General features: G+C 47.0%; 94 protein-coding genes and 9 pseudogenes (2 of these 103 cut by a window edge). 24 read left to right on the forward strand and 79 right to left on the reverse strand.

Annotated elements, in window-relative coordinates; all coding sequences use genetic code 11:
• The 5 genes from ACK2JC_RS03780 to ACK2JC_RS03800 all read right to left on the reverse strand — a co-directional run.
• Positions 1-61, reverse strand: the 5' end (the start) of a protein-coding gene (locus tag ACK2JC_RS03780; RefSeq protein ID WP_073383229.1) for a helix-turn-helix domain-containing protein. Its footprint begins 179 nt before the window's first position; only the first 61 of its 240 coding nucleotides appear in the window; its start codon is at positions 59-61; the stop codon falls past the left edge of the window.
• Entirely contained in the window at positions 58-501 is a 444-nt protein-coding gene (locus tag ACK2JC_RS03785; RefSeq protein ID WP_092369040.1) for an RNA polymerase sigma factor, read from the reverse strand. The genes ACK2JC_RS03780 and ACK2JC_RS03785 overlap by 4 nt, the downstream gene beginning before the upstream one ends.
• A 383-nt stretch (positions 502-884) precedes the next feature.
• The gene (locus ACK2JC_RS03790) at positions 885-1835 is read right to left on the reverse strand and encodes a hypothetical protein (protein ID WP_243138758.1); all 951 of its coding nucleotides are present in this window, start codon (positions 1833-1835) and stop codon (positions 885-887) included.
• A gap of 77 nt (positions 1836-1912) precedes the next feature.
• Positions 1913-2713, reverse strand: coding sequence for a class B sortase (locus tag ACK2JC_RS03795; RefSeq protein WP_368271260.1), 801 nt, complete (start codon positions 2711-2713; stop codon positions 1913-1915).
• Positions 2697-2984: an HU family DNA-binding protein gene (locus tag ACK2JC_RS03800; RefSeq protein WP_368271259.1), complete on the reverse strand. Its 288-nt coding sequence runs from the start codon at positions 2982-2984 to the stop codon at positions 2697-2699. The genes ACK2JC_RS03795 and ACK2JC_RS03800 overlap by 17 nt, the downstream gene beginning before the upstream one ends.
• A gap of 130 nt (positions 2985-3114) precedes the next feature.
• On the opposite strand from ACK2JC_RS03800, the pseudogene ACK2JC_RS03805 reads away from it, so the two are divergent.
• Together ACK2JC_RS03805 and ACK2JC_RS03810 are read left to right on the forward strand one after the other, a co-directional pair.
• A pseudogene (locus ACK2JC_RS03805) lies at positions 3115-3348 on the forward strand (transposase zinc-binding domain-containing protein); the annotation flags it as partial.
• 144 nt (positions 3349-3492) lie between these two features.
• Positions 3493-4245, forward strand: a complete 753-nt coding sequence (locus ACK2JC_RS03810; protein ID WP_368275016.1) for a transposase — start codon at positions 3493-3495, stop codon at positions 4243-4245.
• A gap of 237 nt (positions 4246-4482) precedes the next feature.
• On the opposite strand, the gene ACK2JC_RS03815 is transcribed toward ACK2JC_RS03810, so the two are convergent.
• From ACK2JC_RS03815 to ACK2JC_RS03835, 5 genes and pseudogenes are all read right to left on the reverse strand, one after another.
• Positions 4483-5022, reverse strand: coding sequence for a Spy0128 family protein (locus ACK2JC_RS03815; protein ID WP_302819054.1), 540 nt, complete (start codon positions 5020-5022; stop codon positions 4483-4485).
• 93 nt (positions 5023-5115) lie between these two features.
• Positions 5116-5382: pseudogene (locus tag ACK2JC_RS03820) on the reverse strand (DUF5979 domain-containing protein); the annotation flags it as partial.
• 38 nt (positions 5383-5420) lie between these two features.
• Entirely contained in the window at positions 5421-8102 is a 2682-nt protein-coding gene (locus ACK2JC_RS03825) for a DUF5979 domain-containing protein (protein ID WP_368274785.1), read from the reverse strand.
• Positions 8103-8170: 68 nt separating this feature from the next.
• Complete coding sequence (locus ACK2JC_RS03830; protein ID WP_148510211.1) at positions 8171-8455, reverse strand: hypothetical protein; 285 nt, start codon at positions 8453-8455, stop codon at positions 8171-8173.
• Positions 8456-8764: 309 nt separating this feature from the next.
• On the reverse strand, positions 8765-9601 hold the full coding sequence (locus ACK2JC_RS03835; protein WP_112482518.1) for a tyrosine-type recombinase/integrase: 837 nt from the start codon (positions 9599-9601) through the stop codon (positions 8765-8767).
• Positions 9602-9981: 380 nt separating this feature from the next.
• Between ACK2JC_RS03835 and ACK2JC_RS03840 the strand changes: the two genes are divergently transcribed.
• The 12 genes from ACK2JC_RS03840 to ACK2JC_RS03895 all read left to right on the forward strand — a co-directional run bounded on the left by ACK2JC_RS03840 (position 9982) and on the right by ACK2JC_RS03895 (position 20208).
• Positions 9982-10305, forward strand: a complete 324-nt coding sequence (locus ACK2JC_RS03840) for a plasmid mobilization protein (protein ID WP_039890696.1) — start codon at positions 9982-9984, stop codon at positions 10303-10305.
• Complete coding sequence (locus ACK2JC_RS03845; RefSeq protein ID WP_006771514.1) at positions 10272-11606, forward strand: relaxase/mobilization nuclease domain-containing protein; 1335 nt, start codon at positions 10272-10274, stop codon at positions 11604-11606. Before ACK2JC_RS03840 ends, ACK2JC_RS03845 begins: the two co-directional genes overlap by 34 nt.
• Positions 11603-11956: a cysteine-rich VLP domain-containing protein gene (locus ACK2JC_RS03850; RefSeq protein ID WP_006771515.1), complete on the forward strand. Its 354-nt coding sequence runs from the start codon at positions 11603-11605 to the stop codon at positions 11954-11956. The genes ACK2JC_RS03845 and ACK2JC_RS03850 overlap by 4 nt, the downstream gene beginning before the upstream one ends.
• A 378-nt stretch (positions 11957-12334) precedes the next feature.
• Complete coding sequence (locus tag ACK2JC_RS03855) at positions 12335-13279, forward strand: LysR family transcriptional regulator (protein WP_148510212.1); 945 nt, start codon at positions 12335-12337, stop codon at positions 13277-13279.
• Between the two features lie 214 nt (positions 13280-13493).
• Positions 13494-15764 (forward strand): 5-methyltetrahydropteroyltriglutamate--homocysteine S-methyltransferase, encoded by a 2271-nt coding sequence (metE, locus tag ACK2JC_RS03860; RefSeq protein ID WP_411338510.1) that lies wholly within the window; start codon positions 13494-13496, stop codon positions 15762-15764.
• 4 nt (positions 15765-15768) lie between these two features.
• Entirely contained in the window at positions 15769-16650 is an 882-nt protein-coding gene (gene metF, locus ACK2JC_RS03865; protein ID WP_006771518.1) for a methylenetetrahydrofolate reductase [NAD(P)H], read from the forward strand.
• 415 nt (positions 16651-17065) lie between these two features.
• A complete protein-coding gene (locus ACK2JC_RS03870) occupies positions 17066-17707 on the forward strand; it encodes a DUF3267 domain-containing protein (RefSeq protein WP_092364995.1) in 642 nt (213 codons plus the stop codon).
• A 101-nt stretch (positions 17708-17808) separates the two neighbouring features.
• Positions 17809-18015 carry a hypothetical protein gene (locus ACK2JC_RS03875; protein WP_092364998.1) on the forward strand — a complete coding sequence of 69 codons (207 nt, stop codon included), beginning with the start codon at positions 17809-17811 and terminating at the stop codon, positions 18013-18015.
• Positions 18016-18171: 156 nt separating this feature from the next.
• The gene (locus ACK2JC_RS03880; protein WP_330391435.1) at positions 18172-18411 is read left to right on the forward strand and encodes a helix-turn-helix transcriptional regulator; all 240 of its coding nucleotides are present in this window, start codon (positions 18172-18174) and stop codon (positions 18409-18411) included.
• Entirely contained in the window at positions 18398-18814 is a 417-nt protein-coding gene (locus ACK2JC_RS03885; RefSeq protein ID WP_039890705.1) for a DUF2178 domain-containing protein, read from the forward strand. Before ACK2JC_RS03880 ends, ACK2JC_RS03885 begins: the two co-directional genes overlap by 14 nt.
• 355 nt (positions 18815-19169) lie before the next feature.
• On the forward strand, positions 19170-19808 hold the full coding sequence (locus ACK2JC_RS03890) for a class I SAM-dependent methyltransferase (protein WP_117622444.1): 639 nt from the start codon (positions 19170-19172) through the stop codon (positions 19806-19808).
• 67 nt (positions 19809-19875) lie between these two features.
• Positions 19876-20208 carry a DUF6050 family protein gene (locus ACK2JC_RS03895; RefSeq protein ID WP_368272101.1) on the forward strand — a complete coding sequence of 111 codons (333 nt, stop codon included), beginning with the start codon at positions 19876-19878 and terminating at the stop codon, positions 20206-20208.
• A gap of 372 nt (positions 20209-20580) precedes the next feature.
• On the opposite strand, the gene ACK2JC_RS03900 is transcribed toward ACK2JC_RS03895, so the two are convergent.
• The 34 genes and pseudogenes from ACK2JC_RS03900 to ACK2JC_RS04065 form a co-directional block, all read right to left on the reverse strand.
• Positions 20581-20781 (reverse strand): transposon-transfer assisting family protein, encoded by a 201-nt coding sequence (locus tag ACK2JC_RS03900; protein ID WP_006771526.1) that lies wholly within the window; start codon positions 20779-20781, stop codon positions 20581-20583.
• A gap of 3 nt (positions 20782-20784) precedes the next feature.
• On the reverse strand, positions 20785-21681 hold the full coding sequence (locus tag ACK2JC_RS03905; protein WP_349741531.1) for a hypothetical protein: 897 nt from the start codon (positions 21679-21681) through the stop codon (positions 20785-20787).
• A gap of 40 nt (positions 21682-21721) precedes the next feature.
• The gene (locus tag ACK2JC_RS03910; protein ID WP_148510214.1) at positions 21722-26386 is read right to left on the reverse strand and encodes an LPD25 domain-containing protein; all 4665 of its coding nucleotides are present in this window, start codon (positions 26384-26386) and stop codon (positions 21722-21724) included.
• Between the two features lie 466 nt (positions 26387-26852).
• Positions 26853-27617: a hypothetical protein gene (locus tag ACK2JC_RS03915; RefSeq protein WP_187383028.1), complete on the reverse strand. Its 765-nt coding sequence runs from the start codon at positions 27615-27617 to the stop codon at positions 26853-26855.
• A 10-nt stretch (positions 27618-27627) separates the two neighbouring features.
• A complete protein-coding gene (locus ACK2JC_RS03920) occupies positions 27628-27783 on the reverse strand; it encodes a hypothetical protein (protein ID WP_187383029.1) in 156 nt (51 codons plus the stop codon).
• Positions 27784-27993: 210 nt separating this feature from the next.
• Entirely contained in the window at positions 27994-30087 is a 2094-nt protein-coding gene (locus ACK2JC_RS03925) for a DNA topoisomerase 3 (RefSeq protein ID WP_368272100.1), read from the reverse strand.
• A gap of 2 nt (positions 30088-30089) precedes the next feature.
• A complete protein-coding gene (locus tag ACK2JC_RS03930) occupies positions 30090-30869 on the reverse strand; it encodes a DUF4366 domain-containing protein (RefSeq protein WP_148510217.1) in 780 nt (259 codons plus the stop codon).
• Entirely contained in the window at positions 30859-31122 is a 264-nt protein-coding gene (locus ACK2JC_RS03935) for a DUF4315 family protein (RefSeq protein ID WP_092372002.1), read from the reverse strand. Before ACK2JC_RS03935 ends, ACK2JC_RS03930 begins: the two co-directional genes overlap by 11 nt.
• 23 nt (positions 31123-31145) lie before the next feature.
• The gene (locus ACK2JC_RS03940; RefSeq protein WP_148510218.1) at positions 31146-32945 is read right to left on the reverse strand and encodes a C40 family peptidase; all 1800 of its coding nucleotides are present in this window, start codon (positions 32943-32945) and stop codon (positions 31146-31148) included.
• Between the two features lie 31 nt (positions 32946-32976).
• Positions 32977-35382, reverse strand: a complete 2406-nt coding sequence (locus tag ACK2JC_RS03945; RefSeq protein WP_117622447.1) for a VirB4-like conjugal transfer ATPase, CD1110 family — start codon at positions 35380-35382, stop codon at positions 32977-32979.
• Positions 35285-35734, reverse strand: coding sequence for a PrgI family protein (locus ACK2JC_RS03950; protein ID WP_039890717.1), 450 nt, complete (start codon positions 35732-35734; stop codon positions 35285-35287). The genes ACK2JC_RS03945 and ACK2JC_RS03950 overlap by 98 nt, the downstream gene beginning before the upstream one ends.
• A 6-nt stretch (positions 35735-35740) precedes the next feature.
• Complete coding sequence (locus tag ACK2JC_RS03955; protein WP_080552239.1) at positions 35741-36307, reverse strand: MT-A70 family methyltransferase; 567 nt, start codon at positions 36305-36307, stop codon at positions 35741-35743.
• A gap of 32 nt (positions 36308-36339) precedes the next feature.
• Positions 36340-37203: a VirB6/TrbL-like conjugal transfer protein, CD1112 family gene (locus ACK2JC_RS03960; RefSeq protein WP_006771540.1), complete on the reverse strand. Its 864-nt coding sequence runs from the start codon at positions 37201-37203 to the stop codon at positions 36340-36342.
• Between the two features lie 75 nt (positions 37204-37278).
• Complete coding sequence (locus ACK2JC_RS03965) at positions 37279-37494, reverse strand: Maff2 family mobile element protein (RefSeq protein ID WP_002566673.1); 216 nt, start codon at positions 37492-37494, stop codon at positions 37279-37281.
• Between the two features lie 64 nt (positions 37495-37558).
• Positions 37559-39079, reverse strand: a pseudogene (locus ACK2JC_RS03970) (VirD4-like conjugal transfer protein, CD1115 family); the annotation flags it as partial.
• An 85-nt stretch (positions 39080-39164) separates the two neighbouring features.
• Positions 39165-41066, reverse strand: coding sequence for an AAA family ATPase (locus tag ACK2JC_RS03975; RefSeq protein WP_368272067.1), 1902 nt, complete (start codon positions 41064-41066; stop codon positions 39165-39167).
• A 16-nt stretch (positions 41067-41082) separates the two neighbouring features.
• Positions 41083-42696 (reverse strand): MobQ family relaxase, encoded by a 1614-nt coding sequence (gene mobQ, locus ACK2JC_RS03980; protein WP_368272066.1) that lies wholly within the window; start codon positions 42694-42696, stop codon positions 41083-41085.
• 142 nt (positions 42697-42838) lie between these two features.
• On the reverse strand, positions 42839-43135 hold the full coding sequence (locus tag ACK2JC_RS03985) for a DUF3847 domain-containing protein (RefSeq protein WP_368272065.1): 297 nt from the start codon (positions 43133-43135) through the stop codon (positions 42839-42841).
• A gap of 78 nt (positions 43136-43213) precedes the next feature.
• Positions 43214-43936: a hypothetical protein gene (locus ACK2JC_RS03990; RefSeq protein ID WP_368272064.1), complete on the reverse strand. Its 723-nt coding sequence runs from the start codon at positions 43934-43936 to the stop codon at positions 43214-43216.
• Positions 43933-44493 carry an RNA polymerase sigma factor gene (locus tag ACK2JC_RS03995; RefSeq protein ID WP_368272063.1) on the reverse strand — a complete coding sequence of 187 codons (561 nt, stop codon included), beginning with the start codon at positions 44491-44493 and terminating at the stop codon, positions 43933-43935. The genes ACK2JC_RS03990 and ACK2JC_RS03995 overlap by 4 nt, the downstream gene beginning before the upstream one ends.
• Before the next feature lie 84 nt (positions 44494-44577).
• Positions 44578-44880, reverse strand: a complete 303-nt coding sequence (locus tag ACK2JC_RS04000; RefSeq protein WP_368272062.1) for a hypothetical protein — start codon at positions 44878-44880, stop codon at positions 44578-44580.
• A gap of 133 nt (positions 44881-45013) precedes the next feature.
• Positions 45014-45205, reverse strand: coding sequence for a transposon-encoded TnpW family protein (locus tag ACK2JC_RS04005; protein ID WP_006060444.1), 192 nt, complete (start codon positions 45203-45205; stop codon positions 45014-45016).
• Positions 45206-45284: 79 nt separating this feature from the next.
• Positions 45285-47135: a recombinase family protein gene (locus ACK2JC_RS04010; RefSeq protein WP_368272061.1), complete on the reverse strand. Its 1851-nt coding sequence runs from the start codon at positions 47133-47135 to the stop codon at positions 45285-45287.
• A gap of 56 nt (positions 47136-47191) precedes the next feature.
• Positions 47192-47488 (reverse strand): annotated as a pseudogene (locus tag ACK2JC_RS04015) (conjugal transfer protein TraG); the annotation flags it as partial.
• Positions 47485-47961 carry a PcfB family protein gene (locus ACK2JC_RS04020; RefSeq protein WP_006775545.1) on the reverse strand — a complete coding sequence of 159 codons (477 nt, stop codon included), beginning with the start codon at positions 47959-47961 and terminating at the stop codon, positions 47485-47487. The gene ACK2JC_RS04020 and the pseudogene ACK2JC_RS04015, both read right to left, overlap by 4 nt.
• A 45-nt stretch (positions 47962-48006) precedes the next feature.
• Positions 48007-48219, reverse strand: a complete 213-nt coding sequence (locus ACK2JC_RS04025; protein ID WP_006775544.1) for a DUF5348 domain-containing protein — start codon at positions 48217-48219, stop codon at positions 48007-48009.
• A 17-nt stretch (positions 48220-48236) separates the two neighbouring features.
• Positions 48237-49364 carry a DUF6017 domain-containing protein gene (locus tag ACK2JC_RS04030; protein WP_313751970.1) on the reverse strand — a complete coding sequence of 376 codons (1128 nt, stop codon included), beginning with the start codon at positions 49362-49364 and terminating at the stop codon, positions 48237-48239.
• A gap of 817 nt (positions 49365-50181) precedes the next feature.
• Complete coding sequence (locus tag ACK2JC_RS04035) at positions 50182-51330, reverse strand: ABC transporter substrate-binding protein (RefSeq protein WP_117634108.1); 1149 nt, start codon at positions 51328-51330, stop codon at positions 50182-50184.
• Positions 51331-51377: 47 nt separating this feature from the next.
• On the reverse strand, positions 51378-52394 hold the full coding sequence (locus tag ACK2JC_RS04040; protein WP_117634107.1) for an ABC transporter permease: 1017 nt from the start codon (positions 52392-52394) through the stop codon (positions 51378-51380).
• 16 nt (positions 52395-52410) lie between these two features.
• Complete coding sequence (locus tag ACK2JC_RS04045; protein ID WP_112482572.1) at positions 52411-53904, reverse strand: sugar ABC transporter ATP-binding protein; 1494 nt, start codon at positions 53902-53904, stop codon at positions 52411-52413.
• 50 nt (positions 53905-53954) lie between these two features.
• Entirely contained in the window at positions 53955-54404 is a 450-nt protein-coding gene (locus tag ACK2JC_RS04050; protein WP_117634106.1) for an RbsD/FucU family protein, read from the reverse strand.
• Positions 54398-55102, reverse strand: a complete 705-nt coding sequence (locus ACK2JC_RS04055) for a class II aldolase/adducin family protein (RefSeq protein ID WP_117634105.1) — start codon at positions 55100-55102, stop codon at positions 54398-54400. The genes ACK2JC_RS04050 and ACK2JC_RS04055 overlap by 7 nt, the downstream gene beginning before the upstream one ends.
• Before the next feature lie 37 nt (positions 55103-55139).
• A complete protein-coding gene (locus ACK2JC_RS04060) occupies positions 55140-56609 on the reverse strand; it encodes a rhamnulokinase family protein (RefSeq protein ID WP_368272596.1) in 1470 nt (489 codons plus the stop codon).
• Positions 56610-56621: 12 nt separating this feature from the next.
• Entirely contained in the window at positions 56622-58415 is a 1794-nt protein-coding gene (locus ACK2JC_RS04065) for an L-fucose isomerase (RefSeq protein ID WP_117634103.1), read from the reverse strand.
• A 212-nt stretch (positions 58416-58627) separates the two neighbouring features.
• Between ACK2JC_RS04065 and ACK2JC_RS04070 the strand changes: the two genes are divergently transcribed.
• On the forward strand, positions 58628-59479 hold the full coding sequence (locus ACK2JC_RS04070) for a helix-turn-helix transcriptional regulator (protein ID WP_117634102.1): 852 nt from the start codon (positions 58628-58630) through the stop codon (positions 59477-59479).
• Between the two features lie 684 nt (positions 59480-60163).
• Here ACK2JC_RS04070 and ACK2JC_RS04075 read toward each other — a convergent pair.
• The 14 genes and pseudogenes from ACK2JC_RS04075 to ACK2JC_RS04140 all read right to left on the reverse strand — a co-directional run bounded on the left by ACK2JC_RS04075 (position 60164) and on the right by ACK2JC_RS04140 (position 84629).
• On the reverse strand, positions 60164-60496 hold the full coding sequence (locus tag ACK2JC_RS04075; protein ID WP_118077279.1) for a hypothetical protein: 333 nt from the start codon (positions 60494-60496) through the stop codon (positions 60164-60166).
• 702 nt (positions 60497-61198) lie between these two features.
• Positions 61199-62755: an O-antigen ligase family protein gene (locus tag ACK2JC_RS04080; RefSeq protein ID WP_117634100.1), complete on the reverse strand. Its 1557-nt coding sequence runs from the start codon at positions 62753-62755 to the stop codon at positions 61199-61201.
• A gap of 640 nt (positions 62756-63395) precedes the next feature.
• Complete coding sequence (locus ACK2JC_RS04085; RefSeq protein WP_117634098.1) at positions 63396-63656, reverse strand: HU family DNA-binding protein; 261 nt, start codon at positions 63654-63656, stop codon at positions 63396-63398.
• A gap of 10 nt (positions 63657-63666) precedes the next feature.
• Positions 63667-64095 carry a hypothetical protein gene (locus ACK2JC_RS04090; RefSeq protein ID WP_117634097.1) on the reverse strand — a complete coding sequence of 143 codons (429 nt, stop codon included), beginning with the start codon at positions 64093-64095 and terminating at the stop codon, positions 63667-63669.
• A 165-nt stretch (positions 64096-64260) separates the two neighbouring features.
• On the reverse strand, positions 64261-64680 hold the full coding sequence (locus ACK2JC_RS04095) for a hypothetical protein (protein WP_227146789.1): 420 nt from the start codon (positions 64678-64680) through the stop codon (positions 64261-64263).
• Positions 64681-64855: 175 nt separating this feature from the next.
• Complete coding sequence (locus ACK2JC_RS04100; RefSeq protein ID WP_117634096.1) at positions 64856-65410, reverse strand: hypothetical protein; 555 nt, start codon at positions 65408-65410, stop codon at positions 64856-64858.
• A gap of 122 nt (positions 65411-65532) precedes the next feature.
• The gene (locus ACK2JC_RS04105; RefSeq protein ID WP_411338455.1) at positions 65533-70017 is read right to left on the reverse strand and encodes an InlB B-repeat-containing protein; all 4485 of its coding nucleotides are present in this window, start codon (positions 70015-70017) and stop codon (positions 65533-65535) included.
• 11 nt (positions 70018-70028) lie between these two features.
• A complete protein-coding gene (locus ACK2JC_RS04110; protein ID WP_368272204.1) occupies positions 70029-76328 on the reverse strand; it encodes an InlB B-repeat-containing protein in 6300 nt (2099 codons plus the stop codon).
• 35 nt (positions 76329-76363) lie between these two features.
• A complete protein-coding gene (locus tag ACK2JC_RS04115) occupies positions 76364-78016 on the reverse strand; it encodes a cell surface protein (protein WP_117634093.1) in 1653 nt (550 codons plus the stop codon).
• 126 nt (positions 78017-78142) lie between these two features.
• Positions 78143-79087 carry a 3D domain-containing protein gene (locus tag ACK2JC_RS04120; protein ID WP_117634092.1) on the reverse strand — a complete coding sequence of 315 codons (945 nt, stop codon included), beginning with the start codon at positions 79085-79087 and terminating at the stop codon, positions 78143-78145.
• Between the two features lie 47 nt (positions 79088-79134).
• Positions 79135-79917, reverse strand: a pseudogene (locus tag ACK2JC_RS04125) (transglutaminase domain-containing protein).
• Positions 79918-80181: 264 nt separating this feature from the next.
• Positions 80182-81072, reverse strand: a complete 891-nt coding sequence (locus ACK2JC_RS04130; RefSeq protein ID WP_411338456.1) for a tyrosine-type recombinase/integrase — start codon at positions 81070-81072, stop codon at positions 80182-80184.
• 981 nt (positions 81073-82053) lie between these two features.
• Positions 82054-83439 (reverse strand): YfcC family protein, encoded by a 1386-nt coding sequence (locus tag ACK2JC_RS04135; RefSeq protein ID WP_117634090.1) that lies wholly within the window; start codon positions 83437-83439, stop codon positions 82054-82056.
• Positions 83440-83450: 11 nt separating this feature from the next.
• The gene (locus tag ACK2JC_RS04140) at positions 83451-84629 is read right to left on the reverse strand and encodes a M20 family metallopeptidase (RefSeq protein ID WP_117634119.1); all 1179 of its coding nucleotides are present in this window, start codon (positions 84627-84629) and stop codon (positions 83451-83453) included.
• Between the two features lie 344 nt (positions 84630-84973).
• Between ACK2JC_RS04140 and ACK2JC_RS04145 the strand changes: the two genes are divergently transcribed.
• The gene (locus tag ACK2JC_RS04145; protein WP_368275008.1) at positions 84974-86707 is read left to right on the forward strand and encodes an IS1634 family transposase; all 1734 of its coding nucleotides are present in this window, start codon (positions 84974-84976) and stop codon (positions 86705-86707) included.
• A 388-nt stretch (positions 86708-87095) separates the two neighbouring features.
• Here the strand turns inward: ACK2JC_RS04145 and ACK2JC_RS04150 are convergent, their stop codons facing one another.
• Positions 87096-88301: an IS110 family transposase gene (locus ACK2JC_RS04150; protein WP_368282939.1), complete on the reverse strand. Its 1206-nt coding sequence runs from the start codon at positions 88299-88301 to the stop codon at positions 87096-87098.
• A 298-nt stretch (positions 88302-88599) separates the two neighbouring features.
• Here ACK2JC_RS04150 and ACK2JC_RS04155 point away from each other — a divergent pair, with 298 nt between their 5' ends.
• Complete coding sequence (locus ACK2JC_RS04155; RefSeq protein WP_181988624.1) at positions 88600-89538, forward strand: LysR family transcriptional regulator; 939 nt, start codon at positions 88600-88602, stop codon at positions 89536-89538.
• A gap of 1581 nt (positions 89539-91119) precedes the next feature.
• On the opposite strand, the pseudogene ACK2JC_RS04160 reads toward ACK2JC_RS04155, so the two are convergent.
• The 7 genes and pseudogenes from ACK2JC_RS04160 to ACK2JC_RS04190 all read right to left on the reverse strand — a co-directional run bounded on the left by ACK2JC_RS04160 (position 91120) and on the right by ACK2JC_RS04190 (position 98450).
• Positions 91120-92423: pseudogene (locus ACK2JC_RS04160) on the reverse strand (Na+/H+ antiporter NhaC family protein).
• A 703-nt stretch (positions 92424-93126) separates the two neighbouring features.
• Positions 93127-93711: an IbrB-like domain-containing protein gene (locus ACK2JC_RS04165; protein ID WP_118077281.1), complete on the reverse strand. Its 585-nt coding sequence runs from the start codon at positions 93709-93711 to the stop codon at positions 93127-93129.
• The gene (locus ACK2JC_RS04170; protein ID WP_117634086.1) at positions 93701-95026 is read right to left on the reverse strand and encodes a phosphoadenosine phosphosulfate reductase; all 1326 of its coding nucleotides are present in this window, start codon (positions 95024-95026) and stop codon (positions 93701-93703) included. The genes ACK2JC_RS04165 and ACK2JC_RS04170 overlap by 11 nt, the downstream gene beginning before the upstream one ends.
• 142 nt (positions 95027-95168) lie before the next feature.
• On the reverse strand, positions 95169-96203 hold the full coding sequence (locus ACK2JC_RS04175; protein WP_368271390.1) for a hypothetical protein: 1035 nt from the start codon (positions 96201-96203) through the stop codon (positions 95169-95171).
• 78 nt (positions 96204-96281) lie between these two features.
• Positions 96282-97124, reverse strand: a complete 843-nt coding sequence (locus tag ACK2JC_RS04180) for a 4Fe-4S binding protein (RefSeq protein ID WP_118077283.1) — start codon at positions 97122-97124, stop codon at positions 96282-96284.
• The gene (locus ACK2JC_RS04185; protein WP_264469644.1) at positions 97124-97264 is read right to left on the reverse strand and encodes a CD1871A family CXXC motif-containing protein; all 141 of its coding nucleotides are present in this window, start codon (positions 97262-97264) and stop codon (positions 97124-97126) included. Before ACK2JC_RS04185 ends, ACK2JC_RS04180 begins: the two co-directional genes overlap by 1 nt.
• 28 nt (positions 97265-97292) lie before the next feature.
• On the reverse strand, positions 97293-98450 hold the full coding sequence (locus tag ACK2JC_RS04190) for a TlpA family protein disulfide reductase (protein ID WP_117635000.1): 1158 nt from the start codon (positions 98448-98450) through the stop codon (positions 97293-97295).
• Positions 98451-99326: 876 nt separating this feature from the next.
• On the opposite strand from ACK2JC_RS04190, the gene ACK2JC_RS04195 reads away from it, so the two are divergent.
• Entirely contained in the window at positions 99327-99596 is a 270-nt protein-coding gene (locus ACK2JC_RS04195; protein WP_117635004.1) for a tyrosine-type recombinase/integrase, read from the forward strand.
• A 377-nt stretch (positions 99597-99973) separates the two neighbouring features.
• Positions 99974-100255 carry a tyrosine-type recombinase/integrase gene (locus tag ACK2JC_RS04200; protein ID WP_227146847.1) on the forward strand — a complete coding sequence of 94 codons (282 nt, stop codon included), beginning with the start codon at positions 99974-99976 and terminating at the stop codon, positions 100253-100255.
• Positions 100256-101310: 1055 nt separating this feature from the next.
• Here the strand turns inward: ACK2JC_RS04200 and ACK2JC_RS04205 are convergent.
• Positions 101311-102477, reverse strand: coding sequence for an IS110 family transposase (locus ACK2JC_RS04205; RefSeq protein ID WP_195626101.1), 1167 nt, complete (start codon positions 102475-102477; stop codon positions 101311-101313).
• 277 nt (positions 102478-102754) lie between these two features.
• On the opposite strand from ACK2JC_RS04205, the gene ACK2JC_RS04210 reads away from it, so the two are divergent.
• From ACK2JC_RS04210 to ACK2JC_RS04225, 4 genes and pseudogenes are all read left to right on the forward strand, one after another.
• Complete coding sequence (locus tag ACK2JC_RS04210; protein WP_117634835.1) at positions 102755-103453, forward strand: response regulator transcription factor; 699 nt, start codon at positions 102755-102757, stop codon at positions 103451-103453.
• A complete protein-coding gene (locus ACK2JC_RS04215) occupies positions 103446-104483 on the forward strand; it encodes a sensor histidine kinase (RefSeq protein ID WP_182464869.1) in 1038 nt (345 codons plus the stop codon). Before ACK2JC_RS04210 ends, ACK2JC_RS04215 begins: the two co-directional genes overlap by 8 nt.
• A 112-nt stretch (positions 104484-104595) precedes the next feature.
• Positions 104596-104934: a hypothetical protein gene (locus tag ACK2JC_RS04220; protein WP_117634830.1), complete on the forward strand. Its 339-nt coding sequence runs from the start codon at positions 104596-104598 to the stop codon at positions 104932-104934.
• A gap of 19 nt (positions 104935-104953) precedes the next feature.
• Positions 104954-105841, forward strand: a pseudogene (locus tag ACK2JC_RS04225) (DUF4300 family protein).
• 14 nt (positions 105842-105855) lie between these two features.
• On the opposite strand, the gene ACK2JC_RS04230 reads toward ACK2JC_RS04225, so the two are convergent.
• Positions 105856-106269 (reverse strand): hypothetical protein, encoded by a 414-nt coding sequence (locus ACK2JC_RS04230; RefSeq protein ID WP_368271391.1) that lies wholly within the window; start codon positions 106267-106269, stop codon positions 105856-105858.
• A 636-nt stretch (positions 106270-106905) separates the two neighbouring features.
• On the opposite strand from ACK2JC_RS04230, the pseudogene ACK2JC_RS04235 reads away from it, so the two are divergent.
• Positions 106906-107334, forward strand: a pseudogene (locus ACK2JC_RS04235) (ABC transporter ATP-binding protein); the annotation flags it as partial.
• Here ACK2JC_RS04235 and ACK2JC_RS04240 read toward each other — a convergent pair.
• From ACK2JC_RS04240 to ACK2JC_RS04290, 11 genes and pseudogenes are all read right to left on the reverse strand, one after another.
• Positions 107335-107688: pseudogene (locus ACK2JC_RS04240) on the reverse strand (hypothetical protein); the annotation flags it as partial.
• A complete protein-coding gene (locus tag ACK2JC_RS04245; protein WP_320998627.1) occupies positions 107654-108271 on the reverse strand; it encodes a DUF6550 family protein in 618 nt (205 codons plus the stop codon). The gene ACK2JC_RS04245 and the pseudogene ACK2JC_RS04240, both read right to left, overlap by 35 nt.
• 105 nt (positions 108272-108376) lie before the next feature.
• Entirely contained in the window at positions 108377-108922 is a 546-nt protein-coding gene (locus ACK2JC_RS04250; protein WP_117634794.1) for a hypothetical protein, read from the reverse strand.
• Positions 108919-109323 carry a DUF4320 family protein gene (locus ACK2JC_RS04255; protein ID WP_117634792.1) on the reverse strand — a complete coding sequence of 135 codons (405 nt, stop codon included), beginning with the start codon at positions 109321-109323 and terminating at the stop codon, positions 108919-108921. Before ACK2JC_RS04255 ends, ACK2JC_RS04250 begins: the two co-directional genes overlap by 4 nt.
• Positions 109311-109640, reverse strand: a complete 330-nt coding sequence (locus ACK2JC_RS04260; protein ID WP_240305372.1) for a hypothetical protein — start codon at positions 109638-109640, stop codon at positions 109311-109313. Before ACK2JC_RS04260 ends, ACK2JC_RS04255 begins: the two co-directional genes overlap by 13 nt.
• A 28-nt stretch (positions 109641-109668) precedes the next feature.
• The gene (locus ACK2JC_RS04265) at positions 109669-110541 is read right to left on the reverse strand and encodes a secretion protein F (protein ID WP_117634788.1); all 873 of its coding nucleotides are present in this window, start codon (positions 110539-110541) and stop codon (positions 109669-109671) included.
• A 5-nt stretch (positions 110542-110546) separates the two neighbouring features.
• The gene (locus ACK2JC_RS04270; protein ID WP_368271392.1) at positions 110547-111476 is read right to left on the reverse strand and encodes a type II secretion system F family protein; all 930 of its coding nucleotides are present in this window, start codon (positions 111474-111476) and stop codon (positions 110547-110549) included.
• Positions 111473-113113, reverse strand: coding sequence for a CpaF/VirB11 family protein (locus tag ACK2JC_RS04275; protein ID WP_117634785.1), 1641 nt, complete (start codon positions 113111-113113; stop codon positions 111473-111475). The genes ACK2JC_RS04270 and ACK2JC_RS04275 overlap by 4 nt, the downstream gene beginning before the upstream one ends.
• Positions 113107-113919: a ParA family protein gene (locus tag ACK2JC_RS04280; protein ID WP_117634783.1), complete on the reverse strand. Its 813-nt coding sequence runs from the start codon at positions 113917-113919 to the stop codon at positions 113107-113109. Before ACK2JC_RS04280 ends, ACK2JC_RS04275 begins: the two co-directional genes overlap by 7 nt.
• Entirely contained in the window at positions 113920-114789 is an 870-nt protein-coding gene (cpaB, locus tag ACK2JC_RS04285) for a Flp pilus assembly protein CpaB (RefSeq protein WP_320998625.1), read from the reverse strand. It abuts the gene before it with no gap.
• Positions 114790-115047: 258 nt separating this feature from the next.
• Positions 115048-115343, reverse strand: partial view of a prepilin peptidase gene (locus ACK2JC_RS04290; RefSeq protein ID WP_368271393.1) — the 3' portion only. 55 nt of this gene lie beyond the right edge of the window; 296 of the gene's 351 nt are visible here — the last part of the coding sequence; its start codon lies beyond the right edge, outside the window; its stop codon occupies positions 115048-115050.

Genomic DNA, 115343 nt, shown 5'->3' on the forward strand with positions numbered 1-115343 from the left:
GGGCAGCTTCCATCACCGAAAGGGGCAGAAGTTTTCTGCCGTTGAATGTGGGTTCCTTCATCCGCGTTTCCCTCCCTCTGGCATGAGCGCCATCAATTTCAAACGCAACTGTTTCAGGGTGCTTGTCCTGTGACGCTGTACGGCGCTGCGGGACATTCCCATGAGGCTGCCAATTTCTCCGTCTGCCAAATCCAAAACACAGTGCAAAATCAAAATGCTTTGTTCCTGTTGTGGCAGGCTGGCGAATGCCTCGGCTACAAGCTCGTTGTCAATGGGCAAATCATATCCATGCGACGAAAAAACGTAGCTGTCGCTGGGGTAATAATCTACCGTGGAGAGCTTGTCCAATTCCTGCTGTGTCAGGGCGTCCAGCGACTTTTCACGGTCGCGCTGCTGTCCCATCTCGCGCAGATAATCTTTGGCCTCATTGCGGAGTACCGCCTTGCAAAATGCGTCATAGCGGTGCCGCAGGATAAAGTCATTGCGGGGGATCGTATCCATCTTCTCACCCCCTTTCTGTGGGTGATTTCGGTGGTTCTCTCCCTTTCCGCCAAAGTTACTTTTGAAAGGCTGCCAGCTACCCGCTAAACACCACTTTTTGAAACATTTTTTGAAAAAATGTGTGGCCGGTGGTACGGGACGCAGGAAATAACAAAATTCGCCCGGAAAGGCATAAACCCTCCGGGCGAACATAACAACAATATGGTGTTTTATTGCATGGGATAACGCATGGTTCCGGCCATATTTTCCACTGGCCGGGGGATGACTTTTTTTAACGGCACTGCTCCCGTTTCCGGTGGTCGATCTCCCTTTTTACACATGACAGCTCCCTCCTAAAGCCGCCAACGGGATCAGCGTGAAAGAGGCTGCCAGCATCCACTTGGTTAAATAGCCGTGTGGTTTGTTTGATCCATTCGGCTGATTGTGTCCTTGACGGCTTGATTGCGCAGCTTACTGATGATCATGGGTACGGCCCCAAACAGCAGGAACACATAAACCAAGGCCAGATTGCCCCAATAAACACTTGCTTCGATGGCTTCATAGTCCAGCAGGAGCGATACGGACTGGTACGCCTCGAAAAAGGGGACATCGAACTCCTGCATAATGAGAATGGCCCAATCCGTTTGGTTCGCAACATACGTCATTGCCAGCATAATCACAGAACAGATCACGACGCCTTTTTTGGTTAATTTCCCGCCCAATTTCTCATAGCCCAGCAGGGTACATACCGCCATGACCAGCCCCGTTACAGAAGCAACATATCCAAGACGGCTGACAAGGACGATAGCAGCCGCCCCCACAAGCGATCCCAACAATGCGCCTACGATTCCGGCCACAACACTTTCTTTTCGGGCCTGATACTGGCCGTGGGAAACCTCCATTTGCCCCCGCAGCGTACCAAAGCATTCGTCACACAGGGACAGATAGGCACCCGCCACATTCGCGCCCACGGTGGGAACATCCTTCCCACAATGCTGACAGCCCCGTGTAAAGCCTTTTTGCCGCAAGCCGTTTGCCATTGTGTTTAAAATCGATGCAGCAGCCCCGGCATTGGACGCTCGGAACACAATTGAAATGCTTGTGGCGGTCGCCTCCACACGGGTAATTCCTTTCACAGACTTGCGCAGCTCTTTTGTATCCTGCTTATCCATCGTTCCGCCATGCAGGGTTCCCCCAAACACAGCCTGAAATATGTTGGGATAGTTTCCATTGGGAAGATAGATTACAACCGGATAGCCTTGCAGTTCTCCCCACAAAGCCCCGTTTTCCTCACTGAATCGCAGCCCTGTCTCCATAGCCAGAGCTACAAACAATTCCTTGCTCTTGTTCTTCATCCTCTTATTTCTCCTTCTTCCAGTATAAGGCACCAAGACACCAAACTCAAAAAATAGGACTGATTTTGTTGATTTTCCTAGCTTTTCCGCGCCACCACGACAAACCGTCCGTTTTTGGTGTGATAGCTGCACGTTACCAGGGTCAGCAGCGTGTCCCCGTATGCTGCGGTTTCTCCTGTGTCATAAATTGAAGCTGCTTCCACATTGTCCACGTATTCCTGAAACAGCTCCGGGTCGCTCAGATCCGGGTAGGAATAGAAACGGAATACGCCCGTTTCGTCCTGGTAGTACACTCTGGAATAAAACACCCCGATCACCGTATAGGAGCCGTCCTCTTGCAAGGTGTCAAAGGCAATGGTGGGATGCTCCTTCCAAAACTCCGGCTTTGCATAGTCCAGCAGGGCATGGAACATGGTGCCGTTTTTCATGTTGTGGCCGTAGACAAGGTAGTGGTTCCCGCTCTCAATGTAGCTTCCGTCCAGAAACGGAACGCCGCTGATGGAATCGCTCTTATCAAAGGCCCGGCGCAGATAGTATTCCGGCTCCTGGGGCGTATACATCACCGGATAATCCACTTTTGTTCCCTCAATCTTTACCCAGCCAAAGAAGTCGCTGTTTTCCTCTTTCAGCACCCCATAGGGGGAGAGAGAAGCAGTGGTTTCATCAGGCGTTGGGGCGGCTTGGACAGTGGGCGGTTTGTAGTTTTTGGGTCCCTCCGCCACACGGTCGGCCAGCGTTTCAAAGGCCGCCTGGGATTTCGTCAGATTGAGCAGAGACGAACCCAGCATGAACAGGGACACAAACAGAAGCACACTGCTGGAAAGTATTCCAAGCATCACATACCACCGCCGTTTTCTGGGCTTAGTCTTTCGTTCCATTGACTTTCTCTTTTAAATGTTTTCCAGCCTTAAACACAGGAGATTTTTTGGCCGCTACCGCAATCGGCTGCTTTGTCATAGGATTAAACCCGGTATGGGCAGGAGTTTCCCGCACAGTAAAGGTTCCGGTGCCGGTAAGCTGTACGGTTTCCCCAGCCGCCAGGGCGTCTCCCAGTTCCGCGCAAAAGGCATCCAGAAATGCTTTGGCTTCCTTGTGGCTGCTTCCGGTTCTCTGTGCGATCAGTACGGCAAATTCGTTTTTGTTCAACATAGCTTTCGTTCTCCTTTGCGTAGTTTAAAATGAGAACAAAGTGCCTTCGGCACTCTCAACTCCCCTGCCCCTCACTCATGAGGGGTTTTAGGGGATTTCCTTTTTTGCTGCTTTATTGTAAAATGTTCTTATGCATAAGAACATCCTCCAAACTATTTTTTCTGACCACTTTGAATATATCCAATATGTTATTCGACCTGATAAAAATGTTTTGGATAACATCAACCGGATGATCCTCTGCCATGATCCTTCTTATGGCGGAGCTTTCTTTGGCTGTCCTCATTGTGGTAACCTTAAATTTGTTCCCTTTTCCTGTAAAAGCCGGTTCTGTCCCTCATGCGGCAACGTCTATAACCAGAAACGTGCTTTTCGTATGTCTTGTAAACTCGTTTCCTGTATCCACAGACACTGTGTCTTTACCATTCCTGAGGAACTGCGCATCTTCTTTCTTAAGGACCACTCACTCCTTAACTGCCTGTTCCATTCTGTCAGGGATGTCGTCCTACGCATGTTCTTCAAGATGAATAAGTCCGAACTCTTTACTCCTGGTTTTATCTGCGTCCTTCATACCTTCGGTAGAGATTTAAAGTGGAATCCTCACATCCATGCCCTGATTTCGGAAGGCGGTGCTGGCAACATTACTCCCTGGCGACCCAATCCCCATTTTGATTATGATTTCCTGCGCCTGGCTTTTCGGAAAGTCCTTTTGGATCAGCTCTCTCTTAAACTGGGACCGCCTTTTAAGAAGCTTAAAAATCAAATCTACAAAGACCATCCCGAAGGCTTTTATGTGAGAGCCAAACCTAATTTGTGTTCTCCTGATATCACCATTAAATACATCAGCAGATACCTTGGACGGCCTGTCATTGCCACTTCCAGGATGGATGCCTATGACGGGGATTCTGTGACGTTCCATTATCAGCGACATGAGGACCATAAAACGATCACAGAATGCATCCCCGCCATTGACTTTATCAAACGCCTGATCCTGCATATCCCTGACAAGCATTTTAAAATGGTCCGCTACTACGGCATTTATGCAAAGCACCACAAACAGGAAAAAAATCTCCGGAAATGTTTATCCAAGCAGAAGCAGCATTATCTTTCTAAGCTCCTAGATTGGCGGAATTTGATTCTTCTGACCTTTGGCTATGATCCGCTCAGATGCCCGGAGTGTGGCACTTCTATGTTGGTTTTAGAAGTTTACCACAAAAAAACTGCACTATTTGAACGCTATCGAAAGGTTATGGGATATGGATAGTTCCATATGCCCTATTCTTTCTCTACCGTCAGATAGTGCAGCCTAAACCAAAAACAAAAAATACATAGACAACGTCATGGCGAAGTCACACCTTCGCTCTTTTGCTATGCCTTTTTTATTTCCAATCTATTATACACCATCTTCGCTGATTTGAGAAGTTTCCTATAAAGTAAAAAGAATGGGGCTCATGCCGAAGCATGAACCCCATCCACAAACAAATTGGTTTTGTTCCCTGCGTCAGCTTTGATGCTCTTTGCTTTGGGATCTGACTTTGCGCGTCTTAGTCCCTGCAAGAAGCACAGTCAGGCTCAGGAGGGAGGCTGCCGCCAGAATACCCCAGAGGGCTAGATTGCTGCTGTCCTCGGTCTTTGGAACATTGTCCAGAGGACGAGCCGGTGCAACAACAGGCGGTGTCTGCGTAGGCGTTGGTGCAGACGCGGACGGCTTTGTGGTATTGGCAAAAGCCGGTACGCTGTTGTATGCCTGTCCGTTCTTCTCATAGGACACGCTGGCCGCATAGTCATAAGGGCAGGTCACAGTGACCGTCACCTTATAGGAGGACGTATCATAGTTCACGTTCTTGTCATTGCCTGTCTGTTCCGTGAGATAATAGACATAGGTGCCGGTCTTATCAAAGGTCAGGGTATCAAAGGTAATATTTCCACCCTGGTTGTTCTTCACCTGCAACCGCTGGCCGTTGGCATCATCCAGGAAGAAGGTAAAGCCGCTGCCCGTAGGAATCAAGCCATCCATAGTCTTTGTGGCCGTCAGGGTCACGCGGGCGGCCTGCGGGGTATGGCTGCTGCTTCCGCCGCCACCGCCGCCAGAACCACCGGAGCCGCCGGAGCTGCCCTTATAGTTTTCAAAGGCTGCTGTGGCGGTACTGCCCGTCTGGACAGTGCCTGTTGCGTTGGTCTTGGTAACGGTATAGCCGCTGTTGTCGCTTTCCTCTACCGTATAGGACACGCCTGCCGGAAGTCCATTGGCAGTCTTGCTCTGCCCATGCTTCAAGGTAAAGGTGGCAACCCCATCCGTAAAGTTCATATCCCCATACTTGCCGTTCAGGTCTTTTTTATCCAGCGTAACCGTAAAGGTGAACTCTTTGTTCTGGTCTCCGCGAGAGCCGCTTACCGTCTTTGTTACTGCTAAATTCCCGGTCTTTTCCGTAGGCGGGTCTACAGGAGGATTGGGGGGGCATCCGTGCCGTTTCCAGGTCTTTCCTTGTAGTTTTCAAAGGCTACTGTGGCAGTGCTGCCCGTCTGGATGGTGCCTGCTGCATTGGTCTTGCTCACAATATAGCCATCACTGCCGGTTTCCTCGACCGTATAGGACGCGCCTGCGGGAAGCCTTTTGGCTGTCTTGCTCTGCCCGTGCTTCAAAGTAAAGGTGGCAACTCCATTAGCGAATGTCATATCTCCATACTGGCCACTAAGGTTCTTTTTATCCAGCGTCACAGTAAAAGTGAACTCCTTATTAAGGTCACCGCCAGAGCCAGTCACTGTTTTTGCCACTGTTAACTCCCCCTCTCCACAGGGACAGGGAGGCATTTCCTTCCGATTTTCAAACGAGGCCGTCACAGTTGTATCTTGCTGAATCGTGCCCTCAGAATTTGCCTTAGTTACAGTATAATCGTCGTTGTCATTTTCTGTTACGGTGTATACCGTTCCAGCGGGAAGCCCAGAAGCAGTTTTACTTTCCTTGTCTTTCAGAGTAAAATTAGCAACCCCGTCAATAAATTTCATATCTCCATAGGTTCCGTTGATTGCTTTGAACGGTTTATAAGTTGCAGAAATAGTAAAGGAAAACGGCTTATTGGAATCTGCTCCATCACCGGATACAGCCTTTGAAACGGTCAAGTCGCCTGTTGCTGGTTCTTCTGTTTCTGTACCGATAATTACCGTACCGTTTGTTGCAATACCCCCTCCGTACAATCCTTTATTTTCGGCGATATGTACCTTTACTTCCTCTAGAGCGTCCTTCACTCCAGGATCTTTGTCAGTCAGGTCGTTAAACAAAGTGATATTTTGGTTTGGATCGTCTCGATAGGTTTGCACCGATTGATAAACGTCTATCGTGTTACCCTTTGCATCTGTCCAATCGTACTTTCCGCCTCCTAAGTAATATTGAGAAATGAAAGGTATATTCTGATTTGCTCCCCGCTCCTGTACGTAGACTTCATCTGCAAAACCAGACTGATCCCTGTTCTGGTAAATAATCGCTCCCTGATTCAAATGAATTTCTACCTTTGCTGTCGGGCATGCCGCAAAGCCGCCGCCCCGGCCCTGCCGGGTGGGGTTATTAACTGCCTCATTATTGGCAATGGCAACATTATATAGATGAAGGGCACACCCCTCATCAACATAGATTCCACCGCCCGCATAATGCATTACACCGCCTAAATCTATACCATTTGCAGTGTTATGACTAATTGTACCGGCCGTAATCGTCAGGTTACCATCAGCTTTATCCTGAAATAAGACAATGCCTCCTCCTTGAGAATCTGCCGTATTGTACGAAATTGTTCCTCCAGTCATTTCGCCCGTAGCACCCATTAGATGCAGCCCCCCACCGGATGCGTTCGAGTGGTTGGATACAATGGCTCCATCGGACATATGGAAAGTGCTGAGATTGCCGACGTATACACCGGCACCATTTATGGAATTATTTTTAGAAATATGCCCACCGCTTATGCTAACACTATTACCTCCATCATCAGCTATAGCCCCACCAGCCCACCAGGCATCACAGGAGGTAATTTCTCCGCCGGACATGTCAAATGTACTGCCTGTTGGCGCAAGATAAATACCGCCGCCAGATTCATCTGCTTTACATTCCTTGATCTGACCACCGCTCATGATAACGGTTCCTTGCTTTTCAACAGCAACGGCGCCACCTAAGTGAGCACTGCAATTCTCAATCGTCCCACTGGTTATGTTGAGCGTCCCATTTTCCACAAAAACTGCTCCACCACTACCTGTAAACGAAAAATCAGAAATGGTTCCTCCGGCAATGGTTAGTATTGCATCTTCACCATCTACTTTCACAGCACTGGCAAACTGCTTTTCATTACTATTTGTTGTAATGATTGCATCCTCGCCAAGGGTAACCTCACCATTCACTAAAAGAACCGGTCCCCTCGTGCCCTGGCGCGAAGATAAAATCCTTACATTTTCAAAGGTGAGGTGGGCTCCTTCTTCAACCGAAATCAGGTTTTGGAAAAGCGCAATCAGTCCGCCAGGGGCTTCAATCGTGTATTGTTCTTCATCCGATGATTGAATCTTTATATCTTTATTGGCAGGGATTAATAAGCAGCTCTCTAGTTCGATATCCTCTGTAATCTCAATAGTTGTGAGTGTATTGTCCTCTGCCGCATTAATAATCTCCTGCAAAGTCAATCCATCTTCATTGGGTACTGTGACTAGGCCATTATCTACCTCAGCAGGGGTAGCAACGTCCGGCTTTTCTTCTGCAACAGCTTCTTCCGTCGTCTCCGGTGAATTTACTGTTGCACTTTCTTCCGTATCTGTGGCTTCGGACGTTTTGGCCTCGGTTTCTTCTTCTGCCCAAGCCGTTTCCTCTGCGTCCGTGGCTTCCGTCGTTTCGTCCGTCTCAGATGTTCCCGCGACCTCTGAGCTTGTCTCGCCTGCCGCGTTTGTATCTTCCCCATGTGCGGCCTCAGAGGCTTCCACGGCTGGACTCCCCTCTGCCTCGGATTCCTCCGGGGTCTCCTGGCTCGTTTCTTCTGTGGAGATGATGGGTGGCTCTAACTCGTTTGCTGCATAGACGGGGATTCCATTGCCAAGCAGCGTCACGACCATCATCAGGCACAGAACAAACGATATTGCTCTCTTTTTCATGACCTTTTCCTCTCTTTCCTTTATGATTGGATCACCATGGATGAATAGACTACCCATTCCGCTCCGTTTCATTCCTGGCTCGGATGACGGTGCAAAATGCTGGAATGTTCTGATAGCTGCCAAATCAATCTTTCTTTTGCATCGAATGCAGTCGCTTCCGGGGCAAGACCAGCCAGATAAGCCAAGGCGTCATTCCAGGATTTCAGCGAAAATGCTTCCGCAGGAATCTGCACCAGTTCCATCGTCAGATGGAATTGCTCCCATGGGCTGAGATACCGCAAATCGGAAAGATACCGACATCCGGCTTTTTGGGCCAAGCACTCCAACAATTCTACCGGCCATCTTTCTTCCACTCATTTCACCTCCTGCCATTTCAACGGGAATCTGAACCTCTACCTCAGAATAATGATTCTGTGGTATTTCTCTCTGTTTCCAACGGCTGAATAGCATCTCGGCACTGGAAAAGGAAGTTCTGATAGGCATGAAAACCAGACCTGCGCACATTTATCCGGGTGCAGGTCTATTTTTCGTATTTATTTTTACATTTGATATGTAACAAGTGCTTGAAAATCAAGGCTAAACTATCTATAATAGAAGCTAATCAGTTCTACTTGTAACTGAGCAAGGAGGCCATGGAACCACAGAATCATTATTCCATGGTGCTATGAGATCAGGCGCATCCGCTGTAAGGTTCGCTCATGTTCCCGTGTGCCCATCGCGACATAAATCCGCGTAGTGTCCACGGAGGCGTGCCCTAAAATATCCGCCAGATACGCCAGATTCTTTTTGATGGCATAGTAGCATTTTGCAAACAGGTGGCGCAGATTGTGGGGAAAGACCTTTTGGGGATTTACCCTTGCCGCCCGGCACAGCTTTTTCATATCATGACAGATATTGCTTCGGTCTAAGGGCTTTCCGGTGTGGGTACAGAACAGATACCCCGTTCGGATGCCTTTTTCTTTGGCATAGGCATTTAATTTCCGGCACAGTTCCTTTGTCAAGAGAATGGTTCTGGTTTTGCCTTTCATGCGGATTTCCGCTTTCCCTTTTTGCAACGCCTCAACGGTCAGGAACGAAAGCTCACTGACCCGGATTCCGGTGGCGCAGATAGCAAGCATCACATGATACAGGCGGCTGTCCTTTTTCCGTTTGGCAGCGTCTAACAGGCGGTGGTATTCCGCTTCGGTCAAATCCCGGCTGTCGTCCACAAATACCGTGTGCTGGATTTTTAAAAACCGCACCTTGCAGGCCGCCAGTCCCAGGTAGTCCAGATAGGAATGAATGGCGGACAGCTTGGCGTTTACAGTGCGGGCATGGTGTTTCTGTTGCAGTTGTTCCCGGTATTCCAGAACCTTTGCTTTTGTTAGTTCTTCTCCCTGTAAAAATGAAAGGAACCAAAGCAGCTCACGGACATACTTTTGTATGGTTGCGTGAGATTTTTCATGTTCGGCCAAATAGGTGCGGTAGTCCCGCAGGATTTCATTGTAATTGTGTTCCATTTCGTTTCACCTCTGCTTATTTGATGATATAAAAGTAGTATGACAGAATCTTTTATACCGTATTCCCTGTAAAGGCAAAACAAAAGAACGAGTATGTTTAACGATGTGCCGTGGACGCGGGACTGTCAAGCGACTGCATCAAACGTATTCGGCATTCGTTTGTCATTTGTTGTATGGAGGCCAAGGGCCTCTTATTTTTTTGCGTTTTTTGCAACAAAGTTGATAGTTTGCGGGTAGTTTGAGGGCTTTTCGGAGTATTAGGAGTGGAGGAAAAGAAAAACAGCAGCAAGCATAGGGAGTGTAGCCACACTCCCGGCAAACGGCTTCCCGTTTGTACCTTGGGGAAGTCCCCAAACCCCTGAATGAAAGAAGGTGAGAAAATGGCAAACCGAACACGGAAGTTTGTGCTGCGCGTCCCCGTGACGCCGGAGGAAAGGGCGCTCATTCAAGAGAAGATGGCCCAGCTCGGCACAATGAATTTTTCTGCCTACGCCCGGAAAATGCTGATTGACGGCTATATTGTCCATGTGGACACCAGCGACATCCGGGCGCAGACTGCGGAGCTTCAAAAGATCGGCGTCAACGTCAACCAGATTGCAAGGCGTATCAACAGTACCGGGGCTGTGTACGCGCAGGACGTGGAGGACATCAAGGGGGCGCTGGCACAGATATGGCAGTTACAAAGATCCATCCTATCAAGGTAAATCTGAAAGCAGCCCTTGACTACATCGAAAACCCGGACAAGACGGACGATAAAATGCTGGTATCGTCCTTTGGCTGTTCCTACGAAACGGCGGACATTGAATTTCAAATGCTGTTAGATCAGGCGTTCAAGAAAGGCAACAATCTGGCTCACCACCTGATACAAGCCTTTGAGCCGGGCGAAAACACGCCGGAGCAGGCCCATGAGATCGGGCGGCAGCTTGCCGATGAAGTGCTGGGCGGGAAATATCCCTATGTAATCACCACCCACATAGATAAGGGGCATCTGCATAATCACATCATTTTTTGCGCCGTGGATATGGTGAACCAGCGCAAGTACATTTCCAATCGCCGCAGCTATGCCTATATCCGGCGAACCAGTGACCGGCTGTGCAGGGAACACGGTCTGTCCGTGGTGAAGCCGGGCAAGGACAAGGGCAAGTCCTACGCCGAATGGGACGCACAGCGCAAGGGAAAGAGCTGGAAAGCCAAACTGAAAATTGCCATCGACGCCGCTATCCCGCAGGCCAAAGACTTTGACGACTTCCTGCGGTTCATGCAGACGCAGGGCTATGAAATCAAACCGGGCAAATTCGTTTCTTTCCGCGCTCCCGGTCAAGACCGCTTCACCCGCTGCAAGACGCTGGGTGAGGACTACACGGAAGAAGCCATTACCCGGCGTATCAAGGGGCTGGCTGTAGACAGAGGGCAGAAGCGGAAAGCGGAACAGAGAATTTCCTTGCGGATTGAGATTGAAAACAATATCAAGGCCCAGCAATCGGCGGGCTATGCGCGGTGGGCGAAGCTCTACAACTTGAAGCAGGCCGCCAAAGCCTTAAACTTCCTGACGGAACACCAGATTGAAAGCTACGAGAGCTTGGAAAGCAGGCTGGACGAGATCAGCACAGCCAATGACGAAGCCGCCGCTGCCCTGAAAGCTGTGGAGCGCCGCCTTGGAGAAATGGCGCTGCTGATAAAAAACCTCTCCGCCTACAAGCAGCTCCGGCCTGTGGCGCTGGAACTGCGAAATGCCAAAGACAAGGCCGCATTCCGGCGGCAGCATGAAAGCCAACTGATCTTGTATGAGGCGGCGGCAAAGGCGCTCAAAGAGGCAGGGGTGAAGAAGTTCCACAATCTGTATGCGCTCAAAGCCGAGTATAAAAAGCTGGACGGAGAACGGGAACGGCTGTCAGAACAGTATAACGAGGTAAAGAAAGAGCTGAAAGAATACGGCATTATCAAGCAGAATGTGGATAGTATTTTGCGGGTGACGCCGGGAAAGGAGCGGATACAGGAGATATGAACATACCGAGAATGAATTACCGCCAGTACCGCAAGGCCCGGCGGCTCACGCATGAGTGTTGTAATTACTGTGACGGAAACTGCCTCCTGCTGGACGATGGCGAGGAATGTGTCTGTGTGCAGAGCATTTCCTATTCCGTGCTGTGCCGATGGTTTCAGGCAGCCGTCCTCCCGTTGGACGCGGCACTTTATGCCGAGCTGATGGAGCGGAGCCGGGCGTTGCGTTGCCGGGAATGCGGGACGCTGTTTTCTCCCAGACGGCCCAACTGTCTATACTGTCCAGACTGTGCCGAGAAACGCAAGCGCCAGAGCAAAAAACGGTGGGCGAGAAAACACAGGGAACATGCATAGAAAAGCGAAGGGACAAGGCCCTGAACATCGGGCCTTGTCCTTTTCACTTGATAATATGTTCCGATTTTATGTCATTTAATTAGCGAAAAGACCCAATGCAAGAAAAAAGAGCAGACCTACAACGCCTATCACACATAATACATTTACCACGATGCGAATGGAATATCGAGGTACTTTCCTTTGATTGGATAGGTGATCCAGTGTTAATACGTCTACTTCTTCAAACGATATTTACTTTTTATTTTAAGTGGCTAATCCTACGACTAACCTATGAAACAAGAAAAATTCATGTTATACTAATTCATGCAATATTGGGTGCGGTAATCATATATTGGCAAGATACGATGCCTTGGTTTTCTTAGAAAGCGGGTGAACACAATGACCTTACAACAGTTACGGTATATAGTAGCAGTGGCAGAAACCGGAACGATTACAGAAGCAGCGGACAAGCTCTTTATTTCACAACCAAGCCTTACCAATGCCATCCGTGAGTTGGAAAAAGAGATGAAGATTCTAATTTTCCACAGAACAAAGAAAGGAATCCGCCTTTCCAAAGAAGGAGAAGATTTCTTAGGTTATGCCCGGCAGGTATTGGAACAGGCGGCGATTCTGGAAGATAAGTATAAAGGACGCGATGGTGGGAAAAAGCAGTTTTGCGTTTCCACACAGCACTACTCCTTTGCGGTGAATGCCTTTGTGGATCTAATTAAGGAATACGGGCAGGATGAATATGATTTTTCTCTTCGGGAAACACAGACCTATGAGATTATTGAGGATGTGGCCCACATGAAGAGTGAAATCGGTATCCTGTTTCTGAATGATTTTAACGAAGCAGTGCTCAGTAAGATTTTGAAATCCCACGATTTGAAATTCCATCTTTTGTTTGTGGCAACCCCGCATGTGTTTATCAGCCAAAACCATCCGTTTGCCGACCGTTCCATCCTAACCAACGAGCAGCTTGCCCCATATCCCTATCTATCCTTCGAGCAGGGGGAGCATAATTCCTTCTATTTTTCCGAAGAAATTTTCTCGGTTTCAGAACGAAAAAAACAGATCCGGGTACGGGACAGGGCAACGTTATTTAATCTTTTAATTGGGTTAAACGGATATACGGTATGCAGCGGTGTGATTGATGAACAGTTGAATGGCAAGGATATTATCGCGGTTCCTCTCGCAGAAGAAAGCCACATGCGCATTGGTTATATTACTCACCAAAAAGGTAGCATCAGTAGGTTGGGAACGACCTACTTGGAGGCATTGAAACACTATGTAGATGCCGAACACAGGGCAGTCCGCAAGTCAAATTATCGTGAAAGCGTCTAATTCTTCCCTCCTCATGGATTGATCATCGGCTATCCATAGTTTAAAACTATGGATAGCCGATGTTTATATCTATTATACAAATCCAGTCCTGTGATTTATACTGATAACAACGATCATATCTGGCGTATAGCCGGTTTGATTTCACAGGTTCCCCATTCTCGTTTGAGTTGGAAGATTCTACTACGAGATAAGGGATAGGACAAAGGAGGAAATGATGCAGACATCAGTAATCGGATTTCCCAGAATCGGAACATTACGGGAATTAAAGTTCGCTTCTGAGAAATATTTCAAAAAGGAAATTTCCGAAGAGGAATTGCTCCAGACAGGAAAAGAGCTACGGGCCAAACACTGGAATACACAGAGACAGGCTGGCATTGACTATATCTCCTGTAATGACTTTTCATATTATGATATGGTGCTGGACACAGCGGTTTTATTCAACCTCATTCCCAAACGCTACAAGGAATTGAACCTGTCGGATTTGGATACCTATTTTGCAATGGCACGAGGATACCAGGGAACTTATGGAGATGTCAAGGCTCTTGCGATGAAAAAATGGTTTAATACCAATTACCATTACATTGTTCCTGAAATCGAGGATGATATGAAAATCACGCTTGCCGGGAACAAGCCGTTTGAAGAATACAAAGAAGCAAAAGCTCTGGGAATTGAAACAAAACCTGTTATAATCGGTGCCTATACCTTACTTAAATTATGCCGATATACAGGCAAAAAAAGCTTGCAGGATATTGCAGATTCCGTTGCGAAAGCCTATCAGGCCTTTCTTCGCTCGTGTGAAGAAATTGGAATCCCATGGATTCAGTTTGACGAACCGGCTCTTGTGCAGGATATGGCTCAGGAAGATATTGCCCTATTCCGGCAACTGTATGATGCGATTCTTTCCGAAAAAAGAAAGTGCCATGTTCTGTTGCAAACGTATTTCGGAGATGTCAGGGATTTTTATCAGGAGCTGCTTGCCATGCCCTTTGACGGGATTGGCTTGGATTTGATTGAGGGAAAAAAGAACGTTTCCTTGATTGAGGAATATGGTTTTCCGCAGGATAAGCGGTTATTTGCCGGGGTAATTAACGGAAAAAATATTTGGAAGAACCATTATGAGCCAACCTTGCGGATGGTAAAGACATTGCAAGCCAAAAACATCCAATGCGTATTATCAACCTCCTGTTCACTCCTGCATGTTCCCTACACATTAAAGCATGAACATAGGTTATCCAAACACTATACATCGTATTTCGCATTTGCAGAAGAAAAACTGGACGAACTTGCGCAGCTGAAAGAACTTGCCCAATGTGAGGACTATCATGCAGCGTCATCTTATCAGGAAAACAAAAGGCTGTTTGAGCAAGCAAGAGATTGCGTGAATGAAGCGGTGCATAAAAGGCTTTCCCGGATAACCGAAGATGATTATATCAGAAAACCCAGTCGCAGCAAGCGGCAGGTATTGCAAAAACAGAAACTTGCCCTGCCGGAATTTCCAACTACAACCATTGGCTCTTTCCCCCAGACAAACGATGTAAAAGCAAAGCGATCCTCTTACCGCAAAGGCGAAGTATCGGAAACAGAATACAAGGAGTTTACCAAAAAGAAAATTGCGGAGTGCGTCAGATGGCAGGAAGGAATCGGACTGGACGTGCTGGTTCATGGAGAATATGAACGAAACGATATGGTAGAGTATTTTGGCGAAGCATTAGGCGGCTTTCTATTTACAGAAAAAGCATGGGTACAGTCTTATGGTACGAGATGCGTCAAGCCTCCTATTATATGGGGCGATGTCTATCGTGAAAAACCCATTACGATTGAGTGGTCTGTCTATGCGCAGTCCTTGACGAACAAAGCCATAAAGGGAATGCTCACCGGCCCGGTAACCATCCTCAACTGGTCATTTCCACGAGAGGATATTTCTATCAAGGAATCCATTTCCCAAATTGCCCTATCCATCCGGGATGAGGTATTGGATTTGGAGAAGAACGGAATTAAAATCATACAGATTGACGAGGCGGCCCTTCGGGAAAAGCTGCCACTTCGGAAATCAGACTGGAAAAAGGAATATTTGGATTTTGCCATTCCTGCGTTCCGCCTGACACACAGCGGTGTCCGCCCGGAAACACAAATCCATACACATATGTGTTACAGTGAGTTCACAGACATTATTCCAGCGATTGACGATATGGACGCCGATGTGATTACATTTGAAGCATCCCGTTCGGATTTACAAATACTGACTTCGTTGCAGGAACACAACTTTGAAACAGAAGTGGGGCCAGGAGTGTATGATATACATTCCCCAAGGGTTCCCTCGGTGGAGGAAATTGTTGCGGCCCTTCATACCATGCTCACCAAAATCGACCGAACCAAGCTATGGGTCAATCCTGACTGCGGATTAAAGACAAGGGGGATACCGGAAACAGAGGAAAGTCTTACACATATGGTAGAGGCTGCAAAAGTCATCCGGAAAGACGCATAACGAGATGAAGATTTCAGAACTATATCAAACAAAACAGAATCAGGAAACCCCTTCTAAAAAGACCTTGTCCTTTGAAATATTCCCCCCAAAAAAGGACAGTGAATTGAAGAACATTGACAAAACACTGTCTGTGTTATGCGAATTGAATCCCGATTATATCAGCGTAACATTTGGTGCGGGAGGCGGTGCCAACCGCAACCGCACCATAGAACTTGCAAAACGGATCAAGCAGGAATATCATGTGGAGCCGGTGGTTCACTTAACCTGTCTGCACTATGATAAAGCAGAAATCGATGAGTTTGCCAGAGTTCTTACCAACGCCGGTCTGCAAAACGTCCTTGCGCTTCGTGGGGATAAAAACCCGAATATGAGGGAAAAAGAATCGTTTCTCCATGCATCGGATTTGATTGCGTACATGAAAGACAAGTGGGATTTTTGTTTTTTAGGAGCTTGTTACCCGGAGTGTCATCCTGAATCGGAGGATAAGGTCTGTGAGATCAAGCACTTAAAAGCAAAAGTAAACGCAGGCGCGGAGGTGCTGCTGTCACAATTATGTTTTGACAATCATGCGTTCTTTCGCTTTCAGGAGGCTTGCAGGATTGCCGACATTCAGGCTCCGGTAATTCCAGGCATCATGCCCGTGATTAATGCCGCGCAAATAAAGCGAATGATTACCATGTGTGGTGCAACCTTTCCGGTACGATTTCAAAAAATCATTCAGGCATATGAATCAAATAAGGAGGCGCTTTTTGATGCGGGAATGTCCTATGCATTAAGTCAGATCATTGATCTGCTGGTCAGCGATGTTGAAGGGATTCATTTATATACGATGAACAATCCTCTGGTTGCAAGGCGGATATGTGAAGGTATCCGGAATATCATATAAGTTTCTGGGAACGGATACAAGTGGAAGGACTATGTGTATGCGGAAGGTCTCCAAGATATTTCAAACCTGGAAGTGATTTTAAAGCAACTTATTTTAAGATTATAACCTTTTATATGGTACAATTTACAAGTTCCGATACAATCGGTGTTCGTAAACATGACCCAACTGCCTATACTGTCCAGGCTGTGCGGAGAAACGCAAGCGCCAGAGCAAGAAGCTGTGGGCGAGGAAACACCGGGAGCATGCGTCGAAAAGTGAAGGGACAAGGCCCTGAATATCTGGCCTTGTCCCTTGCAATTTAATTGACGGAATTGACAGGAAGGATTCTAATTAACTGAATCGCTCCGCAAGTATATTTCCAAATCACTGTACTTATGCTAGAATAAAAAAGCAATAAATTCAAGGAGCGGTAGAAATGCAAAAGAAAGAACGGAAGCTGTCTCGGAAAGAGCAGCAGAGAAAGAAAAACTTCGATGCGATCTGTGAGACAATGATTGCAAACGGATATATCAAGTATGATTTAACGGTGGGGGTTGTGGCCGCGAATGTCCTGGCTATCCTGGTAATGGCTCCTTTTATGGCACTGGCGCTATGGATGTTCCACCTGACCGTCCCCAATAGTGCGGCAACATTTACAGCTTGGGATGGTGTTGTAATGCTGCTCATGATTATCGCTTTGATTGTGATTCATGAGTTGATTCACGGCCTGACCTGGGGTTGCTTTGCCAAAAACCGTTTTAAATCCATCGACTTTGGTGTGATTTGGTCAATGCTTACCCCCTACTGCACCTGTGCAGAGCCTTTAAGCCGGTGGCAGTATATTTTTGGGGGACTGATGCCGACGCTGGTGTTAGGATTCGGTCTTATGGTGGTCGCCTGCATGTTACATAGTCTATTTTGGTTTGCCCTTGCGGAGCTGATGATTCTGTCCGGTGGCGGTGATTTTCTGATCGTCTATAAAATACTGCTTCACAAATCACGAGGAATAGAAGCATATTATTACGACCACCCCTATGAATGCGGTCTTGTGGTATTTGAGAAGCCAGGGCTTGAGTGATGGTATGAGCATACAACGGAATCTATATAAATCGGTTAAACACTTCCATGGCTTTTGTTAAATCAAAAAATATTTAGATAAAGAACGAGGAGGTGGGTTGCATGAAAGGTTTTGAGCATAACAGGAATCAACCAAATAAAACGCCTATATGTTTGGGAATAGGAATCAGTTTAGGTTGTATTTGGGGTGCGCTTTTAAAGAATATTCCCATCGGTTTGTTGATTGGCTTCTGTGTCGGTGCTTATTATGCAGTCATTGCCAAAAGGAAAATAAGCACACAGGAAGATGATGACCATAACGATGGTTGACGCAATCGTTTTCTTTATATAACTCAGGGTTGTATGCTAGAAAAGGGCATACGACCTTTTTAATGTGAAGTGGCTTTCATATTTTTGGTTGACAAATGGAACCATTCATGATAACATGAAGCTAACTTCATACGAAGTGAACTTCATATTTTGGAGGTGCATGAAACGAAAACAAGGGTAAAAGAATTGCGGACACAGGCTAAAATGACGCAACAACAATTAGCTGTGCAGGTGCATGTTTCTGTCCGCACGATTATTTCAATCGAAAAAGAACAGTACGCCCCGTCTCTTATGCTGGCCTATCGGATAGCTGAGACATTTGGTGTAACGATTGAGGACTTATGCTGCTTAAAAGAAAATAAAGCATTGGAGGATGAAAGACGTGAAGATTTATAATCGCAAAAGTTTTCTATCTGGATTATTTCTGGCCCTAATCGGCTTAAGTTTGTTGCTTATAGGGTTCCAATTTGGGAGAAAATGGACAGATTGGGTTTTAATCAGTGTGGATTTATTGATAGCTGGCGGCCTGATCATACGGAGCTTTTCTAAACAAATGTCCGCAGAGGATAAAACGAACGAAATGGACGAACGGAACCAGCTTGTACTTTTGAAAAATTCCAGCCGTGCTTTTCAGCTTGCGAAGTATGGAAACCTTATACTGGCCGGGGGATGTTTTATTGCTGCAAAAGTTGCAAATCTGGAAAGCCTTATTTTTGTCGGTTCTGGCCTTATGTTAGCGTTTGCCTTATCTCTGTTTTCTGATATTCTCACGTTCATTTATTACGACAGGAAAATATAAAGCGTATCACTGTTTTGGGAGAGTGCGTCCACAAGTTCGTGACATTATTCTATGAAGTGTAAGCGGGTATGCGTAGAAAAAGTAAAGGGAAAACACCCTGAAATATCGAGGTGTTTTCCCTTGGTTGGAAGGGTAGCCGAGTGTGAATACTTCTGCCCCTTGAAACGGAATTTACTTTTTCTACAAAGTGATACCGATGTCCCGATCTCATTTCTGCGTGTTCATGCTGTTTTTCCCTATGGATTTTCCAACAATCATATATCCTTGAAAAATCAATAGATTTTTTGGTAGAGTTCCTATATAATAAAATCAGTTAGTGAATGGAAACTCAGTAAGAGAGCAAGGAGGTTATTCCATGGGGATTCTCAAACAGTTTTTTAACAATACCCGAAAGCCGGATGGCTGGATGGGGAAAATGATGGTCAACAGTATGAATCAGGGCCATGCTGCTGTTTCCGATTGGGGACTTTCCTATTTTCCAGATATACCGGTGGCGGCGCATTCTATGGTCGCAGATTTCGGATGTGGTGGAGGACGCAATACCGCAGCGCTTTTAAAGCGGTTTCCGGCGGCAAGAGTGACAGCCCTGGATTATTCCAAGGTCGCTTGCGATAAAACAAAGCAATTCAATCGGAATGAGGTGCAGGCTGGGAGATGTAACGTTGTGCAGGGGGATGTGTCTCGTCTCCCCTTTGAAGCGGCGACATTTGATGTGATCACAGCCTTTGAAACGGTCTATTTCTGGCCGGGGCCGGTGGAGAGCTTTCAAGAAGTCTGGCGGGTACTTAAACCGGGCGGGACATTTATGATCGTGAATGAATCGGACGGGACAAAACAGGCAGACGAAAAATGGACTGACATTATCGATGGAATGCGTATCTTTACACAGGAGCAGTTGATGCAATACTTACAGGATGCAGGCTTTTCCCGGATAGCCGCACATGTAAATCGGAAACAACATTGGCTTTGTCTCCTGGCGGAGAAAGCACGGTGAACAGAAGTGCCGATTCAAAATACGGATTTATAGAGACTGTACTTACAACACATGATGGAGGGATAGGATGACACGCGGAGAGATTTGGAAAGATTTTTTGAAACATACAGTTTTGACCTTGGTAATCGCACTGTTTCTGTTTTTGATCTTCAAGTCTGTTTTTACCAAAAACGGCGAAACGGAATATTTTTATGTCTGGCTCTGTTGCGGGATTCCCTTTGGGATTCGCCGGATGTTTGTCTGGCTGGTTCCCCATGGACATGACTTAGGCGGCACGGTTGGTATTATTGCGGTGAACTTTATAATAGGCGGCCTGATTGGCGGGGTCATCCTGACCTGGCGTCTGGTGGTTGCTGTATGGTATATTCCTCTTACCATTTACCGATTGCTCACAAATTGAGTTGGATTTCTAGTTGAGTTCTAAAATGTCAGGGAATACGTAGAAAAAGCAACGGGGAAAAGCCCTGAAATATGGGGGATTTTTTTCTTAGTCGGGAGTATATCTGCGTGTTATTATCATTCCCCCCGGAATCAGAGGTTACTTTTTCTACAAATGGCAGCGTAGCTTCTTTCTCCTTGTTTGCCTGATTCCGCCGCAGCCTGTATATCGGGAAGGTTGAAACGAAAGAGCAGCCAAAGCGAATAATCCCTGCGCGGCTGCAAACGGTCACGTTTGATGTATCAAAACGGGATGGATTGGTATGACACACGAAAAAATCGCCGGACGCAAGGGCCATATAGCCCCCGCGCCCGGCGCTTTTGCCTGCTTGGGTTATTCGTCTGTGAAATGGAACTGCTGGGCCTCAAAGTCGGCGTCTCTTATAGCGTCCAGTTTATCAAGGGTCTGACGGGCCAGCGCCGCCATATCCTCACTCATATCCGGAAGGGCGGCCCGGATGGCTCCCGATGTCCTGCGCCGGTCACTCTTATGATACATACAAATCAGGTTTTCTTCCTCTACGGTGAAATACATTCCTCATACCTCCAATTCGTTCTTTTTGGTTCTTGCCGGGGTCTTTTTCGTAGCCTTGGCCTGTTTCGTTTCGGAAAGCTGCCTGCGGATGGAGGTACGGGGCCTCCGTACCTCTTTCTCCCGGTTTTCGTCCTTGTGTATCACTGCATACAGACCATGCCGGTCGTTCATGCCCGTAAAGCACAGGGATTTATAAGGCAGCATGGAAAAGAGGCGGTCAGTGTCCTTGCTGGACGCGATCTGCACAAAGTATGGGGACAGCTCCACCATGAAATGTGTCTTGTTTGGACTGTTGGGGGCGGACAGCTCTTTCATTCCTGCCACTATGCGCCGGGCCTCCCTCATAATCCGTCCATCCCGCAGGGCGGCGACGTGGCTTTTGAAGTCGTCGGGGGCAAGCGGCTCCCGGCTTCTCTGCTCCTGCCGCAGCACTTCACGCAGGTTTTCCGGCTCGTTGGGCTTGGCCTCATACCGCAGGAACGCCCCCAACTTGGGGTCAGGGCTGCCGTTAAAATACTGCGCGGCGGGCTGCTCCTTGTCGCCCTTTTCATAATGCAAAATGAGATTGTCCGCTTTTACCGCCTCGGCTATAACGTGCCGGAAATGCTGCTGGTAGTCCAGCTCATAGAGAGTTCCACGGATTTTCCCGCCCACTTTGCCGGTCAGCTCCACGACATAGGCAAGAACATGGTCGCGGGTCTGCTCCCCATAAAATTTCCATGTGTTGTATTGTCGGGTGTCCTTCAAGAATACGTCACGTTCCCGGAAACAGTACGTTCCGGAGGGGCGCGACATCCACAGCAGGGTTTTATCTTCGGCCTTATCACTGGCGGCGGCCTTACGGAGCATGTCTTTGTCAATCTCAAAATCATCCTGATAAAAGGCGGTATTCTGGCGCATGATCTGTTCCAGCACGGCCAGAACATCCACATTCTCAAACTTATTCACGGCCTCCCACCTCCATATCCTTTGACTTCTCCCGCGCCGGGGGCTGTTTCTTCTGTTCCTTCTTAGCCACCGCAAGCTGCGCCCGGATGGAGGGCTTTTTCTTGCTATGGTTGGTCTTAGCATTCTTGTGGGCCTGTTTTTGTGTTTGTCTCTCTGCTTTCACTGCCGCAGCGACATCCGAAAGGGAAACCTGTTCTCCGGCTTTTGCTCTGGCTTCCAGTTCTCCTATGGACGGAGCGTTGTTCAGGATGCCGTCGATCATATTTTCGCTCTGTTCAGTGGACATTTCAGCGGTTTTGATGTGGCTGTCGTGTTGGGCCGGGATGGCAAAGGCCCTTGTACCATTTGCCATAATGAGATACCGTCCGTCCTCCGACTGGTGGTGGAAGCCATACCCGGTAACCTCCATCTGTTCCCGGCTCATGGCGGTTACATAGAAAGTCCCCCTTGGCGTTTGAATGGTTTCACCCGTTTCCAGTTTGTCAGGGGTAAGCGGCTGCCCCTGCTCCTTGAAAAATTCCGGCACCTCCCGATAACCGACGCTATCCACATAGTAGGCAGTCTGTTTCCCGTCCTGCCGGAATACCACAATATCCCCCAGAGAAAGGGAACGTCCTGTGTAATCAGCGGGATGTTCCATATTGAAGCGATGGTAAATCTCGTCCAGAGAGGTGTTCTGATCCAACGGGGCTGTGTAGACAAGCTGGTAATTTTTCCTGTCCACGGAAAGGCCGTCTGCCTGCAAGCCCTCATAGGAACGGTAGCGGAAGTCGCGCCCCTCCGGGCCGCGCGGCACTTGATAGATGGAAAAGTTAGGCTGTGCCGGAGCATCAGAACCAGAAGCAATATATTCCTCTACCGTCAAACCGGTGGCCTTGGCCTCCTGCGCAACCTCCGCCTGTACCTGCTCCTTGTAATCCTGCAAGCTCTTATCAATGTCGAAAAGCTGCGGCGGCTCCGGCAACTGATACTGGCCTTGATTGAGAAGCGGGCGGCACTCCTTTACATAGTCCACAAGGGCGGTCAAATAGGCGGTCTGCTCTGGCGGGAGGGAATCGCTGGATTGCAAAAGGCGCTGGGCCTCCTGTTCCATACGGGAAAGGGTACAGTGCTGCTTCATGTAAGGGACAAACTCATGGAGAAGCATTTCCCGCTGGGCCTTGTCCGCCTCCCATGCCTCCGGCCCCTCGTGGTGCAGCACATGGTTTTTCCAACTTTCATTCTGCGCGTAGTATTCGTGATACCCTTGGATATGCTCGATCAGGGAACCGTCGCCGTCGCCAAAGTCCTGCCGCCCCTCGTAGTTGTCCGGCTGGCCCTGCATCGTAAAATCAATGCGGAACTTGGTCTTATCGTACCAGCTCCCCGCGTGGTCTGGCTGTTCCCGTTCCAAGCGTTTGGAACTGTCCAGCGCCCCGAAAACGGCCTCGGCCTCGTGCAACGGCATTTGCTGGCCGTCTTTTAAATGGGGGCTTTCACTCCAAAGAATCGTGACAATCGGCTCCGCTGCCGGGTCATGGGCGATGGTCTGTTCTGCCCTTGCAACGGCAATCTCGCTTTCAATCTGGCTTTTTATAAAATCATCCATGTGGCCGTGCTGCATTTCATAGCCCTGTTCACACAGGCGGTTGATAAGCCCAATCACCTTTTCGGTATCGTCCACGGCCTCGGCATAGGCCATAATCAACTGCCGTTCCTCGCCGCCCAAACGCGGGGCGTTTTGCTCGGCCACCGCAATCAGGGCAGCGGCTCGGTCCGCCGGGGACGCCTCCGGCATGAACGGGTTTCCATTCAAAAGGCCGTCGGTCCCGTTCCATGCCTGCGGCTGGGGAATGGCGTTGGCCTGTTCTGTGGCTTCCAGAAAACCGGCCAGCGCGTCGCCGGTCAAGGGTTCCATCGTCCTATCCGGTATTCCATGGGCAGTAAGGATTTCCTTTCCAGCGTCCATAAGGGACAGGTCAGGGTTGTCAAGCTGGCCTCCGTCCAGCTCCTTGTAGTCGGGGCGATACAGCATGTAGTCATATCCGTTTTCGGATGTCTGGATATACAGGTAATCGCCGCTTTCTAAATGGTATGCGGCTTCCTGCGAGGCTTCTGCCTGTTCCAGCGTTCCATCCCCGGCAACGGTAAAGCCCTGCGCCTGCGCCGCCTCCTTGGTTCCCTGCGACACTTCGCCGGTGGATTTCAAATCCGCTTCAATGAGGGTTTGCAGCATGGCTTTTACGCTGTCGGTCATTTCCTGCTGTTGCTCCGGGGGCAGCTTGGAAAATACGCTGTCCGGTTCTGGCTGCTCGGCTGCCTGCGGCTGTTCCTGCTGGGCCTGCCGTTCTTTCTGAAGCTGGGCAAGGTGGCCGTCAATGGTGGTAATCAGTTCATGGGCGGTGGCCCGGATGGTTTCAAGGGAGGCTTTCAGCTCTTTCAAGTCCTTGCCGGAACTCCAACCGGCCACATAGCCAAAGGAATAGTCGGACGTGTCCAGCCCGTAGTGCTGGCAGACGGCATAGGCCACGCTTTCCGCCTGCACCTCGCGGGTGCGGCTGTCGGGGCGGTCGGCCTGCTCCATGGCCGGGGCTTCCGGGTCGATGGCGTGGAGCTTGGAATGGGCGATCTCGTGGATAGCCGTCTTTAGGGTCTGTAATTCGCTCATGCCCTCCTGAATGGCGATCCGCTTTTCCGTCAGGTGGTGGTAGCCGTGGGAACCGCCCGGAATGTCCTCAAAACCAATGGGAACCGGGGAGGTCTGTTCCAGCGCCTTGAAAAATTCCCCATAGCGTTCCACACTGCCAGTCAGTTCTTCCACGCCGATAGAGGGCAGCGGTTCCCCCTCGGTTTGGCTCACATCAAAGACAGACACGATTTTAAATGCCGGAACTTGGATTTCCTGTACCTCAGTGACGGGCTTTCCGTCCTGTCCCATCACCGGCCTTCCCTGGGCGTCCAGCTTCGGCACTTCTTTTTTCGTCTTGAATGGGGCCGGGGCCAGGATTTTGATGGCTTTTTCGCCTTTCTTTACATTGCGGTGAAACTCGTCCCGCCACTTGTTATAGCCTGCGACAAGCTGGCCGCCCTGCATGGCAATCAAGAGGGTGTTATTGAAGCTGTAACTATGGAACTTCGCCATAGAGGTGAGATAGGCTTTGTAGCGTTCACTCTCGAAAAGCTCCTGTATGCCGGTTTCCAGCCAGTCGGTGATTTCTTGCATGCGGTCGGCGCTGTTCTGGCTGTTCAGGATAATGGGGGTAACGGGCTGCGGGGCTTCGTCCTCCTGTTTCTGGTCTGGCTGGGCTTTTGCTTCCTCCCGCAACACTTCCGGCGCTGGATAGGCAATCACCCGGTATTCCTCCGGCACGGGCTGGCCCTCATGGACGCGCTGCCATTCCTCCCCAGCTCGCAGAAGGTAGCCGTACTCGGTGAATGTGCCTTGTTCCTCCTTGGCGATAAACTGGCCCAACCGTTCGGTATCAATGGCCGGTTTCCATGCATCGGGAATCACCATCAGGCCCGAATGATTCAAGTAGTAATCCCCTAAGGTGCGGTAATCTTTGGCGTCAATGAGGGTAAAACAATCGGTATTTTCGGCATAGTCGATGACCTGTCCGATGGTCTGAAATATCTCTGGGGACTGCATGATGGCGTTTAACTGTGAACGTTCCACATCGTCCAGCTTTTGAATCTGCACGGCAAGGAAGTTCAGTTCGTCCAAACTGGCAGCCTGTATCAATTCCTCAGGCAGTTCCAGCGGTTGCCCATCCGGGGCGGAAAAGCCGCCAATAAACAAGTCCTGCTGGTTGTCGGCGGTAATATGGATTTCCTTTAGGGCTTCCTGTACCTGTTCGGCGGAAGTCGGCAGGGAAAGCCAGTACCCATGCGGCCCGCCGGTCTGCGCTTCGGCGCGGTTATCAAGAAAAATGGAAAATACTTCGTTCACGGGTTTTCTCCTTTCCGGGGTGGTTATGGTCTGCGGCGGCTGCGTGGTTTCCTCCTGTTTGGGAAGCTCTTCGGTTTTTGCCGGTTCCTCTCCCTCGATGGTGTAGCCGGGGAGCAAACAGCCGTTGACCTTGAAATAGTCGGCATACTCCTTGGGGATGGCCGGTGAGATTTCCGTAAAGTAATGGGCATGGGCCTTGATACGGCCATTCAGATATTTGTCCAGCGCTTCCTGGCTGGCAAAGACTTTCCGATCCTGTCCGGCGATCCGAGCCTGCCGATAGGTGCCCGGCGCGTTGGTGCGCAGGCTCCAACTTAATGTCCAGGAATAAGGGACGGAGGTTTGGGCGGCCCTGTCGTACCGGGTGTTCTCGGAAATGGAATAATACATCTGATAAACCATGTTGCTGCGGATATGCCGGTAATTATCGGGCTGCTCCCACTGGTTGGCAGTGTGGGAGACGGGAAGTGTCCGGGCATATTCCAGGGCTTTGTCCAGAAGCAGGGTCTTTCCGGCCTGTTCCTCCCATGCGGCGGCCTGCGTTTTCAAACGGTCAAACACTTCCTGTTCTGCGGCGGCGCTTTCCGCCCGCAGGGAAAGAAGCTCCGCAAGGGGGAGCTTCACAAGCTCGGACAGATCGGACTTGCCGCTTTCAAAGTAAATCCGGCGCTCAATTTTCATGGTGTCGGCCGTTTCTAAGTTGTCGTGATCGTAAGAGCTATAAGACATTTAGTTTCACTCCTTCCTAAAAAATGTCATAAGAAAAGCAGGAAACCTTTGAAAGATTTCCTGCTGGGTGGTGCCGCCCATGGGCGGCTGGTATTTAGTTGTGAATAAGAGTGCCTACACGCCCTTTGTTTTAAATGTGTGCCGATATTTCAAGTCTAAGGTCATACGGACTTTTAAGAATCTGGTAACTCCGTCAGCATGTTTATGGTGCGGTAAATTTCTCCGCAGGCAGGGCACTTCCAATCTATATTACTCTTTTTCGCTTTCTTATGAAGATGCACTAATTCCGCTTGGCGGCATTTGGGACACATGGTTGGAAGCCCTGCCCATAACTGTTTCAGTAATCGTACTTCGTTTTCTCTGCTGTTCGTATACATTATCTCACCTCATTCAGCCTAATCGATCCGGTTTATTTTGACAAGCTGAACGCTTCCAACAAGTAGGACATCCGCATAGAGCAGCCGGACTACCATTCATTGATGGCATATAATAATCCAAACCGGATTTGCTTCAATAGTTCCGCAGACAGTGTTTCATACTCCTGCTCCAATCCTTTTTCGTGCGCTGCCCACGGAGGCGAATCATTCCATGATCCCATCGCTCCAAATACATCCGCTCGGCTGGCTGCCTCAAACACACGCAAGTGATTGTCCGGTAGTGGCGGCAGTGAAAGGCCATATGCTTTATCGGGATATTCCTTGCCGCCGTCCAAAATCGTTCCTGCTTGATAAAAGATGTTTGCAAAGCCTTCAAATCCAAGCCGGTGCGCCAAGTCCTGAATATCGTGCAAGACACTTCGGAACGCTTGCGTATTGTTTTCAAAACGTGGCCATGCTTTCGGCGGGTCATTCCATGGATGTTCTGTATAGAGGACATTCCACTTTCGCTCTTTGGAATCAAACTTCCAATCAGCAATAAAATAGGTCATTCGATTTCCCTTAAAAAAACACACTATACTTGCCTGGGTCGTATTGGAAAAACCTAACAGGCTGCGATCTCTGACAGAAGTAGGGCAATAGAGTTGAATATCTGTCAAATGTTGCTCTTTGAGATGTTCATACCATTGTGATACATCGTGAGCGGTATATGGTGAGCCTCCACTCCCCGTCAAACACAGAAATTGTGAGGGGTTCTCATAGTCTGCGGGTATGTAACAAATCGAGCTGCGGTTTTTTAATGCCCTTCTGGCGGCTGCCACTATGGAGCATATCTGATACATCTGTCCGTTCATAATCATCCACCTACCTTTGCGTTGTCATATTGCCAAAGCCAGCCAATGCGGTTCCTATCAAAAGTCCAAGCGGGAGGTTCTCCCATAAAATCCCGAACAGCAGGCCAAGCCCCATCCCAATCGCAGCCATGCCATGAAAACGTTGTTTTTTATCTGGTTGTTTCATTGGTGCCTCCCTTGCATGATATACTCTTTACGCATAGTATAGCAGGGCTATCCGATTTTGAAAAGTAAATCTGAATGAAATTAGTCCTACCAGAGCATCCGTCATACAGGGGATTGGGGCTTCCCCAAAGAGAAAATCCCCGACCCGGCAGAATGGCCGGGACAGGGATTTTTCCGGGTGTGTGGCTACACTCCCTATGCTTGCTGTTTTTTAGTTCTTCGCCCTCCGTTCTATGCGGTAGTTAACGTACTTCCCGCCTGTATCGGCCAAAAGCACCGTGCCGTCGTAGGTCTTTCCCGTTTTCACGGAATGGAGGCCCTTTATCTTGACTTTCCCGCTTTTAAGGAGCGCGGCGGCGATTTTTGGGGTGAACGCTTTCTTTCGTTCCTCAAAAAATCGGTCATTCTTCCACATGACAAACTGGCAGGCCCGGTTTCCGCAGTAGTAGTTCTTCTTGCCCTCGTAGACGGCTTCGCCGCAGCGCGGGCATTTGCCGATAACCACACGCTCGGTCTGAAACAATTTCTGTGCATCCTCGCTGATCTGCGAATAGCCCGCAATCAGCCCCCGCGTCATTTCCTCAATGTCAGCCATGAAGCTGTCCGGGTCAGCCTCGCCCTTGGCAATGGCCGTCAGTTTCGTTTCCCATTCAGCGGTAAGCTGGGGAGAGGTTAGGACATTCGGCAGGACGCAGGCAAGGTTATGGCCGTCCTTGGTGGGAAGTAGCTGCTTGCCTTTGCGTTCCACAAATCCCATCTGCACCAGCTTTTCCAGGATGGAAGCGCGGGTGGCCGGGGTTCCCAAACCTTGGCGCTCGGCGTCCTCCGGCATATCCTCGGCCCCTGCCCGTTCCATAGCCGACAGAAGCGTGTCCTCGGTGTAGGGTTTCGGCGGCGTGGTGAAATGCTCGGTAACGGAAGCCTCCACCTTGTCAAAGGTCTGGCCCTCGGTGATCTCTGGCAGTTCCCGCACCAGCTCCGGCCCGTCCTCGTCGGCGTCGGCCTTAAAGCAAGCACGGAAACGGCGTTCAATCTCTTTCCAGCCGGGCGTCAGGATGGTTTTGCCCTTGGAGGTAAACTCGTTTCCGGCGCAGGTGAAAGTGGCGGTGACAGCCTCAAACACATGGGGCGCTGCCACGGCACAAAGCAGCTTACAGCACACAAGGGAGAGAAGTTTTTTCTCCCCCTCGGTCAGCCCGTCAAAGCCTTTCTGAACAAATTCCATCGTAGGGATGATAGCGTGGTGGTCGCTCACCTTTTTGCTGTTCAGCACCCGGCCAAACTGCGGGGAAATATCCAGTTCCGCCGCAAAGGGAAGCAGCGGCCAGAGGCCGGAAACGATGCTTTCCGCTGTGGGCTGCATATCATCGGTAAGGTACTGGCTGTCTGTTCTCGGATAAGTCAGACACTTCTTTTCATAAAGCTGCTGGGCATAGTCAAGGGTCTGCTTGGCGGTAAAGCCAAAGAGCCGGTTAGCCTCCCGCTGCAAGGTGGTAAGGTCGTAGAGGCGGGGCGGCTGCTCCGTCTTTTTCTCCCTCGCCACGGAAACACAAACGGCCTGCGCCCCGGAGCAAGCCGCTTTCAGGCTGTCCGCCTCGCCGGGGTTGAAAATGCGGCGGCTGTCCGCCTCCATGCCGCCCGCCGCGATATGGACAACGTGATATTTCTCTTTCTTGAAACCGCTGATTTTGGCATCCCGGTCAACCAGCATTTTTAAGGTGGGCGTCTGCACCCGGCCCACGGTCAGGGTCTTGTGGTAGAGGATGGAGAAAAGCCTTGTGGCGTTTATCCCCACCAGCCAATCCGCTTGCGCCCGGCATAGGGCCGATTGATAGAGGGCGTCATAGTCTGCGCCGGGGTGCAAATGCTGAAAGCCCTCCCGGATGGCGGCGTCCTCCATGCTGGAAATCCAAAGACGTTTGAACGGCTTTTTGCAGCCCGCCATCTGGTAGACGAAACGGAAAATCAGCTCTCCCTCGCGCCCGGCGTCAGTGTCGCAAACAAGGCTCTCCACATCGGGGCGCTCCATCAGGGAACGTAAGATTTCAAACTGCTTTTTCTTCTCGGCGGGGATGATGTACTGCCATTCCTGCGGCAAAATCGGCAGGTCGTCATAGCGCCATTTTTTGAAACGCCCGTTATAGGCCCCGGCGTCGGCAAGGGAAACAAGGTGGCCGATACACCAACTCACCAGATAGCCGTTTCCCTCCATGTAGCCGTCCTGTTTTTTCTCCGCTCCAATCACTGCCGCAATGCTGCGGGCCACGCTTGGTTTCTCTGCAATTACAAGAATATGTGAAGCCATAATTATTCATCCTCCTTTTTCGGTCCATCTTCATCCAGTAAATCATCGTCTAACGGTCTGGCCTCCACCTCGCCGGTATCGTCGTCCACCTCCGGGGCCGGTTCGTCCCCGTCGTCGTCGTCCTCGCCAAAGTCATACTCGGCCAGATCGTCATTACCCGTGTTGGCGGCTTTTTCCTTTTTGAATTTCAGGAAGTAGAGGGCTGCGCCGCCGCCCAGCAGTAGCACCACAAAGAACACCACAAGACCACCCATGCCGCTTGATTTTTCCGCCTGCGGTTTTTCTTCCGTATCCGGCTTGGGTGCTTCCGGCTCCGGCCCGGTGCAGGCGTTCCTGTTGTTTTTACACACCGGACAATTCGTATTGACAGCCCCGGCCTCACACTTGGTCGTGCAGGTACAGTGTTCCGGATCGGTTTCGCCGTCCTCCAGCAGGGCTTGCAGATCGGCATCGTCCACTTGGTTTAAGAAATGCACTGCCGTTTCCTTGTCCTCGTTGGCCCGGTCAATCAGAATATAGAAGTAATTCCCGGCCTTGGTGGTGACGGTGATAAGCTGCTTATCCCCGAAAAAATCATCCACCAGCGCCGCATTGCCCTTGGGAGTGACGGGGACGTCCTTCGGTTCCATCTCAATCCCCCCGGTGGTGGGTTCCTCCGTTTCCTCCGGCAATGGCTGCGGATCAGGGTCAACGCCTCCGGCATAGGCGGTGACGGAAAAAGCCGCCATGCAAAGCACAGCGGCCAGTGTTGCGGTGAACATGCGAATGGCTTTATTCTTCATCGGCTTTTTCCTCCTGTTCGTCCTGCTCAAAATCCGGCTGCGGGGCCGGGGGTGCCTGCAACGCGCCCTCCCGGACAAAGGCGGCAAATTCCTGAGGTGTCATGTGTAGGCCCCGCACAAGCTGGATGATCTGCAAGTTTTCCTGTTCGGTCTTTGCCGCTTCCAGCTCCCGAAGCTGCTTTTGCAGCGCCGCGATCTTGTCCTTGGTTTTCTCAATGTCCTTTTCAATGCGTTCCAATTTGTTCATTGCCATAGTCAAACACTCCTTTCTGGCGTTTAAGGTAAACGCCCGTAACAATAAAAATGCTGTTGCCAGTAGCTTGAATTTAGGTTCGTGTAACTGATCGGACTGCCGCAGTGCAGCATCACCGAATTACCCACATACAGCCCCACATGGGACATCCCGGCGGTGTCGTAGGTGCCGACGAAAAATACCAGGTCGCCGGGCCTTGCCTGTTCCGGTGAAACGGGGGTGCAGAGACTGTAAAGCCCCTGCGCCGTCTGCCGCCCCACATTCCAGCCGGAATGATTGACCACCCAGCTAATAAAGCCGGAACAATCAAAGCTGGTGCTGGGGGAGCTGCCGCCCCAGACATAGGGAAATCCCACATACTTTTCCGCCTCCGCGATCATGGCCGCAAAGGTTTCATCCTTTAGCGCCTCCGGTGGGATTTCATAGTAGGTCGGCTCCTTGACGGTGGAGGCATTGGGATAGCTGCCGCTTGGAAAGAGGTCTTGCCGGTTGCCCAACGTCTGCATATAGGCTGCGTACAGGCTCAGTTGTTTCTCGCTCATGAGATAGACTGGCAGGTGGGACAAATCCGCATTTTTCAGTGTCACATAGCAGATGGAATAGCGATACGGCACTTCTTCCTCGTATTCGTTGCCGTCGCTGTCTGTGTGCGTAACCGTCCGATAACGGATCTCCACCTCCACGCGCTTGGTCAGGGTGTATTGCTGCTCAAAGAGCATGGCAAGGTCGCCCTGTACTTCCTCCAAGGTGAACACGCCGTTATGCAGCGCGGAGAGGATGGAGGTCAGTACATAGGGGTCATGGCCGATCTCGTCCAGCTCGAAACGGTACTCGTCATGGCCGGGATGGAGGGTTTCGTAGTGGTCAAGTTCGTACTGTAAATCAGCTTCCATCCCGGCGTAGGCAGCCTCGGCCCCCAGCATATCGCTGTCCTCGGACAGATAGGAGGTGGCCGCAAGCCCCGTCCCGGCACTGCCGAACATGGCGGTGCAGGATTGCAGGCCGCCCATAATCAGCATGAGAAGCAGGCCCACGCCGCCGATCAGCAGCGCCCCTTTCCAGTGACGGGCCACAAGGGACGCGGCCTGTTTCCCTTTCTCTGCGGCTTTCCTGGCGGCTGATGCGGTGGTCTTTGCACTACCTGCCGCGCTCCGGCCCGCCGCCCGTGCGGCCTTGGCGTATTCCCGTTTGATGTGCTGTTTCTGCCAGAGACGGGAAATGGGATTACTCACCGCCTGCGCCAGTTCCGGGTTGTCCCGCAGGGATTTTTGATACACAAACTCGGCATTGGCGGCCATGGATTTTCGTTCCGCCTTGGCTGCGGCCCGGTAGGGTTTCAGCTTATGCCGCCGTCTGGCGTTTCGCAGCGCCTTGCCCGCTTGGCGCTCGGCCAGTTCTTCCGCCTTATGGCCGCTCTCCACACCCACATTTTCCTGCTCCACCTCATGGATTTTTCCGTGGAGGTATAGCCCCGCCTCCTGCACCGGGCGGCTGGCCGGATTGGGTTTGAGCTTTGGCGGATGTTTCTCCACTTTCTCAAAGTGAAGTTTGCTTCTGGTCTTTCCCTTGGCCTCGTCGTAGACGGTTGCCTTGGCAATCACGCGCTTTTTGGGGAGGGCGCTTTTTGCTGCATCCAGCCGGTCGCGGATGTCCACAGCTCGTTCCAGCGCCTTTTCCGCTGTGCCGCCCGGCTTGGCCGTGTATTCCGGTTCGGCCTCCCGGCTGGAAATGTTGACGCTCTCACCGGTGGTCTGGTTATCCAGTGTAAGCCCAGCGCGGGTCATGCGCTGTGTCACCTTATCACGGGGGTTTAAGGGCTTCATAGTGCGTCACCTCCTTTTGCGGCCCCGCACCTCATACCGTGGCTCCCTCACCTAAGCGGGTGGTCATGATCTGGTAAAGCTGAGTGTGCTTTGGGATAGGATTCTTAAAGGGCAGAACGACATTCTCATAAATCAAAAGCCCCTCGCCGGGTTCGGAATTTTCCACATACCGTAATTGCTGGGGGGATAGGTTCAATCGCTCCGCAAGGATGTGCCGGTCGCCGGACGCCTGGTTGAGCAGGCAGATGAAGTCCGAATTTTCCAGAATATTTTCAATCTCCGGCGACAACAGCAGATCCTTGACGTTTTGCGTGGCACCTGTCGGGATGCCGCCCCATTTCCTGAAACGCTTCCAAATCTCGCAGGAAAAGGCCGCTGTCTGTTCCTCCCGCAACAGCAGGTGAAATTCATCACAAAAGAACCACGTTGCCTTGCCCTGGCTGCGATTTTGCGTCACCCTGCCCCAAATTTGGTCTTGGACGATCAGCATCCCGATTTTCTTTAGCTGCTTGCCCAGCTCCTTGATGTCAAAGGCCACAATCCGGCTTTCAATGTCCACATTGGTACGGTGGTTGAACACGTTTAAGCTGCCGTTCACATACAGGTCAAGGGCCTGGGCCACCCGGTCGGCCTCCGGGATATTCTGGTCTAACAGGGCTTTGTGGAGGTCGGAAAGAATCGGCATATTCTCCGGCTTGGGGTCTGCCAGATAGGGCCGGTAGATCACCTGCACCGCCCGGTCAATGACCGTCTTTTCGATGGCGTCCAGCCCGTTCTTTCCGCCCATCACCAGTTCACAAAACGATAAAACAAAGTCCGATTTTAGGGCCAGCGGGCTTTCATCCTCGCTGTAATTTAAGTTGATGTCCAGTGGGTTCACATAGGATTTGCTGGTGGGTGACAGTTTCACCACCTGTCCATGCAGCCGTTTTACAAGGGGGTAATACTCGGCCTCCGGGTCACATACATACACGTCATCCGGCGTACAGAGGAACACACTCAAAATTTCGGATTTGCAGCTCATGGACTTGCCGCTTCCTGGCGTACCCAGCTTTAAACCGTTTGGGCAGCGCGCCCGCTTTCGGTCAAGCATAATCATGTTGCCGGTCTTGGCATTGACGCCGTAATACATGGCCTCTCCATCCTGAAACAGCTCCTGCGTTACAAAGGGGACGAACACGGCCACGCTGGAAGTGGTCAGAGAACGCTCAATCTGGATGTGGCTGGCCCCTAATGGGAGGCTGCTCATAAGGCCCTGCTCCTGCTGGTAGTCCAGCCGTACAAGGGAACAGTTGTATTTCTGTGCCACGCCTGCGGCCCAAAACACATCGTTTTCCAGCGCCTGCCGGGTGTCGGCGGTATTGAGGACAAGAAAGGTGAGCTGAAACATCCGTTCATTCCGGCTTTGCAGGGTCTTTAGCAGCTCCTTGGCGTCCTGCCCGTAGGTGGCAAGGTCGCTGGGAAGGATGTCCATATCGTAGCCGCTGCGGACAGCCCTCTTTTGCTCCTGAATCTTCATGGCGTCCAGGTCGGTAATCTTGCGCTTCACCGTCTTGATGGCCTCGCTCTGGTCGATGGCCTGCACATGGAGGTTCACCACAATGCCGTTTTCTGTATTGAGAAAGTCGGCCAGCATTTCATCTGACAGCTCCGGGGACAGGATGTTTAAGAAGCTGACAGCCCCGTACTTGCCTCCCAGCCCGAACATCCGGGCGTTCCCGAAACGGAACGACGATGGGGCGATAAAATCCTTGGTGGAGAGGCCGGAGGAAGCCAGCCACTTCCAATCGAAGGAAAACGGCTCCCCGTCCGGGTGGAACATGCGGTGCATGACTTCCAGCCGGGCCGTTGCGTCCAACCCCCACGCCACAGCCCCCATGCTCTTGAAATAGCCCAACAGGTCGGTTTCAATGCGGTGCAGTCTGGCACGGGCCAGTTTGAGGTTATCGGCCTCAATGGTGTAGGTGAGAAACTTCCGCTTGACCAGTCCGTTGTTCCCACTTACGAGCTGGTCTTTTAATATGGCGGAATACTCCGTGCGGATGTCGTCAAAATCATCCCCCTGCGCCCGGATTTCAAGGCTCTTGGCGTACTGCCTGGGGTCAATCTTGTGGTTGAGAAAGGAAAACTGGATGTGGATAGAGGCATCCAGATAGTTGTAAAGGTCGCACAGGTTTTCAAAGATGGCCGCCTTGGTGTCCGCCTGGGCAAGCTGATAGCTGATGTCTGAAAACTCGATGCACTTGGAAAAGGTGCGGGGCGTCAGGCGGCAAACCCCATCTGGATACATGGCCTCGTAGGGGATACTCTCCTGGGCGGAGTGGGGCTTTCCGTCGCCCTTATACCTGCGGATGATGGCCTGAATCTCTTTCTTTTCGGCGCGGGTGAGTTTGACCGGCGCTTTTGCGCTCGTTTCGTTTCTTTGCTTTTTGGACAATGGTGTTGACCTCCTTTTCCATTTGGAATTGCCGCACAAGGGCGGTATAAGCGTTGTTGGTCTGGTAGGGCCTTTCCTTGGGCTGGATAAAGCAGCACTCTACGATCTGGCGCACCACCACTTCAAGGGGCTGGCCGTGGCGTTCATACAGCGCCAGCAGAAAGCCCGGCAGCATGGCAAACACCATAAGGAGCGCCGCCGCACTGGTGGGGATGCGGCCCCGGATCAACAAGAAAAGCGGGACACCGACCAGCAGCGCACCGCCAAAACAAAGGAGCTGGCGTTTCGTCAGCCCGAATACCACCTTGGATTTCACCTTGGTAAAATCCTTGGGGACAGTGACATAAGCCAAATAAAATCACCTCGTTTCTCGTGCGGACAGGGAAAAATCGCTGTCCACTTCGTTGCCCCACACATCCCAGCCAGGGATTTTCTGTCTGGCAAACAGTTCTGCGCGGGGCAGGTCGCCCGCAAGCTCGATGATTTTCTCGCGGGTGATGTCGGGTTTCTTGCTGTGTTCCTCAATGGGGGAAATAATAAACTGATGGACGCTTCGGGAATAGCGTTTGGGGTGTCCCCGCTTGGCAAGCAGGCAGATTTCCGCATTTCCTCTTGTCCAGTGTCCCAGCCCGTAAAACCAGGTGGGGCTTTTCTTGTTTCGTTTGAGCCATACAAAGGCCACGGTCTTGAAGGTGAAGCCCCACGCCTTGATCAGCCGCAGGGCTTCCGGCAGCATGGGGAACGTAGCCCACAAAAACAGCAGGCAGTCCTTGGCGGCCAGGGTTTCCACCGGCAGGGCACACAGCGCGTCGATTCCCATGGTGGGATAGTGGTTTTCCGCTGCCCCCTGTACCGTTTTCTGGTCATATCTCCACGGCGGGTCAGCGTAAATAATGTGATAGGTTTTCTTCTGCGATTCCTTGATAAGTTTTTTCCTCCTGCGTAAAAATTGTAAGGTCAGTGGGCGGTAAATACTGCTTTACTGATACTTCCCGTCTTGAATAGGCAGAAGCACAGCAGCACCGTATATCCCATACAGCCCCAGATCGCGCCGGAAATATCCTCCATCGTGCCGATGTCCTGAATCAGCACCGCATAGATGCCGACAACAACCATAATCAGGAACGCTTGGAAGCCCAGCGCCAACAGGGATTTCAAGTAGTTTTGGCCGACACCGCGCCACTCCGAATTGCCCAGCGTGGCAAGGGGAATCGGCCCCAGCGCGGTCACAGCGTATATTTCAATCATTCTCCCGTAGGTGACAAGGAAAATGCAGATGGATAACGCGTGCATCGTCAGCCCCACAACCAGGGTCTGAAACCACAGGCCCAACAGAGGGCCGATGTCCATGGCTTCCAGCCGGGTTTCCAGAGCCGGAATCAGGGTATCAAAGTCAATGCTGGTTTCCCCGATGATGATACCGGCGCTTTGGTTCACGACGGCCTGGGTGGCGTCAAAGACGCCCATGACGATATTCCATGTGTTCGTCACAATGAGGATGGCAAAGGCGCTCTTAAACATCCAGCGGAAGAACAGGGACGTATCAAAGTCGTGCATGTTGTTCTTTTCCACAATCATTTCAATCAGCTCATAGCACATCACCAGGGCGAGAATCGCCGCCGCAATGGGGACAATGACCGTTTCGGACAGGGTTTGCAGCATGGAAAAAATGCCGCCGTTCCAGTCCTGCGGCGTGCTGCCAACATCCGATGCGATTTCCCCTACCTTGGTATTCACGGTGCTGAAAAGGCCGGACAGGTTTCCCTTGATCCCGTCAATCAGGATGCCTTTGATCCATTCCCCGATTAAATCATCAATCATGTGTGTATCCCTCCTTTCCCGCGCCCTCCAAACAGCAGGAGGGCGCGGCGTATTGCTTGCAGATAAATAAAAGGATTATCCCAGCAGCCCGGACAGCAGCGGGACGAGGGTCATGCCAATGAGGGCCACGCCTCCGCCCGCGACAAGCTGCTTGATTCCCTGGCTCTTGCTGGCGGGGTTGTCGGCCCCGTATCCCTCCAACAGATTGACGCCGCCCCATACACAGAGCGCTCCGCCCAGGCCCACAACGATGGTCTGTAACGTATCCACTGCACTATTGAAAAATTCCATATATGCCTCACTTTCTGCCGGTTTCCGGCGAACAAATTTGATTGATTACAGAAAAAAAGCCGCTTCACTTTGCGGCCAAATCTTCGTCCGACAGGTCGATATCGTAAAGGTCAAAGGGTTCATCCTCCGACACCACGCGCCGTTTTTTCCGGCGCAGGGATGACAAGTACCTGTCCACATCAAAGGTGTTCTGTTTGTCGGCATCCGAGAGGTATTTGTAGCGGGGGTGGCGTGTAATATCGTACTTCTCACTGAAAAACGGCCTCACCCCGCGTACCTGCAAAATACACTTGCCTCCGTCCATGGTTGCAATTTCGTCCTGGCTCATCAGCTCCTTTCCGAGTTTTTGGTAGTTCAGTCCGTGGGAGGTCTGCGCGCCCCGGTTCTCGCTTTGGTTGTAGCTGTCAATGGTTTCCTTGCCCAGCACATCCGCGATTTCCTTGGCGTTCTTGCCTCTTCCACTCAGGAAAAGCGTACAGTCGCAGTTGTCGGAAATGATTTCCGCTGCATCCTTGTAGATGGCCTTTAACTGTGACTGGCTCTGCAAAATGATAGAAGCCGAGATTTCCCGGCTTCGGATGGTGGCGATCAGCTTGTCAAAGTTGGGAATCTGACCGATGTTGGCAAACTCGTCCAGAATCATCCGCACATGGACGGGCAGCCGCCCGCCGTATTTGTCATCGGCCCGATCGCATAAGAGGTTGATAAGCTGGCTCTGTGCCATGGCAAGAATGAAGTTAAAGGTCGTGTCCGTGTCGCTCATAATGAGGAACAGGGCCGTTTTTTCATCCCCGATGGTGTCAAGCTCCAGCTCGTCGTCCTCCATCAGATCCCGCACTTCCCGGATGTCAAATGGCGCTAATCTGGCTCCGCAGCTAATCAAAATGGAACTGCGGGTTTTGCCTGCCGACAGAAGGAATTTTTTGTACTGGCGCACCGCAAAGTGTTCCGGGTCTTTTTCTTCCAGCCGTTCAAACATCTGGTCTACCGGGGATTGAAATTCCGGGTCGTCCTCGCGGGCTTCGCTGGCGTTAATCATTTCAAGTAGCGTTGTGAAATTCATTTCATCGTCCGGCGCTTCGTACCAGATGTAGCCAATGAGAGCCGAATACAACAGACGTTCCGACTTCACCCAAAAATCTTCGGTGCTTTTTTCGCCCTCTCCCTTGGTGTTGCAGATCAGGGTGTTGACCAGTTTTAAGATGTCTTTTTCCGAATGAATGTAGCGGAATGGGTTGTACCGCATACTCTTGGAAAAATTGATGGTATTCAGCACTTTGACCCGGTAGCCACACCGTACAAGGAGTTGCCCCACCTCACCGATCAGGCCCCCTTTCGGATCGGTGACAATGAACGAGGCCGGATAGTCCTTGGACACGCACTGCATCAGGTTCGGCTTCACAAAAAATCTTGTCTTGCCGCTGCCGGAACCTCCGATGACCAGCACGTTTTTGTTCCGGGCGGTCTTGGGGTCTTTGGGGCGGTTGTTCATGGTGAGGCGTTCCGTCTGGGTCAGGAGGATGTTGTTATCAAACACCGGGTCGATGTACGGAGCGATATCTTTGGGGCCGCCCCATGAAGCGTTTTGTCAAGTGCTTTTTTGAGTTATTGACGCAAATTATCGTGAAAGTGCGAAAGTGCAAAGTGCAAAGGGTCTGCGTTTTGCACTTTCAACTTGCGGGTTCGGGTGGCTGCTTCTTCTTGATGAAGTTGTACCATTGACCGCCGACACGCCTTGCGCCCAAAATGCCGCCCATGTTGCGCTTGGCGTTCTGTACCGTCCTTTCGGATATTCCGGCTTCGGCTGCGGCTTTTACAATGTCCTCGCTGGCAAGCTCTTTCCCGTCTGCCAACAGGTCAAGTATCAGCCGTTCCGCCTGTTCGGTCTTGGTGGCGGTGTTCCCGCCCGCGCCGGACAGCAGCTCGTCGGCGGTGATGTCGTATTCGCCTATCCACGAAAAGCCCGTTTCCGGGTCAAGGCAAAAGGCAACGGGCTTGCCCTCCGGCGCAAGGGAAGATTTGTCATGGACGATAACGCGCACATTCGGTTCTCGCTTCACGCGCCCGATCAGCAGGACGCTCCTTGCTGCGGCGCGGAAGTCGATAGAACCTAAGCCCCGGTATGCGCTCTGCCCTCCGGCAGCTTTGTTGAGATGTCCGATAAGGATAACGGCGCACCCGGTACGCTCGGCAACATCGGCAAGGCGGCGGAACATGGGGCGCACTTCGTTTGCCCGGTTCATGTCGGTTTTTTCGCCCATGTACGCCTGTATGGGGTCAAGGATAATCAGCCGCGCCCCGTTCTGCGTGATTGCCTTTTCTATGCGTTCATCGGAGAGGGTAAGCTCCCGCTTGGCTTCATCAATCACAAGTACGCGGTCAAGGTCGGCTTCGGCTTCTATCAAGCGAGGCTTGACGGTATCGCCCAGCCCGTCCTCGGCGGTCTGGTAAATTACTTGGAACGGCGGCAAGGGCTTCATTCCCGGCAGCGTTCCCCCGGTGGTGCAGGCGGCGGCAAGGCGTAGGGCAAAAGTGGTCTTGCCCTCGCCGGGATTGCCCTGCACAATGGTTACTTTCCCAAAGGGAATATACGGCTCCCATAGCCATTCAACGGTCTGTGTGTCAACCTCGCTCATGCGGATAATCTCAACGGTTTCTTCCTGCGGCGGCTCTTTCAAGCCGTAGATTGCTTCCCGCAAATACTTCCCGTCTGTGATTTCTGCCCGGTGCTGCAATACCTCGTTCCAGTCCTTGAAAAGAGGGATAAGCCGGTGGACGGTCAACCCCTCCGGCACAAGCTCTGCAAGGCGGCTGCAAGCGTCGTTTCCGGCTTCGTCGCTATCAAGGCAGAGAAAAACGGTCTTGATGTTCGGACGGTCAGAGAGGAAACGCAGCAGGGCTTTTTCTCCCACGCCGCCCAGTGCAAGGTAGCTTTGTTTCTGCCATTCCTTTTTGAACAGGCAGAGGAAAGATAAGAGGTCTATCGGGGCTTCAAAGACAAACAACCTTTCGCCCTCGCCACGGTAGCAGAAGTTAAAGGCTTTGTCGCTGCCTTTCACATCAAGCCGAAAACTCCCGGCTGTGCCGCGCTGATGGGCGTATCGCGGTATGCCGCTTTCATCTCTGCCGACGAATACGGCGTTATGGTGGGCGGCTTCCTCGTAAATATCCCCGGTGGAAAAGAAAAAGCCCGTCACATCTTCATCAATGCGGCGGGCTGCTGTGAGGTAGTTCCTCGCTATGCGGTTGTCGGTGCTGCGGGGTGGCAGTCGGAAGTCGGATAGGGGCGCGGGGCTTGGTCTGTCCGGCGGCGGGGCGGCTCCTTTTTCGCCTGTCAGCAGTTCAACGGCTTCGGTGAAGCTCTTGCCGAAAAACTCCATGACAAAATCAATGGGTGCACCGCCCTTACTCTGGCTGTGCCTGTACCATTTGTTTCCCCGGACGGTCAGGCTGTCGTGCCGCTTCCAGCGGTATTCATTTCCGGCACGGGTAAGCTGCTCGCCCTGTGATTGCAGGAAAGAAACAAGGTCGGCTTGGTTGGCGCGGTCTATTTGTTCTTGGGTGTAATACATAAAAGTTCAACTCCTTTCAGCGGTCTATATCATGCCGCTTGGTACGGCTCTGCGTCTGTTCCGGCTGGTCGGCGCGGAGTGCAATATCCACGCATTTGCGGATTTTTTGAAGCTCTGAAACATTGGTGCGGGTATCTTTCAGTTTGGTATAATCGGTGTCCCTCTGTGTTTTGAGGTCAGCATATTCCTGTTCCCATTCCGCAATAGGCAAGGTCTTTGTTCCTTTCGGCAGATTTGCATGGAGATAGCGACTTGCTGCGTTCCATAGGGTCAGCTCGGCGCGGTGGGCTTCCTCGTACTTGTCGCGCTTGTTTGTCCAGCCGTTTTGCAGCTTTTTCAGTTCATCGTGAATGGGCTTGTACTCTGTGTAGTTCTTCCCGTACTCCATGAGTTTTTGCAGTTCTTTCATGCGCTGCTCGGCGGTTTTCATTCCCTCCCGGATTGAATAGGCTTTATCGCTGACAGAGGAAAGGGAAGCGTCCAGCTCATCAAGATTAGAGATACCATGCTCGGAAAGATAGTTGACCGCTGCCGCTATGGTTTTCAGTTCATCGGCTGTGTGCTGTTGTTGCCAACGCTGCGAATACTTCCGGCTCTTTTCTCTCTGAACGCTCAAATACTTCATCAACAGATTTGCAAGGTTGGGAGATTGCGGCGGCTGCTCCGGGGCGGTTTCCCGCGCTTTGAACAGGTCGGCAATCCATTCCTTGAGCTTGCCAATCTGCGCCCGGATTTCCCGGATAAGGCGGTTTGCCTTTTGGATATTTCGGTTCAGTTCGCCTTTCTCGGTGGCGATGCCTTTCTTCTCCATCTGGCAAGCCGCCACGCCCATGTGGACGGTGGGTATCTCGTCAATTCCTCTCTCGGCGTTGCTGCGGTGGTCGATACGCTCCGGGCTTCCGTTCCTCTCCAAAAAGTCGTTGTTAAAGTCAGCCCATGCCTTGCGCCACAAGAGGGTGTTGTCCTTGTCGTTCCAGCCTGTAAGGTCAACCTTGTGGGTTTTGTATCTGCCGCTTGGCAAACGGATACGCTCGCCGTTTTCATCAAGGTCATATTCCTTTTTGGATTTCGCCGCCCACGCGCCGCGCTCGTCAAGGGGGCGCATGGTAAGCATAATATGACAATGGGGGTTGCCGCTGTTGGTGTCGTGGATAGCAAAATCCACACACATTCCTCTGGAAACAAATTGAGAGGAACAGTATTCCCGGACAAGCCGGATCTGTTCCTCTCTGGATAATTCTATGGGGAGCGCCGCGTCAATCTCTCTGGCAAGCTGGGCGTTCCCGGCTTTCTCGTAAAGCTCCACGCTGTTCCACAAGGTTGAACGGTCAGAGAAAGAGGGCGGTGCGTGGGGCGGCAGCATGATTTCTGTATGGACAACGCCGCCTTTGCGGGTGTAGTCATGGGTCATTCCGTCCCATTCGTTTGTGATTTTCTCGCCGCTTCGGTAGGCGGCTGCGGCAACGGCTGATTTGCCTTTTCCTCGGCTCACAATGCCGATGTTCCAATGGTAAATGGCTATGGGTATCACCTCCCGGATAGGATAATAAAACCCGCAAAAATGGTACAGACGCCAACGGCGGGTGTACTGTTTTTGCGGGTGTGCAGGGATAGCCGCGAAGCGGCGCAAGGGGTGCAGCCCCTTGTTGCGGCAAAGCCGCCAATGTCGGTCAGACAGGGAAGCAAGCTGCTTTCTCTCTGTGCCGACAAGCCCTCGGCAGAGCGCACACGCCCGCAAGGGTGTATAAGTGCGCCCTTTGTTCCAAAGGGATTCATTCGGCGTTCCCGCTTTCGGCTCGTTTTTTCAAAAACTCCCGCGCTGGCTCACTGGTTAGGGCAAGCCGGAGAAGCGCGGCGGCTTCCTCGTCGGTCATGTTCTTTGCTTCCGGCACAATGCTTTCAAAGACTGCGCCCCGGACGATAAGGCGGTGGCTGCGCGTTCTGCGTTCCTCTTTGGATAACTTCTGACGCAACATCTTTTTCCGGTTCTCAAACTGCCGGATTTTCTTCTTTCCGTCCTCAATCTCGGCTTGCAGCTCCTCGCGGGTTTTCTCTCTCGGTTTCGTCATAGCTGGTCGCTCCTTTCTGCCCGTAGGCATGGAAAAAGGGCAGTCGATTTTCTCGGCTGCCCTTGGGTTATATTTTGTTTACTTTATGGAAGCTACCGCTGCAAGAATATCGTCAGATGTTGCTGTATCGGGACAAATTCCAACATAGATGTCTCCATAAGAGATATGGAAAGTGCCGCCACCTATTTCTTCAAGCAAGCTCTCTGTAATGTCTGTCGGTGCATAAATCTGTTTTTCTGTCGCTGGTTCATAATTCATAACAAAGACAACAAAACTTTTGTCCAAAGTATTTGGGTCTGCGGCAATTTCTTCCTCCGCATTTCCTTGCGCCGTATCGTTGCCTGTAGTATATTGCACTCGGAGCATATAGTATCTCGTACCATCTTTCATTGTGGTTTCATAAAGATTTGCTTTTCCAAAATGATACCCGTCCGGCAAGGAAGTCGGTAAGTATTCGCCCAAAGTATCAAATTCATAAGCGTCCACTTCGGAAATGCTTTCCAGCGTAGCGTCTGCAACATCTTCAATATTTTCGGTGGCGGGATATACCGCTACAGACGCAATTACAGGGTCTACTCCGTCGGGGTGTGTTCCTCCCGGGTCAACGCCGGCACCTTGGTCAGGGAAAATACCTGGTATTTGACTTATGGCAATTCCGGCAATCACAAGGCACAAACAAGCTGCCATAGCTCCCCATTTAACCCAACCGGGTTTCTTTGCTTTCTTCTTGTAGTTAAGGGCTTCATCAACATATTTCGTATCAAGCTCGCTCATAGCGTCGGAAAACTTTTTTGCGTTCATACGAATACCTCTCTTTCTATCAGATATTGTTTCATTTTCTCTCGGATACGGGTCAGCCGGACGGAGATGTTTTTCTCCGAAAGCCCCATAAACTCGGCTATGTCCTTGTAGCTGTCGGCAAACCAATAGCGGCGCATGAAGATAACGCGGTTTTCGAGGGTCAGCGTGTCCAAAAATTCCCCAATGATACGGGCTAATTCTCTGGCTTCAATTTCATCTTCCACGGTTTTCTGGTCTGCGATATAGCCCTCGATTTCTTCTAAGGCAATCGTATAGTGTCCGCTTCGTTTGGCTGCTTCCTTTCTCCAATAGATTTTTAGCGATATGTTCCGAACGATTTTCACAATGTAGGACAACAGCGGGTTAGGCCGTACCGGAGGAATAGCGTTCCATGCGCCCAAATAAGCGTCGTTGACACATTCCTCCGCGTCCTGCCTGTTATTCACAATGTTGTACGAGAGGTTATGGCAGATTGCTCCGTATTTATTATCCAGTTCTCGGATACCTTGCTCGGAACGCTCAAAAAACAGGTCTATGATTTTTTCATCATCTATCATCTCACCGCCTCCTTTCCGGCTTCACCTATATACTACGGTTTTAGCGGCGAATACTACATCAAATCCAAAACTTTTTCAAAATAATTATACCACACTTCGCTTGAGATTGCTTGCAGTAACTTTCGCCGCTTCGCTGGCGGCTCTCCGGCGTTCTTCACTATATGGGGCGGTCAGACGAAAAGAAAAGCGGCCTTTCTCAATATCAAACTCCATGCAGCCCGTTTCCGGGTCTGCGTCGGTCTGCTGGCAGATCGTCGGATAACGGCGGCTGTATGCAAGTAGCCGCTTTTTCAAATCGGTGTTGTGGGTGCGGATATGGATTAGCGGGTCTTTCTCGTCAAACCAAATATCGGTGGTCTTTTCCTGCTTTGTCAGCCCTGTTCTCATTAACTCTCCTTTCTGCGCCCCTGTTACGCAATAGGGGCATTTTTCGGGTGTTTTTCCCGGCTCTTGACTTGGGGAAAATGAGGGTTTTCAAATAGAAACCGCCCGGACGTGGAGTGTATCGTCAGGGCGGCTGTTATCGCAAGATTTCTGTTTTTTCCGGCTCTTGACCGTCAGACGCGGATAAACGCGAACTGTCGGCAAGTACCAGTTTGAGCAGCTTGTCGCGGAATGTTTCTGTGCTGCTGTGGTTGAAAAACAACTCTGCAACAATGGTCTGCCCGTTCCTCTGGGTTGTGATGATACTGTCGGGGGTCTGTTCTGCCATAAGCGGCTCCTTTCTTTGGGCGCAAAAGAGGGATTTCCCGTAGTTCGGAAAATCCCTCTTGGTTGACGGTTATTCTGTTTTACTGTGCGGGCTGTGCGGCGGCTGCCTGTGCCTTTCGCCTTGCCCGGTATTCCCGCGCTTTCATGCGGTCATACTCCCGCTGCTTTTCAAGGTTTCGCGCCCGGTACGCCCTTGAATACTGCCGGTGGTAGGCGCGGCTCTTTTCCTTTTTGGCTTCTTCGATTTCCTCCCGCATTTGCCGGATTTCCTGCTCGGTCGGTTCTGCAAGCTGTGTCACTTCATTCTCAAACTTGCCGATATAATTGAAATATATGCTGATGTGCTGGATTGCGTATCTCGCCCTTTTCTGGTCGCGCTCATGCACTTCAATCCGGCTGATAAACTCGTTGAGAATGGCGGGGGTAAGCTCGGTAAAGGCAGCATGGCGTTCCGTCAGCTTCAAAAACTTCTGCGCCCGTCCTCCCGCGTTCTCGTAAGCGGATAGCTGCTCTTGGAGCGTGGCAAGCTCCGCTTTCAGCGCGTAGTATTCTTCCGAATACTTCTGCGACATCTGCTCATAACGGTCTTGCGGGATCGTGCCGAGGGCGTTGTCCTCATAGAGCTTATTCAGCACCTTGTCAATCTGTTCAAGGCGCGTCGTGATTTGCGGAATACGCTTCTGCTGTTTCTTGGTCTGGTCGGTCTGCTGCATGGCAAGGTTCTTTTTCACTAAGGCTTCAAACTCTGCCCGGTTGCTGATAGAATAGTCCTCGATTTTCTTCAGCACTTCCGCGATGGTCTGCATGAGCAAATCCGCGTCCATGATGTGAGGGGAATTGCATTTGGGGTTCTTGGCTTTTCCCTTGTGGTACTCGCTGCAAAAAGCAACGTGCCGCTTGCCGCCGTTCCGGTAATCAATACGAATGTGCATTTTTGCGCCGCAGTCCTTACAGAAAAGCAAGCCGGACAGAGGGTGGATTTCCCCGTCCCCGTTGGGGCGTCTGACGGGTGCGTTTTCCAAAATCCGCTGTACGGTTTCAAAATCGCTGCGGCTGATAATCGGCTCATGCACATTTTCTGTGATGTGCCACTGGCTCCGGTCTACATAGTGGTTATGTTTATCCCGGAAATGCTTTGTAGTCTTGAAGTTGACTACATCTCCGCAATACTCCTGCCGTGTGAGGATATTGGTCAAGGTGACTTTGTTCCACTTGCAGCGGTTATCCTCGTTGAGCGTCTTATTTTTACAGGTTCCCCGCCCGCGGTCTTTCATATAGAAAGTGGGGGTAGGGATTTGCTCGTTTTTCAGATGCACGGCGATTTGATTGCGGTTCTTCCCGCCGATAAACAGACGGAAAATCAAACGGACAACCTCGGCGGCTTCCTCGTCGATTATCCAAAAATCCTTGTTGTCCGGGTCTTTGACATAGCCGTAAGGGGCTTCGGTGACAATCGGCTTTCCACTCATGCCTTTGGTCTTAATGCCCGTTTTCACTTTCTTGCTGATGTCCTTTGCATACCACTCCGACATGATATTGATAAAGGGCGCAAACTCCAATGTGTCGGGCTTCTCGCTGTCTATCCCGTTGTTGACCGCGATAAAACGCACATTGTTCCGTCTGAATATCTCCATCGCGTTGCCTACTTGGAGATAGTCGCGCCCCCAGCGGGTAAGGTCTTTCATAATGCAGACACCGATTTTCCCATTTTCCACATCGTCCATCATGCGGGAGTAGGCGGAACGGTCAAAAAACCTGCCGCTTTCGTCATCGTCGATGTAGTGCCGGATATTGGTCAGGTGCTGCCCTCTGGCATAGTTCTCCAAAAATATTTTTTGGTTCTGTATGCTGTTGCTCTCGCCGCCGTCCCTGTCCTCGTCGCCCACGGAAAGCCGGGAGTAAAGGGCTGTAATTTTGCTATAATCAGTCATGTGCATAACCTCCTGTGCGTCCATGTATGTGTCATTTACACTTAAAATTATGCACTCCAACGGGCGCTGCCGTACTCTACGCCTTTGCGGTATTTCTTGGCGTTCTTGCTCTTGCAGTACACCATCAGCCGCAGCAGCAGGGCACCGGCCACGCCCACCGCCAGATCGAACAGGTGGAAGCTGGGGGCGGCGCTTGCAAAGGCAAGGGAGAAGCCGTCTGCAAGGTGCAAGAGCTTTCCCGACAAGTCCGCCCCAGCCGCCAGCCGGTAGGCCTGTCCCAGCTTGCCAAACAGGTAAACAAACAGCAGATATGGTGCGTTGGACAGGATTTGTTTTTTTACTTCTGGCTTCACAGCGACAGCCCCCTTTCCTTGACTTTCTCCTTTGCCCGCTGCTTATCTTTGGCCGCGGCCTTTTGTTTCATGGCGGATAGGGCCTTTCGGATGGAGGGGCGTTCCTGCTGTTTGAGCTTCTTGGCCGTAAACTCCTTAAACGCCTGTTCCAGATTGTCCGCCTGCTTGGATTTGAAAATCACGATATACCGGGGCGGATGGGTGGTGCGGTCTTTCCGCAGGGTGAAATCAATTCCGTATTTCTTGGCGCAGGGCCGAAACAGGCCGATGTTGGAATCGGTGATTTCAATGTTGGACAGGGCGCAACCGTCCTTTTTGAGCTGCCGCAAGCTCTGTCTGCCTTGGTGGGGGTTACTCTTGGCTGATTGACGGGCAGCCAGAAATTTCTTCATGGCCGCCTGCAATACCTGGCCGGTGAGCTTGCCTGTCTTAACCGCTAATGCGATGGTTTTCTGTTCGATTTCTTCCTGCAACTGCTATCCCTCCTTTGGAAAGTCAAAGCAGGCAGGCGGCACAGCTTAGATCCGCACCCGCAGGCCGGAGAGGTCGTCGGTGCGGATACCCACCAGATACCAGTTGTCAGCCATTTCTATGCGGGTGGGCCTCCATCTGCCGCCTGCCAATACATCAAAGGTTTCTCCGCAGTGCAGGCCGCCGTAGTAGTCCGCTAGGTCAAAACGGATGTCATAGCGGTCTGCCTGCTCGTCAAAAATCAAAGTTCCCTGTTTCATAGGGCTGTCCTCCTTTTTCAGATTTTGCCGGTGTTCATATCGTGGGCCACCAGCGCCGTGTAATAGCCGTTGATGGTGCTTGGGGCGTTGAACAGAACCGCCAGCAGGTATTTCTTGATATTTCGGATTTCCGAGGTGTTTTTGCTGATACAGTCAAAGACAAATTCAATGTGAGAGCTGTCCAGTTTCATCAGCTTGGATTTCACCAGCTCGGCGGGGTAATCGTCCCCGGCAATGCGGATAGTCTTTCGGGCGCTGCATACGGTTTCCACCAGCAAGTCCACGATCTCGTCCAGCATATCCCGGTCAATCCCCTTGGCGTACTGGTAAAGGTGTTCATACTCGATGTTGTCCTTGATGATCTCCCGATAAATCTCTACGGCGCTCTGTGATTTCGCTCCCGTTCCTTTCCGTTCCGGCGGCGCAGCCGCTTCTTCCCCCAAAGGAGAGGGAGGGGAAAGGATAGGAATGGAATCGGTATTTGATCCATCTGTAATTGATTTCTCTTTACTTGATCTATCTTTATTTAATTGCGTTGGTTTTTCCTGCGTAGGCTTTTCCTGCGTTGGATTATCCAATGTTGGATTTTCCAATGTAGGTGAATCCGGCACAGGCTGGGGCTGTTCGTAAATGATGTAATCCGCCCCGCGCAGGCGGCCTTGGCTGTCGCGCTCACGGGAACGCACGATATAGCCCGCCTGTTCCAGCTCCCGGACAGCCGCCCGGATCGCGTCGATCTTCTCCCGGTTGATAAGGGACAAGCCTTTCAGCGTAAAGTCCCAATCCTCCGGCAGGGACAGCATTTGCGACAGCAGGCCCTTGGCTTTCAGGGACAAATCCTTGTTCCGCAGGTGGTGGTTGGACATCACCGTATAGCCCCGGTTTTTCTCCACTCGAAAAACTGCCATCTCGTCGTCCACTCCTTTCACTTGAAATTTCACCGCGCCGTCAAGGGCGGTGAGCTTGCCCGGCTGGTAAGGGCATTCTGCGTAAACGCAGAATTGATATTTCCATTGCGGGCGATAAAATCGGCAAGTGCCGCAGTCCTCCGGCGCTCCGGCTTCGCCGTTGTCAAAATGATCCGCACCTGGCCTTGTCTGCATGATCTGTTCAAAGGCCCGGTCGCTGCCGGACGTAAAGTACATAGGCAGTCGCTCCTTCCTCTATTTGGTCGCAAAAAAGCGGCGTCCTGATCTCCCCAAAGGGAAAAGAGAACGCCGCTGTCTGCGGTGTCGTATTCGATTTTTCGATGTGCGCTGTTTGGGATAGCGGGCTTCATGGGAAAAGGCAGCGTGTCAAGGCTCCCTCCGAATGTAGTAAATGGGTAGTAAATTCGGTGTCCCTATCCCGTAATTTGCCCGTATTCATGGGCTTTTTCGAGATAATCAGAGTTGTTCTTATAAAAATTAATCAATGAAAAATTCTATGCTACGTATACAGGAATATCGGTTCATTGATTCTGCATTATCAGCGTACTGTCAGCAAAAATACTTACGCCAATCCTCTTTATGAGATTTCCAGTTTCTATTGCTGTAAGTAGAAAAAGTTTATTTGTTAACAGCTCAAAATTGAAACAGACTCCAGTTGACAACTATAATGTAAATTTCCGCCTATTTGAACTTGGCCCTATCGAATTAAGATAATTATTAAAAATTGAGAAGGCAATAATAATCCGATAGTATCCCTGCTCTCTCTTTTTGTTTTATTGTATTTTTCATCCACATTGTTGATTCATGTTTTTTAGCAAATCTGATTTCTCCGCAATCTGCTCAAGACATTTCATTTCCTTGTTTGATAGCTTACTATAACCCTATCTATTCTATCTTTAGCTCTAATAAAATGTTTCTTCACATAGGACGATTATCTGAAAAATTCGAACACTTAGAATACCGCTATATACCAAACGGTACAGCCAGCCGTCTAATCAATTTATGATTAAACAGCTGGCTAATACAATTTTACTTATTTATAGAGACACGGAGCTACTTCCGCTGAATCCATGTTAGTGCTGTCATACCACAGTGCACCAGTATCAACATCCTCTACCGGTTCTCCTTTGGCTGCCTTGGCTGCCAGGGTAACCGCCTGATATCCAATCTGTACCGGATTCTGCGTGATGGAACCTGCTAAGACACCACTCTTGATAGCATCAAGCTGGATGGCGCCTGAGTCAAATCCAACGCCGATTACTTTATCTACCCCCAGCACCTGAAGACTCTCATTAGCTGTCACCAGATTCTTGGCTGTAAATTCGTTGGACGCATAAATGGCAATCAGATCATTTTTATTCAACAGGGTATTGGCCACAGTCACACAAGCCGCATCATCCACAGTTGCCGGAATGCCTACATCGATAATCACCTTTGCTCCGTCAACTGCCTTATTATATTTATCATGGCCTACTACCATGCATTTATCCTCGCCAACCACGGTACGCATTTTGTCTATGAAACCGCCCGTCCGTTCTCCTATAGACTGGGATGTCGCATCTTGGGAGACAACGCCGATTCTGACCTCTTCTGCTGGATCTGTTACCTTATCCTTAATCATTTCATACAATTTCTCCGCGGCCAGACCGCCCGCTACATAGTTATCCGTAGCAGCATTAGCCACAATGGAACCTACAGGGGCATCCGGCACACCGGAATCAAACCCTACAATCGGAATATTTGCTGCCTGAGCATTGGAAATTGCATCCAGGGACGCCTGTGTATCCAAAGCCGCCAGGCAGATGGCGCTTGGAGCCTTGTTGACCGCATTATTTAACTGCTCAATCTGCTCAGCGACTGCACTCTCACTGGCTGGCCCTACAAAATTGGTGGACTTAAGCCCCAAATCCTTTGCAGCCTGCTCTGATCCCATCTTTACCGCTTTCCAAAAATCATGCTGGAAGCCTTTTGCCACAATCTCAACCGTGACATCACTGTAGTCCACAGCCCCATCTGCCTTGGCTGCCTCCGTATCCCCTGCCGTTGTGTCTTTTACCTCTGTCTCCGGAGCGGCCGCTGCTGCAGCTGTCGTGGCAGGCGCGCTGGCTCCACTGGAGCAGCCCATTACCATCGTGGAAACTATTGCTGCGCAGATGACTGTACTTAATAATCTTATCTTCATGAATAAACCTCCTTTTATTATCCCACTTTGCGGGTTATTAGTGTGTATCAATCCTTCCCCTGTTTCCTTCTATTCAAAACATCTACAAATACGGCTATGATCAACACAAATCCAGTAATCAGCAGCTGATAATGTGGCTGTACTCCCACAAAGGGAAGGCCTGTCTTCAAAACGGACATAATAAAAACACCGATTAAAGTCCCCGATATGGAACCCACGCCACCTGCCAGGGATGTTCCGCCGATTACAACTCCGGCGATTGCATCCAGTTCAAATCCATTTCCGGTTCCAGGCATGAGTGTGGAGTATACAGCTGCATAAGACACACCTGCCAGCCCGGCAAACAGACCGCTTATGACATAAGCCAAAGTCTCCCACTTTACCACATTTACACCGGAAAGCCGGGTCGCCTCCTTATTACTCCCAAGAGACAGTATATAGCGTCCCGGACGCGCCTTGTTGAGAAGGATTGCCATCAGGATTGCAAGTATAATCAGCAGTATGAATCCCGTGGGGATACCTGCCTGCGGAAGCCCTGCCCCTTTTAATTTAAAAATACCTCTGAATGAGCCGCCCGGCGCCGAAGCCTGCGGAAAGGTCACGGTTGCCGTATTTGTCACAATCGAACCCAGGCCTCTGGTAATCATCATAGTTCCCAGTGTGGCAATAAAGGCCGGAAGCCTCATGACAGATACCATAAGTCCATTGGCAAGTCCGAACAGGCCTCCCATCAATATGGCCAGGATAACGCACAGCGGCATAGGCAGTCCCAGTTTTGTATACAGCGTTCCTGAAATCAAGGAACAGCAGATACAGACCGTACCAATGGATAAGTCGATTCCTCCGGTGATGATTACAAATGTTACACCTATGGCCATAAAACCAATATAATAGGACGAATCAAAAATGCTGACCAGTGTGCTGTATTTTGCAAAATTGTCCCCGAAAATCCAGAAGAACATGAATAATACAATCAGCGCAATGACTGCCACCAATTTCTGAGTACCGATGGCTTTGAACAATCCATTCGGCTCCTTTTTTACCTGATTCCCATTATTTGACATGTCTTTAACCTCCCATTTAATCTCTCAGTGTAGCGGCATGCATGATTTTTTCCTGGGTAGCTTCTTCTATGCTAATTTCTCCTGTTTTACGGCCCTCACACATAATCAGGATACGGTCACTCATTCGCAGCACTTCCGTCAGTTCAGAGGATATCATGATAATGGACTTCCCCTGCTTTACAAGATTATTCATCAATGTATAAATCTCGCTTTTTGCTCCTACATCGATACCCCTTGTGGGTTCGTCAAATATCAGGATGTCGCAGTTTCTGGTAAGCCATTTTGCAATGACCACTTTCTGTTGGTTACCTCCCGACAGGTTGCGCACCTGCTGTTCTACGGATGGTGTCTTGGTCTTTAATGCCTCCACATATTGTTCCGCGGTTTCTTTTTCCGCTTTCTTATCAATAAACAGGCCTTTGCAGAATGCTTTCAGAGAAGCCATTGTCGTATTCTCGGCTACCGTTTTCTCAATGATCACACCATAGCGCTTGCGGTCCTCCGACAGATATCCAATCCCGGCGTCAACCGCGTCCTGTGGGTTCTTGATATCCACCCGTTTTCCATTCACATAAATATCACCGCTGTCTCTCCTGTCAGCACCAAAGATAGCCCTGGCTGTCTCCGTCCTTCCGGCTCCCATGAGTCCTGAAAAACCCAGGATTTCTCCTTTGCGAAGTTCAAAGCTTACATCTTTTACTGTTTTCCCAACATTCAGGTGTTCAACCTTCAGCACCACCGGGGCATCCGGCTTTACATTGCTGAAACTCTTAGGCTCCTCATACACCGTGCGTCCTACCATCATCTGGATGATGTCGTCTTTCGTGGAATCCTTGGTTGTCAGCGTACCCACATATTCCCCGTCCCTCATAACCGTTACCCTGTCAGTAATCTGGTTAATCTCATCCATGCGGTGGGAAATGTATACAATTCCGATATCCTTGGCTCTTAGGTCACGGATGATTTTGAACAGCTCGCTGATTTCTGAATCTGTCAGCGCGGCAGTCGGTTCATCAAATACGATTATCTTGGCATCTGTTGAGATTGCCTTGGCTATCTCACACATCTGCTGGCGCCCCACCGTCAGCCTCCCCATTGTTTCCCTTGGGTCAATCCTGATATTCAGTAATCCGAACAGCTTTTCTGCCTCTTCTACCATCCTGCGGTCATTAATCAGCTTTCCATTCATTTTTTCTTTGCCGATAAAGATATTCTGGGCCACCGTTAAGTGGTTCATCATGTTTAATTCCTGATGCACAATCACAATGCCGGCGTCCTGCGCTTCCCTGGGACTTTTAAACTCCACCTGGCGCCCCTCATACACAATAGTACCGCTGTCTTTGCTGTAGATTCCCGTCAATATCTTCATGAGGGTGGATTTTCCGGCACCATTCTCACCCATCAGTGCATGGACCTCGCCCTTTTTAAGTTCCAGACAGGCATTTTTTAACGCATGCACCCCTACAAAGGACTTATCAATGTCTTTCATGGTCAGAATTACTTCTCCCACATCATCACCTTCCATTTCTTTACTAATTGCACTGTTTTGACGGAACCCATTTACAGGCCCTGGTCGGTAACTACCCCTTTTTGCAGCATGATATTGGCATAAAGCGCTTTCTCGCTGGTGGCGATAATTGCATAAGCTTTCTTTGCCTCCTCGTAGAACGCGAACCGCTCTATATGGCCAATGGCCCTTCTGCCCCTGCTGTCACACGCTTCCACCAATGTCATGTATTGATCCCAGATCGGTGTTTCAACCGTATCCCCGTCCGTTACCGACATCAGGCAGACAGGGTGTTCTGTGTAGGTGTCCAGGGGAAAAAGCGAGAGAATTGCTTCCAGTATCTCCGGCACGCCGTGGCCTTCCATATGTATGACATGGGCATCCCTGCCCATGGACTCTGCCGGGAAATTCCCATCGGCAATCACAATCCGGTCGCTGTGACCCATTTCACATAATATCTTTAACAGTTCAGGAGATAATATATGGGGTATTCCTCTTAGCATCTGTTTTCCCCCTGTTTACTGTATTTTTTATAACCGGGGTGCCTGCCGGTTACCCCATATCCTTTCCTCATTGAGATAAGGCGGTCAATATTTTCCCTGGATATTTCCTGTGCACCTCCCAGCATTCTGGCGTTAAGGCTGATTTTTGCAAAGAGTTCCAGTGTTTCCATGCGGTAATAAGCGGTAATCACATCAGCCCCCACGGTCAAAGCTCCATGATTCTGAAGGAGCATTGCATCATGTTCCCCCAGATAAGGCGCTATGTTATCCGGTACTTCGTAAGTGGAAGGGGTTCCGTAAGGCGTTACCGGAATTGAACCCAGAGCAATTACCGTCTCAATCATAGAGTACTCGTCCAACGGCACATTGGCTACCGCGTATCCGGTGGCCACAGGCGGGTGGGCGTGAAGCACGGAATTTACATCCTCACGCTCTTTATAGCAGCGGAGATGCATCTTAATCTCTGAAGAGGGCCTGTATCCGGGAAGGCCTTCCAACACCTCGCCTTTCCCATCGATACGAACCAGTTTTTCCGGTGTGATGAAACTTTTGCTCATTCCGGTGGGAGTGGCAAGAAAGGTTCTGTCATCCAGCCTGGCGGACACGTTGCCGTCATTGGCTGCCACCCAGCCAAGCTGCCACATCTTATGGCACACATCGCAAATCTGTTCCCTTAGTTCCATATAGCTTAATTCCATAATACCTCCTTATTTTCCAGGTTGCCCCGGCCTTTGGTCATTCCAGCATTTTTTTATATTGTCCGTATACCTGCTCCCATTGAGCTGCATCTTTCGGCTCATAGATATTTACCTTGGCGGAAGCCCCTACGACACTTCTCACCTGAGCCAGATCCCTAAGTTCTCCTGTCGCAAGCAGCTGCATAGACGCGTTACCCAGTACGGTAGCCTCCACCGGTCCGGCAATCACCGGACAATGACACGCATTGGCCGTCATCTGGCAGAGAAGTTCGCTCTGTGTTCCACCACCCACCATATGAATAGCAGGGTACTCTCTTCCGGTACACATCTTAATTTCTTCCAATGCCATGCGGTACTTAAGTGCCAAGCTCTCATTAATGCATCTCACAAGCTCTGCCTCATTCTCAGGTGCCTTTTGCCCGCTTTTACGGCAGTAACGCCGAATTCTTTCAGGAATATTTCCAGCCGGAACAAACTCTGGTGCATCCGGGTCAATCAGAGCTTTAAATGGCTTTGCATCTGCCGCCATTTGCTCCAGATGTCCGAAACTGTATTCCTTTCCCTCACGAATCCACTGTCTCCTGCTTTCCTGGATCAGCCACAACCCGATAATATTCTTGAGGAAGGAAATCTTTCCCTGGCATCCACCTTCATTTGTAATATTCAGCCGTTCTGACACCCCGTTGATAACAGGTTCGTCCAGTTCTGTGCCAAACAGCGACCATGTCCCGCAGCTGATGAAGATGAAATCCTTATCCCTGGCAGGAACAGCCGCAAGCGCACTCTGCGTGTCATGTCCTGCCACAGCAATCACTTCTGCAGGCTCAATCCCCAGTTCCTGGCAAATCCCGTTCTTCATGAGACCAAGCCTTGTTCCGCATGGAACGATACTGCCCAGGATCCTTTTCGGGATACCGAGACTTTCCAACACTTCCTTTGACCACATTTTAGTACGGGCATCCAGCATCTGCGTGGTGGACGCAATGGAGTACTCGCTGACCTGCGCCCCACATAGATAATAATTAAATAAGTCCGGCATCAACAGAAGTCTGGAAGTTCCCTCCAGAAGCCCGGGCCGCTTTTCCAGCAGAGCCAAAAGCTGGAATACCGTGTTAATCTCCATAAATTGGCTGCCCGTAATCTGATAAAAGCGTTCCTTATCCATCTTTCCAAAACTCTTTTCAAGCATCCCTGCGGTCCGCGCATCTCGGTAGTGCACCGGATTTTCTAAAAGATTTCCCTCCTTATCAATCAGGCCGAAATCCACGCCCCAGGTATCCACGCCGATGCTGTCAATCTTTCCATACTTCTTTGCTTTCATCAGTCCCTGCTTCACTTCATAAAACAGCCGCAGGAAATCCCAGTACATGGTTCCGTTTAATATAACCGGATCATTGGGGAAACGATGGATTTCCTGTATAGATATCCGGTTCCCATCAAAGTTTCCCAGCATTACCCTTCCACTGGAAGCACCGAAATCCACTGCCAGTACATTTTTATGGCTCATAGACACACCGCCTTACTTATATAAAGGCCCATAAGCCGCACAGGCACGGAAATCCTGTCCCTCTTTGTCCATTCCAAATGCGTTCCAGGCTGCAGGACGGAATATTTTTTCCTCAGGCACATTGTGCATGCTGACAGGAATCCTTAAGATTGAGCAGAGTGTAATAAGGTCCGCCCCAATATGTCCATAGCTGATTGCACCGTGGTTAGCTCCCCAGTTATTCATCACGTCATACGCGGAGGCAAATGCTCCCCGGCCTGTCACCCTGGGCGCAAACCAGGTGCACGGCCATGTGTAGTCCGTTCTCTTCCATAAGATGTCAGTTACATCGTCCGGCAATTTTACGGTCCAGCCTTCTGCAATCTGCAGCATAGGCCCCAGTCCCTTTACCAGGTTTAAGCGGATCATCGTACATGGCATCTGGGCTTCTGTAACATATCTGGAAGAATAGCCGCCGCCTCTGAAATACCCAAAATCAGCCTCATTCCATGTGGTTGCTTCCAACATTGCCTTCTGATCGTCCGCCGTCACCTCATACCATGGCTTCATGACCGGCTGTCCGTCTTCATCCAGGGCTTTACCCGTGGCATCCAAACAGGCCGCTCCGGAATTGATCAGATGCAGGAAACCGCCTGCTTCCTTTGCGACCCCTTCCAAATCATATCCGGACGCTTTCTTAACAGCCTCCGGGCTCCAGTACGTACGCACATCCGCGAAAATCTGCGCCCTGTTGGTGAGCAGCTTCATGAACAGCATACCCAGCCCATTTAATGTGTCATTTTCAGTAGCCAGTATGTATGGCTCCCTTGCGCCGTTCCAGTCAAAGGAGGAATTCAGCATGGACTCAGCGAAGTCACCATTGGGGTAAAAATCTGTCCACTGTCTCTGTCCCTGGAAGCCTGCGGCAATGGCATTGTGTCCGATCCGCTCTTCCTCCCGCCCCTCTGGCAGATTGGGATTCCCATTCATCAAATCCTTGATGATGCACATCATCTTAACTACGAATTCCCAATCCCTATCCTTCTGTTCCCGGGTCTTCTGAACTTCGGGAGGGTTCTTGTCAAAACCTTCCTTACAATTTGCCTTTGTCCATGCAAGGGCCTTTTCAAACTCTTTTTTATCGTATATTTCCTCACTCATACGGCGGATCAGTTCCACTTCGTCTACGGATTCCACCCGCATCCCGAGATATTCCTCAATAAATGCCGGGTCTATGATGGAACCTCCAATTCCCATGCAGATAGAACCTATCTGGAGATATGACTTTCCCCTCATGGTAGCGGCAGCCACTGCGGCGCGTCCAAAACGGAGAAGTTTTTCTTTTACATCCTCAGATATACTTGTATCATCAGCATCCTGAACATCATGTCCATAGATACCAAAAGCCGGAAGCCCCTTCTGCGCATGGGTAGCCAGTACAGAGGCGAGATATACGGCACCGGGTCTCTCCGTTCCGTTAAATCCCCACACGCCCTTGATTGTATGCGGATCCATGTCCATGGTCTCTGCACCGTAACACCAGCATGGGGTCACAGTCAGGGTAATATCCACTCCGGCTCTGCGGAATTTATCCGCGCAGGCCGCGCTTTCCCCCGCCCGTCCAATGGTGGAATCCGCAATCACTACGTTTACCGGTTCTCCATTGCTGTAAAAAAGATTTTCCCTAAACAGGGCCGCCGCGCTTTTGGCCATGTTCATGGTTTGTTCTTCCAGAGATTCCCTTACTTTCATATATCCCTGTCTTCCGTCTATTGTGGGTCTAATGCCGATAACCGGATAAGACCCAACCAATCTGCTTGCTGCCATAGAGTTTTCCTCCTTTTTAATTTTAGATTGTTATTATTCTAATTTCTTTGCGCTCTTTTTACATAATTGGATTATACTATTGATATTCCCCTATTTGCTGTGATATAATGGCAAAAAATATAATAATATTCATTTTTTTAGTCATTTTATCCATCTATTTACTTTACCGTTCTGTATTTATAGTTATTTTTACACTTTCAGGAGGGCGCAGTATGCACTATTTGGACTATAATGAAAAAAAGCAACATGGGACTCTGGATTTTCCTATCGAATATTATCATGTAGATAAGCACCATCCCCGTTATAACATGCCATTCCACTGTCATAAAGAGTTGGAAATCATCCGGATTTTGGAGGGTATCCTCTATTTAAAGTTAGATGATGAAGAATTTGAAGCTCAAGCAGGGGATATTATTTTTATTAATGAGGGGGTTATTCATGGCGGTTTGCCTCATAATTGCATTTATGAATGTATTGTGTTCGATATCCAGCGTCTCCTCATGCACACAGATACCTGTCGGTTTTATATCCGCCTTATTACAAAGCACCAGATTATCGTACAGAATCATTTTACAAAAAACAATCATTCCTTACATCGAATCGTCAACCATCTTTTCATATCCATGCAGCATAGTGAGCCTGGAAGCGAATTGATAACCATGGGCACTTTATTCGAACTTTTCGGAATCATCTACCAGAAAAGGCTTTATCAGGATAAGGTTGATGATACAAAATCTTCCAGAAAGATGATGCAGCTCAAACCTGTGTTGGAATACATAGACAGTAATTACGGGCAGACCATTACACTGAATGAATTGTCCAGAATCGCCGGGATGTCTCCCAAATATTTCTGCAGCTATTTTCATTCTATCATTCACAGAACCCCCATTGATTACTTGAACTACTATCGTATTGAGCGCGCCTGCAGCGAATTAAGTACCTCTGATTTAACCTTGACAGAAGTAGCCTATAGATGTGGTTTTAGCGATGTATGCTATTTTATCAAAACATTTAAACGGTATAAAGGAATTACACCACACCGGTATTGCATGAATATTAGATAGCCCCCCAAATTGTCCGAAAACTTCTTTTTAAGCATAAGTTAAGCCTCTTTTCCTCCTTGTGTCATTGCAAGCATAATAAACACATATTTTAAAAGAAAAGAGGCTTCTGTCCCCAACATTAACTCCATCATTTTTCCAAATCCCCAAAAAAGGGGAGACTGTCCGAAAACTAAAAATCAGACAGATCGAATCACAAAATATAGTAACAGGTAATATAAACAACAACGAAGTGATGTGGTCTGAAAATTTTAAAAAGGAGTTTTCGGACAGCCTGATTTTTGGGGGTGATGGGGGTATTCTTTCTATATTGTGTCCCACACCAAAGAACACAACCTCTCCTGTTACCTTCCTCAGTCCTCTTAAGAGGAAGTATGTGGCTCCCATTGATCTTTTTATCGTTCCAAACAGATAATCCGACAAAACACATCTTTTGATACATCAATTCTATACTGAGCTTCAGGAATAACTTTACTACTTTTACCTTTCTAGAACCGACTTTTGGTTCCTGGCTAGCCTTCTTACATTCCTGCTCCTCTGCCTTCTACACTCCCTACATGGCTTTTTCAGCTTACCCTTTGGAAAAACAATTTTTTTCCATTCGTCATTTCCCTTATAACTCTTGTTTCTATTCTTACAGTGTTTACACACACTTTTGTTAGCATATCGGATATTCCCATCTTTCCATTATGTGGGGATAATCACATTTTCCAGGCAGCAGATTAGGGCTTCCTCCTGTTCATAGCCCTTGTCCGCTGTCATTTCAAGGATTCTTTCCGGCTTTTCTTTCAGGATCCCTTCCGTGGTTGGACCCAGCAGTTCATGAACGGTTACCTGGTTCGCCATTTTAAAATACCGGATCAGATGGTTTTCTAAGTTTACTGCTTTTGGGAGATTGTATGACACCGCAAAATCATTTTTCATGAATCTTTCATCTGCATTCGTCACGAATATCTGAGATTCACCCGTTTCCTCCATGATTTTCTGGTAGATTTCTTCTAATTCCTCCTTCTCATCCATTTCTTTCAGAATCCACAGATACTCACCTGTATGTCTGTTCAGCCATTTGATTCGGTCATCCAGCTTATTTTTTCTTATTAAACAAACACGAGACGCGGTTATAAAACCTCTCAGGAAAGCGAACCGCCATAGGGGGCTGTAAATTAAGCCCAAAATGAGGTAGCCGCTATGACTGAGAAGGCAAAAAATGAAAGCGCTATTAATTTCACCTGTACATGCTGTATACAGGCAGTAATATAACAACCAGAAACAATGGTAACACTTATTACATTACAAGAATACTATGCGTAGATACTACAAAAATGCGAGCTGCAGTGATCACCTTCCGGCTACCGCGTCCCGCATTTTTGTATTAACCGATAAATCTATTAGCCTTCCCCACTTCATCGAATCATACTCTGTTGCAGAGCGTTTTTGTCCATTTAAATCTCCATTCCGCCGCCCTTCAGTTGGCGCACAAATAATAATGAAAGTGATTCACACCTCCAAGTTTTCGTGTTACAATAGACTTGATTATAAAGGCATCCCGGCATCAGTATCAGATGCACCCACCCGTTTGTTTATTGATGTGCAGGTGCGCCTCTCTACTTAGGTGGGAATACTCTTTAATGCGGTTCATTATGTGAGCCTATTTTTTGTGTCTATTTCACGATTTTGGCTCAATTTGCTTTCTTTCACACTACTCCTCTTGTAGTCTCTCTATTACTCTGATATTTTATCCGTTCCGTTTTGAACGGATATTCCCACCACTAAAAGTGTAAACGTAACTGGAAATACAATCGGGACTCCTATATTTACAACTGCCTGGGCCGCATAGCAGCTAACGGCATATACAATTGACATAACTGAAGTCTCCCTTTTTGAAGCCTTTATTATTTCGATTATAGAAGACACTAATAAAAAAAAATAGGAAACTAGCCCGACTATCCCAATAGTGATTAGATATTGTAAATACTCATTATGGGCACTATCAAATATTTCATTATAACGAGCAATCATTTCTCTATAATAGCTTTGTGTAACAATTCCAAATGTATCGGGACCGGAGCCAAACATCTTTCTAAGAGGTAAGTATTTCATGTAACATTCAATACCAATCCTCCAGATGTAACCCCTATGTGTTCCCCATTCATCATTAATCAATAAATAATCCTTTAATTTCCCATACTGTTGTCCATTCCCCATTCGTGTCGCATCGAACGTCATATATATAAGTGCAGCTATCGCCAGGATTAACATCATTCCCCAAATTCGTCTGCATGTACATATTCCGCACACGTCTTTGTATTTCTTCCGAATAAATCTCTCTAATATATATAGGAAAATGGTGCATCCCCACAATGCTGCCACTACGAAAACAAGCCAATCACCCCCGACTATCAAGCGGAATAAACCACCTATCGGCAACACATGCAATGCATACATTTTATCAATCACGCCAATTGCCATAAATTCTGTACTGATCATAGATATTAAAAGCATATATTGTTTTAAGCCATACATATCACGAAACGCGTATAATGGAAGAAAAAGCACTATGACTCCTATTGTCAAATATGCATTATCACTATTCCCCGTAACCAATGCAAATAATGATAGAATAACTGTAAATACATACCATGATTTTCTGGCTATATTTCTCTCTCTTACAAATAATGTAGTACTCATACCAAATATAAGTGCTACATAAGAGGCATATGTATTAATATTCCCAACTGTAGAGATAAAAGAAGTGTAATGGTTTGCATGAATATCTTTTTTTAACCCAAATGGATCGAGAAGAAAATATTGCATAATTCCAATTGAGCAAACAACCATTCCCGTAACAAGAAAAGCCTCCAGATACCATCTCTTAAATTTCAAACAATGGCCAAGCGTAAAGAAACTAATACCGCATATCAAATACAAAAAAGTCCCCATAAAACGGCCCTCTGTCCCCCAAAATGCCTCGAAACGATAATCAGACAAAACGCAAGATAACACAACCGAAAACAAAAAGCTAATCATTGCCCAATCAGATTTTCTGAGCTTTGGCGTCATTTCAATCGTTCCTTTATTTAGCCAAAGAACGATAAGAGTCAATAGCAGCATGACTGTTGCCATGCAAATAACTGTGCCACAATAAAAATAATATTTTGTATCTAATATATCAAAATAGTAATCATGAAATACCAGAGGTAGTATCGAAATAATGATTACTGTAGTTATACAGGCAATCACCTCATTTGCCAGTTTCCATCGTTTCATTAAATCCTTCATATACACACCCTCCTAGTATTCGGGCGCTAACTCGCACCTTCTACACGTTTCATAGTCCCAATTCATTCACCTAAACCAGGGATGCAGCTGCATTACAGAGTAGCCCCGTGATATACCATGATCTTCTTTTTTATACTCCCTCTGTCTACTACACCTGTCATTATGTATGCCAATGTACCATGCCACCTTCATCTTGTAGTTCTATAGCAGCTATATTTCTCTTTCTCATTCTTTCTTCTCTTATTTTGTATAATGTTCAATGATGTAGTTCTTCCGCAAAATCTACATGTAAATACAATCTTACTTGTGAAAATATCTCTTCCCGTTCCCTCTATCGTTGCCAGATTTTTTCCACAATATTGGCACTTAATATTCATTCCCTCTCCTTATTAACTTACGTTACAAATTCTACGGTCTTACGAAGGCTTCCGACACATCTTACTATACCATGCCATAGATGCAATATTTAAAGTCACTGCTATGACTCTAAATATTGCATCTATTATTTGGCTAAAGAATCTACTGAAAAATTGATACTCGTTTCGTATTTACCAGCTCACGCAAAGCACCTTGTCACCGATATGCACTACGTTCTGCTTCTCCACTTGCAAAAATCTATGATATGGTATGCGGCCAACACCTATCCTTGATTTCCCTGATTTACCTCCCTCTTCAATATGGAACCCGCGCGGATTATGGGAACCCTACGCGGTTTAATCTCGATTGCTTCTCCGGTTCTGGGATTTCTTTCCTGACGTCCTGCAACCGCAAAAGTTCCAACCCCCATCAAGCGCACATCCCCTGTTTTTAATTCCTCAAAGATAGAGTCAATGATCCCATTTAGTGCATTCTCACTTTGACAGATGGTCAAGCCTGATTTCTCAGAAACTTTTTCAACCAGTTCTTCCTATTCATTTTGCTGCTCCTTTTTCACTATTTTTTGTTATCATATCATCCATTTTTTCTTTCGCTAAGCTTTTTAGCTGTTCCCTGCCAGGTACAAATAATGCATGTGGGTACAGTTTATCTGAAAATTCTATGCCCCTATCCATTTGAAACAAGATTTTCACTTCTGCATTAAACGCAAATGCCTTTTCTGTCATTTCCAAATAAACGAAACCAGGCAGATGGTCCGTCACAATTATGATGTCAAATCCTCCAGGAACGAATGACATCACCCGCAGAAGCGTTTCTTGATTTTTTGCCAACATCATGCTAATCTTGTAATCTAATTCAGCTTCAAGACCAATCAAAAAATCTCTAAATTCCCACAAAACATCATTCCTGCTTCCAAGCACCCCTATATTAATTTCTGCCTCTCCTGTAGATTTCCACCTCATAAACCATACCTCTTATATAAAAATTTGCAATCGCTGCATGCACTCCTTCCTGACCAGTTAGTCTTCCAACCTACACACCTCTGTTTTGCAACATATTCTTTTGACTTGGAGCCATCATTTCTGATTACCAGTCCATGAGAAGCCGGATCATAACATTTGATTATTTTAGTCTTTATGATCGTTTGAGGTATCTGGCTCTTGCATAGATGCATCTGAAGCAGGCTTATATTGTATCGTACAAGTCAGACCGAATGCCCTATTTACCAATTTAGATGCTATGGGAATTCTTGCATCTGAGTCTTTTGACACTTTCCCTATTGCGATAAGTCCAATGATTAACAAAAGAAAAGAGAGAATGCCGCTGATAAGACCAACGATTCCAGAGAAAGCAATTCCTAAGATAGGTATAGCATATAGCCCTGAAAAAATATTCGTTACGCATGATATGATACATTCCACAAGAGCAAGAAAAAATGCCTGCATGACCTGTTTTGTAAGCCATTCATCCTTTTGAATCACAATAACAAAACCAAGCAACATACCGCATAATAAAGTTTGTCCTAAAATTGCTAATACAAATGCCAACACTGCATAAAAAGAAATTCAAATATTAAATCTGTCTTTTCTCATTAAAAATCCCCTTCCTTGCTCAAAGCGATATATTTTGACGAATAATCCATAGTTCTGTATCCTATTTATGAAAACCAAACAATACAGTCCCATCCTATTTTTACATATGACTATAAATAGCCATTATTCATCATGGTGTCTCTACTGTTTCCTGTTCTTTTCTGGTATTCCCATTATAACCTCTGTTCTTATTCTTTTCATTTCGCATATACTCATATTCACGCAGCATTCTCATCAGTTCCAATGCACTCCGAAATGAAACGCCGTTTCCGCCGCTGCATTTTCCTTTTATGCGTCCCTGCATACTGGAAAACTGACGCTGATGAATTTCAATAATCAATGTTTCACACGCGCTTATACCTAAAGCCATAAAGCTATCCATATTTTGAATATTTGTACAGTATTTCATTGGAATATGCTCTTTGTCCAGTTCTCGCTTCTCATATGCTCTTTTCATATAAGCGGTCAAAAACCTTGGTTCTGTTGTCGCCATAGGCCGTTGAAATTTCGCGCATAATGTATCTATTTTCAGTCCCAAATCCAGTATGCCGGTAAATGCCACGGGTTCCTTTAAATAAAAATTTACAATGTCCCCACTTAATTCTCCCTGTTTATTTTTAATACAAATGAGAAATATACCTACACGGTCCGTGTTTTCCAGTGTATAAAAATCACTTTCTTCCATATCGATCACCTCATCATATTCCTTTCATCGGTCATAGCTTCATATGCCTCATCGCATAACAGCATAGGATAATTCTGCCCCGTAATGCCATCACAGCACTACAGGGCAGAATTGAATCTCACTTAAGGTGTTTCCCGAGTCCAGGCTCCGTTTTCGTCAACCTGGTATCCATCTGGTGTCATCTCATTTATGTACAGAGACCCCAATGGACGGCCATTCTGATTCGTATATTCCCATCGTTTCGATCCCTCATTAAACGTCCAGGTCTTCTGCTGGCTATCAGCGGTTAGATAATACCATATTCCGTCAATCTTCTGCCAACCCATCAGCATAACTCCGGTAAACGGACTCAAATAATACCATCTGCCATCGTCATCATCATAGTGCCATCCCTTTGTCATTCGGCCAAACCAGCCATCGTGTACATTGGACAGGAAATACCAGTTATCTGTATCCTGGTCCAAAAACCAGCCACTGTCCATAATACCCTCACGGTCAAAATGATAGGTGGCAATCTGGCTGCTTCCATTATAATTGTATCGTATATTGGCCCAGCTGTCTTTGATACGTGTTCCACTGTTTAATACAAAGGCCCACTTATGGTTAGTCTGATCAACATTATTCCATATGCCCTCGGTGCCATCTAAATACGTACGGTAACTGTTTTCTGCGCCATCACTGCCCGGTCCATGTCCTCCGCCGGAAAAACCTTTTGAACCGCCTGAGCCACCGGCACCGCCGGAACCACCAGAACCGCCGGAACCACCAGAACCACCAGAACCGCCAGAACCGCCGGAACCACCAGAACCACCAGAACCGCCAGAACCACCAGAACCACCAGAACCGCCACTGCTAATACTGTCTACCAGTGCTTTCAGTGTATCAAAGGCACTTTCCAGGTCGTCAACTGAAGGTCTGGGCAGACGGTTCAGCACTTCAACAGCCTCATCCACAGCCTCAGTAAGGGCATCTCTGTCTTCTGCGCTTACAGACCCATTATTCTTCAGGGCATTGGCGATATTAATCTCCTCCTGCAGCCTTTCTTTTGCTTCCTGCCATTGGGTATCGTCTTCAGGTTCATAGACAGCATACAGTTTCAAATCTCTTGTCACAGGATCTGAAGTATCATACATCCCTCCTCCAGACTGACGTTTCGACAGGCCTGTAAACTCATACGCTATGCCTGTAACGGAATCCGTATAGCCTTCATGAATATCTAAATCCATATAGTCTTCCGTATCATCCAAAGACCTGCCATCCCTTACCTTAAATGTATGGACCTGCCCCTTTCCGGTATCTATAATGGTCACTTCATACGCTTTATAATAACTAAATACCAGAGTATCACCGATATTAGCTTCAAAGGCAAAGCTTCCAGTAAAGTCTTCATTTTCATTCGGGTCAGGTGTCATCAGGACTTCTTCACAGGTCGTATCACCATCATCCTCTCCAAAATCAATTTTCCATAACCTGTATTCCAGATTTCCCAAAAGACTGGTGTCTATTTTTCCAAACACTTTAATCGCTGGAGTCAGATTTGCGTCCTCCACCAGTGGTTTATTGGTTCCATCCACCTTTCGCGTAAGTCCGATATCCAGACTCCATGGTGTCTTAACGCTCTCCCCGTCATCCACTTCCTGCCTCACAGCTTCCGAAGCAGATGCCACCGGTGCATGTCGGTCAAACTTAACTGTATAAGCTATCCGCTGCCCGTTTGAAAGCGCTGTGCTATCCTCATCGTTATCCACCAGTTCTTCCTTTAATTCCTGAAGCGCTTCCTCTGACTTGTCCAGGGCAAATATCCCGTTTTTGGGTGAATAATCCACTGTTGCGTTGGATGCAGTCGCTACCGGAGACGGTTCATACATGGCCTGTAGGATTACATCTCCCGCTGTCATTTCCACGGTCTGATTTTTTCTGGTCAGGTATGACATATGCAGATTACCAATCTGTACTTCCCATTGTTTAAATGCCTGTCCAGCAGGATTCATATCCTCCGCAGATATCCTGATCTGGTCCCCTGCCTTTACCAGGACTTCATCTGCATGTTCTTCCACATCCAGCGCTTCCCCGTTTCTTGTCACCGATTCCACATAACCTCCGTTCAGCAAACGGAAGGTATAAACACGGTCCTGCTGCGAAGTGCCTGTTACCATTATCTGGCTTCCGTTTATCATACGGTCTGAAGGCGCATCGCCGTTATCTGCCTGTTTGGCCACGATGGTATAGGATACATTGGGTTCAAGTCCTGCAAGTTCCGCTGTCCGCGGACTGCCGGACGGGCTTACCCATCCGTCTTCGTTCCCATCCTGACTGACCACATTTCCATCCATATCAAGAACCGCATACACAGTATTTTCTCCTGCCGGGCGGATAACAATCTTCCTTAGTCCCTCTGTCGTATCATCCGCGGTGGAATAATTCCCTCCAATAGCAGGTACCATGACACGGGCTGGCTGACTTATTAAGGATGGATCCACTGAATCTGTCAGTATGTCTCCAACAACAGGAGCTGCGCTTTCCGCCATCTCATACACGTAGTAGCTGTCACAGGGCGGCAGTTGTTCAAAGCAGCCGCTGCCAAGCTGTTCCCCTGTCATTACTGCCAAAAGCCGTCCGTCACTGTCCGTCAGGGCATATTTACGCGCCTCATTTGCTCCGCTTATCTCAATCTTACCCATACCGTCATTTCCTATCGTTCCAGTTCCATCTGGAATGCACAGGATTCCATCATCTCCTCCCACAGGTGTAAAGCGTGCCCTGTAAGTCTGATCCGCCAGAATCGTCATATTCGGGTCTGTAACCTGATTCCCGTTTTCATCAAACCAGCCAGCAAACATATAGTTACTGTCCGGTGTGGTCTGGGGCAGGGAAATCTGAGACCACAGAGTCCCTTTCGGCACATGCATGGAATTGGTTCCTGAAATAGAGCCGCGGCTTCCGCTTTCAAATCTTATATCACACCATTGTCCCGGATCTTCCACAAAATCCGCGTAAAGTTTAAGGTCACCGGTCAGTTCAATATCTCCGGTCAACACGGTTCCTACTTTACCTGTACCGGAAGCATTGGCTTTATACCAGCCGTTAAACATATAGTGCTGTTCAGGAGATGGCGTGATTCCCTCTGTGATTGTATCAATGGAGTGGGTACCAAGCCGTAAGGAACGTGGGCTGCTGTCTCCTGACAAGCTTCCATGTTCGCTGTTGTAATAGTTTATCCTGGCCCAATGTGCTGTATCATTCAGATCTTCATTATAGGTAATCGTAACAGTGCCGCCTGTAAAGTCTGTTTTAAAACTCAGCGTGGCTGCTGTCTGGTCCATACTGATATCGGTAAATGTTCCATTCCATCCAATGTTAGGCGGATACGTATACCCGGCTTTTCGCTCTACATTTACCGTCACTGTTTCATTCGGAGACACCTCCCTTGTTTCCGGCTCAGCCAGCACATTGTTATGGTTGTCTATCCGGTTAATGGTTACATGGGTTACATAGGAAGGGTCAATCTCGTAAGTATATACCACGGTTACCGGCTGATTGGGCATCTTTCCGGTAAAGTTCTTTTGGGCATCAAATGTGCATCCTGCTGTCTGCGCCGAATATATCCCTCTTCCCGACAAATCATCTATATCCCCGCTGCCTGTTTTTATCTGAGCGCCGGTAAGGGTATAAGCCGTAATCTGTGCCGGTGCGGCAGAAACCTGCGACTCCGCGGAATAGAGATAGCTTTCCGGGGTACGGATCGCACGGCCACTCCCATCTGCATATTCTACACGCAGGGCAAATTTCTTTGAACTGTCAGGCTCATATCTGTATGCCACAGTCAAGTCATCATTGGGCATATTTCCGCGGACAGACCGGGTAGACTCATTAATGGTCGCGGCCTCCCCCAGCGTCCCATGGCCTGAGGCGTCATCAAAACGGCGCGTTTTGTTGTTCTTAATAATCACAGAAGATACCTTATAGCCCGGTATATCCCGTTTGTAGGTAGCGGATACTGCTGTATTGGCCGTCACCTGGGTTGTCCAGCTTCCGTCATCAAAAAACTTATATATCTGGCTGTCATCCGCTCCGGGCCATGCATTCGGGTCTTCTCCATTCATGTTTCCATTTCTGTCCTCATTCAGGTCCCGGTAATGCATGACTGTAAAATCAAACTGACTGGACGCATCACCATTCCAGCGTGCCTCATATGCCGTGGTTGAATTGTAAGGAAACGCAAAGGGCAGATACAGTATCTTATTACCATCTGCATTATACCAGCCGTCAAAGGTATATCCCGGCCAACTCAAATCCGCGTCAAATGTAGGCAGCACCGGCCTGTCACCAGAACCCAGATTTTCCACGGCAATTCCATTGAAATCACTTGCTTCAGCCAGTGGATGACCAGCCCGTCCGGTAGCATACGTAATCCGGTTTCCATCTCTGGGAACATTCATATAGTTTGAATGTGATAAATCCGGGCCCTCCTTGGGATCAAACCGAATGACTGCCGGATCCCCGTAATTCAATGCATACGCCGGCGCCGGAGGCGCGGCCATGGTGATCACCATGGCCGCGGCTAAGACACGGGCCAGATATGCCTTAATCTTATTTGTTCGTTTCATAAAACCTCCTGCTATTGTAAAGCTCCATCAGCGCCTACCTGATAACCGTCCGGTGTCTTCTCGTTGCTGTACATGGAGCCAAGCGGCCTTTCCTGATTCTGCATAAACACCCATTTCCCGGTGCTGCGGTCATATGAGTATGTCTGTGCCGTATTCTGAGGTGTAAAGAAATACCATTTTCCTTCAATTTCCTTCCATCCCATTACCATCTGGCCTGTAATCAAATCCAGGTAATACCAATGCTTATCTATCTCATCATAATGCCATCCTGTCTTCATCTTTCCCAGCCAGCCGTCTTTTTTCGCATTACAGTAATACCAGTTCATATGCTCGTCCCTGAACCAGCCATAATCCATGAGTCCGCTGGCATTAAAGTGATACCAGCCATTTCGATTCACATCACCGTTGGCATAATCAAGTTTGGCCCATATGCTGGTGAGACGGATTCCTCCGTTGAGTACAAAAGCCCATTTATCACTCTCTGGGTCAACCAGCTCCCAGTTTCCATTGGTGCCTACCACATAACTCTTACTGGTTTCCGCAACATAAGGCGCCGGAGTTGTGACTGGCCCGCCTGTGCCGGCAGACCTGGAACTGCCACCGCCTCCTTTCGAGCCACCTTTGCTTCCTCCCGAACCGCTTCCTGAACCGCCATGGCTTCCGCTTCCCCAGCCGTCTCCGCCGGATGTACCTCCGCTGTTTCCTCCACTCTGGATTTTGTCATAATGATCATACCGGTCTTCCAGAATCTTATCGAAAGGTTTGCAGGCTTCCTCCAAACGGTTCAAGGCCTCCAAAAGTTCATCAAGAGTTGCCCGGGGGCCCGTTCTGTCGAATACATCCATAGCTTCTTCTATGGCTTCCCTTATCTTTTCCGTCTCCTTCAGCGTCAGGAAGTAATCGTCTGATTTTTCGATTGCAGCTTCGATTGCATCCTCCATCTGTTTTCTGGCATCATTCACTTCACCGCTGTTATCATCGTAAAACGCATATACATACGTCTTCCTCTTGATTTCCTTGTCCGGGTCAAATTCCTTTAGCCGGTCTTCCCGGTAACTCCAGCCAATATAATTAAATTCAACCCCCTCATTATCAATAAATGAATCGATTGGTGTCTCCACTTGGCTGTATTCAAAGGAATAGTCTCCACTATTCGGTGTCTCACCCCGGCGCACTTTAAAATAATAGCGGTACTTTGGTTCTTCTTTATTATTGATAAAATAAATCCTGTATGCCCTGGAATAGATGAGCACATATCTCATTCCGGCCTGAGCCGTAAATGTAAACAAACCGCCGGTCTCTTCCGGATCATCAGACATAGTAACCGGATCAATGATCAGCTCCCCATCATCATCCTCGGAAATAGCAAACAGCTGATAGTCCATCATGTCTACATCTTCTTTATCCAGTTGCACATATGTATTAAATGTTGCTTCTGATGGCGAAGCTACCCCTACTCTCCGCCCGTTCACATACCGTTCAATATCTACATTCAATCCCCAGGCTCCATGGTACGCTTCTTCATGGTCACTGTCATAATAAGACGAACGTTTAATTGCATTGGATTCAGTCGCCTTTACCACATTCTTTTTATATACTACTTTATAGGTCACATCTGCATGGTTCACATCCATAAGGGTCCGGTCTGCGTCTGTGGTAAGCTCCTCCTCCAGGTTTTCAATTTCATTGGGGTCCAGAGCCATCTCATGCTTATTACCTCCCCGTACTTCATCCGTCACCGTTGCATTGCTGGGTGTCGCTGACGCACGCTCATAATAAGCTGTCATAACCACGTTGGAATCCGGCATCGTAAATGTCACATCCTGACGGCGTATGGTTTCTGTCATTCCCGGAACTGCCCCGATTGTCACCTTCCAGTACAGGAAATTCTGTCCATTTCCATCGGTTTCTTCCGCGTGAAGCACCACTTCATCGCCTTTATGGACCTCATCATATCTGGGGATATCTAATTCTACTCCATCAACAGAGTGGACCTGGCCATTAATCGCCTCCACTATATAGTTGGGAATATCCAGTTCGCCGCCCGGATCTGTGCTGATGTGAGTCCCGTCTTCCAATTTGCTTTCCGCAGTGATGCCGGATGACCCATGAGGCCTTGCCACTACCACATATTCCTCATTGTAATCCAGTCCGGAGAAGGTCAGGCTTGCCGGTTGGCTGCCGCCAGCTGACTGCCAGCCCCCATCTCCCGTCTCAGGAGTTGTGACCGCATTTCCGTCCTTATCTAAAATAGCATAGTCGGAATCCGCATCCGCCGGCTTAATCACGAAAACAGTCTTCCCCTCATGTTCCTCATCGTAAAGAACCTGGTAATTGGTCTCCACTACCGGGACCAGAACCTCAGTGGCACTGCTCATAATTCCAGTCACACTGTTTATGGGCCGCCCGGTCTGTGCCTGTGTCGTACCTGTTGCTTCATATATTAAATACCGCGTACCAGGATACAGGTCTTCAAAATATACCCGTCCTGATATATTCCCGAGTACGACATCTATTATATTGCCTTCCATGTCCGTAATAATATACTGATATCCCTGGGTTGTCCCATAGACTGTAATCCTGCCTTTTCCCTGCGTATCAATACCTGCTGATGCATCCGGTGCTTTCACATCCGTGCCGAATATGGCCGGGTCCGGATAGAACCGTATGGTATAGGTATTTCCATTCACAAGTCTGCTCTCATCTTCCACAGGCATTCCGCCATCATACCAACCGTCTACCAGATAATTGACCTCCGGTGTATAGGCGGGCAGATTTCCCGTGATGTCGGCCCAGGTACGGTCATATTGGATATGGAGATTTACGTTTTCCCCCGCATCTATGGTTCCATGCTCTCCTGCTGTAAAATGAATATCAACCCATTGGTCAGGATCTTCCGCAAAGTATGCAGTCACAGTAGCCGAACCTGTAAACCGGCTGTCGGCTGAAAGCAGCTCCTCACTATTATCCTTGATTCCGTTTCCATTCTGGTCGATAAACCAGCCTTCAAAACGGTAATAGATGTCTGCAGCCGTTTCAGGAACCAGTCTCTTTTCCAGTATGTCATTCCATGTATAGCTTCCCGAGGTGCCTTCTACGGTTCCGTCATTTATCAGTACGGAAGTTTTATAAACTCCTCCAGTCATAGAGATTACATCCGGTGATGTATTGCTTCCCCGGCTCAGGCTTCCATGTTCTCCTGCCCGGTAAATCAAATCCGCCCATTTTGACGGGTCTCTGTCATAACGATAGGTGACAGCCAAACGGTCATTTGGCATAGTTCCAGTAAAATTATGGCTGCTGTCAAAGGTTCCTGCAGATGCAGGTACCGAGCGTTCATCCTGGAACACATAACCATACATATTTTTAAATTCAGCGGTCACAGGCGTATCCGCTGTTACATTTTGGATGTCCGGTCCTGTAATGTTTCTCAGCCTTTCATCCTGCGTGCCATTATCCAAATAATGAATCTTATACTCATAGCCCTCTTCCGTGGCTTCATATAGGTACGTTATCTCAACCGGCTGGTTCGGCATGGTTCCCGTAAACCTTCCATTGCTGTCAAAACCGCCCTGGACAGCACTTACTAGATGCCCGTCCGTATCATCTGCAGTATTTCCCGCTGTGATGCTGCCTGACAGGTACCGGAAGCCATAAACATCCACCGGAGCCGCTGCAATCGTATCTTCCGGGAAAACATCCTGTATGTCAGCTGTATGGACAACCGTACCATTAGCAGTCACGTATTTAACTGTAAATGCGGATTTCGCATTTGGATTGCTGCGGTCTACCTGATAACCATATTTCACGGCCGCATCCTGCCCTGGCATCTTCCCCGAGAAATCACCGGTACTTCCATTAAAGGTTCCAAACGGAACGGCCCCGTTCCCATCACCGTAATTGTAGACGGCCGGGTTCGTGGAGGAATTTGCCAAACTCCAGGTATAGCCGTGGATGTTCTTCTTCCCTGAATGAACCTCTGCCTCCACGCTGTAGGCATCCTCGGCCGTGGTCGACTGGAACACGATGGAACCGTCCGCATTGACATAGTCAACCGTATAATCAAACTTCACATTACTGTCCGGTGAGAAAATTGCATAATAAGTAACCGGATCCTCCGGGAATTCTGATGGCAATCCGCTTATGAGATTTGGATTCGTCCTGTCATTCACCGTGCTCCATCCCACAAACTGATAGCCGTAGCGGCTGATATTAGGCAGCAGCGCATTGACGCTTTCTCCAACAGAACCGGTCAGAGCCTGAGGCTCCGGCGTCCCTCCATTGGCTTCAAATACAATGGAACCGCTGTTTCTGGTATATTCATACGTGATAACAACATCCTGGCCCGGCATGGTTCCCGTTACCTTGCCAAAATCTGCAACACCGGCATCTGCCTGGGCGCTCAGAGTGCCACCTGTCCCCTGGTCAATGGTTACACCTGTAAGGCCGTATCCAGTAATGGCGGCGGGCGCGTTCACCTCAACCGCATCTCCTCCCGCATATGACAGCGGGGCGCTTGCCGGCGCACCATTCACAGTTCCGCCTGTGGCAGAATCCCGGTATACAAAGGACACCGTATATCCATTCCGCTTTAATACTGCATTCCGCCCATTGCCAAGAATTTCCGTTCCCGCGCTTACATACACACCGGAATTTCCCGCCTCTTGGTCTGCTTTAAAATTATCCGCAAAGGGGCAGGAGCCTGCAGCCCCCGGATAACTACTTGACGGCACAGCTATCTTTACTTCCTGACTAGGCTGGGATGATATCCCTCCCGGTGATGCCAGAGGAAGCTGCTCTGCTGTAACGCCTATCTGGGACGTGTCCAAATCGCTCATAACTGTTATATATTTATCCTGAGCCAGATATACGTTTGCCTTCTTCCCGGACGGAGTTGTGTTGTCCGATATCTGATTCCGGTTTCTGATTTCAAATGCACCTGACCCATTGTAATAAACAGCTCCCTTTCCAGCAGACACATTTCCGGAAACCGTTCCAAAATTCATGGACAGTCCCGCGCTTCCCGTTACATTTACCGCACTTCCCTGGCTAGACTCACTGCCGCTGCAGTTAGTAATTACCGCGCCGCTGTTAATCTCCAGCTTTCCGGATGAAGCGGATATCAGGGGATCCTGACTTTCCGCATTGTTTCCGTCCAGGACAATGTCAGTAAACTTTAAAGTGGGGCCTGATACGTTAAACAGCGGACCCGTATACCCGGATGCGCGCGTCAGGGTTTTAATATAATCACCATCCTCATTCATAGGATGACCCTCATGGTCATAATCCGTACTGGCAATGGTAATATCCTTTTGGCTGTTTCCCGACACATCAATGGCGGACGAAATATCCGAATAATCCATTACATAAATATATCCCTTATTATTTCCGATTTTATTAAGCGCATATTCAATGGTTTTAAAAGGACTGCTGTAGGTTCCTTCTGCGTTGGAAGAATCCTGACCGTACTGGTCCGATACATAGTAGGAGGTATCTCTGATGGCAAATGCAACCCTCCTGTGAACCGTCTCATATGGATGAAGCTGGAACTCCCACGAATAGGCCATTCCCGAATCAGTGCTGCTTACCACATCATTGGAACTCTCATTAAATACATTGCTTCCCCAGGAATTGTAATGACCAATCCACCTGGTATCAGGAGGCGTCACCCCAAGGCTACTGTCATTTGTGATACAGTCAAAGGTGGTTTTGACATGCTGGTTGACCATGTGAAAACCCCGGTCATTTTTATATACCGTTGCATAGTCATCTTCCCGGGTGCCTCCAATCATGACATCGGTTCCGGTTCCCATTTTTATGGTCCTGCCAGTTGAGCCGCCCTGACCATTTTTATCATAGACATAGTAATCAACAAACACATACTTATTATCCGGACTCGGGGATACGGCGATCTTGACCTCTATGCCATAGGTGTCCAGAGACTGTACCCCGCCGTTTGTACTGCCCCCTATCAGCTGTTTGGCATTGGCCCCAACCTGAAACCAGGTTGCATATCCTCCGTTACTGTAAGTTGTTTTAATACCGGCTTGAGCATAATTATGCTGTCCTGCCTGCAAGCCTCTAAGGTCAAAACGCCAGGAATTTCCTCCTCCTCCCTGGCCAGTTACAGAACCATTCTTCCAAGTATATGCCGTTGCTTCGCTGGCCCCCTCTCCCAGGTTTTCATCCAACAGCTCCGTGGATGCATAGGAAAGAATACTGGACTGCCCCAAAACAATCCCTGTTATCATGCATATAGCCAGCAGCATGGCGGTCAGACGTTTATAGAAGCTATGAATACCCCTATTCATTTGTTTCATCTCCTTTGTACATTTTTCATCTCCTTTTAAAAATTCAGCCGTTCTTCCTCCGGCAAACCGTCAATGTCAGGCTCCATGCCCGCAGCCGCAATGAGTCCTCCGGCAAAGTGGTCTTCCTTGTTCCCCCTATCATAATGGTAAAATCCGGTTCCTTCCTCTCCTTTTCTCCACCTCGGCTTATCCTCATCCCCGCACCAAGCTACCAAACGGTTTCGAATAATAAGCAGGTAACCTCCCTCCTTATCCTTTACAATCTTCTTTTTTCCTTCAATCACTTTTCCCTTGGTGTCCACCACCTGATAATAGGTATCCGCACCATCTTCTACTTTTACAACCCCGTATCCGTACTCCTCATCCGCTTCCAAACGAAGACCATTGATATAATACATGCCCTCTTTTTTCTGAAGCCGATTTCGGTTACCGAACGCCTTTCCATTGGAGGCAAATCCAAAATGAAAAACCCCATCTTCCAATTCAACCGCTATATCCTTTCCAATCTGCATGGAACCATCATTAAGTTCATCCGGAGAGAACAGATACAGATCTGATTTCTCAATACCATATATAGTTCCTTCAATAAAATCCTCTGAGCTCCAGTCATCCACTTCATAGCGGGCTACAAACTCAGACTTTCCATCGAAGAGGACAAAACCTGTCTGCATCCTGCCAATCCCATCAAAAGCATAGGAACGTCCATTGATTTTACGAATACGGTTCCGATATACCTCGCCTCTTTCATCTGTATGCCACCAACTGCATTCCTGATCATAGTAATCTTCCGTATCCAGATTCTCCGATGGATACATCCAAAACCAACTATCTTTCAGAAGCACGCCACCGTCATAGCCGGAATAATATCGGGCTGAAACATCGCTGCTAGGATTACTCTTATCTGCATTGCTGATACTGGCTACCTTACTCCACCAAGGAATCATAATGCCATTTTCATCAAAACCATACTGGTTGCCATTGATAGTCTTCTGCCTCAGGCGGGTTCCATTACTTTTAACCTTCTTCGAATTGCTGTCAAAAAAAATCCACATCTTATCGTAATCCATGTAGTTTCTCCCCGCAACCTCACTATCAAGGTCAATCCCTCCTATTTTCTCATCTACCTCTTCATAATCCAGCCATTCCCCAGTCAGGAGCCTTCCATCCTCCCTCGCATAGTAAACGCCTTCCACAAAGGGGATCTCTGAATCCTCAATGGGGTTCCCATCCTCGTCAAACCATCCAGACAGCATCTTGCCATTGTCATCAAATATGTAGGTACTGTCTCCTATGTTTCGTTTGAAGCTGTTGTTCTTACGCCGATAACCTTTTCCACTGGCCCCGAAATAGTACCACCCCTCTTCAAATTCTCCATTAGGGCAATTGGAGGAATCCACATAAATCCAGCGGCTCTGTACCCTTCGCCCATCTTCATCTACATAATAATTACAATCCTGATCCATGAAAATGCGATGTTTTAGTATTGCTCCCTCCAATGATAGGTAATACCAATCCCCCTTCGACTGCTTCCAAACCTGTGTCACTGGCTGGTCGTTCTGGTCATAATATCGCCATTCCTCATTTATCTTGGTCCAGCCTTCTGCCGCCTGTACGCTTCCCATTCCCAAAGCAGCTGAAAATCCCACAGACAACGTTAAAGCCATGATTGCTGTCATGCTTTTTCTCATTTCATTCTTTCCTTTCTACTATTGTATCTATATATAAACTGCTGAGGCACCCCACCAGCAGGTAATCTTTCCATTCACAAAACTTCTGCTACATTGACCGCCCCCTATTCTTCCATTGCAGTCCAATTATGGAACTAAATAAACGTTTATTTTCTGCCTGCCGAACCTCACCGCTTCCTCGTGGGTATTGAAATAAATATCTATCACTGTTCCCTTCACTAGCTTTCCAGTATCTTCCACCACATAGATAATATCATTAATTTCCACTTTACTCCCCATAGGAAGCACCTCTGGATCTGCCGCAATTGTATGCCCGGCCTTCGGGATTTTCTCTGCCTTAGTCAATCCACCTTTCAATCCACAGCATTTTTCACAGCCACAGTAACCAGTCACTTCAAAAATCCCTAAGGGCTCTCCCAAATGTTCCTCTCTAGATTTTATTTTAAAAACCGGCAGTATCTGTCTGCCAAACGAAATGGCGTCTGCATGATTGGAGAAATACAGGCATAATGCTTCCCTGGCTCCAGGCGACACCTTGTCTTCCACCCGATATATGTCCGGTCCGATTCTGAGCATGTCACCAATCTCAAACTCATTAAGGTCAGCCGCCACGGTTGTTCCTTGTATCGGAAGTCGTCCAGACCAAGTGACATAGGTGTCTGATCTTCCGATACAGTACTGACAGCCACAGTAGGCCGCCACAGCCAATTCCCCTATGTATGCTTCCTGGACTTCATTTTCACCTATTACTGCAAACAATGCATCTCCGTTCCAGTTTCCTGTCTGCAAACTATCTGCCAACTGCAGTGCATCTGCGGCTTCTGCATCGTCCTTGGGTACATATACAGGTGCTGCGTTCTCTGTTACTTTCTCGGAACCTCCCAGCGCCTCTGTGCTCTCCAAAACCACAGTCAACGGCGGTACCTGAATATAATCCTGACCGGATGCCCCTTCCGAAACAAAAAAATAAGTTCTTATTCCCACAACAACCGTCAGACCTGCCACTGTTAGATACCGTATCATTTTTCTTCGAGTCCGCCGCCGTTTTTCCACCCTGCGAAACTCATTCATCTGCTGACGCTTTGGCGAAGCTCTCCTATGGCTGAGTCCTCCATTTTCTACAGAAAAGTCCTGTGCATGGGGCCCTCCTCCATTTTCGCCTCCGGCACCAGTTACCATCGGCCTAGCCCCGTACTCTTGTCCCATGTAATATCGCAATGCTTCCATCCCCCATCAATCCAAACTCGGTTCCAAGCGTGACCCCCGCCGTAGACCTGTTCACAGTCCATACCTACCATTCTGCATAACATCAGATATGCAGAGACGTGACCCCAACACACGGAACGCCCTTCCATTACAGCCTCGTAAACCGTTTTCCTCTTTAGTTCCGTGTCATATTCCACCTGGCTATAGACCCACTCGTAAAAAAATAAGGCTTTCTCTCTTTCAGACATGTAGGCTCCTTCCGCTACAATATCGTAAAGCCTGTCCTCTGTCTGCCTATGCTGTATCACAGCCTGGTGAGGATCATCACACTGCACATAAACAACAGCCCTGTCCCCATTCTCTCCCACCGCCAGCCGGATCTCCTGTTTTCCGAGATATGTGTAGTGATAAAAATAACGGCCCAATGACAAAGCATCCTCCATTGTACCAAAAACAACTCCTGAATCCTTCCATTCTGACAGTTCCTCGCTGTTTTCAATCAGTTCTTACATTTTATCTCCGCAGACCTCATAATCGGGAATTCTGCCGGTCATTTCCTCAGCATGTCTGCCTCTTTTTTCAAGCTCTATATCCTTCATCTGAGTCTGAGCATTCATTCCGCAGGCCGGCAGACTCCATGTAACTGCTAAGCAAAGAAAAAGAATCAACAAACATAGCCCATGAATTCTTTTCATAAATAATTCTCCCTTTACAACAAATTTTCTCTTTTGTTGTAAAGTCACTTCAAAATTCAGTGGAAGGAAGGCGAAAACCTAATAGACAAAGTTTTTTAGAATCTAAAATTTATAGATGCAGGCAATACAAATAGGCCAACCTCGTAAAAAATCAGTTGGCCATTTTATTATGTCGAAAAACATCATAGTTACAATATTTATTAAGAATTTCTGTAGACTTCTTTCAAAATATGTAGTAAAATAATTATGGTTGTATGAATGTTTTTACAACAAAAGAGAAAAATTGTTGTAAAAGTCAAACAATACTTCAAGTTTTTCTAATTGTCTCATATGGTTGCGTCCGCTTTTCATTGTATAAATCCTTGTTGTATTAATATTGCTATGCCCTAATATATCCGCAAGCCTAACCAGGTTTTTTTCCTGTTCATAATAGAGCCTGGCAAACAAATGACGAAAATTATGCGGAAATACCTTATCCCATAATACATCGGCTCCTTCACACAGTTTTTTCATGGTTCTCCATATATTGCTTCTGTCAAGCGCCTTTCCGCTTCTTGTCACAAAAATCATCCCGCTATCAATATGACTTTTCTTTGCGTAATCCAACAACATATAGCACAAACGGGAAGTCAAGAAAACAGTCCTTATTCTCCCTTTGCATTCAACTTCTGCCTTTCCAGCCTTTACCGCTTCTATCGTAATATAGGGAACTTCAGAAACCCGTATTCCCGTAGCGCATATGGTCTGAAGAAGCATAGCCATTCTTTCATCTCCCTTTTTGTATGCAGTTTTTACTAAACGTTCATATTCATCCTTATCTATTTCCCTGTTTTCCGGACAAAATACTCTGCGGCTTACCTTTAAAAATTTAGTCCGGCAATCCTGCCATGCGTTATATGAAAAAAATCCATTCACCGCTGCCAATGCACTATTGACCGTTACCGGAGCCATTCTTTCTCTCAATATCCCCTTCCACATAATTACATCCCTTTTCTCCACACTCTTCCCACTCATGTATTGCATAAACAGCATTAAATAGTACCTGTATTGTTTAATGGTTCCACTGCTTTTTTCGCATCCATAAAGCCATTCACAATATTTACTCACAGATTCCTGAGTAACAATTCTTTTTCTTATCTTTCCGTTTCTTTTCATCTTATTCTACTCCTTCTATCATTTATTAATTGTAAGTATTTATAATGCCCTAATTGTAGATGATTATCCCAACTCTTGAATTATAATCATAGACAAGGTTTTTATGATGAAACGCTTATCGTCCACATGTCAACATGATTTTGGACAGTGCTGTCACCATAGTTGGTAAGTAATAAAATAAGATAAATGCCATGTATATAAAGATACACAATAATTTACTGCCTAAAATTTCTTTGTAAGAACATTATCTGAGAAAAAGTCATCTGAGAAAAAAATCAACATTTTTACATTTCCCAGGATAAAGTCGAAAGCACTTTAATCCTGGAGAATTCATTCACTCGATGAGCATTCACAAAAGAACCCCATATAGTTGGTGCACTGTATGGAAGAATGGTATTATGTTATCTGCCATGAAGGCCTACTGTCAGAAGGAGGAGTTTGAAAGCTGAATCGCGAATGCACAGAGCTATGAGATTAAGCGATTTCAGAACTGTGCCAGGAGCTACCACTCCTGACAAGATAAAATCCTGAATACCTTTGAATACAGGCTACCCCATGGGCCACAGAAGGATTTAACAACAAGATGAAGGTATTAAAATAAAGTAACTACAATAGCCGAAACTTCAAGCGTTTCCGTTCCTAAATATTTCACTGTATATCATAGTAAAAATAATCGGTCATGTGGAGACTTATTTGGCATATCTAAAATCAGTAAATATTGGAACCCTACACAGAAAAGTGCCCCCATCATAGAGCGAGAGCAGGCGCACTTTCATACAAAAATTCATGATTAATTACAGTAAACTTTAGTTATCTAATGCCACTAAACATTTGTGCAAGTTTCTGTACAATTGGTGTTCTGTTTAATGTTCTGATCGTGTCTGACAATCCAAGAATCGGAAAAGCACCGTTTCAGCCATAAAATACTTTTTACGGTAAAACGATGCTTCCGTTTTCAATTAAATATTCACAACACCTTTTCTAATATCCGATGATTTGACAGAATACCATAATCAAACAGGCGGCCCCCACCCAAAACCCCCACAGTTTTCCAAAGAACTTCATCCACCTGTCATAGGGAATTGCCGCGGCCGCGATGAACGGCATCAGAGAACCACCGTGCGGTTGTACGTAACCGCATATTCCATCTCCGAGACGGTAAGACAATACGAGAATCTGCCTGCTGATATCCGAAAGATCCGCCACTGGAGCAAGAATCGGCATAACAACCGCTGCCTGGCCTGTACCTGATGTTACAAACACACTAGCTACCATATTGATGATTAACATAGCGGGAGCTTTCAAAAGAGTGGGCAGGTAATCCATGGTTAAGGTCATTCCCATTACTACAGTATCTAGAATATTGGCTTCATCCATAATCAATGTACAAGCAGCACCAAGTCCCACGATCAGCGCTGCGGATATCATTCCTTTAGCTCCTCTTACAAATTCGGAGGCAATCTTGCTGGGCGAAAATCCGTATACTAGGCCGCTCAAAATTCCCATCCACATAAAGATAATAGCATTTTGCTGTAGGGTCCAACCAAATTTAAGACATCCATATATCAGTACGGCGAAAGAGGCTAGGAATACAATTAACACAAGATAATGTCGTTTTTCTACTTTAGTGTCCATATCATTGACATCAAACTGTTTAATGTCAGGGACTCCGTAGATGGCACTTTTAGTCTGATCCTTCTTACATCTTTCTCCATAACAAATCAGATAAAATACTGTGATAATGTAAAGAACAATGAAGGCTACAATACGCATCGAAATTCCAGAATAAGCGGGCAGCCCTACCAGCCCTTGAGCAACGGCTGTAGTAGCTGCAAAAATACCAGAACTAAAGCCGATTCCAATTCCCAGCATCACAATCGCCACGCCCATAATTGCGTCATATCCGAGCGTGGCCGCCAGCATAACACCGAGTGGTGTAAAACCAATAAACTTGTTTGTGGACTGTGTGATTCCAATGCTAGCAAAAAGAAGCAGGAATAAAGGAATAAACCATTTTTCCTTTCCTGAACAGGCTTTGGAAAGCCGGTTGCAGAATGCATGGAACATGCCGGTTGACAGCAAAACTTCTAGGCCTGCCCCAACAATCAGAATGCCAAATATGATATCAGCCTGCTTTGTGAATGACTTCATAATATAGTTTGGGATCTCCCAGAACGGTACTGGCGTCTTATCAATAAATCCAAATGAATCCGGAATAACTACTTCCTGTCCAGCCGTATTTGTCTCGCGCAGATATTCGCCGGCTGGGATTAGATACGTCATAAACGAAACAAATAGCAAAATAGCAAAAATAACAACATAGCCATGCGGCATTTTAAAAGCCTTTTTCTTTTTTATAGTCTCCATTTCTATCTCCCCTATTTTTTCTCCTCCACAACTCTCTGTTTAAATTCCTCTTTTATCTCTTTCAGCAATTCCGGATTCATTATAAGCTCTGCCGCTGTCCCACTAAGAATTTTGGCCCCGTAAATAATTGCGCTGTGGGCCTCCGGCGTTTTCCCCGCATCCACAAAGCCCTGTGAATGGGATGGAACTCCATCTGGAACAAAAGCCACTCGGATACAAGAACCTGGAATTCGATGAAGAATATTTCCAAAATCGGTTGAACCAGTATTCTCTCTAGGCGGCGCCAGGCGGGGTGCTCCAACCCGTTCTGCCTCATCCATTATAAGACGGTTCAAGCGGATAGCTGGAATCTTATTATCTACTTCCTTTTCTGGCATGATTCTCACCTCTGTCTCCGTCATCATAGCTGCCCCTCTCAGAACCTTGCTTAGTCGTTCAATGACCGTATCCAGATAGGTTCGACTATAAGAGCGCACATACAGGCTAGCGGTAGTGCTGGCTGGCACGATATTGGCAGGGGTGCCACCGCTGTTCAGTATGGTGTAATGAATCTTGACATCACTATCTACGTGTTCTCTTAAGAACTCGATTCCCTGAAATGCCAGAATCATCGCATCTAACGCGCTTCGTCCTGCTTCTGGTTTAAGCGCAGCATGGGCGCTGATTCCCTGATATTCCACTCGGAATTTAGACAACGCCAAGGATTTGACATCCGTCTGCGTGTAATTTCCCCCGTGCATCATCAGAGCTACATCCAACTCCTCGAATGTACATCCTCCCTTAATCATCATGATTTTGCCGCTTACACTCTCCTCCGCAGGCGTACCGTAAACCGTAATCGTATAATTCCCTTCAATCCCCGAATGACGAAGCGCTGCTGCAGATGCAAGAATACAGGGGCCTTGCATGTGATGACCACATGCATGCCCAATCTGAGGCAGGGCGTCATATTCGCAGAGCAAACCGATATTAGGCCCTCCTTCCCCATGACGATATATCGCCCTAAAGGAGGTCTCCACGCCAGCTATTCCTCTTTCCACCTCGAAGCCATCTTTCTCCAGCCAGTCGGTTAGCCATTTACATGCATTGACCTCCTCAAGTCCCAGTTCCGGATGATCGAAAATCTGATCGGCCATTTTGAACATTTCTTCTCCAATATTGTCAATATAGCCGTATAAACGTTCTTTCATAGATATCTCTCCCTTCATGTTCAGCCTCCTTAAACCGCCGGCTAGCTTTCGGAACTGCTGTTCTGCTAATTTCATTTATTAATCTCATAAATTCATTAGATTAATAAACAAAAATATTAATTGAGTTGAGATTATTATAATTCAATTTGTTTATTTTGGGAAATTAGTAAAACAAATAGAAACTATAACGTTAATTTTCCGCAAAGAAATCGGGAGTTTGACACCTGAAAATCTTGCAAGCCTTATGGCTGCTTATTTTTTTGTCAAATTCAGAAAGTTTTTGGTGCGTAATAGCGTAATATATGATATAATACGATTATACCATCTCTCTTAAGGAGTCTGCCATGCGATTGACTACAAATAAAACCAAAAATGGAATAAGCTACTACATCATCCGCTCTGTCCGCCGCGACGGCAAACGCTCCTCAGAAGTTGTGGAACGCCTTGGAACTGAACGGGAAATCATGGAAAAATATCATTGTACAGATGCCAATAAATGGGCTAAGGCGCATCTGGACGAGCTCAATCAGGCCGAAGCTGAAAAGCAGCATAAAGTCCTTGTTCCGCTGCGGACGGATATTCTCATTCCTTTCGATAAGCAGAATTCCTATAACGTTGGTTACCTTTTCCTTCAGAAGATCTACTATGATCTTCGCCTGCCAAACATCTGTAGAAAGATTTCAAAAGAATATTCGTTTTCCTATGACCTTGATTCCATCCTTTCACGTCTTGTATATGAGAGGATCCTCAATCCGTCTTCAAAACTCTCCTGCTATGAGCAGTCCTCCGATTTGCTCGAACCACCGGCTTTTGAACTGCATCAGATTTATCGTGCCCTGTCTGTCATTGCAAACGAATCCGATTCCATCCAGGCGGAACTGTATGAAGCAAGCCGGCGGCTGGTCAAACGGCAGACCGGAGTCCTGTACTATGACTGTACCAATTACTTTTTTGAAACGGAATGTCAGGAAGGCCTGAAACAATACGGTCCGAGCAAGGAACATCGCCCGAGCCCTATCGTCGAGATGGGACTTTTCATTGATCGAAGTGGGATCCCCCTTGCCTTTTGTATCCATCCAGGCAATACCAATGAACAGACTACTCTGATCCCATTGGAAGAACAGATCCTGAGAGATTTCTCGCTTTCAAAATTTATCGTCTGTACGGATGCTGGATTGTCTTCTGAACGCAACCGGAAATTCAACAACTTTGGCGGCCGCTGTTTCATAACAACGCAGTCCATTAAAAAGCTCAAAAAAGATTTGCGCCAATGGTGTCTGGAGCCCACCGGATGGCATCTGAAAGACAGCCTGGATACCTATGATATCAGCAGGCTCGAAGACACCGCTAAAAACCGCAGCAAGCTATTCTACAAGCAGCTGTATGTGGAAGGAAATGACGGGAAACGTGATATTGATTTCGATCAGACTCTGATCGTGACCTATTCCCTGAAATACAGGAACTATCAACAACAGATCCGAAATCAGCAGATTTTAAGAGCGATAAAAGCAATTGATACCGAGCCGAAAAGGATTGATAAGCATAGCCAGAATGATTACCGCAGATTCATAAAGAAAACATCGATCACCGCATATGGTGAATGCGCTGCAAATAAAATTTACGAAATTGATCAGGACGCCGTACAGGAAGAAGCCCAGTATGACGGCTTCTATGCCGTCTATACGAATCTCGACGATGACCCTTCCGAAATCGCAGCAGTAAATCAAGGGCGGTGGGAAATCGAAGAATCTTTCCGGATCATGAAATCAGAATTCGAGGCCAGGCCGGTTTACCTAAAACGGGATGACAGGATCAAAGCTCACTTTACGACATGTTTTATCGCGCTTTTAATCTACCGGATTCTGGAACGCAAACTAGACAGCCAGTTCACTTGTGATGAGATTATTTCGACACTCAGAAAAATGAGGGTAACAAGCATAGGAAACGAAGGATATATCCCATCTTACACACGTACAAAGCTTACGGATGCGTTGCATGAGTACGCCGGGTTCCGTACTGACTATGAATTGATAAAGAAACGTACCATAAAGGGTATCTGCAGACATTCAAAAGAATAAGAATCCATTACTCCCTTTTTTCAAAAAGAAAAGCCCTCAGAAACGGCATAAATACGACGTTTCTAAGGGTTTTCAACATTCTAAACTGTCAAACTTGGGATTATAATTCAATTTGTTTATTTTGGGAAATTAGTAAAACAAATAGAAACTATAACGTTAATTTTCCGCAAAGAAATCACTCTTTCTATTTTGTATACTACAATTTTGTTTTATCATAATAAAAATGATTATAGTTAATCTTTTTAAGAATTAAATGCTGTATAAATTTCAGCCTGCAAATAAAAAGTCAATAGGAAAATGAGAAATTTTCAAGATTTATTGTTGATTAAATTTCAGGTACAACAAATAGACCACCGTTATCCGCTGGTCTGAAAGGATGCGGTATTCTCTATTCTGGAAGAGACATTAGATATTCTTTTACCCTTCCGTAATAGATACGCAGAAACTTATTAGCGCCTGCAGTCATGTAGACATAGTAAGGCTTTCCCTGAGCACGTTTCTTATCAATAAACGCATATACAGGGTCGTCCTGCGGTTTTGTTTTGATGAGACAGTCCATGACCTGAAATAAGGTTTTTCGGAGGGAAGATGAGCCGCGTTTGGAGGTTGGAACGCTTTTTTGTTCATAGGTTCCGGATTCATTGACACCTGGGTCTACACCAGCAAATGCAGTGATAGCGCCCTTGTGGGTAAAGCGTGTGACATCTCCGATTTCAGCCATAAGCTGAGGACCAAGAGACGGGCCAACACCCTTCATCCCCATAACAACGGGATATTCAGGCAGCTTGGCGGCTGTGTCATTCATCAGGGTACGGAGTTCTTCCACGGTTCTGGAAGCAGTGTTTAATTGTTCTATGGACTGTTTCACGATCAGCTTGGTTAGATCATCTTTTGGAAGTATAGGAACAAGCTCCTTTGCGGCCCCATAGATTTCTTCAGCCTTGTCTTTGCTGAAGTTGTACTTCCTGCGTTTGCACCACTTCTGATAATGGTCGACAAATGCATTTAATGAAAGTTTACGAACACAGTCCACATGCCAGTATGTAGTAGCAAAATCAACCCACTTCTGGCTGCCGTCCTCACGGGCAGGGCTATCAAAGTAAGTATTAACACCAGGGTAAGTCTGATCGAGGATACCGATGAGGTTATTCTTCATAGCTGTTTTGTGTTTCATGTAGAAGCCAAACTGACGGTTCATGGTCTTTAATTGATTGCGTAGTTCGTCCATAAGACTATACTGTTTCAATTCCGTCCAACTGTCAAGGGTGTAACGAGCTATTTTTACAGAGTCAGCTTTATCAGATTTTACTTTGCGGAGGGAATGAGCTCCAAAATCTTTAATGAGCTTAGGATTTACGGCAGTTACAAAAAGACCTGCCAGAGAAAGCTCACGAGCCAGTGGTTCGTAGTAACGGCCAGTATGTTCCATAACGATGCGTGATTCACCATCGATTGATCGGATCTGCGCAATTAAGGATTGGATGTTACTGGAAGTGTGCTTGATTTCAAAGGGAGAAGAAACGATTTCTCCATAAGGTCGTAGAATGGCGACCATACTTTTCCCTTTGGAAACATCAATACCAACAGCGTTCATGTTCATAAATTTGTCACTCCTAAAGAATATTGCAATAGATAAGTACCAGTTTTACTCATTGCCTATTCAATCTACTGTGGTGTGACACGAACGTACCAAAGGCAGTTCAACCTGCATAAAACGAACGCTGCAAATGAGGAGCTGGTTATCAGTCTCAAATACGGACGCGAAGTCCAAGAAAGGAAGCCGATATACCGATTGCTCCAACATTGTAACAGCTTAAGCAACAAGATGGATAATTCCTTACTGGCTGTAAGGGATATTAACCATAAATATATTGTAGTAGAAAGGAGGCGTTATGCACCTGAAGGAACAACTCTATATCTGCACCATTGCAGAATGCGGAAACATAACGAAAGCCGCTGAAAAACTGTTTATCACCCAACCCGCTTTAAGCCTGTATATTAATAATCTTGAAAAAATGTTTGGAGTTAAGTTGTTCGACCGGGTTGAAAAACAATTTATTCCCACTGCCGCCGGGAAACTGTATGTGGATAAAGCTAAGCAAATGTTATCACTTCAGCAAGAATTTGAGGCTAGCTTAGGTGATCTGAAAAACCATGTAGATGGGGTGTTGCACATTGGTGTCCAACTCCGGAGAGCACCGCTTCTTCTCCCCACAGTCATGGCCCGTTTTAAAATGAGCTATCCCAATATTAGGATCGATGTAAAAGAAGGCGTCAAAACTGATTTAGAAGAATTTCTCAAGTCCAATCAGATTCAGCTTCTTCTATATAATGCAGAACAGCCGCGGGAAGATTTAATTAATAAAATTCTCTATGTTGACCGTCCTCTGATCGCCATACCAGCCGATCACTCTCTGAATGCCCGGGCAGTGGAGATGCCTGGTTCCCACTACCGCTATCTGGACCTAAATTTCTGCCAAGATGAATTTTTCATTCTTCCAACAGCTAGGCAGAGCTTGAGACAGTACATAGACAAAGTATTTTTGGAGCAGCATTTTTACACCTACAATAAGATGGAGATACGTAATTTCGAGACTGCGATCCGGCTAGTTAATGAAGGCTACGGACTTGCGTTCAACCGTGAACAGTATAAAAAGTCTATGGTAGACCTTAGCAACGTGAAGTACTATGCTTTTACCTATGGAAAAAACGAAATCAGCCGAGTTTTTGTCGGATATAAGAAACACAGAGAGCTTCCTAAATACATTCATTACTTTATTCAGCTGTTGTCTATACGCGGAAAGGAGATTGAGGCTTTGGATTCAAAATGATAGTTTTTGAAGTTTGCTTATAAAAGAACCTATTTCATGCTTCTTTCTTCTTTGGAGCCTGATAAACAGGTAAAACTTCAATACTGGCCCAATATAATCTGACAATAGGATGACTCTGAACTGACAAATCAGCCATGGTGCGGACAGTATGACATCTCTTTGAAAAGATATTATTACCGGCTTACCAAGATCCGAAAGTTCACCCTCGAGGATCTACTATGTAAGAAAATACAGTTATAGCGAAGCAAATCTTTTCCATAATGGATGCTGTCAACCACCTTACACGATCACACTACGGTAGATAACAATATTTGCAGAAGATCAGTACGGGAACTGTGGATCCCCATGGGGCAACGGTCTGATACATCCAACAAATGTCAGGGAACACCAATCTCATTTTTCGACTGTTTTAATCTGTTATTGTTAAAATTTGCTTTTACTCCCTCAATATTCCAGCTGCACTCCCAGATAAACACAGGACTTAAAAGCATCACCGTGATAATAAACTAAATATATAACCTAATGCAGATAAATGTGAAATAAATGGTGAAGTACTGTAAAATCTTGTGGTAGGCTTTTAGAGATAGGAAACCTTAGTAGATTTGGGGAAAATAGTTGTTGACAGCATTTATTTTTTTGAGATTCTGGGATGGTGGAAGGACGTTTATATATACCAAACTACAAATCATCAACTTGTATTATCTCCAGCCTTTCCCTTGGAGCAGCCAGGCTAAATCTATTCCCTCTGAAAAGTTTAGATTTGACCAGGCATTGCGCAACATATTACCCATTGGTTTTGATATTTTCACAAGGACTTCATAAAAAATAGAACTAAGATTTTAGTGTGAGTATGTGGAAAATTGCTTCGTTAAATTACATCAAATCCTTACAATATCTAGCCAAAGTAAGAAGAATTTAAAATTAGAACCTGGTGCTACAGTGAACTTTTTGAAATTTTGGCTTTTCGATGTGATAGATATGCATTATGGTTCCTGCGTATATGATAACTTACTTTTTTCATATCAGTTACTGTATATACGATCATTCCATGCATTAGTTTTATTACCATCGGTATTGTCAATGGGATTGCATTTTTACAGATTTTCCGTATCTGAGTGACAAACAGATAGCTTATCATTACAAACAGCATATGCCCCCTCCCCAACCAAATAAAAACAAAAAATTTTCTAGATTGCTCTTGCATTCATCAAAACATTGTTCAATCGGCCACTTAGAAAATTAGAAAGTTTTTTCAATTCATATTTCCGATATCAGCTGAAGCTTGATCCTGACACAAGAATGAATTCATAAGCCCATCTCTTCGAAAACTACTCAAACGTTAATACTGTTTACAAATATACGATTTCGAAAGCTTTACTGTCCGACAACCAGCGGTGTACCAAGCACTCTCTTTAAAATCAGGTAAGCATATTTAGCGGAAAACCGTTTGCTCCAAAACAGCGCGCCACGGTGATAGGACACCATCGATCAACCAATCTATTCTACCATAGAGCGCACAAAAAAATCAAAAAGGACGGCCCGATCAATAAAGAAAAAGGGGAAGTATGTACACCTAGTACCTTAGAAGAACAATGGACACAGGCATCCCAGGATAAAAATGGGGATATCCGATGCGATGAATGTAGGCACGCAAGTATCCCATATGTGGTTGTGTTGGCCATCGGCATTCAGTCCAGCTGTGGGTGCCAGAGTAGTGTCGGACACCGGGGAACCAGTGTCGCCTATGGTGGCTGCTGCTGCGATCAAAAGGGGGGTTGCTCCCAAGCTAAGGCCCAGTTCGGAACACAGGGGCACATATAGCACAGACAGAACCGGCACCGTACCGAAAGAGGTGCCGGTACCCATAACGATAACTAGGCCCACCAGCATCATCACGAAAGCACCCAGGAACTTGTTACCGTCAATGAATACTAGGGAACTCTTGACCAGTTCAGCCACAGCATTACTTTCGCTGAGCACTAAGCTGAAACCATTGGAGGCCAGCATGACAAAGGCGATAAATCCCATCAGCTGACGCCGCCATCCAAAATCTTGTCCATGTCGGACCACTTAACGGCTTGGGTGATAAACATAACGCTCAATCCAACCATAGCCCCAAGAGGCAAGGAACCAGTAAATAGCTGGATGAGCATAGTGGCAATGGCGGCCAGCAAAGCAATCCAATGCTTATAGGTAAGAGTGGTGTCCACGCTATCCAGGTCCGCCGCTACTCCCTTAATGTTCTTATATACCCGAGGCTTGCGATATAACACCAAAACAGCGAAGACCAAACCGGCCAGCATGGACAAACCCAGAGGCCAAGTGTACTTCCAGACATCCAATTCGCCGATCTCCATGCCATTCTGAGTGATATTAGTGGCCAAAATACCGTGATACAAAGCTCCAAAACCCGCAGGGATGGTTACATAAGGTGCGCGCAGGCCGAAGCCCAGGGCGCAAGCCACCGCCCGCCGGTCGATCTTCAGCTTGTTCATTACGAGCAACAGAGGAGGAATCAGGATTGGGATAAAAGCTACATAGACAGGAATAGGGTTCTGGGAAAAACAAGCAAAGAAAGCCAGTAGGAAAATAAAAGCCAGCCGTTTGTCGCTGATCCATTTGGCAATCTTCACCGCCAAAATATCGGACACACCCGTGTAGCTGATTGCAGAAGCCAGACCTCCCAACAGCACATAGGCAATAGCGGTTTCCGGGGCAGTACCGCAGCCAGAGATGAAAGTAGACATAGTGGTTCCAATGTCCATTCCTGAAACCAGGCCAGCCACTACAGAGGCACATATCAAGGCCAGCAGCACGTTCACCCGCAGGAAACAGAGAACCAGCAACACAATAACTGCAATTACCACAGGGTTTGTAAAAATCATTGCAATAACCTCCTATTTCGTTCTCAATTACAACACACACTAAACAAGAGTATAAAAGCCTACTTCCCCTTCTTCCGATTTCTGATTTCGCCGACCTATGAAAAAGAACGCAGACGCACTGTATACCTTGTGAAATATCATGCGCCTCTAAGCTCTCCTATGCGCTCCTGATATTGCACCCCCATGAATATTGAACTAATTTTCAACATATACTTTCCCTCTTTCTTGTATATTGTATTTTAATTTTATATCTACGAATGGAAATGTTCAATACAGGGTATATACTTTTAACAATTAATTGGCATTTTAATGTTTTATTTTGTGCATTTTTATAATTATTGTCTGATAAAATTAAAAAATACAAAAAACAAAAAAATATCAATGTAGAAAGACATTTCCTTTTGAACATCCTAGTATAACTCATACCAACTAACTTATTACTTATCTGGCGCAACATCATTGGGATATTGTACTCTTTGATCTGATGAAACTAAAGATGATTAAAGTGAACTATACTAGGTAGATTCAACATTTATCCTTCCATAATAAAGGCCTCCTACTATGTTCTTATTTGAGCATAGTAAAAGGCCTTATAAATCTTTTATTACAGAAAAACTTTCATCGACTCTGTTTTTAAAGAATTTTAATTAGATGGCTTTTTCTTATTCCTATTTTTTAATCAATTACCTAAAAATTTTCCTCTTTAACAATCCTTGATAGATTTTCTTTGCAAACTATCAGAGGACTCATCATCCGGAACCCTATCTTCTCCAGGCCTCCATGCCTGACCAAATTTCACATCACGGAACAGCGCAGCCAGGCCAGTAATTTGCTTGAGCCTTAAAATTTCATCCCGGTCCATTCCCAGGTGTTTGGAAATCCACGCATCCGAACGCCCCAACTCGTGCAGTTCCTTAATGATATTACTCATTAAGTCCACATCATGCGTTCCACGGGCGCGGTTATGCCGGATGGTGCTGGCCATACGGTCAGATAACGGTTTATCGATTACCGAAACCGGTATCATCCCCTTCTCTCGCTCATAAATATCCGGGTAATCCCGCATCACTCTCCAACGATGAAAGCCATCTACAATTACATACTTATCACTGCCTTTTGCATAATAACAAACAATCGGCATAGTATAACCGTCCTCTTTGATGCTATCGTACAACAACCTCATTTCCGGTGGGGCCACGTTATTCGGGTTATATGTATTGGGTACAATGTTTTCAAATGGTACCGCACTGATATGGTATACCGGGCTTCTGAATTCCTTATTTACCATCTATCATCCCTCCGTACTTACGTCTAATAATATCCACACGTTTTTGTTCCTGCCGCGTAAGCCCAAACCCCATAAACCGACAGGTATGGTCATTTTTCAAAATACAGCAGCACATCCGTTTCCAACTTGGTATATCTTTCGTGCTCTTAATATCATCGGTATGATCAGGAATTGGTCCAAGAAAAATAATACGAGAATTTTTGTTGAGTGTATAGTTAGATATACCATTTCTCCGAATGTGGTACCCATGTTCCACAAGCTCTCGGATTGTTTCCTCAGACAATCCACCTCCGCTATCGTGCCAGAACCGGATGGAGGTGTTAAACTTTTTCACATAATTATTCCGCAGTCGGGCAGGTAACGTATCCAGCAAAAATTGAGTGTATGATTTCCAGGTATGACCCTCTGGTAACGTAATACTGCGATAACCCATCGCTTTTGTCTTACCATAAATAGCTCCAAAATTTGCTCCGCACACCCGCCCCACCAGTTTCACCCATATTTCTGGATCGATAACCCGATACAGATTCAAAGCATCTTTGGAATAGTCATTAAAGGGAGATGCCACCCGCATCTGATCTATCTTTAATCCTGCCTTATAATATAGGTCATATAAATGATTGTAGTCATAATCAAATCGGTAATTCGCGCACCATACATCAGAGTTTGACCAGTCGTATAAAGGTGAAGCACACCATACGTCTTTGAATTGCTTGGAAATCCAGCACTCATTTTGATACCCATGTTTTTTATTGACAAATCCGCTGTACCGCTGCAGAGACTCATCCGCCCGCATACCAAGCAGGCAGACCGTCCTGCCATTCCCATGTTCCTCCTTGTAGAATCGGCCAAACTGTTTTGCCAAATCTTCCTGATGCATCCTGTAACGATAGTGGGCAAAAGGCTTCGTCAGATTAATGACATAGGGATACTCTGGTATTGGACGTACCCATGTATCCTGTTTTGTATCATCCCAAGGATACCAATACATTTCGTAACTACTCAGTGCTGTCCGTGTTGCCATAGGAAGGCAGACCCAGTAAAGGTCTATGCCTGATTTGTTTTCCAGGCGCTTGAAAGTGCGGGTAATATAGTCCGTAGTCACGGTATACTGCGCCTCAAAATCCTGATGGAATATGCCAATCACACGATCTGAAGCATGCTTATTCCTGTAATCCAGCAGCAAATTTAAAAGAACACCGCTATCCTTGCCGCCGCTGAATGAGATATAAATATTTTTAAATTCCTGAAACAAAAACGCAAATCTCTTCTGCAACGCATCGAATACATCCATCTCAATGTATTCTTTTTTCATATCTCTAATAAACTCCTTATCTTTCAAGTAAAAATTTACAATAGCATCTGTTTGACAGTTGGATATCCTTCTAATTTTCCCAGACCATGACTGACGCTATCATTCTATCTTAAAACCTCTTTCACTTTTCCTTTCTTTCGCACTATATATTTTCTTTCAAAATTTCATATAGAAATACCGGTGTTGTTTCCGTTTGTTCATTTAGTTTTTCCTGCCAATTTGGAATCTCTAATTCTTCTAACAACAAACATAATAATGCTCCTGTTTCATAAGGCATACTATCTGCTAAAAAGCTTTTTTCCAACGCACCTGCTTTCAAAACAGGTATTACTCCATCAAAAGGAATGTCTTTTCCACTATCAAAATACATAACATTATAATTGTATCCTACAATTTCAGCAGCTTTTATTCCAACATATTCAGCTGTGCCTTCATCAGTTTCCATACTTAATTCTTTTTCCAAATATTCAGGATTATTTTTAATTCGTTCTTCCCTAACGACAATCAACTCGTTTGAGTAATTCAATAATTCATCTCTGCTTGGTTTTTCTTTTTTTAACTCGATTCGAATATTTTCTAATATTACATATTCTTTTTCAATAAGTGAAATATCCGATTCGGTTAACTCTCCATAAAATCGACTTCCTCCAGACCATTCGTTTTGCATAAAATAATGAAATGCTTCATGTACAAGAAATGGCATAAAATGTTTACTTGAAAATTCTTTTTCAAAATTGGATTCATCGTACTTTATGTAGTAAACTTCATTTCCAAATATTTTTATTTTTTCACCAATCACATTGAAAGAACCAGGCATTAATCTTTTGATAAATACTTGCGGTGTGAATTTTGCTAACCTGTAAACATTTAAGTTGCATTCTTCTGGTAAGATGATTTTTGTTGCAAACATACTTTTAATCTCAGAAGAAGGATTTATTATGTACGCCGAACCAAATATCCCATCATAAGCAAATATTGTTTTATCACTTAATTTATATCCAGGCCATAACTCAGACTCAATTTCTTTCTTGCAATACATATCCATTTCAGTCAACATTTTTTTATCAATTTCATTTAACTCTTCAAAAGATATCCGAAAGCGATTAAACATGACTATTCCAATCAATATACAAATAACACTTATTGTAAAAATCACAACCCATTTAATTTTTTTCATTTTTATATGTTCCTCTTACTATGTAAATCAATATAACAATTATTGAAATCAATGAAGAAATTGATATAAACTAAAATATTATAATTTTTTCTCAAAAAAATTAGTTTCTATTGCACCCTTTGGACAAATATTTTTACATTCCATACATCTAATGCATTCCGCTGAATTAATGTTTTCAAGAACCTTTACCTGCATTCTGCAATTACGTTCACATACTTTACAGTCGATGCATTTATTTTTATCTATTTCCATTCTATAAAAACTAAAACGATTAAACAATCCATATAGTGCCCCTAACGGACATATATATTTACAAAATGGACGATAAATAAAGATTGATATTATTACAACAAAAACCAGTATGCAAAACTTCCAATAATATAAAAAACCAATCGTTTCTTTTAATGTGCTGCTCATCAAAACCAAAGGTATCCCACCTTCCAACATTCCAGCAGGACAAATTAATTTGCAAAAGTACGGAGCTCCCAATCCATACTTATTAGTAAGCACCATCGGAAATATAATAACAAACGAAATGAATATTATGTATTTCACAAAACGCAACTTTTTATCTAACCAAGCAGAAATAGATATCTTTTTTGTCGGAATCTTATATAATAAATCTTGAATAAAACCAAACAAACACAAAAAACCACAAATCAATCTTCCTACCAAAATTCCAAAAAGCATAATCGTCCCTAATACGTAAAAGGCAGTTTTATTGTTAATGTCCCCCAGCGAGGCCTGGAGCGCCCCAATAGGGCAAGCTCCAAGTGCACTAGGGCAAGAATAACAATTTAATATAGGCACACACGCCATTTTAGTTTTTCCTTTAAAAATTGTTTTATCACGAAATCCTAAAAGATAACTATTAAAAAGAAATGCCGAAAAAATTTGTATGTAATGTCTATTTTTTTTCATTACCCAATTCCAATGCATTCTAAACAAATATTTATTGCCTTCTTAAATACGATTAGATGCTCCTTTCTACAAATTCCGATTGCCATCAATATTACGGATATACCTAAAATCCCGTTTCCGATAAAATTATTCTTGCGCATATATCTTCTCCAATATTCCAACTATGTTCTACTGGTTCTGTAATTCCGTCAGCTTATCTTCAATGATTGATTCATATTCTTCAAGGCTTCTTGCGCCTTCAACCATTTTACCAACCACATTTCCTTCCTTGTCAACGAAAATACTGGTAGGAACTGCGCCTAAGTTGTTTAAAATACTTTCTTTAAGCTGCTCATTATCCATAAGTGTGGTAAATTTCGCATTTTCCGTTTTCATGATCTTTTGTGCGGTCTCTTTGTTTTCTGTTGCATCAATACAGATCGAAATCATGTTCACGTTTTCATTTAATCCGTTATGAAGTTTCACCAAGTCCGGCATTTCTGCTAAACAAGAACCGCACCAGGTCGCCCAAACATTGATCATCGTAAGATCATACTGGTTAAAAATATCTTGCGTAATCTCATTTCCTTCTAAATCTTCTGCTTTAAAATTTGCAAATCCTTTTGCAATGCTGTCCATCATAGGTTTAAACACCAATATATGCTCTTTCAGATTTTTTATTTCACCTGTCAGTTCTTCGTATTCCTTATATTCTTCATCCTTTAATCCCGGGAAGTCTTCTCTTGTTTTTTCATTACTGTAAGCTATATAATAGGTGTTTCCAGCATAGGTTCCGACTCTCTCACAAATTTCAAATCCACTTTTTTTACCATATTCACTCGCTTCTGTATCATCTCCCTTTCCTTCTCTGTAAAACAGTTTTCCAAAGGAAACGCCTCTACCCTCAAATTCTTCTGGCGTTACACTTGCAGCCTCTTCTTCTGTCATTGCATTTATCTCTTCAAAAAACAGTGTTGAAAAGAATGAAATATTTAAATCTGTGCCGTCCGAATTTGCCATAATACCTTTTTCTTTCCATGCGTCTGGTGTTATGTATCCTGTTGCATTATAAAATACAACTCTTTCATCATCACTTTTAACCTCTTCGCCTGTTACCGTTTTATAGGTATCCTGTTCATAGCTTTCATTGCCAAAGATATCATCTTCAAGATTCATCATTCCTGCATTCAATACTTCGCCGGTTGTTTCATTAGCCACTTTATTCGTTGTTTCTGTTTTCTTGTTCGTTCCATGGTTGCCCGAGCATCCAACCAGTGAAGATAACGCACACACACCGGTCAGACACATAATTCCTATCGTTATTTTTACATTTTTTGAAAATTGCATACTACATTTTCTCCTTTTCTATTTTTGTTAATTTTTTTGAATGAATCCGATTTTTCGTCTACCTGTTTTTTTACCTCCTAGAAACAAATCAGAAACTTCATTGAATAACCATAGGCAATTTTAGTGAAAAAGGCAAGCAAGTAACTCTTGCATCGCGCTTTTTTAGGCAATTATCGCTTGCGCTATGCTACTTTTTGTTTTTTATATTTATGAATTAAATACACCTATTTTGTGTAAACTTATCAATTACACCTTTTATTACAACGCCGAATCGCCCATCCTTTACATGATATGAACAACAGGATAAAGTAAGAAATCTATCTCCAAATTTCGCTGTCACTTCCGTGCCATAAAGAGAAAGTTCCTCGATATTTTTATACCAGTTTTTTAATAAGCTTGATTATGTGTTTCAAAAAATTTGTAATATTTAAACACCTCATTCGCTTGTTTATAAACCTGATAATAAAACACCGAGATTAGTTCATATTTTTCTCTTCATACAAACTATCAAAACAGATAACTCTATGCTTCTTTCCATACTCTTCTTTTTCGTAAAACTTTAAATTTCCAAACATTTGTCCACTTTTCATTGCTTGTCCGCGGATGATTAGATTTATGAACGTCTTTAATCTGGAATCTGTATCCAAAATCAAACGCCTGTTTTGGTCCTTTTCTCCATAAAAATTTTTATCAAGATAATAATTAACAAAATTTCTCGTTTCTTTCGACATTACCTTTGTCTACAAAATTCTTTTTTTACAAAAGAAAAATCCCGTTCTTTCATTTGTTGTAATTCATTTACTTTTTGTTCTTGTCAATTTCAACCGTACCATTTTTTTTGCAAGGATGATATAAAGAAACTATTCTCCAGATGGAATACGTGCTTATACAGTTGAAACAGTTATCGGATTACTATGGTCAACCAGATCGAGACCATCCGAGCCAATAAAACTTACTATTGCAGATGTAAATCTTGAACAACAGCTACTTCATATACAGAAAACAAAGTTTTCAAAGGAACGTATTATTCCTATTGATGATTCCGTTTCTGCAAAACTTCAATCTTACAAGCAGCGGATTAGTAACAAACTCGATTATAAGATGCCTTACGAAGCGTTTTTTATACAACGGAAGGCGTTCCTTTAACAGAATCCGCATTAGCTTATGCATTTAAACTTATACGTCCTTGTATCAAAGCGACTCCAACTGGATATCCTCATGTCAGACTATACGATTTCCGGCATACCATGGCATGTAATGCTATTCGAAGATGGAACAAGCAGGGAGTAGATATCAACGCTAAACTGCATGTCCTTAGTAGAAATAGCGCATTTTGATCTCAGTTATCTTCAAGGGTTTTGCGAATATCTTGAAAAAGTAAGATGCAATAAGCCTGTTACGATTATAACAGAATCAATGCTATAAAATCTTTCATACATTATGTTTCGGAACTGGAACCCGAATATAGTGCTATAACAAAACGTGCACTTATGTTATCAGCTCAAAAGCACAAGCAACCAACTATGGTTTTTCTCACTAGAGCAGAATTCGATTCTCTAATAACTGTTTGTGATACCAATACATTCATTGGTGCAAGAGATAAACTGAAGCTTATGATTCTGTATAATTCTGGCATACGGGTATCAGAATTACTTGCAATAAAGTTGACTGATATCCAGAAAACAGACTCCATCAATCATGCCAATTTAAAAGTATATGGAAAGGGCCGAAAACAACGTGAAATACCGCTTTGGAAAAACACTGTCAAATATATCAATAAATATATAAAAAGATTGTCCTACTGATGAAGACGGATATTTGTTCATAAGAGTTACTATATAAAGGGTAGTTTCTGATACCTAATACATAGTGACTGCGGCTCATTTGTGGTGAATGGAAAAGCAGTTATGAGAAAGGAACGATACAGGCATTATAAGCGAAAAACACGCTTTCGGCAAGTGAAACATAAATCGTGTTTTCGGTTTTACGAGTCGAAAGAGAAAGTAACCGTTTCGACCTCTGAAAGCCTTGTGTGGCAAGGAGTTTTTTAGGCTAATTCTATGTGGGTAATGTGTTTGCCCTGCCTGCCCTGTTTTGAGCCTTCTGAGCGTTACGGAGTTCGGAGAAAAGCGGAGTGTCTTTTTCGGCGCAGTCCAAATCCTTTAGTGTGATTATACCAAGGGCGCATTATCCGAGATAAATCAGCTAAAGCCAATGAATACAAGCATTTCATAACAATTACCTCGGATAATTATCGAAATGACCGGTGATTTTTTCAGCAATAATTATCCGAGAAAACTTCTTTGAAAGCCTTGTAGAATGGGGCTATTCACAAGTTTCCTCGGATCATTGAAAATCTCGGATAATGCGCCCTATCCGAGTTCTTGGATAGGGCGCACTTACTCACCACCCGTAAGCGGGCGGTGGTACTGCCTTGCGGCAGTCGTGCGCTCTCCGAGAGGATCGGCGGAAATCGTTGAAGGAGAAATGATAGAGTTCCATCAGTTTTGTAAAAGTTCTTGTGTGGATAGTTTAATTCTGAAATATCTGTTCTTGAAGGATCCTCACTATTATAGTATCATTAATATAAAATAATATGCTGTTTAAGAAAAATACGAATCTACCTGACTTGAGCTGCTTATCAATGGTTATAAACCTACATAAGAATGTCTGTATCCAACACATAGAGAAACAGGCTGTCTGTTGCTTATATTATGGACATCGACAGGAGACCAGCTATGAAAAGTCAAGTATAAATTAGCCAAAAATTCCGTTTCTATATCGATGAAAAAAAGGGTAACTTTAATAGAACTCCCTAAAGGTGCTTTTTCAAAGTCTATCGATATTAGTATACAGGCCTCTATTCGAGGTTGAATTCCACTTCGTCAGTGAGCATCTTCCAGATGACCCTGACAAGTTTTCCGGCGCAATGTCCAAGGGCATTGTAGTGTGTCCGGCCTTCGGCTCTCTTGGTGTCGTAATAAACCTTGAAAGTCGCATTGTTCTTTACAACATTATGAGCTGCGTTCATAAGGGCGTAACGAAGTACACGTGACCCTCGCTTGGACATATGGGTTCTTTTAGCCTGAAAGTTTCCAGACTGGTATACAGTTGGATCCAGTCCAGCGAATGCAAGCAGTTTACCTGGTGTTGAGAAACGGTGAATATCACCGATCTCACCCAGTATCATCCCGCCATTTACGGTTCCAATGCCGGGAATGGTCATGAGTACAGAGTGCAGGCAGGTGACAAGATTCGCCATTTCAAGTTCTGTCTCGAATAACTGTGAATCCAATAACTCGATCTGTGCAATGGTCTGAGTTATCTGGATAGATAAAGAGCTGTCATTTAAGCCGACAGACCTCTGTGCGAGAACTCTTAATTCTCTGGCCATATCTTTTGTGAAGTGTCCATGGGAGGATTTGACAAGGAGATTGGAGAGATGAGTCAGGTGCAGGTAAGCAATGTCTTTTGGCATAGGAGCCTCTTTTAAGAGTGCATAGACAGCTTTCTGATGCAGACCGGATTTGAAAAAATACTGAAGTTCCGGAAAGACCTGATCCATATAGGAAGTCAATTGAATTTTCAAACGGGTACGCTGTTTCATGGTCTTCTGTCGGAACCTGCCGAGTTCCTTCAGTTCAATGTAATCCAGATCTTTCAGGGTAGAAAACCTGAGAGAGTCCTGCATCATAAGGGTTTTAGCAATCACCAAAGTGTCGACTTTATCGATCTTCGTCTTGCGTACATTGTTTTTACGCATGGACGAAGTCATGATAGGGTTGAGAACACACACTTTAAAATCCTTGCAGATTAGGAAACGAACAAGGTTGTCACCGTAGTGTGTCGTAGATTCAAGACCTATGATGATGCTGTGCTGGTCAAGTGGTGCCAGCTTAGACAGCAGCAGATAGAAGCCATCATAGTCATTTGAGAATTGAAACGGCTCGATGAGTATCTCGCCTTCCGAAGAAACAGCAGCGGCAAAATGGTTGAGTTTGGCAATATCAATGCCTACATAAATCATGAGGTTATACCTCCCTTTCAAAAAGTCTGATACCGTGATATCCACCAGTGATTATCATCGTAGACTTGATTGAAATAAGTACTCATTGGAACAGACGCTCCGGTACATCCAGCTAATAAACAATTCAGATAAAGGCAGCGGCAATACACTCCTGTTGAGTAGTCAAGGCTACAGGAAAAAATCAAAAGTCCACAGTATCTGAATGTATTAAACCACGATATTAAAACGAAAGGAAAGTAGATGTTTTCGCTTCTATAAACATCATACAAGTGACTATATGAAAAATGATAAAAAACTAATCTTAATAGCTGATGATGAAAAAGAAATCCGTGATATTCTGACATTGCTGCTGACAAGCAACGGATATGCTGTTGAAACGGCAGAAGACGGTCAGAGTGCCATTGATTCCGCATCAGAGGATATCGACCTTTATATTCTGGACGTCAATATGCCCGGACTTTCCGGTATTATGGCCGCTGCTGAAATACGAAAGAGTTATGATGCGCCGATTATTTTTCTCACCGCCTATTCAAGCGAGTCGGATAAAGTTATGGGCTTTTCTGTGGGTGCAGATGACTACATCGTGAAACCATTCTCCAATGTGGAACTGTTGATGCGTGTCAAGGCTATCTTAAAACGAAGCCCTGCCTACACCGTCTCACCCCCTACGTGTCGGGATACGAACCAGTTAACCTTTCAGGATGTGGTGCTGAATTTGGACAGTCAATCGTTCATAAAAAACGGTGAGACAATCGCTCTTACTTATACGGAATTTAAGATATTGGAGCTGCTTGCTTCCCATAAGAAAAAAATCTATTCTCTAGAAAACATCTATCAGAGCATCTGGGATGACAATGCTGTTGGCGACAGCGCCATTATGGTACATATCAAAAACATCCGCAAGAAATTGGGAGACAATTCTCGCAACCCCACTTATATTAAGACTGCATGGGGAAGGGGGTATTATATTGACTGAAGAAAGCAAACGACTAAGAGGAAAAAGGCTTCCTCGTGAAATTCTTGGCTTGTTGTCGCTCTCTTTTGTTATTACACTGATTCTGTTTCTGCTGCTCCGCATTTGTGCAACTGCTGTGGCCGACAGCATTCTTGTTATCCGGGGTATCGTCCTCACAGAAAGCAAAGTTCTGTCTCTAGAAGGCTGGATGTTCAATCTGAGCCTTCTTATATCGGTATGCTTTTTTACTTTCCTGTTTCTCTTTCTGCTTGGGGAGCGTTTATCCTACATATGGGATATCATCAAGGGGATCGATGCCCTGCGTTTAGGAGAAATGGATCATCTGGTTTCCGTGGAGGGAAACAACGAACTGACTCGTCTGGCCGAGGCCGTAAACTATCTTTCCATCACACAGAAGCAGGTAAAAGAGAAGGAACGCCTATTGGCAGAAGAAAAGGAACAGCTGATCCGCACCCTCTCTCACGATATCCGCACACCACTGACCTCCATCATGGCCTATTCGGAATTTCTGGCAGGCAACAATGATCGACCGGCACAAGAGCAACAGGGATATGCAGAACTGATCCGGGTAAAAGCGCAGCAAATCAAAGAGCTGACCGATATTCTGCTGGACGGCGGCAGGCGAAACCCGGAACGATTTGAAGATTCCCGATTGCTGATGGAACAGCTTGTAACAGAATTTGAAGAGTTGTTGGAAGAGGATTTTCAAATTTTGACTGATCTCAAAAGCTGTTTCTCTTTTTCTGGCAGTTTTGACATACAGGAGCTGCGCCGCATCTTTGACAATCTCAGCTCAAACATCCGAAAGTATGCGGATCCGCTGCAACCTGTATTCTTATCGGTTCGCTCCGATTCGGATCAGCTTGTCATATATCAGAAAAATTACATCTTTCCCGGCGATGAACAAAAGGAAAGCTACCAAATGGGACTGAACAGTATCCGCCGCATTGCACACAACTACGCAGGAACTGTAGATGTTCGGCGAGCCGAATCCGAATTTGAGATAACGATTACGCTTTCAGAGTTTTAACAGAGTTTCTTCAGAATTTTTTAGAAATGTCTTGCAAATTTCTTCAGAACTTCCTGTTATTCTATTCTCAACAAAGCAACACAACACAAAAAACGAAAGTGAGGAAATGAATATGTTAACTTCTTTGGATTGGTTGGTAATTGTTTACATGGTTATGGTGGCTGCAAGTCTTTTGTCTTTGTGCCTGATGTTTCTGGTAAGACGTCCCCGTATGAAACAGGTCTGCTTCTACATCGTAGCAGCCCTTGCAATCTACGCAGCTTCTGTCGGCATTCGCATCGGCCTTGGATTATTCCCGGTACAGGTTGCCATCGGTGTAGCCATTGGTGCCGTAGCCATTGCAGCAATCGTGCTCGAACGCACCAGTAAAGGTAATGCAGGAAAATTTAAATTTGCCCGTATTATGGCCGCAGCCGCGCTGATCATCGGCGTCATCAACACCTTCATGTAAGGAAAATGCGAGGATATTTATGAGAAAAATCCTTTTCAGCTTAAGTTCACTATGCTTGGTTATACTTCTGGCCGGCTGTCAGCAAAGCAATGACCGGTCATGTCCGGAAACGATTGAATACAGCAACCTCCTGAACGATTCTGTTCAGGAGGAGCTGTCTGTCATTATGTCAAGTGCCGGTATCTCCGATGAACGCCAGGAAATATTCTTTGAGCATGTCGATCAGTTCAACAGCACAGTTTCTACAGAAGGTCTCGCCGGAGAATTTGTGCAGAAAGATGTATCAAGGGCAACCTATGATCCGTATACCATGCAGGACGAATGAAACGAGGTATATCCATACTTTTTAGGATACAACTGCCGCATTACAGCCTTCAGCCTTTTTGGCGACTACATCGAAATCCCGACAGACGCCGAGATTCGATCGGATATGGTCATGCAGGACATGGCTTCTCTGGAAGAGGACTCTTCCGCATTGCTTAACGAAGGAGATTATGATCGTTTTCTGGCCTTTTATTCCACTGTTCCTACAGAGAGCACTCAGGAAACTTCCGTCCATGTGGAAAATCTGCAAGGCGACTGGGCCAAACGTGGTATTATCTTTGATAAACAATCAAAAGCACGGCTCATATCGGTAGTTTTCCATGACTCATGGGATGACGCAGATTATCTGTTCATTGGGCACATTGGGGTATTGTTTCCTGTTTCTGCGGACGCGCTGTATTTTGTGGAAAAGATCGCATTTCAAGAACCATATCAGCTGAGCAAATTCGCAAGTCGAGTTGAGTTAAATGACTACCTGATGTCAAAATATGATGTCAGTTTCGGTCAGCCTACCGCAGCTCCCTTCATTATGGAAAATGATAAGCTGATGGAGGAGTACAGACAAAAACCCGACAAATCCTAAAATTCAAACTCTTTTTATAAATACTTGCGTTTGATTGATAATCCTTGTTTTTTCGCAAAAAGCCCCCTTGACAAATCTCGTTTCAACAATATAGCACTCAAACAGATAACAACAGAAAATAAAATTTCCAATAGGTTCTTCTTTTTCAAACCGGCTTTACCGCTTTTATTAAATCCTGGTCGGATTAAGAAATTGTCTGCAATTTCCAGGATAATCAATATGACAGAACTATACCACCAAGAAAAAGATACATAATGCCCGATGATCTGAGCCACTCCCGAAACAATAAAAACAACGCTCCCATAGGCAAATGCACCGTAAAGTTTAAGACCCTCGGTATCACCTTTTCTTTTACGCACGAGCGAGTAACTAAGTCCAAATAATCCTATTCCAAAAAATATCAAAAGAAGATTTAACAATAGGAACAACTTCTATCCTCCTACCTTGTTGGTTAGTTTATGTTAACCAACAAGATACACTTTGTCTGTTGGCTCAATAGGACTTTACCACTATCAAAATCACAGCCAATTAAACGGATCAAGCATCTCTCCAAGGAATGCTAAAAAGCATTTCCAAAATGTTTTTCCATGTTTTCTTTGCGTGTTCCCGCCCTTTCCTGAGCGCTATCAATGTCCGTATCGATGCAATCAGTATCACGATAGCAAGATATAGTAGCAATACAAGAACCGCTATTTGCCCGATTTCCCTATGTAAAATTCCTTTTTTATGCCCGGATTATTATTCGTTTTTGCTATTGTATCAAACACGCTCTAGCGCGGTGACTAGCCCTAGATATGTGAATCCACCACTTTTTTTAAGTAGCAGTTTTTGAATATATGTTGTATTGTTGAGTTACCACACACGACAATTACATATATCATCAACTGCTATGCTTATATTATCATGGGTTTTAAACTAAACAACTGCATTATCTGAAATTTTTATCGTCCCCCTCCCAACTTGGAATGCTGTTCTAGTTGTTTTATCATTTATCACTAGGAGGTAAGAGCATGATTCAGACATTGTAAAGGTGTTTTGCGTTATCAAGGCAGGGGGCTGTCGATTTGATAAAGGGGTGTATCGTGTGTGTGTTTCAGGAGATATTCTTTATGATCCCTGTTGGGCTTCTCTATAGCTTTGTCATTGTTCTCATGAACGGGGGCGTAAATGGAAGCCGCATTTCTTTCTATGTGGTTGACACTTTGGCTTGTCTTGTACCCATGTTCATTGTAACGTATTTTCAATACAATGCCACTTATGTGGAAAGCGGCGTAAGGCGTGTTTCCTTAGCGGAACAGCTCCCACTGTCCTTTTTCAGGAAAAAGGACAGTGCTGATTTGGCAAATTCTATTATGGGGGATTGTGCCACCCTGGAAATAGCGCTCTTCCATTATGTACTCGCTTTAGCAGGTTCACTCATTTCCACAACACTGATTGCAATCTGCCTTTTTGCCTATGACTGGCGCATGGCTCTTTGGGTTTTACCGATTGCGCTTGCTAACCTTCCTAAAGTGCAGCTGGATATTGGTCGGCCTTTTATTAGTAAAGTCAATGGGCTGTGTCACCGGGGTCCTGGTATCCGCCAAGATGACCGTCACCCTCACGCCCTCCATGCCGGGCGTCCACTTGTTCTGTGAGGTTCCCTGTCCCATGGACCCGCCGCTTCCATCCAGATTCCCTTCCCCGACTGCATATGCAGTGAGAGGAGACATAAGCATCAAAGCCATTGCCAGCACAGCCAGTATCTTTGCCCCATTCCTACACATTTTCAAAGAAAAAACACCGCCGAAGCGGTGTCTCGTCACAATCCTTTTAATCCATAATGCCAATCTTATTTCCATTCTCATACATATCCTCAGCTACCGTTCCCTGCCCTTCACCAATCTCATCAATCCAGCCAAATCCCGGTACATAAATCTTCCCATTTTGTGTGTCTCCATACTGCGGCTCCCCAGCTTGTGTGGGTGCCTCGCTGGGCTGCACCATCTCCTCATGAGGCATGGCCTCCAGAGTACCTTCTACGGACTCTCCATCCGGCTTTTGGGTAGGATTTTTTAACACCTCTTCTGGAGGAGCAGTTGGTTTTTCTGGAGCCGGCTGCACAGCCTGTTCCGTCCGGTCCGTCTGTGCCGGCAGAGCCGCTGTTGGCTCCGTTGTCCCTGCTCTGGAAGGTTCCGTTGCCGGTTCGGTTCTCACCATGATATGCGGTTTGCTTGTCTCTGTTTCTTCCTCTGTTGTTGCTGCCTCTGTTGTCTCAGTCGGTATTACCACTACTGTCACCGCTTCCGTCTGTTCTGTCTGCTCCTCCGACTGATTGCCTCCCTGTGCCTTTCCTCTGAATTGGCTGCCGATTGCTGCAATTAATACAGCTCCCACGACCACGCAACCAAGGACAGCCAGCCGCCGCTTCATTCGCTCATTCAGTTTCATTGATTACGCCTCCTCATACTTTTATCTTTGTACGACATAGCATACAGTAACCCTCTCTAAAAGTCCAGCGACTTTTCCCATTCCCCCCTCTTTCTCCCCTATTTTTCAGAATACTTCAATATAACCCGCCTGTACCTTAATTTTCATCTTCATGGGAGGAAATGTCTTCCCTGCAAATCGCACCGGAACCTCCAGCCAGACCACGGCATCTGCTTCAAACCGTTGAGCATTTGCAGGGTCGGAGGGTGCCAGGGGTGCATTGCGGATTGTAACGTCCAGCCCAGTTATTTTGTACTCCAGGGCACCTCCGGTATATTTTACACGTTTTCCTCCCTCCCGCCGGGTTCCCAGAGTTTCACCCAAGTGGTAATAAATATCCCCGGTATCCACCGATTCCTCAAAGCCGTATCCTTCCGTATAATATCCTCCTGAGTATCCTTCCCGTACCCCATGATATACATTGGCATAGTTGTCATTTACCACCACAACCACTGCATCCTGCAGGGCTTCCTTTACCCCAGAGGCAATCAGGCTCAGACGGAAAAATTCCATGATTCCGCACAGAATCAAAAGGCAGGCCAGAGTCACCGCGATTACCAGAGGGAACGCAGTCCCACGTTTATCTTTCAAACACACCAGCCATTTTTTCATTTCCAATACACCTCAGACTTTCCGGTTGCTGCAGCCCGCAGGGTGACGGGGAAGGAACCAAGTCCTCCAAACAGCCCCAGATCATAGCGGCAGGTCAGCTGCACGGTTACTTCCTCATTGAGCTGAATCCGACCACTGGCTGACCAATGGATCTCGGGGTTAAGTCCTGTCTTCTCTCTGAGGGCAGCCGCCCTCCGGTTCGTCTCGTTCCCAATCTGGCCCGCAATCTCCGCCTCCCTGCAAAGCTCTGTCGCAAAGGTATCCAGCTGCTGTTTTGCTATAAATACTGGCAGAATCTTTACAGAAAGAGCAAGGACCAGCATCACACACAGGATTAAAACTGCCACATCAATGTACCCTTCCCCGTCTTGTCCGGCAAGTATCTTCTTTAAATGCGACACACCATTCCCTCCTCACTGGTTCTGGCAGGAATCACTTCCGGCTCATTTAATCGCGTCAACACATACCAGGTGCCATCCGCATGGTTCATTGACTTCACCTTCTGCTGTAAAAGTTCCTCCGCCTTGATTTGGACACATTCCCTCCAACTATAGGGATTTCCTTGGACGGCTTGACCCGCCAAAAGATTCCCTATCTGCTCCGGGACCAAATACACATATCCACCAGGCATCATCATAAATACAGGTTCTTCGGGATGTCTCTCCAAAAACTCCCGCACCGTCCCAGTCGCTCCTGTCTCATTCTCCACGCTGCTCATGTCCTCGCGCCTCCATCTTTTTTCTTTTCTAAAACATACTTTCCATGGACTTTAGAATCTCAAATACGATAATCGCCAGGTAAGTGATAATAAAACACACCAGCATGAGGAAGCTGAACACACGGATCTTGTGCGGGATCTTCTGGGCTTCCTTTTTCAGCCGCTGCAGCTCCATCTGTTTGAAATCATGAAACAGCATTTGAAAATACATGGCCCCATCATCGCCGCGGAGCACGCCAATCAGCCCACGAACCACATCGGAGAACATAGGAGAGTTGAGCCTAGCCTCAAACCGGGTGAGCGCTGCCTCGTAACTGGAGGAGCGCATATCCGCCGCCAGGATTTCCAATTCATTGGCGAATTCTTCCCCGGCGTTCTTTTTATAGTTCTCCACAATGGACAGCACATCCCGGCTGTTCTTCAGTTCCTGCTCAATGGTTGACACAAATCGGGGCAGCTCGCCTTCCAGCTCTCCCCTCTTCTTCGCCAGCAGATCATCCGCCCGCTCCTGTTCCTTGAAATACACCATCACCGCCAGAATCACATCAATCACAGCCAGCAGCGGAAAGACCAGCAGACAGGGAATGACTCCCAGCAGCACAAGTCCTGCCTTGGAAATAACATAAGCCTGATATACCTCTGGCTCCATGTTCAGCCCGCTGGCCTTCAGAATATTCTTCTGCCGTCCCCGTTTATATTCATCCATGTGGATATAAGGCGCCAGCTTCACTGCCAGGGAAAGGAAGTACGTTTCCATGCTCTTTGCTGCCCTTCTGTTTTCCCTCCCTGTATTAATCATTGCCTTCGATGTCTTTAAATACGGCAGCCGGAGCAAGTCCGCTGCCAAGAAAAATAATCCGGCAGCCAGCAGTCCGCCAAAGCAAACCAGTAATCCAATCATCCCCGTCACCTCCTGTATTCCAGCGGCTTAGTCAGACGGATCACACATGCCGTGCTGACAAAGATAAGAGCCGCTGATACTGCCAGGATGATCTGTCCCACATAAGAAAACATCAGAGTCTCATACCAGCTTCGGTTTAAGGAATACATTAACGGGATATTTCCAATGACAAGGATCACCATGGTAATAAATTCCTTCCTGGGTTCCGTCACCAACAGCTCCAGCTCCGCATTCACGATCCGCATATCTGATAACTTGCTCACAATCGGCGTCAGCGTGGTCTTTAAGCTACGGTCATACTGACAGTCACACAGTGCATTACACCACTCCTCGAACACATCGTTCTCAATCCGCCCTCTCAGTGCCTGCAGCCCGGCTTCCACATCAGGATTCACCATCCGCACCTGGGTCGAAAATTCCTGGAACACGTTGCGAACCGGCGGATTTAAATAGTGCAGGTTTTCCTCCACCGCAGTCAGGATATCCTCATTTCTCAAATACGCTGTAGTAATGATAGACAGGGCGGTCTCCAGCTCCGCCGCCACGTTCTTCTTGTAATGGCCGGCCGTCAGCCGCACATACCAGAAGGGGAAGAACAGGAAGCCCACCGCCAGGACCGGGGCCAGAAAATAATTCCCCATCAGGATTGCCAGGGAGCCGCCAAGACAGAACAAGGACAGGCTGGCTGCACAAATCATGGAAAAACGGCTTTCCCGGCCCGTCATAGCCAGGATCTCCTGAGCTGTGCGGATTTCCCGGCGAAACACCCCCGGCTTCTTCCGGCTGGTGGCCTCGTTGATTTCCTCCTTTATCGTCCTGGGCTTTTGCATCAGAAAACCAAACAGGCCGTCTGTAAATTCCATCGGTTTTAATCCCAGAATCAAAAAAGCGCCGGTTATCATACCGGCACAGGCCAAAAGCTGCATCAATGTCATACATTCACACCTCCCCTCAATCGTTTCAGCGTCTCGCCCGGCATCCCGTTCTCCAACAGCCGTTTCGCCAGCCCGTCCGATATGGCATGTACCTGCTCATGGTGGCCTTCAATGATGAATTTCCCGTCTTCCACCCGGTTTTCCGTGATCTTGTACTGGAACAGCGGCCGGTAGCTTCTGGTTCCATCCAGACGGATTTCACACTCTTGGATTTCCATCAGACGCCGTTCCCGGTTTTCCAGCTGTTTACAGAATGCCACGATTGGATAGGCCTCCGTCACATAGGATAGGAGAGTCTCATCGCTCATATCCACCGCACGTTTGCACAGGGACACCATACGCCGGTATGTGGCTTCACAGCTGTTGGAATGGATGGTGGTTACCACCGCCACGCCGGTCCTGGCCGCCTCCTGAGCCGCATTGGCCTCCGGCCCGCGCATTTCCCCCACCACAATAATATTCGGGTTAAACCGCAGCGCCATGTCCAGCAGGGCAATCTGATCCACCCTCTGGCGCTCATTCTCACTGTCCCGGGTCAGGGTATGGATGACGGAATTCGTTACCACACCTTCCTTCTCGCGCACCAGAGCCAGCTCCCTGGAACCGCTCTCAATGGTGTAAATTCGCTTGTTATCCGGTATGGTGGTCAAAAGCCATCCGAGCAGTGTTGTCTTCCCAGAACTTGTCGCCCCTGCCACACAGATGGATATCCCATATCGCAGACACTCGGTCAAAAAGTCCATCATCGGCTGGGTGGCCGTTCCCCCGTTTATAAAATCTTCCTGCTTCATGGATTGTGGATTTACAATACGGATTGAGGCTGCAATCCCTACGTCCTCATCCACCAGCGGCGTTTTCATGGCTGCAATTCGGATGTTTTTGGATAGATGCCCCAGCACTGCCGGGCTGGCATTGTCCAAAACCATGCCGGACGTATGGAGCATACGGCGGATCACATTGATTGCGTGCTGAGGACTCTCAAAACGCTCGGTCAGTTTCTTCGTAACGCCTCCGGAATACTGGACTTCGATATCCCGCCAGCTGTTGACGTCAATCTCCTCAATCCCTGTCCCATACACATACTTGGTGAGGAAGGAGAACTCCGCCATTTCAGTATAAATGGTATCCACCAGGTCCTGACGGTCCATTCCCTTTACTGCAATCCGGTAGTCCTGCACATACTTGGTGATATAGCGCTTAATCTGATCCTTCACGTCCTCGCTTCCCTGGTCAATGATCAGCGTGGAATATTTGCTGGAAATGTACTCCTGCACTTCTTTTAAAACATCCGTAAATTCCCGGCCTTCTCCTTCTGGAGAAAAGAACAGGTTGTGGGCGAGCGGAGCCCGTACCTCGGAAAGAAGAGGTCCCCTATCATCTCCTGGCTCCTCTATATCATCTGATTCCTCTGGCTCCATTTCACCCGGGGCAGGCTGTTTTTCTGGCACAACTGCCTCGCTTTTTTCTCTCTGTTCTGATTTGTCCTTGTATTCTATTTCGCGTCTCTTGGAATCACTATATTTCTGCAGTTCTACTTCCTGATCATCACCAGCCACTTCTGCCATTGCTGCCGGTACACCAACTTCCTGCTTTGATCCCGGCCCAAATATATCCCCGGAGCGCTTTTCCCCTAACATCCAAACACCTCCCTGCTGATTGCTTCAATCGCCTTTCGGAACCCTTTACTCTCCCGCAAGGATAGATCCGCCAGAAGATCCCCGGCCAGACTCTGCGCCGCCAGTTCCGCACAATACGGCAGCTTAAATGTCACGCTTCCAAGCACCTGCTCCACATGTTCGCTGGCCTCGTTGAGCTTGATGTTGCTGGCTACCTTGTACTGTTTATCCGCATCCCATTTGTTGTCCCGCAGCAGGGGCAGCTGGCTGGAAAGGTAGCTGATACTCTTCAAATCGCAGTTTACCAAGCGGAGAACCGCATCGGCCTCCATCAGAGCAATGGCCGACAGGATATCATTGGCAATGTAGCTTCCACAGTCGATGATCACATAAGGGGCCATTTCCCGTAGACACGTAATCAGCTCTGTTGCCTGCTTCGCGTTGTAAGGCGGATAGGTATATTCATTCTCTCCCCGCAGCATCCCCATCAGGGTCAGGTAGTCATACTTTTTATGGGTAATCAGATTGTGGCGGACCAAGGATTGTGTCACCTGGGCTGCCGCCAGCACACTCCCCAGGGAATGTTCACATTCAAGGTCTGCCGGAGGGCAGATACAGGGCAGCATGGGAGCCGTCATATCACAGGTCAGGAGGACCACGTTCCGCTTCTTTCCAGCCAGGTACCTTGCCAGCTTCACAGCCACTGTGGATTTACCGCTTCCCGGACTCCCCCAGACCGCCAGGATCTGATTCCCCGGCTCATCCACGAAGTCCTCCTGCGCCTTTGCCGAGCGGTCGAAAATACTTCCTTTTTTGAAATTCAGCATTTACTCCACCCCGCTCTCGCTTTCTGCGGTTGCCCCTGTCTCCTCTCCCTGTACTGTTTCTCCACCGGCTTCTTCTACTGTATCTGTTTCTTCGTTTCCGCTTTCCTTCTCCGTATTCTCTTCCGTTCCCTCACCCTCTGGCGGATATAGTTCTTCCAGTATGATTTCCTGGGCCTCCACAAACTTCCGGGCATTTTCCTTTGTCCCCCGGTACACCAGGGATAAATGCAACTTCCCTTCCGCCTCCAGTTCCGCAAGAACCTTTCCCTGCTCCGGTGTAACCAAAAGGGTCACGGTTCCCGGCAGTTCTTTCTCCGTCTCCTCATCGCCCCGTTCCCCGGTATTGGCGTCATATCCGCTGTTTGCCGTTACTGCAATAACCTCCACATACTGCAGCTCCGGCGGAATAATTGTAGAACCCTGCTTTCTAAAATCCGGCGCAATCACAGATACAATGTCACCACTGATCAGTTTTCCGGATAACCCATTGGCAAAGGCCTTCACACTGACAGAAATGGCCTGCTTTTCCCCATTCAGATTATAAAGATATGCATTCTCCGCTGCCGGTTCCTCCGCCACCTTGGAACGGACGATATAGTCACCAGGAGCCATATCCGCCGATGCATACTTGCCAATCACTTCATCCAGATTGTGCACAACAGACTCCGGCAGGTTGTAAGCTCCCACCTCCACGGATTTCACCATATCCTTTGTGATCTCATCCCCAATCCAGATGTTTTTTGTGACCCGGACAATCTCTGTTTTCTCGCTGATCGTCCGGTTAAACATCGGCGTGATTGCAAAGCAGATCACCAGGGACAGTACAATGCAAAGTAAGCCGATCACGGTTCTGTTCTTAAAGAAATTCATATCTCTCTCCCTTCTTCTCTATCCTTGGACCATACAAAATTCAGCTGTCTCGGATATTACAGGGCCATCTGCCTTCTCCTCCAGTTCAAACGGTTCATAATACATGGTGAATGCATTGGCTCTCTCAATTTCCATATTGATTCTCCTTACCTTACTGCAGATAAATCTGCCTTTTTTATGAACCGAAAACAGAAAACACTCACACAGCCAATCAGTACAAACAACCTAAGAACCCTCTTCTTCATTTTCCAACTCCTCCTAAATATAATAGGCGGCAGCGTATCCAATCGCCAGGAATGGAGCCATTGGATACGCAGAGCTTACCTGCTTTCTGAAAAACAGCAACACGCACTTTGAGCACATATGAAACAGAAGCTGAAGCATTAATCCTACTACCATTCCCATCAAGGCACCCGGCAGTCCCAGCACAAGGCCGCAAGCTGCAGCCAGCTTCACATCTCCGCCGCCGATTCCCCCTTTTACTGCCGCTGCCAGGAAAAACAGCGCTGGAATAAGCCCCAACAGACATTCCGGTTGAGCGTGCATAAGGAAGA

Source organism: Enterocloster lavalensis, from assembly GCF_046603895.1.
GTDB lineage: Bacteria > Bacillota > Clostridia > Lachnospirales > Lachnospiraceae > Enterocloster > Enterocloster lavalensis.

Coding starts and splice junctions, on each gene's coding strand:
- ACK2JC_RS04065 (WP_117634103.1), bottom strand. CDS start 58,415: ATGGCAGCAAGCAGATTGGTTGGGTCTTATCCGGTTATCGGCATTAGA.
- ACK2JC_RS04130 (WP_411338456.1), bottom strand. CDS start 81,072: ATGAAAAGAAACGGAAAGATAAGAAAAAGAATTGTTACTCAGGAATCT.
- ACK2JC_RS04265 (WP_117634788.1), bottom strand. CDS start 110,541: ATGATTGGATTACTGGTTTGCTTTGGCGGACTGCTGGCTGCCGGATTA.
- ACK2JC_RS03895 (WP_368272101.1), top strand. CDS start 19,876: ATGACACGCGGAGAGATTTGGAAAGATTTTTTGAAACATACAGTTTTG.
- ACK2JC_RS04180 (WP_118077283.1), bottom strand. CDS start 97,124: ATGAAAAAAAATAGACATTACATACAAATTTTTTCGGCATTTCTTTTT.
- ACK2JC_RS04170 (WP_117634086.1), bottom strand. CDS start 95,026: ATGAAAAAAGAATACATTGAGATGGATGTATTCGATGCGTTGCAGAAG.
- ACK2JC_RS04120 (WP_117634092.1), bottom strand. CDS start 79,087: ATGAATGAGTTTCGCAGGGTGGAAAAACGGCGGCGGACTCGAAGAAAA.
- ACK2JC_RS03985 (WP_368272065.1), bottom strand. CDS start 43,135: ATGACGAAACCGAGAGAGAAAACCCGCGAGGAGCTGCAAGCCGAGATT.
- ACK2JC_RS04035 (WP_117634108.1), bottom strand. CDS start 51,330: ATGAAGATAAGATTATTAAGTACAGTCATCTGCGCAGCAATAGTTTCC.
- ACK2JC_RS04000 (WP_368272062.1), bottom strand. CDS start 44,880: ATGAGAACAGGGCTGACAAAGCAGGAAAAGACCACCGATATTTGGTTT.
- ACK2JC_RS03790 (WP_243138758.1), bottom strand. CDS start 1,835: ATGAAGAACAAGAGCAAGGAATTGTTTGTAGCTCTGGCTATGGAGACA.
- ACK2JC_RS03900 (WP_006771526.1), bottom strand. CDS start 20,781: ATGTATTTCACCGTAGAGGAAGAAAACCTGATTTGTATGTATCATAAG.
- ACK2JC_RS03940 (WP_148510218.1), bottom strand. CDS start 32,945: ATGAAGCCCTTAAACCCCCGTGATAAGGTGACACAGCGCATGACCCGC.
- ACK2JC_RS03845 (WP_006771514.1), top strand. CDS start 10,272: ATGGCAGTTACAAAGATCCATCCTATCAAGGTAAATCTGAAAGCAGCC.
- ACK2JC_RS03930 (WP_148510217.1), bottom strand. CDS start 30,869: ATGAAGAATAAAGCCATTCGCATGTTCACCGCAACACTGGCCGCTGTG.
- ACK2JC_RS04190 (WP_117635000.1), bottom strand. CDS start 98,450: ATGCAATTTTCAAAAAATGTAAAAATAACGATAGGAATTATGTGTCTG.
- ACK2JC_RS04010 (WP_368272061.1), bottom strand. CDS start 47,135: ATGACTGATTATAGCAAAATTACAGCCCTTTACTCCCGGCTTTCCGTG.
- ACK2JC_RS04080 (WP_117634100.1), bottom strand. CDS start 62,755: ATGAAGGATTTAATGAAACGATGGAAACTGGCAAATGAGGTGATTGCC.
- ACK2JC_RS04145 (WP_368275008.1), top strand. CDS start 84,974: ATGCGATTGACTACAAATAAAACCAAAAATGGAATAAGCTACTACATC.
- ACK2JC_RS04075 (WP_118077279.1), bottom strand. CDS start 60,496: ATGGATGAGAAGGAGGAATTAGAAGAAATCTACCAGAAAATCATGGAG.
- ACK2JC_RS03870 (WP_092364995.1), top strand. CDS start 17,066: ATGCAAAAGAAAGAACGGAAGCTGTCTCGGAAAGAGCAGCAGAGAAAG.
- ACK2JC_RS03975 (WP_368272067.1), bottom strand. CDS start 41,066: ATGTATTACACCCAAGAACAAATAGACCGCGCCAACCAAGCCGACCTT.
- ACK2JC_RS04205 (WP_195626101.1), bottom strand. CDS start 102,477: ATGATTTATGTAGGCATTGATATTGCCAAACTCAACCATTTTGCCGCT.
- ACK2JC_RS04165 (WP_118077281.1), bottom strand. CDS start 93,711: ATGGTAAATAAGGAATTCAGAAGCCCGGTATACCATATCAGTGCGGTA.
- ACK2JC_RS03990 (WP_368272064.1), bottom strand. CDS start 43,936: ATGAACGCAAAAAAGTTTTCCGACGCTATGAGCGAGCTTGATACGAAA.
- ACK2JC_RS04115 (WP_117634093.1), bottom strand. CDS start 78,016: ATGAGAAAAAGCATGACAGCAATCATGGCTTTAACGTTGTCTGTGGGA.
- ACK2JC_RS03960 (WP_006771540.1), bottom strand. CDS start 37,203: ATGATTGATGATTTAATCGGGGAATGGATCAAAGGCATCCTGATTGAC.
- ACK2JC_RS04140 (WP_117634119.1), bottom strand. CDS start 84,629: ATGAAAGAACGTTTATACGGCTATATTGACAATATTGGAGAAGAAATG.
- ACK2JC_RS03995 (WP_368272063.1), bottom strand. CDS start 44,493: ATGATAGATGATGAAAAAATCATAGACCTGTTTTTTGAGCGTTCCGAG.
- ACK2JC_RS03875 (WP_092364998.1), top strand. CDS start 17,809: ATGAAAGGTTTTGAGCATAACAGGAATCAACCAAATAAAACGCCTATA.
- ACK2JC_RS04275 (WP_117634785.1), bottom strand. CDS start 113,113: ATGTTAGGGGAAAAGCGCTCCGGGGATATATTTGGGCCGGGATCAAAG.
- ACK2JC_RS03905 (WP_349741531.1), bottom strand. CDS start 21,681: ATGCGCCAGAATACCGCCTTTTATCAGGATGATTTTGAGATTGACAAA.
- ACK2JC_RS03910 (WP_148510214.1), bottom strand. CDS start 26,386: ATGTCTTATAGCTCTTACGATCACGACAACTTAGAAACGGCCGACACC.
- ACK2JC_RS03785 (WP_092369040.1), bottom strand. CDS start 501: ATGGATACGATCCCCCGCAATGACTTTATCCTGCGGCACCGCTATGAC.
- ACK2JC_RS03925 (WP_368272100.1), bottom strand. CDS start 30,087: ATGGCTTCACATATTCTTGTAATTGCAGAGAAACCAAGCGTGGCCCGC.
- ACK2JC_RS04150 (WP_368282939.1), bottom strand. CDS start 88,301: ATGAACGCTGTTGGTATTGATGTTTCCAAAGGGAAAAGTATGGTCGCC.
- ACK2JC_RS03835 (WP_112482518.1), bottom strand. CDS start 9,601: ATGGAACACAATTACAATGAAATCCTGCGGGACTACCGCACCTATTTG.
- ACK2JC_RS04040 (WP_117634107.1), bottom strand. CDS start 52,394: ATGTCAAATAATGGGAATCAGGTAAAAAAGGAGCCGAATGGATTGTTC.
- ACK2JC_RS04175 (WP_368271390.1), bottom strand. CDS start 96,203: ATGAAAAAAATTAAATGGGTTGTGATTTTTACAATAAGTGTTATTTGT.
- ACK2JC_RS03810 (WP_368275016.1), top strand. CDS start 3,493: ATGTTCTTCAAGATGAATAAGTCCGAACTCTTTACTCCTGGTTTTATC.
- ACK2JC_RS04090 (WP_117634097.1), bottom strand. CDS start 64,095: ATGAGGTGGAAATCTACAGGAGAGGCAGAAATTAATATAGGGGTGCTT.
- ACK2JC_RS04210 (WP_117634835.1), top strand. CDS start 102,755: ATGAAAAATGATAAAAAACTAATCTTAATAGCTGATGATGAAAAAGAA.
- ACK2JC_RS04050 (WP_117634106.1), bottom strand. CDS start 54,404: ATGCTAAGAGGAATACCCCATATATTATCTCCTGAACTGTTAAAGATA.
- ACK2JC_RS04200 (WP_227146847.1), top strand. CDS start 99,974: ATGGTTTTTCTCACTAGAGCAGAATTCGATTCTCTAATAACTGTTTGT.
- metE (WP_411338510.1), top strand. CDS start 13,494: ATGCAGACATCAGTAATCGGATTTCCCAGAATCGGAACATTACGGGAA.
- ACK2JC_RS03825 (WP_368274785.1), bottom strand. CDS start 8,102: ATGAAAAAGAGAGCAATATCGTTTGTTCTGTGCCTGATGATGGTCGTG.
- ACK2JC_RS04100 (WP_117634096.1), bottom strand. CDS start 65,410: ATGGAAGAAAGTGATTTTTATACACTGGAAAACACGGACCGTGTAGGT.
- ACK2JC_RS04025 (WP_006775544.1), bottom strand. CDS start 48,219: ATGAAACAGGGAACTTTGATTTTTGACGAGCAGGCAGACCGCTATGAC.
- metF (WP_006771518.1), top strand. CDS start 15,769: ATGAAGATTTCAGAACTATATCAAACAAAACAGAATCAGGAAACCCCT.
- ACK2JC_RS04055 (WP_117634105.1), bottom strand. CDS start 55,102: ATGGAATTAAGCTATATGGAACTAAGGGAACAGATTTGCGATGTGTGC.
- ACK2JC_RS04260 (WP_240305372.1), bottom strand. CDS start 109,640: ATGAGCAGCGTGGAGAATGAGACAGGAGCGACTGGGACGGTGCGGGAG.
- ACK2JC_RS04280 (WP_117634783.1), bottom strand. CDS start 113,919: ATGCTGAATTTCAAAAAAGGAAGTATTTTCGACCGCTCGGCAAAGGCG.
- ACK2JC_RS03965 (WP_002566673.1), bottom strand. CDS start 37,494: ATGGAATTTTTCAATAGTGCAGTGGATACGTTACAGACCATCGTTGTG.
- ACK2JC_RS04135 (WP_117634090.1), bottom strand. CDS start 83,439: ATGGAGACTATAAAAAAGAAAAAGGCTTTTAAAATGCCGCATGGCTAT.
- ACK2JC_RS04070 (WP_117634102.1), top strand. CDS start 58,628: ATGCACTATTTGGACTATAATGAAAAAAAGCAACATGGGACTCTGGAT.
- ACK2JC_RS03795 (WP_368271260.1), bottom strand. CDS start 2,713: ATGGAACGAAAGACTAAGCCCAGAAAACGGCGGTGGTATGTGATGCTT.
- ACK2JC_RS04005 (WP_006060444.1), bottom strand. CDS start 45,205: ATGGCAGAACAGACCCCCGACAGTATCATCACAACCCAGAGGAACGGG.
- ACK2JC_RS04030 (WP_313751970.1), bottom strand. CDS start 49,364: ATGTACTTTACGTCCGGCAGCGACCGGGCCTTTGAACAGATCATGCAG.
- ACK2JC_RS04270 (WP_368271392.1), bottom strand. CDS start 111,476: ATGACATTGATGCAGCTTTTGGCCTGTGCCGGTATGATAACCGGCGCT.
- ACK2JC_RS04105 (WP_411338455.1), bottom strand. CDS start 70,017: ATGAAACGAACAAATAAGATTAAGGCATATCTGGCCCGTGTCTTAGCC.
- ACK2JC_RS03915 (WP_187383028.1), bottom strand. CDS start 27,617: ATGAACGGACAGATGTATCAGATATGCTCCATAGTGGCAGCCGCCAGA.
- ACK2JC_RS03800 (WP_368271259.1), bottom strand. CDS start 2,984: ATGTTGAACAAAAACGAATTTGCCGTACTGATCGCACAGAGAACCGGA.
- cpaB (WP_320998625.1), bottom strand. CDS start 114,789: ATGAATTTCTTTAAGAACAGAACCGTGATCGGCTTACTTTGCATTGTA.
- ACK2JC_RS03935 (WP_092372002.1), bottom strand. CDS start 31,122: ATGGCAATGAACAAATTGGAACGCATTGAAAAGGACATTGAGAAAACC.
- ACK2JC_RS03890 (WP_117622444.1), top strand. CDS start 19,170: ATGGGGATTCTCAAACAGTTTTTTAACAATACCCGAAAGCCGGATGGC.
- ACK2JC_RS04060 (WP_368272596.1), bottom strand. CDS start 56,609: ATGAGCCATAAAAATGTACTGGCAGTGGATTTCGGTGCTTCCAGTGGA.
- ACK2JC_RS03920 (WP_187383029.1), bottom strand. CDS start 27,783: ATGAAACAACCAGATAAAAAACAACGTTTTCATGGCATGGCTGCGATT.
- ACK2JC_RS04185 (WP_264469644.1), bottom strand. CDS start 97,264: ATGCGCAAGAATAATTTTATCGGAAACGGGATTTTAGGTATATCCGTA.
- ACK2JC_RS04220 (WP_117634830.1), top strand. CDS start 104,596: ATGTTAACTTCTTTGGATTGGTTGGTAATTGTTTACATGGTTATGGTG.
- ACK2JC_RS04245 (WP_320998627.1), bottom strand. CDS start 108,271: ATGAAACTGAATGAGCGAATGAAGCGGCGGCTGGCTGTCCTTGGTTGC.
- ACK2JC_RS03840 (WP_039890696.1), top strand. CDS start 9,982: ATGGCAAACCGAACACGGAAGTTTGTGCTGCGCGTCCCCGTGACGCCG.
- ACK2JC_RS04110 (WP_368272204.1), bottom strand. CDS start 76,328: ATGAATAGGGGTATTCATAGCTTCTATAAACGTCTGACCGCCATGCTG.
- ACK2JC_RS04250 (WP_117634794.1), bottom strand. CDS start 108,922: ATGAAAAAATGGCTGGTGTGTTTGAAAGATAAACGTGGGACTGCGTTC.
- ACK2JC_RS03850 (WP_006771515.1), top strand. CDS start 11,603: ATGAACATACCGAGAATGAATTACCGCCAGTACCGCAAGGCCCGGCGG.
- ACK2JC_RS03855 (WP_148510212.1), top strand. CDS start 12,335: ATGACCTTACAACAGTTACGGTATATAGTAGCAGTGGCAGAAACCGGA.
- ACK2JC_RS04155 (WP_181988624.1), top strand. CDS start 88,600: ATGCACCTGAAGGAACAACTCTATATCTGCACCATTGCAGAATGCGGA.